99 protein-coding genes, 2 tRNA genes, 3 pseudogenes and 1 other annotated feature are annotated in these 109,034 nt (G+C 40.1%); of the genes and pseudogenes, 19 read left to right on the top strand and 85 right to left on the bottom strand.

Annotation, left to right across the window (positions count from 1 at the left end; genetic code table 11):
- Nucleotides 1–4,346 (bottom strand): MucBP domain-containing protein (locus HT696_RS06740; protein ID WP_173283460.1); only part of this gene is annotated, 4,346 nt, incomplete at its 3' end.
- A gap of 243 nt (nucleotides 4,347–4,589) precedes the next feature.
- On the opposite strand from HT696_RS06740, the gene HT696_RS06735 reads away from it, so the two are divergent.
- The gene (locus tag HT696_RS06735) at nucleotides 4,590–5,756 is read left to right on the top strand and encodes an IS30 family transposase (RefSeq protein WP_000163013.1); all 1,167 of its coding nucleotides are present in this window, start codon (nucleotides 4,590–4,592) and stop codon (nucleotides 5,754–5,756) included.
- A gap of 437 nt (nucleotides 5,757–6,193) precedes the next feature.
- Here the strand turns inward: HT696_RS06735 and HT696_RS06730 are convergent.
- The 18 genes from HT696_RS06730 to HT696_RS06645 form a co-directional block, all read right to left on the bottom strand.
- Nucleotides 6,194–6,265 (bottom strand) — tRNA-Arg (locus HT696_RS06730).
- A 66-nt stretch (nucleotides 6,266–6,331) separates the two neighbouring features.
- Nucleotides 6,332–7,318, bottom strand: a complete 987-nt coding sequence (locus tag HT696_RS06725) for a GMP reductase (RefSeq protein ID WP_049546505.1) — start codon at nucleotides 7,316–7,318, stop codon at nucleotides 6,332–6,334.
- A gap of 199 nt (nucleotides 7,319–7,517) precedes the next feature.
- A complete protein-coding gene (locus HT696_RS06720) occupies nucleotides 7,518–8,297 on the bottom strand; it encodes a Sua5/YciO/YrdC/YwlC family protein (protein ID WP_084928462.1) in 780 nt (259 codons plus the stop codon).
- Between the two features lie 27 nt (nucleotides 8,298–8,324).
- On the bottom strand, nucleotides 8,325–8,918 hold the full coding sequence (gene leuD, locus HT696_RS06715) for a 3-isopropylmalate dehydratase small subunit (RefSeq protein WP_084928461.1): 594 nt from the start codon (nucleotides 8,916–8,918) through the stop codon (nucleotides 8,325–8,327).
- A gap of 9 nt (nucleotides 8,919–8,927) precedes the next feature.
- Entirely contained in the window at nucleotides 8,928–10,310 is a 1,383-nt protein-coding gene (gene leuC / locus HT696_RS06710) for a 3-isopropylmalate dehydratase large subunit (protein ID WP_173283459.1), read from the bottom strand.
- Between the two features lie 3 nt (nucleotides 10,311–10,313).
- Nucleotides 10,314–10,583 (bottom strand): DUF1294 domain-containing protein, encoded by a 270-nt coding sequence (locus HT696_RS06705; RefSeq protein WP_173283458.1) that lies wholly within the window; start codon nucleotides 10,581–10,583, stop codon nucleotides 10,314–10,316.
- On the bottom strand, nucleotides 10,580–11,617 hold the full coding sequence (gene leuB / locus HT696_RS06700; protein WP_173283457.1) for a 3-isopropylmalate dehydrogenase: 1,038 nt from the start codon (nucleotides 11,615–11,617) through the stop codon (nucleotides 10,580–10,582). Before leuB ends, HT696_RS06705 begins: the two co-directional genes overlap by 4 nt.
- 11 nt (nucleotides 11,618–11,628) lie before the next feature.
- Nucleotides 11,629–13,191, bottom strand: coding sequence for a 2-isopropylmalate synthase (locus tag HT696_RS06695; protein WP_173283456.1), 1,563 nt, complete (start codon nucleotides 13,189–13,191; stop codon nucleotides 11,629–11,631).
- 314 nt (nucleotides 13,192–13,505) lie between these two features.
- Nucleotides 13,506–14,162, bottom strand: coding sequence for an MmcQ/YjbR family DNA-binding protein (locus HT696_RS06690; protein WP_173283455.1), 657 nt, complete (start codon nucleotides 14,160–14,162; stop codon nucleotides 13,506–13,508).
- A 43-nt stretch (nucleotides 14,163–14,205) separates the two neighbouring features.
- Nucleotides 14,206–14,838: a copper homeostasis protein CutC gene (locus HT696_RS06685; RefSeq protein ID WP_094753109.1), complete on the bottom strand. Its 633-nt coding sequence runs from the start codon at nucleotides 14,836–14,838 to the stop codon at nucleotides 14,206–14,208.
- Nucleotides 14,839–14,929: 91 nt separating this feature from the next.
- On the bottom strand, nucleotides 14,930–15,289 hold the full coding sequence (locus HT696_RS06680) for a YbaN family protein (protein ID WP_173283454.1): 360 nt from the start codon (nucleotides 15,287–15,289) through the stop codon (nucleotides 14,930–14,932).
- A 104-nt stretch (nucleotides 15,290–15,393) separates the two neighbouring features.
- Complete coding sequence (gene topA, locus HT696_RS06675; RefSeq protein ID WP_173283453.1) at nucleotides 15,394–17,481, bottom strand: type I DNA topoisomerase; 2,088 nt, start codon at nucleotides 17,479–17,481, stop codon at nucleotides 15,394–15,396.
- A gap of 269 nt (nucleotides 17,482–17,750) precedes the next feature.
- Nucleotides 17,751–18,599 carry a DNA-processing protein DprA gene (gene dprA / locus HT696_RS06670; RefSeq protein WP_173283452.1) on the bottom strand — a complete coding sequence of 283 codons (849 nt, stop codon included), beginning with the start codon at nucleotides 18,597–18,599 and terminating at the stop codon, nucleotides 17,751–17,753.
- A gap of 87 nt (nucleotides 18,600–18,686) precedes the next feature.
- Entirely contained in the window at nucleotides 18,687–19,376 is a 690-nt protein-coding gene (locus tag HT696_RS06665) for a sugar phosphate nucleotidyltransferase (RefSeq protein WP_173283451.1), read from the bottom strand.
- 11 nt (nucleotides 19,377–19,387) lie between these two features.
- Nucleotides 19,388–20,266 (bottom strand): DMT family transporter, encoded by an 879-nt coding sequence (locus HT696_RS06660; RefSeq protein WP_000791832.1) that lies wholly within the window; start codon nucleotides 20,264–20,266, stop codon nucleotides 19,388–19,390.
- Nucleotides 20,256–21,125: a phosphotransferase gene (locus HT696_RS06655; protein WP_173283450.1), complete on the bottom strand. Its 870-nt coding sequence runs from the start codon at nucleotides 21,123–21,125 to the stop codon at nucleotides 20,256–20,258. Before HT696_RS06655 ends, HT696_RS06660 begins: the two co-directional genes overlap by 11 nt.
- 16 nt (nucleotides 21,126–21,141) lie before the next feature.
- Nucleotides 21,142–22,164, bottom strand: coding sequence for a ribitol-5-phosphate dehydrogenase (locus tag HT696_RS06650; protein WP_172922424.1), 1,023 nt, complete (start codon nucleotides 22,162–22,164; stop codon nucleotides 21,142–21,144).
- Between the two features lie 4 nt (nucleotides 22,165–22,168).
- The gene (locus tag HT696_RS06645) at nucleotides 22,169–22,876 is read right to left on the bottom strand and encodes a 2-C-methyl-D-erythritol 4-phosphate cytidylyltransferase (RefSeq protein WP_024057711.1); all 708 of its coding nucleotides are present in this window, start codon (nucleotides 22,874–22,876) and stop codon (nucleotides 22,169–22,171) included.
- Between the two features lie 439 nt (nucleotides 22,877–23,315).
- Here HT696_RS06645 and tacF point away from each other — a divergent pair, with 439 nt between their 5' ends.
- From tacF to HT696_RS06630, 3 genes are read left to right on the top strand one after another with little or no spacing between them, the layout of a single operon-like run.
- Nucleotides 23,316–24,803 carry a type IV teichoic acid flippase TacF gene (gene tacF / locus HT696_RS06640; RefSeq protein ID WP_173283449.1) on the top strand — a complete coding sequence of 496 codons (1,488 nt, stop codon included), beginning with the start codon at nucleotides 23,316–23,318 and terminating at the stop codon, nucleotides 24,801–24,803.
- 9 nt (nucleotides 24,804–24,812) lie between these two features.
- The gene (locus HT696_RS06635; protein WP_173283448.1) at nucleotides 24,813–25,616 is read left to right on the top strand and encodes a phosphorylcholine transferase LicD; all 804 of its coding nucleotides are present in this window, start codon (nucleotides 24,813–24,815) and stop codon (nucleotides 25,614–25,616) included.
- Nucleotide 25,617: 1 nt separating this feature from the next.
- Nucleotides 25,618–26,427 (top strand): phosphorylcholine transferase LicD, encoded by an 810-nt coding sequence (locus tag HT696_RS06630; protein ID WP_173282680.1) that lies wholly within the window; start codon nucleotides 25,618–25,620, stop codon nucleotides 26,425–26,427.
- A gap of 69 nt (nucleotides 26,428–26,496) precedes the next feature.
- On the opposite strand, the gene carB is transcribed toward HT696_RS06630, so the two are convergent.
- The 6 genes from carB to HT696_RS06600 form a co-directional block, all read right to left on the bottom strand.
- The gene (gene carB, locus HT696_RS06625) at nucleotides 26,497–29,673 is read right to left on the bottom strand and encodes a carbamoyl-phosphate synthase large subunit (RefSeq protein WP_173282679.1); all 3,177 of its coding nucleotides are present in this window, start codon (nucleotides 29,671–29,673) and stop codon (nucleotides 26,497–26,499) included.
- A 448-nt stretch (nucleotides 29,674–30,121) separates the two neighbouring features.
- A complete protein-coding gene (locus tag HT696_RS06620) occupies nucleotides 30,122–31,201 on the bottom strand; it encodes a carbamoyl phosphate synthase small subunit (protein ID WP_173282678.1) in 1,080 nt (359 codons plus the stop codon).
- A gap of 49 nt (nucleotides 31,202–31,250) precedes the next feature.
- Nucleotides 31,251–32,174 (bottom strand): aspartate carbamoyltransferase catalytic subunit, encoded by a 924-nt coding sequence (locus HT696_RS06615; protein ID WP_088791029.1) that lies wholly within the window; start codon nucleotides 32,172–32,174, stop codon nucleotides 31,251–31,253.
- 18 nt (nucleotides 32,175–32,192) lie between these two features.
- Entirely contained in the window at nucleotides 32,193–32,714 is a 522-nt protein-coding gene (gene pyrR / locus HT696_RS06610) for a bifunctional pyr operon transcriptional regulator/uracil phosphoribosyltransferase PyrR (protein WP_088791028.1), read from the bottom strand.
- A 210-nt stretch (nucleotides 32,715–32,924) separates the two neighbouring features.
- Complete coding sequence (gene nth / locus HT696_RS06605; protein WP_088791027.1) at nucleotides 32,925–33,554, bottom strand: endonuclease III; 630 nt, start codon at nucleotides 33,552–33,554, stop codon at nucleotides 32,925–32,927.
- Entirely contained in the window at nucleotides 33,554–34,096 is a 543-nt protein-coding gene (locus HT696_RS06600) for a DUF177 domain-containing protein (RefSeq protein ID WP_088791026.1), read from the bottom strand. Before HT696_RS06600 ends, nth begins: the two co-directional genes overlap by 1 nt.
- Nucleotides 34,097–34,545: 449 nt before the next feature.
- Here HT696_RS06600 and HT696_RS06595 point away from each other — a divergent pair, with 449 nt between their 5' ends.
- Nucleotides 34,546–36,105, top strand: coding sequence for an ATP-binding cassette domain-containing protein (locus HT696_RS06595; RefSeq protein ID WP_173282677.1), 1,560 nt, complete (start codon nucleotides 34,546–34,548; stop codon nucleotides 36,103–36,105).
- 151 nt (nucleotides 36,106–36,256) lie between these two features.
- Here HT696_RS06595 and htpX read toward each other — a convergent pair whose 3' ends face one another.
- Nucleotides 36,257–37,156 (bottom strand): zinc metalloprotease HtpX, encoded by a 900-nt coding sequence (htpX, locus tag HT696_RS06590; protein ID WP_173282676.1) that lies wholly within the window; start codon nucleotides 37,154–37,156, stop codon nucleotides 36,257–36,259.
- A gap of 1 nt (nucleotide 37,157) precedes the next feature.
- Nucleotides 37,158–37,718 carry a LemA family protein gene (locus tag HT696_RS06585; protein WP_173282675.1) on the bottom strand — a complete coding sequence of 187 codons (561 nt, stop codon included), beginning with the start codon at nucleotides 37,716–37,718 and terminating at the stop codon, nucleotides 37,158–37,160.
- A 93-nt stretch (nucleotides 37,719–37,811) separates the two neighbouring features.
- On the opposite strand from HT696_RS06585, the gene rsmG reads away from it, so the two are divergent.
- A complete protein-coding gene (rsmG, locus tag HT696_RS06580; protein WP_173282674.1) occupies nucleotides 37,812–38,525 on the top strand; it encodes a 16S rRNA (guanine(527)-N(7))-methyltransferase RsmG in 714 nt (237 codons plus the stop codon).
- Nucleotides 38,526–38,778: 253 nt separating this feature from the next.
- Entirely contained in the window at nucleotides 38,779–40,062 is a 1,284-nt protein-coding gene (locus HT696_RS06575) for a solute carrier family 23 protein (protein WP_173282673.1), read from the top strand.
- Between the two features lie 95 nt (nucleotides 40,063–40,157).
- Here the strand turns inward: HT696_RS06575 and ffh are convergent, their stop codons facing one another.
- The 3 genes from ffh to HT696_RS06560 all read right to left on the bottom strand — a co-directional run bounded on the left by ffh (nucleotide 40,158) and on the right by HT696_RS06560 (nucleotide 42,541).
- On the bottom strand, nucleotides 40,158–41,729 hold the full coding sequence (gene ffh, locus HT696_RS06570; protein WP_173282672.1) for a signal recognition particle protein: 1,572 nt from the start codon (nucleotides 41,727–41,729) through the stop codon (nucleotides 40,158–40,160).
- Nucleotides 41,730–41,740: 11 nt separating this feature from the next.
- Nucleotides 41,741–42,073 (bottom strand): putative DNA-binding protein, encoded by a 333-nt coding sequence (locus HT696_RS06565; protein ID WP_033680400.1) that lies wholly within the window; start codon nucleotides 42,071–42,073, stop codon nucleotides 41,741–41,743.
- Nucleotides 42,074–42,163: 90 nt separating this feature from the next.
- Entirely contained in the window at nucleotides 42,164–42,541 is a 378-nt protein-coding gene (locus HT696_RS06560) for a DUF1934 domain-containing protein (RefSeq protein ID WP_004238036.1), read from the bottom strand.
- A gap of 71 nt (nucleotides 42,542–42,612) precedes the next feature.
- On the opposite strand from HT696_RS06560, the gene HT696_RS06555 reads away from it, so the two are divergent.
- Genes HT696_RS06555 through HT696_RS06545 form a run of 3 tightly spaced genes read left to right on the top strand, consistent with a single transcriptional unit; the run spans nucleotide 42,613 to nucleotide 45,777 of the window.
- Nucleotides 42,613–43,917 carry an HD domain-containing protein gene (locus HT696_RS06555; protein WP_173282671.1) on the top strand — a complete coding sequence of 435 codons (1,305 nt, stop codon included), beginning with the start codon at nucleotides 42,613–42,615 and terminating at the stop codon, nucleotides 43,915–43,917.
- Nucleotides 43,918–43,929: 12 nt separating this feature from the next.
- Nucleotides 43,930–44,736 carry a sugar-phosphatase gene (gene yidA, locus HT696_RS06550; protein WP_173282670.1) on the top strand — a complete coding sequence of 269 codons (807 nt, stop codon included), beginning with the start codon at nucleotides 43,930–43,932 and terminating at the stop codon, nucleotides 44,734–44,736.
- 42 nt (nucleotides 44,737–44,778) lie between these two features.
- Nucleotides 44,779–45,777, top strand: a complete 999-nt coding sequence (locus HT696_RS06545; RefSeq protein ID WP_173229046.1) for an SAP domain-containing protein — start codon at nucleotides 44,779–44,781, stop codon at nucleotides 45,775–45,777.
- 225 nt (nucleotides 45,778–46,002) lie between these two features.
- Here HT696_RS06545 and HT696_RS06540 read toward each other — a convergent pair.
- The 6 genes from HT696_RS06540 to HT696_RS06515 all read right to left on the bottom strand — a co-directional run bounded on the left by HT696_RS06540 (nucleotide 46,003) and on the right by HT696_RS06515 (nucleotide 48,102).
- Nucleotides 46,003–46,074 (bottom strand) — tRNA-Arg (locus tag HT696_RS06540).
- A 42-nt stretch (nucleotides 46,075–46,116) separates the two neighbouring features.
- Complete coding sequence (rplS, locus tag HT696_RS06535; protein ID WP_001068669.1) at nucleotides 46,117–46,464, bottom strand: 50S ribosomal protein L19; 348 nt, start codon at nucleotides 46,462–46,464, stop codon at nucleotides 46,117–46,119.
- Between the two features lie 118 nt (nucleotides 46,465–46,582).
- Nucleotides 46,583–46,912 (bottom strand): fluoride efflux transporter CrcB, encoded by a 330-nt coding sequence (gene crcB, locus HT696_RS06530; protein WP_164226582.1) that lies wholly within the window; start codon nucleotides 46,910–46,912, stop codon nucleotides 46,583–46,585.
- Nucleotides 46,906–47,280, bottom strand: a complete 375-nt coding sequence (crcB, locus tag HT696_RS06525; RefSeq protein WP_164226583.1) for a fluoride efflux transporter CrcB — start codon at nucleotides 47,278–47,280, stop codon at nucleotides 46,906–46,908. The genes crcB (HT696_RS06530) and crcB (HT696_RS06525) overlap by 7 nt, the downstream gene beginning before the upstream one ends.
- Nucleotides 47,277–47,543 carry a chorismate mutase gene (locus HT696_RS06520; protein ID WP_000362436.1) on the bottom strand — a complete coding sequence of 89 codons (267 nt, stop codon included), beginning with the start codon at nucleotides 47,541–47,543 and terminating at the stop codon, nucleotides 47,277–47,279. Before HT696_RS06520 ends, crcB (HT696_RS06525) begins: the two co-directional genes overlap by 4 nt.
- Nucleotides 47,544–47,658: 115 nt before the next feature.
- On the bottom strand, nucleotides 47,659–48,102 hold the full coding sequence (locus tag HT696_RS06515; protein ID WP_001162128.1) for a flavodoxin: 444 nt from the start codon (nucleotides 48,100–48,102) through the stop codon (nucleotides 47,659–47,661).
- Nucleotides 48,103–48,205: 103 nt separating this feature from the next.
- Here HT696_RS06515 and HT696_RS06510 point away from each other — a divergent pair, with 103 nt between their 5' ends.
- The 4 genes from HT696_RS06510 (at nucleotide 48,206) to HT696_RS06495 (ending at nucleotide 50,305) form a co-directional block, all read left to right on the top strand.
- Nucleotides 48,206–49,141, top strand: a complete 936-nt coding sequence (locus tag HT696_RS06510) for a bifunctional oligoribonuclease/PAP phosphatase NrnA (protein ID WP_164226584.1) — start codon at nucleotides 48,206–48,208, stop codon at nucleotides 49,139–49,141.
- A 95-nt stretch (nucleotides 49,142–49,236) separates the two neighbouring features.
- Nucleotides 49,237–49,479 (top strand): type B 50S ribosomal protein L31, encoded by a 243-nt coding sequence (locus HT696_RS06505; RefSeq protein WP_000710764.1) that lies wholly within the window; start codon nucleotides 49,237–49,239, stop codon nucleotides 49,477–49,479.
- Nucleotides 49,480–49,671: 192 nt separating this feature from the next.
- The gene (locus HT696_RS06500; RefSeq protein WP_023941319.1) at nucleotides 49,672–49,956 is read left to right on the top strand and encodes a type II toxin-antitoxin system RelB/DinJ family antitoxin; all 285 of its coding nucleotides are present in this window, start codon (nucleotides 49,672–49,674) and stop codon (nucleotides 49,954–49,956) included.
- The gene (locus tag HT696_RS06495) at nucleotides 49,946–50,305 is read left to right on the top strand and encodes a type II toxin-antitoxin system RelE/ParE family toxin (protein WP_164226585.1); all 360 of its coding nucleotides are present in this window, start codon (nucleotides 49,946–49,948) and stop codon (nucleotides 50,303–50,305) included. The genes HT696_RS06500 and HT696_RS06495 overlap by 11 nt, the downstream gene beginning before the upstream one ends.
- Before the next feature lie 223 nt (nucleotides 50,306–50,528).
- Here HT696_RS06495 and HT696_RS06490 read toward each other — a convergent pair whose 3' ends face one another.
- Entirely contained in the window at nucleotides 50,529–51,926 is a 1,398-nt protein-coding gene (locus HT696_RS06490) for an N-acetylmuramoyl-L-alanine amidase (protein WP_173282669.1), read from the bottom strand.
- Between the two features lie 382 nt (nucleotides 51,927–52,308).
- Here HT696_RS06490 and HT696_RS06485 point away from each other — a divergent pair, with 382 nt between their 5' ends.
- A complete protein-coding gene (locus HT696_RS06485) occupies nucleotides 52,309–53,568 on the top strand; it encodes a CAP domain-containing protein (RefSeq protein WP_164226587.1) in 1,260 nt (419 codons plus the stop codon).
- A gap of 105 nt (nucleotides 53,569–53,673) precedes the next feature.
- Here the strand turns inward: HT696_RS06485 and HT696_RS06480 are convergent.
- Together HT696_RS06480 and HT696_RS10755 are read right to left on the bottom strand one after the other, a co-directional pair.
- A pseudogene (locus tag HT696_RS06480) lies at nucleotides 53,674–54,207 on the bottom strand (transposase); the annotation flags it as partial.
- A 56-nt stretch (nucleotides 54,208–54,263) separates the two neighbouring features.
- Nucleotides 54,264–54,444: pseudogene (locus HT696_RS10755) on the bottom strand (hypothetical protein); the annotation flags it as partial.
- Nucleotides 54,445–54,649: 205 nt separating this feature from the next.
- Between HT696_RS10755 and gdhA the strand changes: the two are divergent.
- The gene (gene gdhA / locus HT696_RS06475; protein WP_164226588.1) at nucleotides 54,650–55,996 is read left to right on the top strand and encodes an NADP-specific glutamate dehydrogenase; all 1,347 of its coding nucleotides are present in this window, start codon (nucleotides 54,650–54,652) and stop codon (nucleotides 55,994–55,996) included.
- Nucleotides 55,997–56,286: 290 nt separating this feature from the next.
- Here gdhA and HT696_RS06470 read toward each other — a convergent pair whose 3' ends face one another.
- Together HT696_RS06470 and HT696_RS06465 are read right to left on the bottom strand one after the other, a co-directional pair.
- Complete coding sequence (locus tag HT696_RS06470) at nucleotides 56,287–56,457, bottom strand: hypothetical protein (RefSeq protein ID WP_050243184.1); 171 nt, start codon at nucleotides 56,455–56,457, stop codon at nucleotides 56,287–56,289.
- 91 nt (nucleotides 56,458–56,548) lie between these two features.
- Nucleotides 56,549–57,112, bottom strand: coding sequence for an ATP-binding cassette domain-containing protein (locus HT696_RS06465; RefSeq protein WP_226946486.1), 564 nt, complete (start codon nucleotides 57,110–57,112; stop codon nucleotides 56,549–56,551).
- Nucleotides 57,113–57,599: 487 nt separating this feature from the next.
- On the opposite strand from HT696_RS06465, the gene HT696_RS06460 reads away from it, so the two are divergent.
- On the top strand, nucleotides 57,600–58,451 hold the full coding sequence (locus HT696_RS06460; RefSeq protein WP_173283447.1) for an Rgg/GadR/MutR family transcriptional regulator: 852 nt from the start codon (nucleotides 57,600–57,602) through the stop codon (nucleotides 58,449–58,451).
- A gap of 44 nt (nucleotides 58,452–58,495) precedes the next feature.
- On the opposite strand, the pseudogene HT696_RS10750 reads toward HT696_RS06460, so the two are convergent.
- The 32 genes and pseudogenes from HT696_RS10750 to HT696_RS06290 all read right to left on the bottom strand — a co-directional run.
- Nucleotides 58,496–59,767, bottom strand: a pseudogene (locus HT696_RS10750) (SAG1250 family conjugative relaxase); the annotation flags it as partial.
- Nucleotides 59,768–59,855: 88 nt separating this feature from the next.
- The gene (locus HT696_RS10900) at nucleotides 59,856–62,354 is read right to left on the bottom strand and encodes a Spaf_1101 family AAA-like ATPase (RefSeq protein ID WP_112445227.1); all 2,499 of its coding nucleotides are present in this window, start codon (nucleotides 62,352–62,354) and stop codon (nucleotides 59,856–59,858) included.
- 27 nt (nucleotides 62,355–62,381) lie between these two features.
- Complete coding sequence (gene pezT / locus HT696_RS06435; RefSeq protein ID WP_173253370.1) at nucleotides 62,382–63,143, bottom strand: type II toxin-antitoxin system toxin PezT; 762 nt, start codon at nucleotides 63,141–63,143, stop codon at nucleotides 62,382–62,384.
- Nucleotides 63,143–63,619, bottom strand: a complete 477-nt coding sequence (gene pezA, locus HT696_RS06430; RefSeq protein ID WP_112445231.1) for a type II toxin-antitoxin system antitoxin PezA — start codon at nucleotides 63,617–63,619, stop codon at nucleotides 63,143–63,145. The genes pezT and pezA overlap by 1 nt, the downstream gene beginning before the upstream one ends.
- A 152-nt stretch (nucleotides 63,620–63,771) precedes the next feature.
- Nucleotides 63,772–63,999: a hypothetical protein gene (locus tag HT696_RS06425; RefSeq protein ID WP_050243459.1), complete on the bottom strand. Its 228-nt coding sequence runs from the start codon at nucleotides 63,997–63,999 to the stop codon at nucleotides 63,772–63,774.
- A gap of 573 nt (nucleotides 64,000–64,572) precedes the next feature.
- Nucleotides 64,573–64,941: a 50S ribosomal protein L7/L12 gene (gene rplL, locus HT696_RS06420; RefSeq protein WP_001196965.1), complete on the bottom strand. Its 369-nt coding sequence runs from the start codon at nucleotides 64,939–64,941 to the stop codon at nucleotides 64,573–64,575.
- A 72-nt stretch (nucleotides 64,942–65,013) separates the two neighbouring features.
- Nucleotides 65,014–65,514 carry a 50S ribosomal protein L10 gene (gene rplJ / locus HT696_RS06415; protein WP_001287277.1) on the bottom strand — a complete coding sequence of 167 codons (501 nt, stop codon included), beginning with the start codon at nucleotides 65,512–65,514 and terminating at the stop codon, nucleotides 65,014–65,016.
- A gap of 38 nt (nucleotides 65,515–65,552) precedes the next feature.
- Nucleotides 65,553–65,688 (bottom strand) — a sequence feature (ribosomal protein L10 leader region).
- Between the two features lie 65 nt (nucleotides 65,689–65,753).
- Entirely contained in the window at nucleotides 65,754–67,013 is a 1,260-nt protein-coding gene (locus HT696_RS06410) for a TRZ/ATZ family protein (RefSeq protein WP_173219093.1), read from the bottom strand.
- A gap of 114 nt (nucleotides 67,014–67,127) precedes the next feature.
- Entirely contained in the window at nucleotides 67,128–68,876 is a 1,749-nt protein-coding gene (locus HT696_RS06405) for an ABC transporter ATP-binding protein (protein ID WP_173283446.1), read from the bottom strand.
- Between the two features lies 1 nt (nucleotide 68,877).
- The gene (locus HT696_RS06400; RefSeq protein ID WP_173282667.1) at nucleotides 68,878–70,602 is read right to left on the bottom strand and encodes an ABC transporter ATP-binding protein; all 1,725 of its coding nucleotides are present in this window, start codon (nucleotides 70,600–70,602) and stop codon (nucleotides 68,878–68,880) included.
- 60 nt (nucleotides 70,603–70,662) lie between these two features.
- Nucleotides 70,663–71,601: a peptide-methionine (R)-S-oxide reductase MsrB gene (msrB, locus tag HT696_RS06395; protein WP_173275794.1), complete on the bottom strand. Its 939-nt coding sequence runs from the start codon at nucleotides 71,599–71,601 to the stop codon at nucleotides 70,663–70,665.
- Nucleotides 71,602–71,797: 196 nt separating this feature from the next.
- On the bottom strand, nucleotides 71,798–72,667 hold the full coding sequence (gene thrB / locus HT696_RS06390) for a homoserine kinase (protein WP_173282666.1): 870 nt from the start codon (nucleotides 72,665–72,667) through the stop codon (nucleotides 71,798–71,800).
- A gap of 1 nt (nucleotide 72,668) precedes the next feature.
- Nucleotides 72,669–73,955, bottom strand: coding sequence for a homoserine dehydrogenase (locus HT696_RS06385; RefSeq protein WP_173282665.1), 1,287 nt, complete (start codon nucleotides 73,953–73,955; stop codon nucleotides 72,669–72,671).
- A gap of 151 nt (nucleotides 73,956–74,106) precedes the next feature.
- Nucleotides 74,107–74,844, bottom strand: coding sequence for an adaptor protein MecA (gene mecA, locus HT696_RS06380; protein ID WP_173282664.1), 738 nt, complete (start codon nucleotides 74,842–74,844; stop codon nucleotides 74,107–74,109).
- Nucleotides 74,845–75,159: 315 nt separating this feature from the next.
- Nucleotides 75,160–76,194, bottom strand: coding sequence for a prephenate dehydratase (locus tag HT696_RS06375; RefSeq protein ID WP_173270235.1), 1,035 nt, complete (start codon nucleotides 76,192–76,194; stop codon nucleotides 75,160–75,162).
- Complete coding sequence (locus tag HT696_RS06370) at nucleotides 76,187–77,656, bottom strand: O-antigen polysaccharide polymerase Wzy family protein (protein WP_173219111.1); 1,470 nt, start codon at nucleotides 77,654–77,656, stop codon at nucleotides 76,187–76,189. Before HT696_RS06370 ends, HT696_RS06375 begins: the two co-directional genes overlap by 8 nt.
- A gap of 15 nt (nucleotides 77,657–77,671) precedes the next feature.
- A complete protein-coding gene (locus HT696_RS06365; RefSeq protein WP_173282663.1) occupies nucleotides 77,672–78,658 on the bottom strand; it encodes a glycosyltransferase family 2 protein in 987 nt (328 codons plus the stop codon).
- A 1-nt stretch (nucleotide 78,659) separates the two neighbouring features.
- The gene (locus HT696_RS06360; protein WP_173282662.1) at nucleotides 78,660–79,763 is read right to left on the bottom strand and encodes a glycosyltransferase; all 1,104 of its coding nucleotides are present in this window, start codon (nucleotides 79,761–79,763) and stop codon (nucleotides 78,660–78,662) included.
- Nucleotides 79,753–80,598, bottom strand: a complete 846-nt coding sequence (locus tag HT696_RS06355) for a phosphorylcholine transferase LicD (protein WP_205380601.1) — start codon at nucleotides 80,596–80,598, stop codon at nucleotides 79,753–79,755. The genes HT696_RS06360 and HT696_RS06355 overlap by 11 nt, the downstream gene beginning before the upstream one ends.
- Before the next feature lie 125 nt (nucleotides 80,599–80,723).
- Entirely contained in the window at nucleotides 80,724–81,998 is a 1,275-nt protein-coding gene (gene psr / locus HT696_RS06350) for a polyisoprenyl-teichoic acid--peptidoglycan teichoic acid transferase Psr (RefSeq protein WP_173282661.1), read from the bottom strand.
- The gene (gene pheA / locus HT696_RS06345) at nucleotides 81,995–82,843 is read right to left on the bottom strand and encodes a prephenate dehydratase (RefSeq protein ID WP_101781273.1); all 849 of its coding nucleotides are present in this window, start codon (nucleotides 82,841–82,843) and stop codon (nucleotides 81,995–81,997) included. The genes psr and pheA overlap by 4 nt, the downstream gene beginning before the upstream one ends.
- The gene (locus HT696_RS06340; RefSeq protein WP_173282660.1) at nucleotides 82,840–83,316 is read right to left on the bottom strand and encodes a shikimate kinase; all 477 of its coding nucleotides are present in this window, start codon (nucleotides 83,314–83,316) and stop codon (nucleotides 82,840–82,842) included. The genes pheA and HT696_RS06340 overlap by 4 nt, the downstream gene beginning before the upstream one ends.
- A complete protein-coding gene (aroA, locus tag HT696_RS06335; protein WP_173282659.1) occupies nucleotides 83,309–84,592 on the bottom strand; it encodes a 3-phosphoshikimate 1-carboxyvinyltransferase in 1,284 nt (427 codons plus the stop codon). Before aroA ends, HT696_RS06340 begins: the two co-directional genes overlap by 8 nt.
- A gap of 91 nt (nucleotides 84,593–84,683) precedes the next feature.
- The gene (locus HT696_RS06330; RefSeq protein WP_173275820.1) at nucleotides 84,684–85,022 is read right to left on the bottom strand and encodes a YlbF/YmcA family competence regulator; all 339 of its coding nucleotides are present in this window, start codon (nucleotides 85,020–85,022) and stop codon (nucleotides 84,684–84,686) included.
- 53 nt (nucleotides 85,023–85,075) lie between these two features.
- Nucleotides 85,076–85,276 carry a hypothetical protein gene (locus HT696_RS06325; RefSeq protein ID WP_173275822.1) on the bottom strand — a complete coding sequence of 67 codons (201 nt, stop codon included), beginning with the start codon at nucleotides 85,274–85,276 and terminating at the stop codon, nucleotides 85,076–85,078.
- 231 nt (nucleotides 85,277–85,507) lie between these two features.
- On the bottom strand, nucleotides 85,508–85,657 hold the full coding sequence (locus tag HT696_RS06320) for a hypothetical protein (protein WP_173275825.1): 150 nt from the start codon (nucleotides 85,655–85,657) through the stop codon (nucleotides 85,508–85,510).
- 10 nt (nucleotides 85,658–85,667) lie between these two features.
- Nucleotides 85,668–86,771 carry a prephenate dehydrogenase gene (locus tag HT696_RS06315; RefSeq protein WP_173275829.1) on the bottom strand — a complete coding sequence of 368 codons (1,104 nt, stop codon included), beginning with the start codon at nucleotides 86,769–86,771 and terminating at the stop codon, nucleotides 85,668–85,670.
- 9 nt (nucleotides 86,772–86,780) lie between these two features.
- Nucleotides 86,781–87,947, bottom strand: a complete 1,167-nt coding sequence (gene aroC / locus HT696_RS06310) for a chorismate synthase (RefSeq protein ID WP_173282658.1) — start codon at nucleotides 87,945–87,947, stop codon at nucleotides 86,781–86,783.
- A gap of 9 nt (nucleotides 87,948–87,956) precedes the next feature.
- A complete protein-coding gene (gene aroB, locus HT696_RS06305; protein WP_173282657.1) occupies nucleotides 87,957–89,024 on the bottom strand; it encodes a 3-dehydroquinate synthase in 1,068 nt (355 codons plus the stop codon).
- An 18-nt stretch (nucleotides 89,025–89,042) separates the two neighbouring features.
- Nucleotides 89,043–89,897: a shikimate dehydrogenase gene (locus HT696_RS06300; protein ID WP_173282656.1), complete on the bottom strand. Its 855-nt coding sequence runs from the start codon at nucleotides 89,895–89,897 to the stop codon at nucleotides 89,043–89,045.
- Nucleotides 89,887–90,564: a type I 3-dehydroquinate dehydratase gene (gene aroD / locus HT696_RS06295; RefSeq protein WP_173282655.1), complete on the bottom strand. Its 678-nt coding sequence runs from the start codon at nucleotides 90,562–90,564 to the stop codon at nucleotides 89,887–89,889. Before aroD ends, HT696_RS06300 begins: the two co-directional genes overlap by 11 nt.
- On the bottom strand, nucleotides 90,561–91,724 hold the full coding sequence (locus HT696_RS06290) for a class I SAM-dependent rRNA methyltransferase (RefSeq protein WP_173282654.1): 1,164 nt from the start codon (nucleotides 91,722–91,724) through the stop codon (nucleotides 90,561–90,563). Before HT696_RS06290 ends, aroD begins: the two co-directional genes overlap by 4 nt.
- A 116-nt stretch (nucleotides 91,725–91,840) precedes the next feature.
- Between HT696_RS06290 and HT696_RS06285 the strand changes: the two genes are divergently transcribed.
- Nucleotides 91,841–93,991 (top strand): sulfatase-like hydrolase/transferase, encoded by a 2,151-nt coding sequence (locus HT696_RS06285; RefSeq protein WP_173282653.1) that lies wholly within the window; start codon nucleotides 91,841–91,843, stop codon nucleotides 93,989–93,991.
- A gap of 619 nt (nucleotides 93,992–94,610) precedes the next feature.
- Here HT696_RS06285 and HT696_RS06280 read toward each other — a convergent pair.
- Nucleotides 94,611–96,248, bottom strand: a complete 1,638-nt coding sequence (locus tag HT696_RS06280) for a hypothetical protein (RefSeq protein ID WP_173283445.1) — start codon at nucleotides 96,246–96,248, stop codon at nucleotides 94,611–94,613.
- Entirely contained in the window at nucleotides 96,229–96,978 is a 750-nt protein-coding gene (locus HT696_RS06275) for an ABC transporter ATP-binding protein (protein WP_000569184.1), read from the bottom strand. The genes HT696_RS06280 and HT696_RS06275 overlap by 20 nt, the downstream gene beginning before the upstream one ends.
- A gap of 179 nt (nucleotides 96,979–97,157) precedes the next feature.
- On the opposite strand from HT696_RS06275, the gene HT696_RS06270 reads away from it, so the two are divergent.
- Entirely contained in the window at nucleotides 97,158–98,612 is a 1,455-nt protein-coding gene (locus HT696_RS06270) for an alpha-amylase (protein ID WP_173282651.1), read from the top strand.
- Between the two features lie 89 nt (nucleotides 98,613–98,701).
- Here HT696_RS06270 and alaS read toward each other — a convergent pair whose 3' ends face one another.
- The 10 genes from alaS to budA form a co-directional block, all read right to left on the bottom strand.
- The gene (alaS, locus tag HT696_RS06265; RefSeq protein WP_173282650.1) at nucleotides 98,702–101,320 is read right to left on the bottom strand and encodes an alanine--tRNA ligase; all 2,619 of its coding nucleotides are present in this window, start codon (nucleotides 101,318–101,320) and stop codon (nucleotides 98,702–98,704) included.
- 21 nt (nucleotides 101,321–101,341) lie between these two features.
- Nucleotides 101,342–101,839: an LURP-one-related/scramblase family protein gene (locus HT696_RS06260; RefSeq protein ID WP_173282649.1), complete on the bottom strand. Its 498-nt coding sequence runs from the start codon at nucleotides 101,837–101,839 to the stop codon at nucleotides 101,342–101,344.
- Nucleotides 101,840–102,102: 263 nt separating this feature from the next.
- On the bottom strand, nucleotides 102,103–102,354 hold the full coding sequence (locus HT696_RS06255; protein ID WP_173282648.1) for a hypothetical protein: 252 nt from the start codon (nucleotides 102,352–102,354) through the stop codon (nucleotides 102,103–102,105).
- 150 nt (nucleotides 102,355–102,504) lie between these two features.
- Entirely contained in the window at nucleotides 102,505–103,575 is a 1,071-nt protein-coding gene (locus HT696_RS06250) for an ABC transporter substrate-binding protein (RefSeq protein ID WP_173282647.1), read from the bottom strand.
- Nucleotides 103,572–104,345, bottom strand: coding sequence for an ABC transporter permease subunit (locus HT696_RS06245; protein WP_000712740.1), 774 nt, complete (start codon nucleotides 104,343–104,345; stop codon nucleotides 103,572–103,574). Before HT696_RS06245 ends, HT696_RS06250 begins: the two co-directional genes overlap by 4 nt.
- Nucleotides 104,342–105,148, bottom strand: a complete 807-nt coding sequence (locus tag HT696_RS06240) for an ABC transporter permease (protein ID WP_000753801.1) — start codon at nucleotides 105,146–105,148, stop codon at nucleotides 104,342–104,344. Before HT696_RS06240 ends, HT696_RS06245 begins: the two co-directional genes overlap by 4 nt.
- Nucleotides 105,129–106,286 carry an ABC transporter ATP-binding protein gene (locus tag HT696_RS06235; protein ID WP_173282646.1) on the bottom strand — a complete coding sequence of 386 codons (1,158 nt, stop codon included), beginning with the start codon at nucleotides 106,284–106,286 and terminating at the stop codon, nucleotides 105,129–105,131. The genes HT696_RS06240 and HT696_RS06235 overlap by 20 nt, the downstream gene beginning before the upstream one ends.
- A gap of 159 nt (nucleotides 106,287–106,445) precedes the next feature.
- Entirely contained in the window at nucleotides 106,446–107,351 is a 906-nt protein-coding gene (murB, locus tag HT696_RS06230) for a UDP-N-acetylmuramate dehydrogenase (protein WP_000116174.1), read from the bottom strand.
- Nucleotides 107,352–107,464: 113 nt separating this feature from the next.
- A complete protein-coding gene (locus HT696_RS06225; protein ID WP_173282645.1) occupies nucleotides 107,465–108,217 on the bottom strand; it encodes a YhfC family glutamic-type intramembrane protease in 753 nt (250 codons plus the stop codon).
- A gap of 9 nt (nucleotides 108,218–108,226) precedes the next feature.
- Entirely contained in the window at nucleotides 108,227–108,958 is a 732-nt protein-coding gene (budA, locus tag HT696_RS06220) for an acetolactate decarboxylase (RefSeq protein ID WP_173282644.1), read from the bottom strand.
- Between the last annotated feature and the right edge of the window lie 76 nt (nucleotides 108,959–109,034).

Here is a 109,034-nt window from a genome sequence, read left to right as displayed (position 1 = left end):
TCTGGCTTAGGTTCTGGTTTAGGTTCTGGCTTAGGCTCTGGTTTAGGTTCTGGTACGGCATTTTCCAGAATGTAAACATAAGTCACTTCAAGAGTTTGGCCTGCTACAACCTTGCCTGTTTCATCACCTTTAGTACTTTGAGGAACCAGTTTATATACTTTACCATCTGCTGTAGTTATGCTTGTTGGTTTTTGATCTCTTGTATCGTAGTCAGTTCCGGCTTTGGCATTATCAGTATCCGTAACCGTTGGAGTCACTGGTTGTTGATTTTCATTGGTTCCTTGAAGAGGATTGCCTTCTGTATCAACATAATGAACAAGGACTGAACCGGCTTTTTCATAGACATAGGTTACTTCTGTTGTTCCTTCTACTACGTCTCCAGTTTCTTTAGAACCGTCTTTAAGTGCTTTAGCTGTTAGGTAATATTTAACACCGTCTTTAGTAATTTCATCTTTTTTGTGGTCTGTTGTATCGTATTTAACGTTTAGAGAAGCATCTGTTTCGTCTTTTTCGTCTTCAGCGATTACGTTACCTTCAGTATCTTCATACTTAACGACTACGTTACCTTTTACTTCTTTATACACGTATGTTACTTCTACAGTATCTCCAGCTACAACCTTGCCTGTTTCATTTCCTTTAGTTGAAGCTTCAACCAATTTGTATACTTTTCCTTCTGCAGTTGTGATACGGCTTGGTTTCATTCCGTTATCTGCAGTATTGTATTCTGTTCCTGGTCTACCATCTGTTGTATCATTATTAGTTTCAGGGACATTATTTCCTTCTGGATCTGTTCCTGATATTGGATTACCTTCTTGATCTGTATAATGAACTACTACTGATCCGGCTTTTTCATAGACATAGGTTACTTCTGTAGTTCCTTCTACAACAAGACCTTCTTCTGGTTTAGAGCCGGCTTTAAGAGCTTTTTCTGTTAAGTAGTAAACAATTCCGGCTTTTTCGATTTTCTCTGGCTTGTTGTCAGTTGTGTCGTATTTAGCGTTTAGAGAAGCACCTTTAGTATCTTCTTTATCTTCAGCGATTACATTACCTTCTGTGTCAACATAGTGAACCACTACGTCTCCAGTTACTTCTGTATAAACATATGTTACTTCAAGTGTTTTTCCTGCTACTACTTGCCCTTCCACAGTTCCAACGTTTTCTCCGTTTGTTACGACTGCTTCGGCAGAGTAAGTTGCATTAGTTGTAGTAGTACCTGCTTTGGTAACTAGTTTATATTTCGTGTTGTTAAATTCAATTGTTGCTGGTTTTTCATCATTTTCAGCTGCGTTATATGCTGTTCCTGCTTTAACATTTGTAGAATCTTGTACAGATGTTTTAATTTCAGTACCGTCTGTATTAATGTATTTGATGACTACTGAACCGGCTTTTTCGTAGACATAAGTAACTTCTTTTGTTTTACCTTCTTCTACTGTTCCAGTAACTGGTGCTGAATCTGCTTTTACTCCGTCATTTGAAGTTGTTAAGTAGTATACTTCTCCAGTTGCTGTTGTAATCTTGTTCGGCTTATTAGCTGGAGTGCTTGCATCATAATTGGTACCATTTGATACATCTGTCGCATTGGCAACAGCTAAACCTTTGTCTTCTACTGTAGTTGGAGTTGTAGCATCATCAAATGTTAATACACCTGTTAATTTCGTACCATCTGATAATTCATATTTAGTCACTACACTTCCTAGTAACTCATACTGATAAGTTACAGTGATTTCGTTCTCTTCTACTGTACCAGCTGCTGGTTTAGATCCTGCTTGTAAACCATCTCTATCAGCAATTAGTCGATAAACTTTTCCATCTGCTGTGGTAATCTTAGATGCTTTTTTACTAGTAACATCATAGTCAGAATTTACACTTGCATCTGTTACAGGTTTTAATCCATCAACTGTTACTTCTTCAGTTGAATTATTAGGCATTGTTGCTGTTCCAGCGATTGGTTGTCCAGCTTTATCAACATACTTCACATTTACTGCTGATTTTTTCTCTTTGTAGACGAATGTTACTACTTTATCAGCTTCTGTTACTGTTCCTGTTTCTGGCGCTGATGTATTGTATAATCCATTATTTTCTTTTACAAGTTCATATACTTTTCCATCTGCTGTTGTAATCTTAGTAGCTTTTTTCTCAGCTACTTTATTATCATAACTTGTGCCTAACTCTGCTTCAGTGACTGCTTTTACTCCGTCTGCTGTTACTGCTTCAGTTGTATTTCCAGGCATTGAAGCTGTTCCTGCTAATGGAGTTCCTTTTTCATCTACGTATTTAACTAGAACATTCCCTTTAGCTTCTTGGTAAACATAAGTGACTTCAAGAGTTTGTCCTGCTACAACCTTGCCTGTTTCATTCCCTCTAGTACTTTGAGAAACCAGTTTATATACTTTACCATCTGCTGTAGTAATGCTTGTTGGTTTTTGATCTCTTGTATCGTAGTCAGTTCCGGCTTTGGCATTATCAGTATCCGTAACTGTTGGAGTCACTGGTTGTTGATTTTCATTGGTTCCTTGGAGAGGATTGCCTTTTGTATCAACATAGTGAACAAGGACTGAGCCAGCTTTTTCATAGACATAGGTTACTTCTGTAGTTCCTTCTACAACAGAACCTTCTTCTGCTGGTGAAGTTTTGGGAACACCATTTACTGTAGTTTTTGTTTTAGTCTCGTCTAAATAGTAAACAGAACCATTTGCTTCCAATTTTTGAGGCTTTTCAGTATCGTTTTCTTTTGTATTATATTGAACGTTCTCTGCAGTTTTGTTTGTACTGACAACTACTTCTTGATTATGCTCATCAAGATAGTAAGTTTTTGTTTCAACTTCTACTACAGCATCAACAGTATCATTATATGAAGATTTAAGAGTTGTTCCATCTTCTGTTTGATAATGTACGGTAACCGAGCCTTTCTTTTCAACTCTACGAGTTACTTCAGGACTATAAGTGTAGGTGATAGTAGTACGACCACTACCTAAACGATAAGCACGAAGCGGTGTATAGGCTGTACGATAGTTATACTTCTCACTAACAGGGCCTTTAACGACTAGATTGAAGTAGAGTTCATACCCATCTCCTTCGTCATATCCAGATTCATTACTTACATTGATGTCTCTATCGGGATCAAAGATTGTAGCAGTAGTTGGTCTCTTTTCGGAATCCAGGGTATCTTCCTTGTCTGAGTCTTCGACTCCAGGTTGATCGAAATATGAAAACGCAAGGTATCTTTTCATATTCCCTTCTGTATTTTGCAAACCTTTTTCTTTGATGTAAGCTAAATAGCCTTTTAAAAAAGCTCTAGTTTTTTCATGACTAAGGCCATCGGGATTGTCTTTGTGAACATTGATTGCCTCATACAATTCATGAAGACTAGATATATTATTTGCTGTAGGAAACTGCACGACATAGGTAAAACTCGTTATGTCATGTCCAGCTGTTACAAAGGTATTTTTTTCTAATACGAAGACATAATCTCCTTCCTTGACACCACCATCTTTAGCGATATTGTCAGAAGTATATTCTTTAGCCGTAGCTTCTCCTGCCTTAAAGGTGTCCTCTAACCATTTATCAGAGCTAGTAGCTGGCGTGTTGGCTACTACATATTTGCCGTAAGTCCCCTTACCAGTTTCTTCGACAATCCAAGTACGACCTCCTGGTTTAACCCCACTGTGGTTAATTTTCCCATCATTTTGAATAAGACCTTCAGAAGTTAGTTTTGCAGTCACAGTTCCAAGAGTAGAGTCAGAGTATACCCCTCCTCCATCACCTGTAATTTCTACAGCTGGATCCCCAATTTTATGATACGTAGTGCCATCTTTTTCAATCGTATCTTTTCCTACTGCACCGTTCTCTTTTGCCTTAGCTAACTCATCATCGGTAATGTTGTTACCTGTTAATGTTTTGAAGACTTTTCCTGATTTTCCGTATACTTCGTAACCTACCGTAATTTGTTTTTTAAAGCCTGCATCTTGATTTTTATTTTCTTCTAAAACCGTTTTATCAGTTGAGACATATTTGTAGTCTACCTTACCGGTTTTAGTAATTTCTTCCGTACCTGTTTCTGTCGGTTTGGGATTAGGATCAAAATCTTTTGAAGCAAGCCCACCATCACTATAATCATCACTCTCAATTTTCACATTTGCTGTGTCTACTGTAATAGAGCCCTTACTATTTGATATAGTAGTTGTCCCATCTTTATTATCAATAATAGCAGCTTCTACAGACTGAGTATTGACAGACAAAGCGATAGCAGCACCCATAATGAGCCCAAGAGTTCCTATTTTTACTGAGTCTGAACGACCGTTTTTTAATTTACGAATAGAAAAAATTTCTTTTTTATTTGAAAACATTTTTAACACTCCATATATATATATATTAACCTGAGTAACTAAATGAGAAAGAAAAACAGGTTATTGATTTTAGTATATCATTTTGCTCATAATTAGACAAGTTTGACACCCGAAATATTTTATTTCTTATGTATATCGTAACTTCTCAAAGTAACTTCCACCTCTCTCCCAAAACTGGAAGTTAGTCTCAGACGACGAATGATGCTAGAATTAAGTCTGAGACTTTTCGTAAGGAGGCACCTCATGACGAAAAAACAAAAACATCTCACTCTAGAAGACCGTATTGACATCCAAACTGGAATCACCCAACAGGAGACTTTCCGTTCCATCGCTGAGAAAATAGGAAAAGACCCATCAACGATTTCAAAGGAAATCAAGCGCAATCGCATCATGCATCCAACATCCGTCAAATCTGATTGCACGGATTGCCCACTTCTCAAAAAAGCTCCTTATGTCTGTAACAACTGTCCAAAAAAGAGGACGGATTGTGGCTTTAACCGCTATCTTTACTACGCCAAAAAGGCCCAGGAACAGTACAAGACTATGTTGAGGGAGTCCAGAGAGGGCATTCCTCTAAACAAGGAAAGTTTTTATCAGATGGACAAGGTCTTAACCCAAGGCATCCAGAAGAAACAAAGCATCTACCATATCATTCAGACACATAACCTACCTGTGTCGAAAGCTACGGTGTATCGGCATGCCAAGCTGGGATATCTAACAGCCAAGCCCATTGATTTCCCTCGGATGGTCAAGTTCAAGGCACGCAGAAAATCCAGAAAAGTAGCTATTCCCAAAGAGCTAAAAATTGGGCGGACCTACCAAGATTTCCAAGAGTTACGAGAAACAGATGATTTCTTCAAATGGTTGGAAATGGACACGGTCATCGGCAGACCTGGTGGAAAGCTACTGCTCACCTTCAACGTTTCCTTCTGCAACTTCCTCTTCGCCTTGCTTTTGGACAACAAGACTGCTCTGGAGGTCGCCACTAAATTCGCAGCTTTGAAAGAAAGAGTCATGGACGGAGGGTATGCCTTCCATCAGCTGTTCCCTGTCATTCTCACGGACAACGGATCTGAGTTCTCCTATGTGGAGGAGCTTGAGCGAGACATTGATGGGAAGTCTCACCTCTACTTCTGCGACCCTAGCCGTCCTGACCAGAAGGGGCGGATTGAGAAGAACCATACAGTTTTGCGAGCCATTCTTCCCAAGGGCACTTCCTTTGACCAGCTGACTCAGAAAGACGTCAATCTAGTCATTTCTCATGTCAATTCCTTGAAACGAGAAGAGTTTCAAGGAAAATCTGCTTACGACGTCTTCACCTTCACATTTGGTGAGGACATCGCTGCTCTTCTGGGTTGTCAATTTGTCAAACCAGAAGACACACACTTATCACCTGATTTATTGAAATAAAGGGAATTTTCCCCTCTAACTACACATCTTATCACCATCGAAAAGTCTCACACTAAACGCTAGCAACTGGAATTTACTCTAAGACGACTCTGTTTTAGGGCTATTTGTCGTGCACTTTTTTCTGAGTCTTTTCGCTTTTGAACCTGTATATATCAAGAAAAAGAAAACCAGTGGAAGTTAGTCTAAGACGGATTTCCACTGATTTCACGCGTTTTTCTTATACTAAATGCTAGGGTGTGGGAAACTGGAAGTTAGTTTTAGAAGTTACCTTCTTATGTATATTACTGCCTCTAACGTATAATATCAGAAAGAGGGCTGTTAAATAATTTATCGAATATAAAAACATAAAACACATCATATCAAGGTCTTCTTGTCTAGACATGATATAATGCGTCTTTATCTTTTATATTTCTACTCAGACTCCTGAGCTATTTACATCCACCCTGAGGGAATCGAACCCCCATCTCAAGAACCGGAATCTTACGTGATATCCATTACACTAAGGGTGGAAACTTGTTTTATTATAACAGAAATTTGCTCTAATAACAAGTTTTTTTCTAGACAGATAGCCCGTCTTAGTGAGAAGCATCCCCATTCCAGATTGAGTTTTTCACGATAACATAATCAACGTGTTTAAGGTCAGCAACCTGACGTCCACCTGCATAGGAGATAGCACTTTGAAGGTCTTGTTCCATCTCAGTTAAAGTGTCTTGTAGATGGCCTTTTGCAGGAAGCAAGATACGTTTGCCTTCCACATTTTTGTAAGCACCTTTTTGATATTGTGAGGCTGAACCGTAATATTCTTTGAACTGTTCACCATCGACTTCAATCGTTTTCCCTGGACTTTCAATATGTCCTGCAAAGAGAGAACCAATCATGACCATGCTGGCACCGAAGCGGATAGACTTGGCAATATCACCATGAGTACGAATTCCACCATCAGCGATAATCGGTTTACGTGCAGCCTTGGCACACCAACGTAGAGCAGCCAACTGCCAACCACCTGTACCAAAACCAGTCTTGACCTTGGTGATACAAACCTTACCAGGACCAATTCCGACCTTAGTAGCATCCGCACCAGCATTTTCCAATTCACGCACAGCTTCTGGTGTTCCCACATTTCCAGCAATGACAAAAGTATCTGGCAATTCTTTCTTGATGTGTTGAATCATAGAAATCACGCTATCTGCATGACCATGAGCAATGTCAATTGTGATGTATTCTGGAGCATCAGCCTTGAGCTGGCTAACAAAATCATACTCATAATCCTTAACACCGACAGAGATAGAAGCAATGAGCCCTTGATCGTGCATTCGTTTAATAAAAGGAATGCGCCCCGCTTCATCAAAACGATGCATAATATAGAAGTAACCACCTTTAGCCAGTTGCTCTGCTACATTTTCATCTAAAATCGTCTGCATATTAGCTGGCACAACAGGTAGTTTAAAGGTGTGCTTTCCTAAAGTGACACTTGTATCCGCTTCTGCACGGCTTTTAATGACACATTTATTTGGAATCAATTGAATATCTTCGTAATCAAAAATTGGAAATTCATTTAACATATCGATGTCTCGTTTCTTTTGTAATGACCTACCTATGCTCTCGCATCACTACGCCTTTTCCGACGTTTCCTTAATTAATTATAAATCAAAGTACAGTTTTTGTCAAATATTTTTATAAATCAAAATTTATTGTTCGGATTTTCTTGTATGAATAAAAAAGAAAGAGGAGAGATTATTTTCTCCCCACTTCTTCTACATTCTAATAATACTCACCCTGACGATAGTCCCATGAGTTAAAGGTGTCTGACAGGTGCATCATAATCTTATCAATGTCAAGCCCTTTGCGGATTACAACTGGAGCTGGTGAAGTTGAACGTGCTCCTCCTTGTTCTGGGATGAGTTTACCGTATTTATCAACCATAGAGACCATCACACCTTGCTCGTAGCGAGTTTCAATCGTTTTGTCAGGCTGGATAGATGCCACATAGTCGTCTGCCTCGATAACAAGGTCAACTGCCCTTTCGATGCGTTCTCCAATACCTTCTACTTTACCACGGTTTCCTTTTCCAGATGGGTTAGCTGATGAGGCATAAACCATCTTGCCTTCTTCCCAAAGTTTGGCAGCCAATTGTTCACCAGCTTTACCAAATTTGATAACAAAACAGCTCGTTCCACGCACGTCAGTCATCAGCTCTTCACGACCATCACCGTATGCTTTGAGTTTTTCAAAAGCTTCTGGTTTCCAAGGAAGGATACAACCAAGAAGAATATCTTCATCCCAATGTTTTTGGTAGAAGGCTTCAATTTCTGGGTTGAGTTGTGCTAAAGCGCGAAGCTCATCCATGCTACCACAGAGAACCACACCTGGTTTGTTACGGTTACGTTCTTTAGCTGCGAACTTGCGCTCAAGTCCTGCCTTGTCGCTAGTCATAATAATGTAGCCAACTTTTGTAGGACAAACGATACAACCGCCCTCACCTTTTAAAATGTCATATCCTTCTTGTGAAAGTGTTCCGTTCCATTGAATGTGTTTTGTCATAGTTCTATTTCCTTTTCTATTTTTCTTCTAATCCTGCCAGTAGGCTGGTCGTTGTTTTTCATAAGCAGCAATCAAATCTTCATACTGCAAGGTAATTCCGATATCATCCAAACCATTTAAGAGCTTGTGTTTCCACTCGCTATCAATTTCAAAAGTGAACTCTCCAATTGGTGAGATGATTTTTTGTCGTTCCAAGTCCACAGTTACCTGGTCAGTCGGTTTGAGCTGGGCTAGCTTTTCTCTAACCTCTCTGGGCTGAACAATTGGTAACATGCCATTATTGAGTTCATTATTGTAATGAATGTCACCGAAAGACCCTGCAATCACAACCTTAAAACCATAGTCTGCTAAGGCCCAAGCTGCGTGTTCCCTCGAAGAACCTGCCCCAAAGTTATCCCCTGAAATGAGAATACTGGCTTTGCGATATTCAGGCCGGTTAAAGACAAAGTCAGGATCCTCAGTATACTTGTCGTCCAGATAACGCCAAGCATACATGAGGTACTTACCAAAGCCTTTCTTATCGATTAACTTGAGAAACTGCTTGGGTAGGATTTGGTCAGTGTCGATGTTATCATTCATGAGAGGAACGGTCGTTCCCGTATAAACTGTAAATTTCTCCATATCCTCTCCTTACTGGGCTTCTGGCATTTGCCGAACATCTACGAAACGCCCTGCAATAGCTGCCGCAGCTGCCATGGCTGGACTGCAGAGGTGGGTTTTAGCACCAAAGCCCTGTCTGTCTTCAAAGTTGCGGTTGCTGGTTGAGGCGCAGTGAACGCCATCAGGTACCTTGTCAGGATTCATTCCTAGACACATGGAGCAACCGGGATCTCTCCATTCAAAGCCAGCATCTAAGAAAACTTTATCCAATCCCAACTTCTCAGCAGCTCGTTTGACAGGACGAGAGCCCGGAACCACGATAGCCGTTAAGTTAGGAGCTATTTTCTTCCCTTTGACAAATCGCGCCGCCAGTTGCAAGTCGCTGAGACGAGCATTGGTACATGAACCGATAAAGATATAGCCTAGTTCAATATCTGCTGGCTTTTGACCAGGCTCCAAATCCATATAATTGTAGGCTCGTTCATCATTCATATCCTTAATTTCTGGGAATCTACTGTCAAAGTCAACACCCATAGCAGGGTTGGTTCCCCAGGTTACCATGGGAGCCAAGTCTGAGACATCCATCCGGATAACCTTGTCATAAACGGCATCCTCATCACTGACAATTGTTTTCCAATCCGCCACAGCCTCTTCAAAGTCCTCTGGAACACATTCTCGTCCCTTAAGATAGTCATAGGTGGTTTGGTCCGGATTCATAATCCCCATCTTAGAACCAAACTCGATGGACATATTGCAGATAGTCATTCGCTCTTCCATGCTCAGTGCATCAATCGCTTGTCCCCGATATTCCACCACATAGCCAACACCACAGGCAACGCCGTACTTGGCAATCAAGGCTAAAATGAAATCCTTGGAATAAACTCCTTTTTGAGGAACTCCAGTGAATTCCACCAGCATTTTCTTGGGTTTGACCTGCCAGAGGGTCTGTGTCGCAAAGACATGTTCGACCTCACTAGTTCCAATTCCAAAGGCGATCGCTCCGAAAGCCCCGTGAGTTGCTGTATGGCTATCCCCACAGACGATGAATTTTCCTGGTTGGGTTCGTCCTGTTTCTGGACCAACCATGTGAACGATCCCCTGCTTTTCAGAACCGTGGGCCGCATGTTCAATCCCAAACTCCTCAACATTTTCAGCTAGCTTATCAATTTGTGCTTTAGAAATCACATCTCGAATATCGTAGATATTGACCGTCGGGACATTGTGGTCAAAGGTTCCAAATGTCAAGTCTGGCCGTCTCAATCTGCGTCCTGCGTCTCGTAATCCTTGAAAGGCTTGAGGGCTGGTCACTTCGTGGATATAGTGCTGGTCCACATACATGAGTTGGGGTTGCCCCTCTTCTCCTGTGATGACATGACGGTCCCATAATTTATCAAAAATCGATTTTCCTGCCATCCATTACCTCCAAATAAAATATAAGGCTACTAGTGTAGTCACCATCCCAAGAAACCAAACTGTTTTAAAGTACCATTTTCGAGTCTTATGGTGAAAAGTGATTCCTGCTAACCAAGCACCAAAACCACCACAAGAAAGGGCTAAAATAAGTAAGATTTTCTCTGGGATGCGCCAAGCTCTTCTCCTTGCCTTGGATTTGTCAATACCATAAATCAAGAAAACCATGACATTCCAAATCAAAAGGACTAGAGTAATTTTTTCATCTAACTTCATAACCTTGCAATAATAGCTTCTGTCATTTCCTTGGTCGAAGCCTGACCTCCTATATCTCTCGTTAAAATTCCCGCTGCCAGACTGGCTTCAACAGCATGCTCGATACGCTCTGCATCCTCATAACGTCCGAAACTATCTCTCAACATCATGGCCACTGATAAAATCATGGAAATAGGGTTGGCAATTCCTTGGCCTGCAATATCAGGTGCTGAACCGTGAATGGGTTCATAGAGACTTGGTCCATTTTCAGAATTACTGGCTGATGGCATAACTCCAAGTGTGCCAGATAGGACGCTTGATTCATCAGAGAGAATATCTCCAAAAAGATTCTCCGTCACGATGACATCAAACTTGGCAGGATTGGTAATCATAAGCATGGCAGCTGAGTCCACCAGCTGGTGTTCCAAGGTCACATCTGGAAAATCCTGTGCGACTTCCTCAGCTACTTTCCGCCAGAGTTTTGAAGTTGCTAACACATTTTGCTTATCGATACTAGTAAGGATTTTTCTGCGATTTCTTGCAATTTCAAAGGCTTTACGAACAATTCGCTCCACTTCCTCATAGCTATAGTCATTGATATCACGCGCTTTTCTCTCTTCAAGAATATGATCCCCAAAATAAATCCCACCTGTCAACTCCCGCACCACAACAAAGTCTACACCAGCAATTCGTTCTGGTTTAAGAGGTGACAAATGCTTAAGACTGTCAAAGATTTTTACAGGGCGAATATTAGCATAGAGACTGAGTTCCTTACGGAGAGCCAGCAAGCCTTGTTCAGGCCGAACCACTGCCCCATCATACTGAGGACTACCGATAGCAGCTAGGAGAATGGCATCTGCTTCTCTACATGCTTTGAGGGTTTCATCAGGTAAGGGATGCCCTGCAGCATCGATACCTGCACCTCCAAAAGGTCGTCTATCAATCTCATAGTCAAAACCTGTTTTTTCAGCTAGAGCTTCCAGGACTTCTAAACCAGCCTCCATGATTTCTGGGCCAATTCCATCTCCTGCTAGAGCTACTATTTTCTTTGTCATAGCCTTCTCCTTTACACACTAGGCATGTCACGATAGGAAACACTGCGTCCCATCTCACCAGCATTTTCTTTTTGAACAAAGGTATTAGCGTTTATATAGGCAATAGCCGAAGCCTTCAACACATCGAAATCAAGCCCTGCTGCATTAAAGATGGTTTCTGTATCTCTATTTTCAACAGTGACCAAGACCCGAGCTTGGGCATCGATTCCATCCGTCACCGCATCGATAGTGTAAGACACCAAGCGAACGGATTGATTGAAGAATTTGTCAATAGCGTTGAAGATAGCCTCAACAGAACCTTGTCCTGTCGCATTAAATTCGACTTTCTCACCATCCATATTAGCCAGGCTAACAAGCGCTTCAATGTCATTATCTGCATGGGTTTGCAGTTGTAAATCATCAAAATGGAAGCCTTCTGGGTTTTCAACCATGGTTCCAGCGACCAGCGCTCGAATATCTGCATCTGTGATTTCTTGTTTCTTATCAGCCAGAGCCTTGAACTTAGCAAAGAGTGGTTTGATGTCCTCTTCTGTAAAGTCTAGGGCTAGTTCTCTTAGTTTCTCAACAAAGGCATGGCGACCAGACAATTTTCCAAGCGGAAGACTATTACTCTTAACACCGACCAATTCAGGTGTGATAATCTCATAAGTAAGAGGATTTTTAAGGACTCCATCTTGATGAATGCCAGATTCGTGAGAGAAGGCATTACCTCCAACGACGGCCTTGTTTTTAGGAACTGGAATTCCTGAGAAGCGAGAAACCATTTCTGACGTATTGATGGTTTCATTTAAAACAATACTAGTTTCTGCTTGATAGTAATCTTGGCGAATATTGAGAGCAACTGCAATTTCTTCCAAAGCAGCATTACCAGCTCGCTCACCAATACCGTTGATAGTCCCCTCTACTCGTCCGGCCCCATTCTTAACAGCAGCAAGGCTATTAGCCACTGCCATTCCGAGGTCATCATGACAGTGAGGTGAATAGATAATCTGACGATCTGTCTTGACATTCTCAATCAGGTGTTTGAAGATAGCTCCGTATTCCTCTGGTGTGGTAAATCCTACCGTGTCAGGGATATTGATATAAGTCGCCCCAGCATCAACCGCTGTTTGAACAACTTGCAAGAGGAAATCCAACTCTGTTCGAGTCGCATCCTCAGGAGAGAACTCGACAATCTCGAACTTAGAACGGGCATAAGAAACATGCACCTTAATAGCTTCCAAAATCTCTTCCTTGCTCTTATTGAGTTTATACTTGCGGTGAATTGGACTGGTAGCGATAAAAACGTGAACCTGTGGATACTTGGCATACTTGAGTGCCTCGTAACAAGCATCAATATCAGACTTGACAGAACGTGCTAACCCAGTCACCGCTGTTTTCTTCAAGGCCTTAGCAATCTCCTGCACTGCCGTAAATGAGTCTGGACTAGCCGCTGGAAAACCAGCTTCAATGGCTGAAATGCCCCATTTCTCAAGCTGTCTTGCAATGGCAATTTTTTCCTTGATTGAAAAGTTAACACCCGGTGTCTGTTCTCCATCCCGAAGGCTGGTATCTAGAAATTCAACTGTTCGCATAAGATTTCCCCTTTTCCAAATATGGTTGTAAAAAAAACATCTCGCTTAGAGATCCAAGCGAGATGTTGATTTACTCCCGCTTGGTAAGCCAAACAGGACTAATGCTTTTTGCACTAGCCCGAGTACCTCAACAACAAAGCGAATTGATTAAACTTAGCTGTTTTCATGTTTGACTTTCTCCTTTGTTTGATATCTTGTTTAGTATTTTAGCATAGGCAAAAGCGCTTGTCAAGAAAAAATCCAATATTTTCTGAAAATTTCTTCAATAGAGAATATTTTGCTAATTGAAAGTTCTTAAAAAATCTTGAAATATTTCATTTTTTAGAGGTTAAATTCCAACTTTTTTCTATCAATTCCAGTACTTTTTCGTCTGATAAAGTATCATCAAGCGCCACACTAATCCAGTAGCGTTTGTTCATATGAAAGGCTGGATAAATGCCCTTTTTTGAAAGTAAGTCAGCTACTTGGTCATGTTTGAGGTTGACTGCTTCCACCTGTCCTTCTCTGCCCTTTTCCAGCTTATCCCAAGAGATTTTCATCAAGACGGCATACCACTTTTTATTTCCTTCGTGTCTTAATACTGCCGTATCAGGCGATTTCTCCCACAGGTAGACCAACTGGTTTCCATACTTTTCCTGAACCTGAGCCATAATACGCTTAGTCTGAGGACAGATATAATCCTGAACATCAAAACAAGTCTTCCGTATCTGGTAAAGAATATCCAAACAAGCCTCACGGACACTTCCTACAAAACTTCCCCTCATGCTTTCCATATGGACTTGAGGATAGAGATCGCCCGTTTCCCGGTCAAAGACCTGAAAACTCACATTATCAGTAGTGATGGAGACTGTCATGACAAAGTCACCCTGCAAAATCTGGCAACTATAAGTCCAGACTTCCCAATTTTCTACAAAACCATAGGCACGAGCCTTTTCTTGATTAAACTGATAGGATTTAAAAATTTCAAACATAAGTGAAAACTGCTACCCAAAGCTAGCAGTTCCTTTCTATTTTTTAAAAGACAACCTTGGTTCCATGCAATTGTGTCACACCCAACTGGTCGATAAAGGTTTGACGATTGTCCAAGTCAATCCCCCCACCTGGTAGAATTTCAATTTTACCTTTAGCATGTTCCAAAATTCTGTGATAGTGAGCAAAACGTTTGTCTAGCGAGTCACCAGATACTCCAGCACGAGTTAAGATACGGGTTACACCAGCTTGGTTGAGCCAGTCAATGGCTTCTAACTGGTCTTCATCACTCAATTCATCAAAGGCCATGTGGAAGACAATTTCCATTCCTTTAGATGCGGCAATCAGCTTCTCAATATTAGCCTTATCCAACTTCTTATCAGCAGTTAAAGCACCAAATACAACCCCTTGACTTCCAGCCTGAGCAGTCAATCGAATATCTTCTAGCATGATAGCAATTTCCATATCATTATAGACAAAGTCGCCACCACGGGGACGAATCATGGTCATAATGGTCGTATCGTAGTTGGTTGCCAATTCAACTGCTGCCTTGGTCACTCCGTAGCTGGGTGTTGTCCCACCAACTGCTAGATTGTCACAAAGTTCAATCCTTCGAGCTCCAGCCTGCATCGCTTTTTCAAGCAAGGTCACATTTTCAGCACAAAATTCGTAAATCATTTGATTCTCCTTGAAGATTACTTTGAATTTATTATATCATATTGTTGTGAATATGCTTTCATTTATATCAAGGAAAATTGCTACTATTTTTTTATTCTTTGTCTAGAATGACTTTAAAGAGATAGTAGGTGATAAAGATGGTCAAAGCTCCCAGACCGATTTTGACTGGTAAAAGAGGTGCAAAATAAATGGAAATTCCCATCAAGATGTAGATAGAAACAATGATTTTTTTCTTACGTTCACGCGCAATAGACTTAGTCTCGCGAAAATCAGCTACATATGCTTGGTAAAGCTTGGTATGATACAACCAATCTTCGAAGCGCTTGGAACTTCTAGAGAAACAAGCGATAGACAGCAAAAGGAAAGGTGTTGTGGGCAACAAGGGCAAGACAACTCCAACAATAGCCAAAGCTAGTGATAAAAAACCAATAATAAGATAAATAATACGCATAACTTCTCCTAGTTAAAATAATCTTCTTCTAGTTTCGCATACAATGATGAATTTTGTCAAGTTCTAATCAAAAGAGCCTGAAATACACTTTCAGGACTCTCCACTTATTTAATCTTTTCTTCTTCATAGTCGCCATTGCTACAAACAACCTGCTTGCCACCACCACGAACTTTTTTCTCCATGAGGAAGTTGCCACATTTTGGACAGTCACGACCAACAGGCTTGTCCCAAGAGGTAAATTCACATTCTGGGTAGCGATTGCAACCATAGAAGAGGCGATTACGTTTGGTTTTACGTTCAATGATTTGTCCCTGATGACAACTTGGACACTCAACACCGATTTCTTTTACGATTGCTTGGGTATGACGGCAATCTGGGAAATTGCTACAAGCGTAGAACTTACCAAAACGACCAAGTTTAATGACCATTGGACTGCCACACACTTCACAGTCAAATCCAGCTGGTTCATCCTTGATTTGGATTTTTTCCATTTCTTCTTCAGCCTTGGCGACTTCTTTAGAGAATGGTTTGTAAAAGGCGTCTATAACACGTTGCCACTGCTCTTTTCCGACTTCTACATCATCTAGTTTGCCTTCCATTTCAGCTGTGAAGGTTACGTTTACGATATCTGGGAAATATTCAACGATGAGCTTGTTGACAATTTCTCCCAACTCTGTCGGTTCAAAACGTTTGGATGCAAGGCGAACATAGTAACGTTTCTGAATAGTTTCAATGGTTGGTGCGTAGGTTGACGGACGGCCAACCCCATTTTCCTCCAAGGTCTTGATCAGTGTCGCTTCAGAATAACGAGCAGGTGGTTGAGTGAAATGCTGCTCTGGTTTGCTATTAACCTGCTTAACTACATCTCCAACAGTCATGTCCGGTAACATCTTATTCTTGTCAGAATCATTATAAATGGCAAGATAACCATCAAACTTAACCTGACTACCATTAGCAGCAAATTGAACCCCATTTTGCGACAATTTAACAGCCATGGTATCAAAGACAGCAGCTGTCATCTGACTCGCTACAAAACGATTCCAGATAAGAGTATAAAGCTTGAGCTGATCCTTATCCAGATACTTAGCGATGCTTTCAGGTGTATTAGAAACGCTAGACGGGCGAATAGCCTCGTGGGCATCCTGAGCTCCTGAAGCATTTTTGACCTTGCTACCATGCTTAGAATACTTGCTACCAAAACGGTCCGTAATAAAGTTTGCTGCCTCATTTTGCGCCACTGGACTGATACGAGTCGAATCGGTACGCATATAGGTAATTAAACCTTGCACACCAGAACCGATATTAATCCCTTCATAGAGCTGTTGGGCAACCATCATAGTCTTTCGAGTACGGAAGTTAATTTTATTGGCAGCGTCCATCTGCATAGATGAAGTGGTATAGGGTAAAGGAGCATTGCGTTTGCGCTCTTTCTTATCCACCTGATCTACTGAAAAATCTTTACTGGTCAGACGAGACAAGACTTCCTTAACCTCATCATTGCTAGTCAGTTTCAACTTTTTGCCGTCTACTCCATAGAAGGAAGCCTGAAATTGCTTGGTTCCCTTTTTAAAGACGCCATCAATTGTCCAGTATTCTTCTGGCTGGAAAGCATTGATTTCATTTTCACGGTCAATGATGAGTTTAAGGGCAATGGACTGGACGCGCCCTGCTGATAAGCCCTTCTTGACCTTCTTCCACAAAATAGGCGAAATCGAATAGCCTACCAAGCGGTCCAAGACACGGCGTGACTGTTGGGCATCAACCAAGTCCATATCAATCTTGCGTGGCTCTTTGAAAGCATTTTTGACCGCATCCTTGGTGATTTCATTGAAGACCACACGGTTGGCATCATTTTCATCTAAGTTGAGAATGTGGGCCAAATGCCAAGAAATCGCTTCTCCTTCACGGTCCGGGTCACTCGCCAGAAAGACTTTATTAGCTTTTTTAGCTTCTTTTTTCAAGTCATTGATAAGAGGACCTTTTCCTCGGATATTGATATATTGCGGTTCATAATTATTTTCAATATCGACGGACATACTGGATTTCTTCAAATCACGGATATGCCCGACACTGGCTAAAACCTTGTAGTTTCTGCCTAGATATTTTTCAATCGTCTTGGCCTTAGCAGGCGACTCCACGATTACTAGATTTTTTTTAACTGTTGATTTTTTCTTTTTTGTTGCCGTAGCCACAGTATCACACCTTTTCAAAGTAATAAACTTTATAAAGTGTAAACCATTTTGCCATAACTGTCAAGACTTAGCTACTATATATAGAAGAAAAGTTTGTCTAGTAAGCGGACTTTCTTCTTATACTCAATGAAAATCAAAGAGCAAACTAGGAAACTAACCTCAGGTTGCTCAAAGCACTGCTTTGAGGTTGCAGATGAGACTGACGAAGTCAGTAACCATACCTACGGCAAGGTGAAGCTGACGTGATTTGAAGAGATTTTCGAAGAGTATTAAAATTCAAATTCTGCAAGAACATCCTGCCCACTGGTGACCAATTTTGCCCCTTCCTGAATCAAATGATGGCAACCGCCTGATAGTCCATCTAAAATGCTACCAGGAATAGCAAAGACATCGCGTCCTTCTTCCATTGCTCTCTCACAGGTAATGAGACTGCCTGAGCGCATCTTGGCCTCTGCTACAATCACGCCACGACAAAGTCCAGCAATGATGCGATTACGGGCAGGAAAATGAAATTTTAGAGGTTGTTCGCCAGGTCCATATTCACTGAGAATCAGATGGTCATTGCCGATGTAGTCTTGCAAGCGTTTATTGGCTTTAGGATAAAACACATCCAATCCTGTTCCAATCACTGCAATGGTTTTTCCGCCATTCTGAAGAGCTGCCATATGAGCTGCTGTATCGATACCCTTGGCTAAGCCACTGACAATAACCAGTTCATTTTCCAAGCCCTGAATGACTTTTTCAACTGACTTAGCTCCCTGTTTGCTACAAGAACGACTTCCCACGACCGCTACCTTAGGAAATTTCAAGAGGTCAAGATTTCCCTTGTAAAATAAAAGTACAGGCGCATCATATATTTCACTCAAATCCCAAGGGTAACAGTCATCTAAAATAGAGAAAGATGGAAATTTTTGAAACTCTTTCTCCAAATGCGAATCATCTATCTGAAAATAACATTCCATAAAAACTGCTGGATTTCGGCAACCTGATATTTCTGCGATATCACCCAACAAAAGTTCTTGATCGACATTTTCACCGTATTCTAGGACTTTCAAAATCTGTTGATTGGTTAAACCTGATTTTTTTAACTTATAGATTTCATAGTTTGTGATTTTCATAAATATCTCCATTTCTTTTTCTACTCATCTATTTATTCGTAAAAAATCAAAAAAACATCCGACTATTTTAGCCAGATGTTGGGATCTTTAATTCTCGTTTTTAAGAATTTCTTCTAATTTATGATAATCTTGGACACTATCGATCTCATAGATGCTATTGCCTTCTAATTCTTCAACATAGACATCTAGCTCTTTGATATTATCCTTAACCATATTGTCCCAATAGAGATCAACAAATTCACCACTTGCATATGCCTTATCGATAAAGCTGACAATCTTTTCTGCTGTTGGAGCATCCCAGAAGGATACACCACTAAGGATGCGACCTGCCTTGCTATCAACAGTAATATCTTGAACCTTGTAGTCGTTTCCATAGACCAAGAACCATTCGTTGGTACAATCTTCACGATAAACACTAAAATAAGTAGAACGTGTCAAATCATTGCGGAACATATTTTTAAAGAGATAATTATCGGCATCGATAACATAACTGTTAGCTAATTCTTCTTTTACAAGATAGAGAGAGTAAAAGTTATTGTAATCAGCGTATTTATCATTGAAAACGAGGCGAACTCCGTATTTTTCTTTCAAGTAATCGAATTGTTCTCTAAGGTAACCAACAATGATGATGATGTCATTAATTCCTTTTTCTTTGAGAAACTCAATTTGGTATTCAATCAAAGGTTTTTGATTAACCTGAACCAAGGCTTTAGGGGTATTTTCAGTCATAGGACGCAAGCGAGTTCCCAATCCCGCTGCTAAGATGATGGCTTTCACACGAATCTCCTTTATTCTTTAATAATAATATAAACTCCAGCAATGACGACAAGTGACGTAATAATTGTCAGCATATCTAGTGGTGCACCCAAGAAAACAACTGCAAACAAGACAGTCCATACTACATAGCTCACGTTCAAGCCTGTAGCCTTGGCTGGTTGCAAGCGATTGATAGCGATATAATAAGCCAAATAGGAAATCATATCAAAGGCTGCAAAGACAATCATGAGACCTAGCAATTGTCCATTGGCCACTTCTGCAAATGACTGATGAGAGAAGAGCACAATCACAAGATAGGACAAGAATGAAGTTACTTGACGGATTAAGAGGGCTTCGATTTCACTCAATTCACTTTCCATGGCAAAAGAGCTAAGAACACTCTCACTTCCCCATGCAATAGCACAAACCAAAGCACAGAGAATCCCAATGTAGAAAGAATTGACCTGTTCAACCTTATAGGTCTGAGCAATAATCCCTCCAATAATCAAGACAATCCCAAACACAGTATTTTTTGAAATCTTGTGCTTCAAAAAGAAGAAAGCCAATAAAACTGAAACTGCAGGGTAAATAGCCGACACAGATGAAGCTAAGGAACTTCCGATATACTTAACCGCATAAAGGTTGGCCTGCATTCCGATAGGACCAGCTAGCAAGGCTCCAATGATAACACTGACATTGCGAATATTTAAGAAAATTGAGAGACGAACTTTTCCTTCTTTTACCAAGAGAAAAGCTAGTAAGATAAAGATACTCAAGAAATCGTGAGCAGCGGCCACCACAAAGGGCGACAAATCTGTAAAAATCGAAAAGATATAAGCACTAATCGTTAGACCTAAACCCCAGAAAATACCTGAGAGTAGACCAAAAGAAACTCCATTTTTATTTTTCATCTGAACCTCCATAATATGACAAACCTTTAACAGCTCTTTGGTAACGACTCACACCATAGTCACCAAAATCTGCACCTTGCTCTTCTTTGTAGACTGTCCATAGACTCCAAATAGCATCTTGTAAAATTTTATAAATGGCAATCTTTTCACGAGAGACAGGTGTTTGCTCACTCTCATAGTGAGATAAGAAGGCTTCTTCCTCTTGACGAGTGAATTCAGACTCTAAAAAGAGAGCAGCCAAATCCCACATTGGATCGTTCATTGATGAATATTCCCAGTCAATCAGATATAGACGTCCTTGAGGTGATTCGATAAAGTTTTCAGGGACCAAATCGATATGACAAGATTTTCTGTCAACACCTAAGTCAGCCAGTCTTTTCTCTAAGGAGAAGACTTCTTCTCGAACAACTTCATAGTTGGCATAAGGGATTTTCTCTTCAATCAAGGATTCGTATTTTTTAATTTCTTCAAAAGGAGCAAATTCTCCTCTTAATTCCTTGCCAGAAGCATGAATAGTTTGTAATATTAGAGCAATTTTGTCAAATTTAGTCTTGATTGACCTTGAATCAAGCGTAATCGCAGATTCGATATACTCATTTACTTTGATACCAGCTTCAATATCAAAAAGATAATTTTTTACATCTAAGTCTAAATCCTTTAGTAGTTCAAGATTGTACTTTTCATCTTGTCGATTGATAAGCTTTTCTGTCCCTTTACCAAAGAATTTAACAATGTATTGCTTATTTGTTGTTTTGACCAAATAGTTTTGATTGGTCATTCCCCCCAGTTGTTCAACACTGAGGACTTCCTCTTCTTGACTAAGTAGGGAAGAAATTTTTTCTTTAATGATTTTCTCCACAATTAACCTCCAGCACTTATACTTCCCACTTAAACACTGTTTTAAAGGCTGTGTTTAAATCGGTTGCAAAGACACGGTGAATATCTTTAATTTCTCTTACAGGTTCTTCTAGATAAAGGATATTTTTAAGACGATTGGCAAATTTCTTGACTTCCATCATTTGGATAGCATTTTCAAAATCAATGCGACCAGAACGAGAGGACCCAACCAAGAGCAAGCCTTTTTCTAAGGCATCGCGTGTATTGAGATTCACTTTATACTCGCTAACTCCCATCATAAGAATCGTTCCCTGAGGACGAATATAGCGAATCAAGTCATTAATTGCTGGTCCAGTACCATCACCACCACAACACTCAAAAGCATGGTCAAAGGCCAAATCTTCAGGAATATTATCAGTAATATAGCATTCTTTGGCAAATGAGAAAAGTTCCAATTTTTCCCAATGACGACCAATAACCACAATCTCTGCTTCTGGCAAAGTATAGTTGATAATATTGGCAACCACAAATGCTAAACTTCCATCTCCGATAACGGCGATTCGGTCCCGCTTGCTATGAGCAAGGGTCAATAGACGATTCATAGCGTGCATGCCGACACTGACAAACTCTGTAATGGCTGCAACCGTATCTTCAATAGCATCATAAGCCACCACACGGTCTTTAGGGAGAGAAACAAACTCTCTCATAAAGCCATCAAAGCCACTGGACAAGAAATGGGTCCCTGTCATGTAGTTCTCATAAAATTCTTCATCACTCTGCATAGGAGGCTGATTGGGAATCATGACAACTTTTTGCCCAACCTCATAGGTTCCTGTCGGGTCAGAAATAACGGTTCCACATGACTCGTGAATCATTGCCATTGGAAGCTTTTTATTCAAAATCTTTGGATCACGTTTTCCTTGGTAGTAACGCTGATCCGCATGACAGACAGCCATGTAGTTAGGGCGGATGAGGATATGATTCTCTTGTTCAATAGCCTCTTCCTGATATTTGACATTGATAAACTTAGGCTTAGTTAGTTGATAAATTTGATTAATCATTTTACTAGTCTTTCTCAATCATACTTTTTGCAATCTTCAAATCTGTTACGGTTGTAATCTTCAGATTTGAGTATTCACCTTTGGCCAAGGCCACATCTTTTCCTTTGATCACAAAGATTTTACATGCATCTGTCAAGATTTCCTTCTCTTCATCAGAAAGAGATCCATAAAGGTCCATGAAGTCCTTGCAACGGAATGTTTGAGGTGTTTGTCCTTGATAAAGGTGAGCACGATTTGGAATATCTGTAATAAATTGGCCATTAGTACTTTCAACGATAGTATCAACCGCTTCTACCACTGTGTCCACTGCGTCATGATTTTGAGCAAGTTTGATATTGTCTTGAATCATGCGAAGTGTAATAAATGGACGAACAGAATCGTGGGTAACAACAATGTCCTCTGGAGTAAGCGGACGATAAGCATCAATGGCTTCAATGATTTTCTCAATACTTGTATTGCGGTCAGCACCACCTTTTGTAATGATGATACGTTCCTTATGAAGAGGAAGATATTTATCTACAAGATCTTCTGCATGAGAAACCCAGTCTCCATGAACCCCAACTACAATTTTTTCAATACTTGGTTCCAAGACAAATTTTTCAATTGTATGAATCAAAATAGGTCGATCACCTAGCTCTAAAAATTGTTTTGGCAAGTTACTGATTCCCATGCGTGTGCCAGTTCCACCAGCAAGAATTCCTGCATAAATCATCTATTTTCTCCTTTGTCTTACTAAAAAAACTTATTCTCTCTATTATACCACAATCTAGTCCTATCATGAAAGAAATACCGACCCTCCCGTTCTAGAATAGAAGGTTTAAGGAGTTCTATTATTCAAAGAAACTAGTCCATTTCTAGTAATGACTAGGAATTCTGTAGTCATTACCGATAAATGGCTGTGAAATTTTAGAGTTCTTCAGAATAATATACTTTCCTTAAAGAAAACTTAAAATTAAGCTTTGAAACTTCAAAGTGATTACTTGACTTATACTCAATGAAAATCAAAAAGCAAACTAGGAAGCTAGCCGTAACTGTACTTGAGTACGGTAAGGCGACGCTGACGTGGTTTGAATTTGATTTTCGAAGAGTATTACTTCCCTTCATTTCTTATTAGCTGACTTTATGATATAATGAAAAACGAGGTAAATTGAATGAAAAGTATAAAATTAAATGCTCTATCCTACATGGGAATTCGTGTCTTAAATATTATTTTTCCCATCCTAACTGGAACCTATGTAGCGCGTGTCTTGGACCGAACTGACTATGGTTACTTCAACTCAGTTGACACTATTTTGTCATTTTTCTTGCCCTTTGCGACTTATGGGGTCTATAACTACGGTTTACGGGCCATCAGTAATGTCAAGGATAACAAAAAAGATCTGAATAGAACCTTCTCTAGTCTTTTTTATTTGTGCATAGCTTGTACAATTTTGACTACCGCTGTCTATATCCTAGCCTATCCTCTCTTCTTTACAGATAATCCAATTGTCAAAAAAGTCTACCTTGTTATGGGGATTCAACTCATTGCCCAGATTTTTTCAATTGAATGGGTCAATGAAGCTCTGGAAAATTACAGTTTTCTCTTTTACAAGACTGCCTTCATCCGTATCCTGATGCTGGTCTCTATTTTCTTATTTGTTAAAAATGAACACGATATTGTTGTCTACACACTTGTGATGAGTTTATCGACACTGATTAACTATCTGATTAGTTATTTTTGGATTAAAAGAGACATTAAACTTGTTAAAATCCACCTAAGTGATTTTAAACCGCTCTTTCTCCCTTTAACAGCCATGTTGGTCTTTGCCAATGCCAATATGCTCTTCACATTTTTGGACCGTCTCTTCCTCGTTAAAACAGGGATTGATGTCAACGTTAGTTACTATACCATGGCTCAGCGAATTGTGACCGTTATAGCTGGGGTTGTAACAGGTGCAATTGGAGTGAGTGTGCCTCGTCTCAGTTACTATTTGGGTAAAGGAGACAAAGAAGCCTATGTTTCTCTGGTTAACAGGGGCAGTCGAATCTTTAACTTCTTTATCATTCCACTGAGCTTTGGACTCATGGTTTTAGGACCAAATGCCATCCTACTTTACGGTAGTGAAAAATATATCGGAGGTGGTATCTTAACCTCTCTCTTCGCTTTTCGGACGATTATCCTGGCACTAGATACCATTCTTGGTTCCCAAATTCTCTTTACAAATGGCTATGAAAAACGTATCACAGTTTACACAGTCTTTGCTGGGCTACTCAATTTGGGCTTAAATAGTCTCCTCTTTTTCAACCATATCGTGGCTCCTGAATACTACTTACTGACAACTATGCTATCAGAGGCCTCTCTACTTGTTTTCTATATCATTTTCATCCATAGAAAACAGCTTATTCACTTGGGACATATCTTTAGCTATACTGTTCGATACTCGCTCTTTTCACTTTCCTTTGTAGGAATTTATTTCCTAATTAATTTCTTGTATCCTGTGGATATGATCATTAATTTGCCATTTTTGATTAATACTGGTTTGATTGTCTTGCTATCAGCCATCTCTTATATTGGTCTACTTGCCTTCACCAAAGATAGCATTTTCTATGAATTTTTAAACCATGTCCTAGCCTTAAAAAATAAATTCAAAAGATCATAGGAGTTTAAAATGAAACAACTAACCATTGAAGATGCCAAACAGATTGAATTAGAAATTTTGGATTATATTGATACTCTCTGTAAAAAGCACAATATCAACTATATTATTAACTACGGTACTCTGATTGGGGCAGTTCGACATCAGGGCTTTATCCCTTGGGACGACGATATTGATCTGTCCATGCCTCGAGAAGACTACCAACGATTTATAAACATTTTTCAAAAGGAAAAAAGCAAATATAAGCTCCTTTCCTTAGAAACTGATAAGAACTACTTTAACAACTTTATCAAAATAACAGACAGTACAACTAAAATTATTGATACTCGAAATACAAAAACCTATGAGTCAGGTGTTTTTATCGATATTTTCCCTATGGATCGCTTTGATGATCCTAATGTCATTGATATTTGTTACAAACTGGAAAGCTTCAAACTTCTGTCTTTCAGTAAACACAAAAATATTGTCTATAAGGATAGCCTTTTAAAAGATTGGATACGAACAGCCTTTTGGTTGCTCCTTCGACCGGTTTCTCCTCGTTATTTCGCAAATAAAATCGAGAAAGAAATTCAAAAATATAGTCGTGATAATGGGCAGTATATGGCTTTTATCCCTTCTAAATTTAAGGAAAAGGAAGTCTTCCCAAGTGGTACTTTTGATAAAACAATCGATTTGCCCTTTGAGAATTTAAGCCTTCCCGCACCTGAAAAATTTGATACTATTTTGACGCAATTTTATGGAGATTATATGACCTTGCCACCTGAAGAAAAACGCTTCTACAGTCATGAATTTCATGCCTACAAATTGGAGGATTAGAATGCAATATTTAGAAAAAGAAGAAATTAAAGAAATTCAACTAGCCCTGCTAGACTATATTGATGAGACTTGTAAGAAACATGATATTCCTTATTTTCTAAGTTATGGAACCATGCTTGGAGCTATCCGCCACAAAGGTATGATTCCTTGGGATGATGATATTGATATTTCCCTTTATCGTGAAGATTACGAGCGTTTACTGAAGATTATTGAGGAAGAAGATCATCCACGTTATAAGGTTCTCTCCTACGACACTTCTTCTTGGTACTTCCATAATTTCGCATCGATTTTGGATACTTCTACAGTTATCGAAGACCATGTGAAGTACAAGCGTCATGACACCAGTCTCTTTATTGATGTCTTCCCAATTGATCGCTTTACAGACTTGAGCATTGTCGACAAGAGTTATAAGTATGTGGCCCTTCGTCAACTAGCTTATATCAAAAAATCACGCGCAGTTCACGGTGATAGCAAATTAAAAGATTTTCTAAGATTATGTAGCTGGTACGCCCTCCGAGTGGTCAATCCCCGTTACTTTTACAAGAAAATTGATCAGCTAGTCAAAAATGCTACAACCAACTCTCCTCAATATGAAGGAGGAATTGGGATCGGTAAGGAAGGAATGAAAGAAGTCTTCCCAGTTGATACCTTTAAAGAACTCATCTTAACTGAGTTTGAAGGTCGTATGTTGCCTGTGCCAAAAAAATATGACCAATTTTTAACCCAGATGTATGGGGATTATATGACACCACCATCAAAGGAAATGCAAGAGTGGTATAGCCACAGTATTAAAGCTTATCGCAAAAGCTGATTAATCAGTAGTTTACAAGAAAAAATATAACAAAAAAGAGAAGATCGTTACACCTTCTCTTTTTTCTATTTAAATCGCTTCTGTGACAAAACTACGGCTTTCAAGTACCTTAAGCATGGCATTAGCTGTATCTAGGGCTGTGAAGAGGGGCACCCCGTGTTCAATGGCTGAACGACGGATTTGCTCTCCATCTTCGTCAGCAGTTCGTTTGGTTCCTACTGTGTTAATGATAGCTTGGATTCTTCCTTTGCGAACAAAGCTTGGGATATCCTGATCATCATCACCAATCTTACCAACAGGTTGGGCTTGCAATCCATGACTAGCAAAGAAGGCTGCTGTCCCTTCTGTCGCGAGGATTCCATAGCCAATATTTTGGAAACGACGAGCCAAGTCCAAGGCCTCTTCTTTGGCATCATCAGCGATGGTAAATACAACGTTACCAAAAGTTGGTAAGTGGAGGTAAGAAGCTTCAAAGGCCTTATAGAGAGCTTTTTCCAAAGTCGTATCAGAACCCATAACTTCCCCTGTTGACTTCATTTCAGGACCAAGTAAGCTGTCTACCTTAGCTAGTTTCGTGAAGGAGAAGACAGGTGCCTTGATATGAACGCGAGTGCTTTCAGGGTAAAGACCATCTTGGTAGCCAAGTTCTGATAAACTTTGCCCAAGAATGAGCTTGGTCGCTACTTGAGCCATAGGAATATTGGTTACCTTAGAAAGGAATGGAACTGTACGGCTGGCACGCGGATTGACCTCAATAACGTAGACTTTTTCATCCTTGATGACAAACTGAATGTTCATCATACCAAGACAGTTAAGGCCGATTGCTAGGCGTTTCGTATAGTCTGCGATGGTTTCTTGCACCTTTTGCGACAAGGTTTGTGGTGGGTAAACGGCCATTGAGTCACCTGAGTGGACACCGGCACGTTCGATATGCTCCATGATACCAGGGATGAGGACATTTTCTCCGTCTGAAATGGCATCAACTTCGCACTCTTGTCCAACGATATAAGAGTCTACAAGGACTGGATGGTCAGGACTAGCCTTAACCGCTGTACGCATGTAAGAACGAAGATCTGCTTCATTTTCTACGATTTCCATAGCACGTCCACCTAAAACATAAGATGGGCGAACTAAGACTGGGAAGCCAATCTTGCGAGCTGCAAGCACTGCTTCTTCTTCATTGGTAGCCGTTTGTCCTGGTGGCTGTGGAATACCCAGGTCTTTTAGAGCTTGCTCGAAGAGATCACGGTCTTCGGCACGGTCTAGGTCAGGAACCTGTGTACCAAGGATGGTCACACCTGCTTTTGCCAATGGCTCCGCAAGGTTGATAGCTGTTTGACCACCGAACTGAACGATAACCCCTTTTGGTTGCTCCAAGTCAATGACGTTCATAACATCTTCGAATGTCAATGGCTCAAAGTAAAGCTTATCTGATACAGAGAAGTCTGTAGAAACGGTCTCTGGGTTTGAGTTCATGATGATAGCTTCATAGCCAGCAGCCTGGATAGCCTTAACCGAGTGAACAGTTGCGTAGTCAAACTCAACCCCTTGACCGATACGGATTGGACCAGAACCTAGGACTAGTACAGATTCCTTATCAGATCTGATAGATTCATTTTCCCATCCATAGGTTGAATAGAAGTATGGTGTTTCAGAGTCAAATTCTGCCGCACAAGTATCTACCATCTTGTAGACTGGGACAATCTTGTTTTCCAAACGAAGCTGACGGACTTGGTCTGCAGTCGTTTCCCATAGTTCAGCAATCTTACGGTCTGAAAATCCATTCAATTTTGCAGTTTTCAAAACTTCAAGATCTTGTGGATGGGCACCCAACTCCTGCTCAATTTCAAAGATATGTAAGAGTTTATCCAGATAGAAGATATCAATCTTAGTCAGGTCAGCAATCTCTTCTGGTGTGTAGCCACGACGAATTGCTTCTGATACGTAGAAGAGGCGGTCATCTTGGGCTTTCACAACCTTTTCAATCAAAGCATCATCAGAAACTGCTGCAAGTTCAGGCATTTCATTGTGGTGAACTCCAATTTCAAGTGAACGACAAGCTTTAAGAAGTGACTCTTCGATGTTACGTCCAATCGCCATGACTTCTCCAGTGGCCTTCATCTGAGTACCCAGACGGCGCTCACCCTTTTCAAACTTGTCAAATGGGAAACGTGGAATCTTGGCAACCACGTAGTCAAGGGCTGGCTCAAACATGGCATAGGTTGAACCTGTAACTGGGTTGATGACCTCATCCAAGGTCAAACCGACGGCAATCTTGGCAGCCAATTTAGCAATCGGATATCCTGTCGCCTTAGATGCAAGGGCTGACGAACGGGATACACGAGGGTTTACTTCGATGACATAGTACTTGAAGCTATGTGGATCAAGGGCTAGCTGAACGTTACATCCACCTTCAATCTTGAGAGCGCGGATAATGCTCAAGCTCGCGTCGCGTAGCATTTGGTTTTCATAGTCTGACATGGTTTGCGCAGGGGCAAATACGATGGAATCCCCTGTATGAATCCCAACTGGATCAAAGTTTTCCATGTTACATACAACCAAAGCATTGTCAGCTGAGTCACGCATCACTTCGTATTCAATTTCCTTGAAACCAGCAATTGAACGCTCAATCAAACATTGGGTAACAGGTGACAATTTCAAACCATTTTCAGCGATTTCACGCAATTCTTCCTCGTTGGCACACATACCACCACCAGTACCACCAAGAGTGAAGGCTGGACGAACGATGACTGGGTAGCCAATTGTTGCTGCAAAGGCAACAGCTTCTTCGACTGTATTTACAATTTCTGATTCTGGAATTGGTTGGTTGAGCTCTTCCATCAATTGTTTAAAGAGGTCACGGTCCTCCGCTTGGTCAATGGCAGATAATTTAGTTCCTAGAAGCTCAACACCAAGCTCATCAAGGATACCATTTTTAGACAATTCCATGGCCATATTAAGACCAGTTTGTCCACCAAGGGTTGGAAGCAAGGCATCTGGACGTTCCTTACGAAGAATACGCGTTACAAACTCAAGTGTAATCGGTTCAATGTAAACCTTGTCAGCAATTTCTTTGTCCGTCATGATGGTTGCAGGATTTGAGTTAACCAAGACAACCTCATACCCTTCCTCTTTCAACGACAAGCAAGCCTGGGTCCCAGCGTAGTCAAACTCAGCAGCCTGACCAATAATAATCGGACCAGAACCAATCACCATAATTTTTTGAATATCAGTACGTTTAGGCATTTATAAGATATTAAGGGCGTCAAGCGGACAAAGCTAAAATAGGAGTTATGACGAAAAACTATCAGTTCTAGGAATAACTATCTTTTTAGCACCGTCCGTAGCCCGTATTCAGTTCAGCAAATACGGACCACCCTTCTCCTTTCTATTCGTCGCCTCACAGAGCGACATTAAATAAATTCTCCGACGATTTTTTAGCGAAACGATATTTTTCGGTAAAAAATCTAGTGCAGGGAGTTTTTAGTTCGCCTGATAGCGACTAAAAGAAACGACCTGTCTTTCTATTCAGCAACTCTCGGGTTGCCATTAAATAAGATACAAAGGACGAATAGAAAGCGATTGAATTTTAGGAAACCCATGAAGGATTGACAATCCAAATTGGTTTCTCTAAATTCCGAGCTTTCCGTCCGTGTTCAGTTACATAAATTCTCTGACGAGCTTTTACTCGTTCTTAGTTTGATTGTTTAAAAGCTTCCATCATCTCGATAAACTCATCAAATAGGTAGCTTGCGTCGTGTGGACCAGGGGCTGCATCTGGATGGTATTGAACAGAGAAAGCAGGTTGGTATCTGTGACGCACACCTTCAACTGACTTGTCATTGATTTCTTCATGGGTAATGATTAAATGATCTGGCAAATCCTCACGGCTGACTGCATAACCATGGTTTTGGCTGGTAAAATCTACGCGTCCTGTAGCAATTTCGCGTACCGCATGGTTGAATCCACGGTGACCAAACTTCATCTTGTAGGTCTTAGCCCCGTTTGCCATGGCAAAGAGTTGGTGCCCCATACAGATACCGAAGATTGGAATTTTTCCTTGAACACCGCGAATCATATCCAATGCCTGTGGAGCGTCTTCTGGGTTACCCGGACCGTTTGACAACATAACTCCGTCAGGATTGAGATGGAGAATTTCTTCCGCCGTTGTTGAATAAGGAACAACCGTCACGTTACAATTACGCTTAGAAAGTTCACGTAGAATTGAGTGCTTGAGACCAAAGTCCACTAGCACCACGCTCAAACCTACTCCTGGAGCTGGATAAGAGGTTTTAGTAGAAACCTGTTTGATATTGTCTGTTGGCAGGACTGTTGCTTGGAGCTGGTCCGTCACATGATCCATACTATCTCCAACATGAGTCAAGGTTGCACGCATCGTACCATGCTTACGGATAATCTTAGTGAGGGCACGCGTATCAATCCCTGAAATACCAGGAATTTTCTTGGCTTTCAAAAATTCATCCAAGGTCATTTGGTTGCGCCAGTTGCTTGCTCTACGTGCTTCTTCGAAAACAACAACTCCCTTACAAGTTGGAATAATGGATTCATAATCATCACGGTTAATTCCATAATTTCCTACCAAAGGATAGGTAAAGGTCAAGATTTGTCCATTATAAGACTGGTCTGTAATGGATTCTTGGTAGCCGGTCATGCCTGTATTAAAGACGATTTCGCCTGTTACATCAATATCTGCTCCGAAGGCCTTGCCTTCAAAAACTGTGCCATCTTCTAATACTAGAAGTCTTTTTGTCATATTCTCACCTCTCGTGGACGCTCACTGGCGTCTTTTAACGTCTTGTGTTTTAGTTGGCGTTTCTACTCGCCAGTACGGATTCTAAGATTGCCATTCGAACAAAGACACCATTGGTCATTTGTTGGACAATCCGTGATTTTGGTGCTTCAACCAAATGGTCTGCAATTTCTACATCACGGTTGACTGGAGCTGGGTGCATGAGGATTGCTGTTTCTTTCAAACGATCGTAACGTTCTTGAGTCAAGCCATGTTGGGTATGGTAGTCTTCTTTTGAAAAGACAGCTCCACTATCATGACGTTCATGTTGCACACGAAGAAACATCATGACATCCACCTGATCAATGATTTCATCAATGGTTACAAACTGTCCATAGTCTGCAAACTCTTGACTTCTCCATTCCTCAGGTCCAGCGAAAAAGAGTTCAGCTCCCAAGCGTTTCAAAATCTGCATATTAGATTTGGCAACGCGCGAGTGGTCCAAGTCACCTGCAATCGCAACCTTGAGACCCTCAAAGTGACTAAATTCCTCATAAATAGTCATCAAATCAAGCAAGCTCTGGCTAGGGTGTTGGCCCGAACCATCTCCACCATTGATGATGGAAGTCGTAATCGTAGGACTAGCAATCAACTCTCTGTAGTAGTCAACCTCTGGGTGGCGAATCACACAGACATCCACTCCTAAAGCAGACAAAGTCAAAATGGTATCATAAAGTGTCTCACCCTTATTAACCGAACTAGTCTTCACATCAAAGTCAAGTCGTTCCAGCCCCAGTTTAATCTCTGCCACTTCAAAGGACTTATGCGTCCGTGTAGAATCCTCAAAGAAAAGATTGGAAACAATCGGATGGTCTTCATAAGGAAGCTGGGCTCCATTTTTAAACTCAATTCCTCGCTTGATCAATTTCATCACTTGATCGACAGTGAGGTCTTCCATGGACACCACATGGTTCAATGCTTGTTGATTTTCTGACATGGCTACTCCTTTAGCTTTCTAAGCTTCTTCAGTAATCAGAACTCTGTCTTGGCCATCAAGTTCTGCCATCTCTACGATGATTTCTTCAGAACGACTAGTTGGGATATTTTTTCCAACGTAATCTGGACGGATTGGCAATTCTCTATGTCCACGATCGACTAGAACTGCTAAACTCACGCGCGCAGGACGACCATGACCTACAATATTATCAATAGCAGCGCGGATGGTACGGCCTGTATAAAGCACATCATCCACCAAGATAACTTCACGGTCTGTCACATCTACAGAAACCAAAGAAGTATCTTCTCCACTTTTAACATCATCACGGAAAGGTTTAGTATCTAATTCCACAACAGGAACTGAAAGATTTTCTAGCTGCTCCAAACGTTCTTGGATTCGGTAGGCGATAAAGACACCGCGAGTTTTAATACCAGCCAAGACGATTTTATTCAAATCTTTGTTGCGTTCGATAATCTCATAAGTAATACGCGTAATCGCTCGTTTGACGGTCAATTCGTCTACAACTTCTTTTGTCTTCATGACAAACCTCCAAAAAGAAAAGTCTCCTTAAACAAGGAGACTTGAAATGTATAGCTAAGTAAGCCCTACTACAAACAGTATAGACTTCACCCTTCTACTTTATCACGCTCCTTGCCTGCCTCACGGGACAGGTTTAAAGGAATATTTAATTATCAATTACTATAGCACAAAGCGAGCCTAAAATCAAGCAAAAACTTTTGAAACCCCATCTTATAAATTGCTAAAATCATATAACTGTGGGTACTGGTCACACTCTGGATTTTTAGGATGGCAAATGGCTCTTCCAAAATAAATCATGGCCTGATGAGCTGCTAACCACTGCTCAGGCGGCAAGATATCCATGACCCGCTTTTCCACCTCAAGTGGTGTCGCTGATTTTTTGACGATATCGTGGTGTTTGCAAATACGCTCTACATGAGTATCCACTGCAAAAGCTGGAATCCCAAATCCTACACTCATAACAACATTGGCTGTCTTGCGACCAACACCTGCCAAACTCTCTAATTCCTCACGTGTTTGAGGAACTTGGCCATAAAAATCGTCTAGTAACTGTTGGGCACATTTTTTAAGGAATTTAGCCTTATTCCGATACAGTCCCAGGCGAGAAATATGTGAAGCAATCTCACCCTCTGTCGCCACAGACATGGCTTGTGGCGTTGGAAAGGCAGCAAAGAGACCTGGTGTGGCCTTATTTACCGCTGCATCTGTTGTCTGAGCTGACAACATGACCGCAACTAGTAGTTCAAAATGATTGGTAAAATCAAGACTGGGCTTGGCATCTGGAAAAAGAGCAATAATTTCTTCTAGCACCTTTCGTGCGCGTTTTTTTGACAAGACCATTATTCGTCTCCATCAAATAGTCCTTGTAAGCCAGCAAAAGGACTGTTTTCTTCTTTCTTAACCGCTTGTTGGGCTTGGTATTCTTCTTCTGTCATGATTTGCCAGTCATTTCCTGACACAAAACCTTGACCAGCTTCTTCTTCAGCCGTCAAGACCTTGATAGGAATGTTTAGTAGGATATTGTCTGACACGCTCTCAGCAAGGTCAAGTTCTCCATTTTCGATAGGCAAGACCAAATCATCGTCTAAAACTTCTTGATCTAGCTGGTTAGTTGCGCCTTCCATGAAAACTTCTGTGACTGGATAAGATTCAGCCAACTCAACTGGCTCCATACTACGACTTGAAGCAAGGACAATGGTATAAGACAACTGATAATCTAAGAAATACATACGGTCTTCATATTGGACTTTCCCAACTGCAAGGATATCTTTTACATCTAAAATTTCTTGATTACGTGCACGTAGGTCAGCAACTAAATCTAACGCTTGTTCAAAATGCAAGCCTTCAGACTGCTTACGAATTTCTTGAATATTTAATTTCATACTTCCTCCATAAAGATTTACTCTCTTGATTATACCATGAAAAGGCTACAAATCAGCACAGCAAACTTTGTAATTAACATTCGAGTTTTTAACATGTTTACTATGTCATTTTTTTAGTTCTATACTATAGGCAAGAATACATCAGAGCAAGGAAGATACTCACATGGAAGACAAAGAACTCATTACTAATGCCTACCACACGGATTTTAGAGCATAGAATTTCCAGTTTTCTGTTGACAAAATTTCCTTAAAGGTATAGTATAAAGATACTAATACTCGGAGGTAAGGGAGACATGAACAACTAAGTCTATCAAATAAAGAACCTTTATTTAGTAGATCTTGTTTTTGTCTCTTTTTGTGTGCTCTTTTATGCTCTTTTTTCTGGCATTTTCATAGAGTTTTTTTGACATAGACTTTGGGCTCTACTAGGTAAAGTAGAGCTTTTTGTTATGCACTATGGACATTCTAGAAAGGGCAATCATATGATAAAAATCAATCACCTGACCATCACACAAAACAAAGATTTACGAGACCTTGTCTCTGATCTAAGCATGACCATCCAGGATGGGGAAAAGGTAGCTATTATTGGAGAGGAAGGAAATGGCAAATCAACCTTACTTAAAACTTTAATGGGGGAAGCTTTGCCTGATTTCACTATCAGGGGAGACATCCAGTCTGACCATCAATCACTAGCCTACATTCCTCAAAAACTCCCCGAGGAGCTGAAAAAGAAAACTCTACACGACTACTTCTTTTTAGATTCTATTGATTTAGACTACAGTATCCTCTATCGTTTGGCTGAGGAATTGCATTTTGATAGCAATCGTTTCGCAAGCGACCAAGAGATTGGCAGTCTATCAGGGGGTGAAGCTTTGAAAATTCAGCTCATCCATGAGTTAGCCAAACCCTTTGAGATTCTATTTTTAGATGAACCTTCAAATGACCTAGACCTTGAGACGGTTGATTGGCTAAAAAGTCAGATTCAAAAGATTCGGCAAACTGCTATTTTCATCTCCCATGATGAGGACTTTCTTTCTGAAACGGCAGACACTATTGTTCACTTGCGACTGGTCAAACACCGTAAAGAAGCAGAAACGTTAGTAGAGCATTTAGACTATGACCGCTATAGTGAGCAGAGAAAGGCTAATTTTGCCAGACAAAGTCAGCAAGCGGCTAACGATCAAAGAACCTACGATAAAACCATGGAAAAACATCGGCGAGTCAAGCAAAATGTAGAAACTGCACTTCGAGCTACCAAAGACAGTACTGCCGGTCGCCTATTGGCTAAAAAGATGAAAAATGTTCTATCTCAAGAAAAACGCTTTGAAAAGCTAGCTCAGTCCATGACCCAAAAACCACTTGAAGAGGAAGAAATCAGACTTTTCTTCTCAGATATACAGCCATTACCGGCTTCTAAAGTCTTAATCCAACTGGAAAAAGAGAATTTGTCCATTGGCGAGCGAATTTTGGTGCAAGAACTACAACTAACTGTCCGTGGGCAAGAAAAAATCGGTATCATCGGGCCAAATGGTATGGGGAAATCAACTCTGTTAGCAAAGTTGCAACAAATGCTAAGTCAAAAAAGAGAGATTTCTCTTGGTTATATGCCACAAGATTACCATAAAAAACTACAATTGGATTTATCCCCTATAGCCTATCTCAGCAAAACTGGTGAAAAAGAGGAACTGCAGAAAATCCAATCTCACTTAGCCAGTCTCAATTTCAGTTATCCAGAAATGCAGCATCAAATTCGCTCCTTATCTGGCGGACAACAGGGAAAACTCCTGCTTTTGGATTTAGTGCTGCGCAAACCAAACTTTCTCCTGCTGGATGAACCTACACGAAACTTTTCTCCAACTTCTCAACCCCAAATCAGAAAACTCTTTGCTACGTATCCAGGCGGTCTCATCACTGTTTCGCATGACCGTCGTTTCTTAAAAGAAGTCTGCTCGATCATCTATCGCATGACAGAACACGGTCTGGAGGTAGTTAATTTAGAAGATGTATAAATTTGCAACATAGCAGATAGGTAGGACAAAAACACAATTTTATGAGAAAAGGAAGTAAATCTTCCCATAATAAAACGCATAATATCAAGTTTTTTGCACACCTGATATTATGCGTTTTTCAGATTTTAAAGGCTTTTTCCCAGCCTTCATTTTACATCTGTTTCAAACGTTCAATCCGTTCTGAGATAGGTGGGTGGGTGTAAAAGAGTTTTTGGAACCCTCCCCCTTTCTTAGGATCATTGATATAAAGTGCACTGCTGGCATCATCGACAGGACGACTCATCGGTTTACTATTATCCAACTTACGTAGAGCATTTATCATCCCTTGAGGATTGCGCGTCAACTCAACACTGGAAGCATCAGCTAGGAATTCCCTCTGACGAGAAATAGCTAGTTGCACCAAGGTTGCAGCGAGAGGTGCCAGCACAATAGCTAGTAGGGAAACCACGAGCATAATGATTTCTAAGCCATTTCCATCTCGGTCATCATCACTTCGTCTGCGACCTGCTCCACCCCACCACATCATACGACCTGCCATACTAGAAAGCATGGTGATAGCACTGGCAAGAGCAACGGCAATAGTCGAAATACGGATATCGTAATTACGAATATGACTGACTTCATGTCCCATAACAGCTTCTAGTTCTTCACGATTCATGATAGCTAGGAGACCTGAAGTCGCAGCAACCGCTGCGTTTTGAGGGTTAGAACCTGTCGCAAAGGCATTTAAGGCTGGATCATCAATGATGAAAACACGGGGCATGGGAATCTGAGCGACCATAGCCATATCTTCCACTACATGGTAGAGGTCTGGTGCTGTTTGCTCATCAACCTCACGCGCTCCATTCATGGACATGACAACCTCTGTCGATTGAAAAATCATGGACAAGGCATAGATAAAGCCGATAATTAGTGCGATAACCAAACCACCAAGCCCAGATCGCATAAAGAGGTAACCAACCGCATAACCAACAAGAGCTAAGAGTAGGAAAAATACCAGCAACAAAATCCACGTTTTTCGTTTATTGCTTGCAATTTGATCAAACAACATCTTAGTCACCTAAACCGCTAAAATCAACTTTAGGAACTGCCTTTTCCTCTTCTGGTGTTTGAAGGAAATCTGCTGCTTTAAATCCAAACATTCCAGCGATAATATTGCTTGGGAAAGTTTCTAATTTTACATTATAGTTGCTGACAACACTGTTATAAAGTTGACGAGAGTAAGAGATTTTATTTTCTGTGTTTGTCAACTCCTCTTGCAATTTAATAAAGTTTGCACTAGCTTTCAAATCTGGATAGCTTTCTGCAACTGCAAAAATACCTGAAACCTGACGAGTAAGGGCATCACTAGCTTTCATAGCTTCTGCTGGTGAAGTCGCTGCCGCCACTTGGTTACGAAGTTCTGCCACCTTTTCAAGGGTAGAACCTTCATATTTAGCATAACCTTTTACAGTCTCAATCAAGTTTGGCAAGAGGTCATTTCGACGTTTCAACTGAACATCAATCTGGCTCCAAGCCTCCTTTGTTTGCATACGATTTTTAACCAAACCGTTATAGCTAACAATCACAAAAATAACAATAAGAGCGATAACTCCAAGAATAATCCAAGTCATGATATAAGTCCTTTCTGCTTTTAGATTAGTACCAGTATATCAAATTTTTAATGATTGTGGTAAAATAAGATGATACTAAAGAAGGAAATAACTATGAAACCAGAAACATTTTACAACTTGCTTGCCGAGCAAAATCTTCCACTTTCTGACCAGCAAAAAAAACAATTTGAACGTTATTTTGAGCTCTTGGTCGAGTGGAACGAAAAAATTAATCTAACAGCTATTACAGACAAGGATGAAGTTTATCTCAAACATTTTTACGATTCGATTGCACCCATCCTTCAAGGCTTGATTTCAAATGAAACTATCAAACTTCTTGATATTGGAGCCGGGGCAGGATTTCCTAGTCTTCCCATGAAAATCCTCTATCCTCAGTTAGATGTGACCATCATCGATTCACTCAATAAGCGCATCAACTTCCTCCAACTTTTGGCTCAAGAACTGGATTTGGACGGTGTTCATTTCTACCATGGACGTGCCGAAGATTTTGCACAGGACAAAAACTTCCGTGCTCAATATGATTTTGTAACAGCTCGTGCGGTTGCCCGCATGCAGGTTTTATCTGAATTGACAATTCCTTACCTTAAAGTTGGCGGAAAACTATTGGCACTCAAGGCCAGCAATGCGCCTGAAGAATTATTAGAAGCTAAGAATGCCCTCAACCTCCTCTTCAGTAAAGTCGAAGACAATCTCAGTTACGCCCTACCAAATGGAGATCCGCGTTACATGACAGTGGTAGAAAAGAAAAAAGAAACACCCAACAAATACCCAAGAAAGGCTGGCATGCCAAATAAACGCCCGCTTTAAATTTTTTAGTAAACAAATGTTTACAAAGTCAACCTCGCTTTTTTATTTCTAGGCTCGGGAAAAAATGATTTACAAAATCATTTTTTTCTGCTATACTATCCTAAGCAAAGGTTTTTAATGTCATCCCGTGAGGTGACGAAGACGCAGAAATATTTGAAACTCTTTAAAGTCTAGATTTTAGAGAAGTCTTACTCTGAGGGCCTATTGCTGTAAAATAATGGGCTCTTTTTTGATGCCCAAAAGTGAGGTTTATATGAAACAAGAATCAACTGTTGATTTGTTACTAGACGTTGACCAACGTCCTTCGGCTGGAAAAGGAATTCTCCTTAGCTTCCAACACGTTTTCGCCATGTTTGGTGCGACCATCTTAGTACCATTGATTTTGGGAATGCCTGTATCTGTTGCCCTTTTTGCTTCAGGTGTTGGAACACTCATCTACATGATTGCTACTGGATTTAAAGTTCCAGTTTATCTAGGTTCTTCATTTGCCTTTATCACAGCTATGTCACTGGCTATGAAGGAGATGGGTGGGGATGTATCTGCTGCCCAAACAGGGGTTATCTTGACTGGTTTGGTCTATGTCCTTGTTGCTACCAGCATCCGATTTGTAGGAACAAAATGGATTGATAAACTCTTGCCACCAATCATTATCGGTCCTATGATCATCGTTATCGGTCTTGGACTTGCAGGTTCAGCTGTTACCAATGCAGGGCTTGTAGCAGACGGAAATTGGAAAAATGCTCTGGTAGCCGTTGTTACGTTCTTGATTGCTGCCTTTATCAATACAAAAGGAAAAGGCTTCCTACGAATCATTCCATTCCTCTTTGCCATTATCGGTGGTTACCTCTTCGCACTAACTCTTGGCTTGGTTGACTTTACGCCTGTCCTAGAAGCTAACTGGTTTGAAATTCCTGGTTTCTACTTGCCATTTAGCACAGGTGGTGCCTTTAAAGAATACAATCTTTACTTTGGTCCAGAAACTATCGCTATCTTGCCAATCGCTATCGTAACAATTTCTGAGCATATCGGAGACCATACTGTTTTGGGTCAAATCTGTGGCCGTCAATTCTTGAAAGAACCAGGTCTTCACCGTACTCTTCTTGGTGACGGTATCGCAACTTCTGTTTCTGCCTTCCTTGGTGGACCAGCTAATACAACTTACGGAGAAAATACAGGGGTTATCGGTATGACTCGTATCGCTTCTGTCTCAGTTATCCGTAACGCTGCCTTCATCGCGATTGCTCTTAGCTTCCTTGGCAAATTCACTGCCTTGATTTCAACTATTCCAAACTCTGTTCTTGGTGGCATGTCAATCCTTCTCTATGGAGTTATCGCCAGCAACGGTTTGAAAGTTTTGATTAAAGAACGTGTTGATTTCGCTCAAATGCGAAACCTGATCATCGCAAGTGCTATGTTGGTGCTTGGACTTGGAGGAGCTATCCTTAAACTTGGTCCAGTTACTCTTTCAGGTACTGCCCTATCAGCCATGACAGGAATCATCTTGAACTTAATCTTGCCATACGAAAATAAAGACTAAACATCTAAACACATCAAAAAACGAGCATTTCCAATTATGGAAGTGCTCATTTTTCTTCTTTCTAAAAAAGGAAAGCCCTGCGGCCTTCCCTTGTCTTACTTACGTTTTTTCTTCGCTTTCTTCATTTTATTCGCCATGCGTTTCATGGACTGTTTCATAGCAAATTCACCGATTTTACCTTTGAGTCCGCCACCAAACATCTGGCTCATATCTGGCATTCCTGCTCCTCCAAGAGCTGACAAGTCAGGCATACCACCTTGTCCCATCATTCCTTCAAGGGCAGACATATCCATTCCTCCCATATTTGGCATATTTTTAGGAAGGTTGTTTGGATTGATTCCCATCTGCTTCATCATCTTGTTCATATCGCCAGACATGACTCCCTGCATAAGCTGTTTGGCCTGATTAAAGTCTTTGATGAATTTATTAACTTCGACAAAGGTATTTCCAGAACCTGCAGCGATACGACGGCGACGGCTTGGATTTAACAAATCAGGATTTTCACGTTCTTCAGGCGTCATAGAAGATACAATAGCACGCTTGCGCGCAATCTGACGCTCATCCACCTTCATGTTTTGAAGGGCTGGGTTGTTAGCCATGCCTGGAATCATCTTGAGCAAGTCTTCCATTGGGCCCATGTTTTGTACCTGATCCAACTGATCAATGAAATCATTGAAATCGAAGGTGTTTTCACGCATCTTCTCAGCCATTTCAAGGGCTTTTTGCTCATCGTATTCCTGAGAAGCTTTCTCAATCAGAGTGAGCATATCCCCCATGCCAAGGATACGGCTAGACATACGGTCTGGGTGGAAGGTTTCAATGTCCGTAATCTTTTCACCTGTACCAGTGAACTTGATTGGTTTTCCTGTAATGTGACGAACAGATAGAGCCGCACCACCACGAGTATCCCCATCAATCTTAGTAAGGATAACCCCAGTCACTTCCAACTGAGCATTAAACTCACGCGCAACATTGGCCGCTTCTTGACCAATCATGGCATCAACGACGAGCAGAATTTCGTTTGGTTGAGCCAATGCTTTTACGTCACGAAGTTCATTCATCAAAAGCTCATCAATCTGCAAACGACCTGCCGTATCAATCAAGACATAATCGTTGTGATTGGCTTGGGCTTGTTCCAAACCTTGACGAACAATCTCCACAGCTGGAACCTCTGTCCCAAGAGCGAAAACCGGCACATCAATCTGTTGACCCAGAGTTTTCAACTGGTCAATAGCCGCAGGACGGTAAATATCCGCCGCAATCATCAAAGGACGGGCATTTTCTTCCTTCTTGAGTTTGTTGGCCAATTTACCAGCAAAGGTTGTTTTACCAGCCCCCTGCAAACCGACCATCATGATGATTGTAGGAATCTTAGGTGACTTGATAATTTCTGCCGTGTCAGAACCTAAAACGGTTGTCAGCCCCTCATCAACGATTTTAATAATTTGTTGCGCAGGATTAAGGGTATCAATGACCTCATGTCCGACTGCACGCTCACGAACTTTCTTGATAAAGTCCTTTACAACAGGCAAGGCAACGTCGGCCTCAAGCAAGGCCAAGCGAATTTCTTTGGTTGCCTCTTGGACATCAGATTCAGATATTTTTCCTTTTTTACGTAAATTTTTAAAGACGTTCTGTAAACGTTCTGTTAAACTTTCAAATGCCATTTTTCTTCCTCTTATTCTCTATTATCAATGCTTGTTAAAATTTCTATCTGCTTTTGCAGAAAGTCATCATTGGGATACTGCTCCAAAATCTGGTCAAAAATCTGACTACGGACAATGTAGTCCGAGTACATGTGCAATTTCATCTCATAATCTTCCAGAATCTTTTCTGTCCGCTTGATATTATCATAGACAGCCTGACGACTGACACCGAATTCCTCGGCAATCTCAGCAAGACTGTAATCATCAGCGTAGTAGAGCTCTATATAATTCATTTGCTTGTCTGTCAACAGCGCCGCATAAAATTCAAAGAGCGCATTCATACGATTGGTTTTTTCAATTTCCATAACTTTTATTATACCAAAAAATAGCCTAATCTACCACATTAGCAGGCTAATCCGAGAAGATAGCTAGCAAAATTTGAAAAAGACAAGAGACTAGCCCCAAGTAATTTCCAATTGATAGCTGGCAAAGGGGTGTCCCTCTTGATTTTGTAGTTGATAATCTAGTTCAATCTTTTGCCCATCAACTTGATAATGGCTCGTTTGGATGATAAATTCCTGCATGCCCATAGGTGTAGGAATATAAGCTAAACTATCGCTATCCTTTAGAAAGCGCATAATGGTCTTGGGATTGGAAAATCGACTCATCACCAGTTCTTGACCATGAAATTTAATAACCACTTTTTCCTTTTCCTCATTATAAAAAAGCAGGTAGCTATAATCTCCTTTTTCATGCACTTCTACATCATAGAGTTGGTCAATCACTTCCAACTGCTCATCAAACTGAATCGTATTTCGCATCCGAATCTTCACATCAAGTCCTCTTTCTTGTCTCTTGTCCTACTATTTTACCAAAAACTCTAGCTTTTTGCTATAATGGTCATATGAACGAAAAAGTATTCCGTGACCCAGTTCACAACTACATCCATGTCAATAATCAAATCATCTATGACTTGATCAATACAAAAGAATTTCAGCGTTTGCGTCGCATCAAACAACTGGGGACTTCCAGTTATACCTTCCACGGTGGAGAACACAGTCGCTTCTCTCACTGTCTAGGAGTCTATGAGATTGCACGACGCATCACAGAGATTTTTGAAGAAAAATATCCTGAGGAATGGAATCCTGCCGAGTCTCTCTTGACCATGACCGCTGCTCTCCTACATGACCTTGGGCATGGTGCCTACTCCCATACTTTTGAACATCTCTTTGATACCGACCATGAAGCAATCACTCAGGAAATTATCCAAAATCCTGAGACCGAGATTCACCAAGTTCTACTACAAGTAGCGCCAGACTTTCCAGAAAAGGTAGCCAGTGTCATCGACCATACCTACCCTAACAAGCAGGTTGTGCAGCTCATTTCTAGCCAGATTGATGCGGATCGCATGGACTATCTCTTGCGCGACTCCTATTTTACAGGAGCTTCCTATGGAGAATTTGACCTGACTCGCATCCTCCGAGTCATTCGTCCTGTCGCAAATGGTATCGCCTTTCAGCGCAATGGCATGCACGCCATCGAAGACTATGTCCTCAGTCGCTACCAGATGTACATGCAGGTTTATTTCCACCCAGCAACACGCGCCATGGAGGTCCTCCTACAGAATCTTCTAAAGCGCGCCAAGGAACTCTATCCTAAAGACAAAGATTTCTTTGCACGAACTTCTCCACATCTCCTGCCTTTCTTTGAAAAAAATGTAACCTTGACTGACTATCTGGCTCTGGATGATGGTGTGATGAATACCTACTTCCAGCTCTGGATGACCAGTCCTGATAAGATTCTTGCAGACTTGTCGCAACGCTTTGTCAACCGCAAAGTCTTTAAATCCATTACTTTTTCACAAGAAAACCAAGACCAACTCGCTAGCATGAGAAAATTGGTTGAGGACATTGGCTTTGATCCCGACTACTATACTGCCATTCATAAGAACTTCGACCTCCCTTATGATATCTATCGTCCCGAATCTGAAAATCCACGGACACAGATTGAGATTCTACAGAAAAATGGAGAACTAGCCGAACTCTCTAGCCTGTCTCCTATCGTCCAATCCCTTGCTGGCAGTCGCCACGGAGATAATCGTTTCTATTTCCCAAAAGAAATGTTGGATCAAAACAGTATCTTCGCAAGCATTACCCAGCAATTTTTACACTTGATTGAGAACGATCATTTTACCCCAAATAAAAACTAGAGGAGGAATTTTATGAGTATTAAACTAATCGCCGTCGATATTGACGGAACCCTAGTCAACAGCCAAAAGGAAATCACTCCTGAAGTCTTTTCTGCCATCCAAGATGCCAAAGAAGCTGGTGTCAAAGTCGTCATTGCAACTGGCCGCCCTATCGCAGGTGTTGCCAAACTTCTGGACGACTTGCAGTTGAGAGACGAGGGTGACTATGTGGTGACCTTCAACGGTGCCCTTGTCCAAGAAACTGCTACAGGCCATGAAATTATCAGCGAATCCTTGACCTATGAGGATTATCTGGTTATGGAATTTCTCAGTCGTAAGCTCGGTGTTCACATGCACGCTATTACCAAAGACGGTATCTACACGGCCAATCGCAATATCGGAAAATACACAGTGCACGAATCAACCCTCGTCAGCATGCCTATCTTCTACCGTACACCTGAAGAAATGGCTGACAAAGAAATTGTCAAGTGTATGTTCATCGATGAACCTGAGATTCTGGATGCTGCGATTGAAAAAATCCCAGCAGAATTTTACGAGCGCTACTCCATTAACAAATCGGCTCCTTTCTACCTCGAACTCCTTAAAAAGAATGTAGATAAGGGTTCAGCTATTACCCACCTAGCTGAAAAACTCGGATTGACCAAAGATGAAACCATGGCTATCGGTGACGAAGAAAATGACCGTGCCATGCTGGAAGTCGTTGGCAACCCTGTAGTCATGGAAAACGGAAATCCAGAAATCAAAAAAATCGCCAAATACATCACCAAAACAAATGACGAATCTGGCGTTGCCCATGCTATCCGTACATGGGTACTGTAAAAGTATCATTTTTCAATAAGAATTGATTAGCAATAAAATCCAATGAATTTTTTTAGCAAACTATTTAATTTAAAACAAAATAATCATAATAGAGACACAAATTCTGATTGTAACAATTTTTACCTAAACAAATTAGAGTGCGGCCTTACTCCTGGGCAACTCATACTCATAGATTGGACTCAAAAAACAGGGAGAAATTATAATTTCCCAAGATATTTTAAATACTCTCTTCAAATTGACCCTGAATCTACACACAATCAATTATACAAATTAGGATACTTCACTAAAAATAAGACTTTATCATATCTTAAAGTAGTAGAATTAAAAACTATATTATCTAAACATAATTTACCTACTTCTGGAAAAAAAGCAGAATTAATTACAAGAATAATTAATAATATCAACGTTGACAAATTAGATATTCCGTTCGAATTTAAACTAACAAAAGAAGCACAAAATCTTATTATCGAACATAGTGACTTTATCAAAGCATACTATGATAAAGACATAACTATGGAAGATTATTGTAAAGAAAAAAATAATATCTCTTTTAAAGCAACTTTTGGTGATATAAAATGGAGTCTTTTAAATAAACAAGCTCATAGGAATACTGTATCAGGAGATTTTGGATGTTTATCTAACACACGAAAGGCTCAAGGAAGACATTTGGAACAAGAAGGTAATATTAAACATTCTTTAATATATTACATAGAATCTTTGATAATTACTAGTTCAGGATTAGAAAACAATTTTTCAGCCACTGATTATCCAGTATATTATCCCGATTCGATACCTGACTACTCACTAAAACATATTCAAACATTAATGGAATCATTATCTGATGACGATTACGATTTTGCTTTTGATGAAGCATTATTTCGCTTCTCAATTTTGAATGCAAATCATTTTTTATCTAAAGAAGATATTGACTATTTAAGAGTTAATTTACCTTGTTCTACTGCTGAAGAAATAAACAATTACTTAAAGAAATATGAATGTTATAGTCCTTTAAATAATTTAGAACTTGACGATTTTGAATAAATTGATTATACAAACATTTATATACTCGATATAGTCTCAATTTTATCTGATGATTGCCCAAATTTTTCAATAATAAAACGCATAATATTATGGAGATAATGAACTGCACCCCAAAAGTTAGACAGAAAAAATCTAACTTTTGGGGGTCAGTACATAAATCCCCTATATTATGCGTTCTTTTAATATCAAAGACTTTTTGACAAACTTCTTTGATATCTAATTACATGCCCCCTGCAGGAATCGAACCTGCAACTACTCCTTAGGAGGGAGTTGTTATATCCATTGAACTAAGGGAGCTAGATAAAAACTCTGCTAAATGAGCAGAGTTTTTTAGTCGAATTAACGACGGATTTCTTTGATACGAGCTGCTTTACCTTGAAGAGCACGCAAGTAGTACAATTTCGCACGACGTACTTTACCGTAACGAACAACTTCGATTTTTTCAACACGTGGAGTGTGGATTGGGAAGATACGCTCAACACCTACACCGTTAGAGATTTTACGAACTGTGTAGTTTTCTGAGATGCCAGCACCTTTACGTGCAATAACAACACCTTCAAAAATCTGGATACGTTCACGGTTTCCTTCGACAACTTTCGCGTGTACACGAACAGTGTCACCAGGACGGAATGATGGGATATCTGTACGAAGTTGACCTTCAGTCAAGCTTTGGATTAATGGATTCATTTTATTCTCCTATCTTTGTCAATCTTGAGGAATCTTCCTCAGCGGATAAACTGTATTTTTGTGCGTCCATTACACACAAGATACAGTTTACCAAATTTCCACAAAAAAGTAAAGAAATTTATAGCAGAATTCCTAAAAAAATCGCAACTAAACCACCTAGGTAGGTTAAGGCTAGGTAGCTATAAAATACCTTCTTATCACTTAACAGTCTTTGAAGTTCGTCATTCAAGGTCGAAAAAGTTGTCAAACCTCCACAAAATCCAGTTGCTAGAATAGCATAGACTTCCTTAGATTCCACATGATTGTAGAATAATCCAATCAAAAAACAACCCAAAAGATTGTCTATGAGCGTTCCGAATGGCAATTTGGAAGCTTGATTATAGCGGGAAAAGAAATAGCGCACTAAAGCTCCGAAACCACAAGCAATTGCAAGATAGACGATTACCATTTCTTCCTCCCTAAATAGTAAGCTAAAAGCAGTCCTCCACCGATGCTCAAAAGCAAATACAGGACTAAACTAAGATAACGCCCTGTATCCAGTAGTTTCACAGCATCAAGCATGAGACTAGAAAATGTTGTCAAACCACCACAAAAACCTGTACCCAGAGCTAAAATAACGCCTTTACTGGTTCCTTTATAGACCAGATATCCCTTGACAAGATAAACCAGGCAAAAAATTCCCAGATAGTTGACAAAGAGAGTGCCCCAAGGAAAGTCAGGACTGGCTGGTAACCAAGTGGAAACTAGGTAGCGGACAAGTCCGCCCAACATAGCAGCTAGAAAAATCCCTAGCGGATAAAATGGTTCTTTTTTCATTTGATATTTTGATCCTGATAATCACGCGAACGTTTGAGTATGTCCGAAAAAGTCGCTACAATAGTCTCCTGATAGCGCTTGTCTCCTACACGACTTCTAACCTTTTCAAAAATAACTGCCTCTCTCTTGGTATCTAAAATTGGTTTCCCTGAAGCTTTCTTATAGGCAACTACCCCCTCAACCAAATGCATTCGTTCTTCTAACAGCTTGACGATTTGGTCGTCGATTTGATCAATTTCTTGACGAATAATATCTAAATCCATACAGTATCCTCCTTTATTTGAATTATTGTATCAAAAAGCCAGCAAATAGGCTAGTAAAATCCCAACTCATGATAAGAAAAATGCACTGATTGATTACATCAGCGCACTCTTATGCTTATCCTACTTTAGCAGCCAATTCTTCTGCGAATTGTTCCAAGCGTTCAATATCTTCTTCCTCGGCAGAAAGATCAACTTTGACACACTCTGAACCTTTTTCTGCTCCTGTTGACACAAAGACACGGTCAAAGTCATCAACAGCCTTACAGAATTCATCGTAGAAGGTATCTCCTGAGCCGACCACTCCGTAGATTTTGCCATTCAAGTTGAGATCTGCTAGGTCTTCGTAGAAGTCCATCATCTCATCTGGCAATTCTCCATCACCATAAGTATAGGTCGCAACAATAGCGATGTCTGCTTCCAAGAAGTCTGAAGCGTCAACAGTTGTACATTCATCAACATCGACATCCAAGCCCAAGTCACGTAATTTGTCTGCTACAATATCTGCAATTTCTTCGGTATTACCGGTCATACTGGCAAATACAATTTTTGCTAATGCCATATCGTCCTCCTCAATTTATCTTTCTCCATTATATCACATCTTTTTCATTTTAAAAATAAAAATTCTTGTGCTACAATGAAATGAGAAAGAATTGAGGTTATTTATGGAAATTTGCCATCAAATTTTAGAAAAAATCAAAGAATACGACACGATTATCATTCACCGTCATATGAAACCAGACCCTGATGCCTTGGGAAGTCAGGTGGGATTGAAGGCCTTACTGGAACATCATTTCCCTGAAAAAACCATCAAAGCAGTTGGTTTTGATGAACCAACTCTTACCTGGATGGCTGAGATGGATCTTGTTGAAGATAGTGCCTACCAAGGGGCACTTGTTATCGTCTGTGATACGGCCAATACTGCTCGTATTGATGATAAGCGCTATAGTCAAGGTGATTTTCTCATTAAGATTGACCACCATCCAAATGATGATGTATACGGTGACCTATCTTGGGTGGATACTAATTCTAGCAGTGCTAGCGAGATGATTACCCTATTTGCCCAAACAACCCAACTGGTCTTGTCAGATCGTGCTGCTGAGCTACTTTTTGCAGGAATCGTTGGTGATACAGGTCGATTCCTCTACCCTTCTACCACTGCACGCACCCTCCGCCTGGCTGCCTCTCTGAGAGAACAAAACTTTGACTTTGCGGCCCTCACTCGCAAAATGGACACTATGAGCTACAAAATTGCGAAACTTCAAGGCTACATCTACGACCATCTGGAAGTGGATGAAAATGGTGCAGCTCGCGTTATCCTGAGTCAAGAAATCTTGAAACAATTCAATGTTACCGATGCTGAAACTGCAGCCATTGTCGGTGCGCCTGGACGCATTGACAGTGTGAGTCTCTGGGGAATTTTTGTGGAACAGGCTGATGGCCACTACCGCGTTCGCTTACGCAGTAAAATTCATCCTATCAATGAAATTGCCAAGGAACATGATGGTGGAGGCCACCCTCTAGCAAGTGGTGCTAATTCCTATAGCCTAGAGGAAAACGAAATCATCTACCAAAAGTTAAAAAACTTGCTTAAAAACTGATAAAATACTTGCCAAACTTTTCAGAATCTGATAGACTAGTATGGTAACAATCTATGGCTCGCAAAGAGACCATGGCAGAAAGGAACTATTGCAAAATGAAAAAAGATATCCATCCAGAATATCGCCCAGTTGTCTTCATGGACACAACTACTGGTTACCAATTCCTTAGCGGTTCAACAAAACGCTCTAACGAAACAGTTGAGTTCGAAGGCGAGACTTACCCATTGATCCGTGTGGAAATTTCATCAGACTCACACCCATTCTACACTGGACGTCAAAAGTTCACTCAAGCAGATGGACGCGTGGATCGTTTCAACAAAAAATACGGTCTCAAATAATGATAAAAAGAACAGTTTCGGCTGTTCTTTTTTCTTTCTTGAAATCAGTTTTTAAATCCAAATTTTCCAAGCTCAAAAAAACTTTGCACTCTCGATAGCCACTCGATGGTTTTCAGAATATAGAGTTTTTTCTTGCCTAAAAAATAGAAAAGATATATACTAGCTATATATAGTATAGATTGGAGATATACCATGACGACATCACTTACTAAGCAATACAATTTTAAAATCAATGAGTCATCAATGGAACAGGCTAGAGCTATCATCAAGGAAAAAGGAATGACTATGACGGATGCTATTAGTCTTTTTATCGAGCAGATTGTCCTCGAACAGGATTTGCCAATAAAAACTGCAGAAGATTTACACCGTGAACGATTGATTCAAGAACTACAAGCCCAATCTGAACGCGCCTTAAGAGAATATGAATCCGGACAAGGAACTTCCCTAGATGATATGAGGCTACGATATGACTTATAAAGTGATTCTATCTACCGAAGTGAGTCAAGCAATTGACAGTATTCATGATTACATTACTACTGTTCTTTTATCACCCCAGTCGGCTAAAAATACTGTGGCCAAAATTTTAGACGGCTTAAAAAGTTTAGAAACCTTTCCTGAAGCTGGCTTTGATGCAGATGAAAAAATCGGACTTAAAATCAATAGTAAGTACCCCACACGAGGAAAAATTATCGGGCAATATATCTTGCTTTACTTTATCGATCAAACTCAAAGAACTGTTTTTCTTTCCCACTTATTCCACACAAAAAGCGACTATGTTACCTTGCTACAAAGCAAAAATAATAAAAACTCAAAATCATCATTTTAATGTCCACTACTCTTAATCATATAGTATACTCATAAAAAATACAGTCCTCATTTTAACTAGAAAATCAAAAAAACTTTGCACTCTAACTAGCCACACAATGGTTTCCAGAGTACAAAGTTTTTTAATTTGACAAGGCTTAGTCTTCCTTATCTTGATTTTCAGTTCCTTACCAATAAAAAACTAAGCCTAGGACAATCTCCAAAGCTTAGTTTGATCTAGTTTCTTAATTTCCAGCGTAATATTTTTGAATTCCTTTAATAATGCCTTCAACCAACTTATCTTGGTATTGTTCACTACGGATTCGTTGGTTTTCTTCTGAATTATCCATATAACCCAACTCTAATAACACAGCAGGTTTCGCAGTCTCACGAAGAACAGCGAAGGTGGCTTGCAGAAGTCCAGCATCTCTAGCTCCTGTCTCGGTCAAGAGAGATGAATGAAGGTCAGCGGCCAAACGATTACTTTCACTTATACGGTCTGGATTATTATGCCAGTACTGGTTAATCTTGCTCGGGTAACCTGCATCTTCCTTATAAGAATAAGTCTGTATTCCCAGATTCAGTGTTGTGTCATTCCCAGTAGCGTTAAAATGAATACTAATAAAGAAGTCTGCATTCGTTTTATTTACCATACGAGAACGCTCTGTCACAAAGTCAACATCCACATCACTATCACGAGATGTTAAAACTATATAGCCAAGTTCTTCTAAACGTTTCCGTAATTTACGAGAGACCTGTAGATTCAAATCTTTTTCAGCTATTCCATAATAGTAAGCGCCCGAATCACGTCCACCATGCCCAGGATCTAGGAAGATAGTTTTACTATAGCGCCCCTTTTCAAATCCTTTTGGAAGTTCTTGAACCCATTTACCATTATCTTTGAAAAAATGACTACTTCCATCAATAGTATAAGTTCCAGTGACATAAACGCCATCTTCTTTAAGATAATACCAAGCTTGATAATCTGGATCATAAAGCCACTCTTTGTGAGCCATGTAGCCACCAGATTTTAGATAGTAAGAGCCGACCCATTGCTGCTCAGCATAGTGCCCACCTGACTTGAGATAAAACCAGCTAGAGTAGTTAGGATCGTACACCCATTCTTTATCTGCCATAGCCCCACTGGATTTCAGGTAATAGTTTCCCTTCCAAGTATTAGCCATCATGGCACCATTTTGATCAAATGCATACCATTTACCATTGATTTGACTCCATTGGTTAGACAAATATTTTCCTGAGCCATTGGCGTAGTACCACTTGTTAGCCATCTGATACCAGCTATTTTCAAGTAAGTAACCATTCTTATCAAATAGGTAGCCCTCATAAAGAGTATCTGTAAATTTGACACCTGTTTGACTATAATAAGTCCACTTCCCGTCTTCTTTTACCCAACCAGTTTGTAGCTTAGACTCAGTAGGAAGAGTTGGTTTTGTCTCCTGCTCACTCGAACTAGGAGTCGTCGGCTGGTTTTCTGCAGCTGCTTGAGAATCACTTGCAGAGCTAGTAGTTGAACTAGCGATAGAGTTATTCGTAGGATGACTAGTATCATTAGCTAGAACTGTTTGGCTAGTAAATCCAAGAAGAGCTAGAGCAAGAATCGTAAATTTCTTATATGATTTCATTTATTTAACCTTTCTAGGGGAATGGAATCCCTGTGTTATTGAGTTCTTTGACTTCCTTGATGAAGGAAGATTTGTTCTACATCCTCTAAACTATAATTTATATTACATCATAGAGTGTTTAGCTTATTTAAAGATGTGAAACCTAAAAAGTATGACTAAGTGGGAACCTTAAAAATTCAATTTCTGAGCACCTAATCTCGCTTCAGATAGTTATCGAACAAGTCGAGTAGATTCATTAAAATCATCTATTTATATTATACACCAAATTTAAGAAAAATTTTTGCTAACATCTAAATTTAAAATAAATCTAGTCCCTAGCTATACCGAATTTTAGTTTACTCTGCCCAGTAGAGATGTTATAATAAAAATAGGAGGACACAAAATGAACAATAAAACTAAAAAGTTCACACTTGCTACAGTTTTAGTACTTTCCTTGTTAGGAGCTGGAACTCTTACATCACAATCAGTAGCCGCTAATGATAGGCTGGTTTCCACTCAAGCAATCAATGGTCAATCCTACAATATCTTAAACTCTGAGGTCACTAGTACTTCTTCTGGTACTACTCTAGTTGGGGTTGAAGGGACTTTCTTAACGCCAGATAAACAGGCTATCTTAGACCGTATCAATGCCATTCGAAAAGAGGCAGCAGACGAAGGTCTAGTTACTAGCTATGTTCCTATCAAATGGTCAACTGCGCTAGAAAAAACAGCCTTCGTTCGTGCAGCAGAAGCTTCGATCACCATTGATCACACACGCTTATCTAGTAAGGACATTTGGAGCGCTTGGCCTGCAGGAAATTTCTCCCTTTCAGAAAATTTGGCTTGGAACTATGACGGATTTATGAAGGCCATCCAGCAATGGTATGATGAAAAAGCCGATTATGTTAAATCTCGTAGTGGTGTCAGTGTTACAGGTCAAACTGGACACTATAAATCCTTAATTGATCCAAAACTGACCTATATGGGGCTTGCAGCCTTTGAAAACCCTGCCACTCAAAATGGATGGATTACCGTTGCACAAAGTTTCGGAACAGCATCTGGTGGCTCTGAAGAATTAGCTGGTGGTTATGGAAAGGCTATTCAATATACAGAAGCAAATTCTTCTCAGATTCAAACATTTGCGACTAAGGCAAATCTTTTTGACAAAGACTTAAAGGCTATCGGAACTCATAAAACCAAAAATGAAAATACAAATTCAAGTCAGAAACTAGACGATGAGACCAATGACCCTGCCGAATTTCTTAATCGACTAAGAAGTTGGTTCAATCATTCTCAATACTTCGGAAGTTGGATTCAATCAAACGGACGTTGGTGGTTTAAACACAATGACGGCTCATACACGAGTAATGGATGGGAAAAAATAAATAGAACTTGGTATCGCTTTGACAACTCTGGTTGGATGCAAACAGGCTGGGTGAAAGACGGTAGCTGGTACTATCTCGACGGTTCAGGCGCTATGAAGACTGGTTGGCTCAAAGATAACGGTAGCTGGTACTACCTTCAAGATTCAGGTGCTATGAAAACAGGCTGGATGAAAGTATCTGGTAAATGGTACTATGCCTATAGCTCTGGTGCCCTAGCCATCAATACGACGACCCCAGACGGCTACCGTGTCAATTACGACGGTGAGTGGGTAGGATAATTTAACTACAACAAAAAGGCTCTATGCTATCTTATAGTGAGTAATCTTCACTTTCAGATAGTATAGAGATTTTTATTTACCTAGTGTAACTCTTATCTTAGGTATTTATAACAAACTGAAACAAGAACAAGACAAAAGAGCCTCGTAAAAGGTATTACAACTTGATAATACCTTTTTGAGGTGCTTTTTGATATGAGCCCATGTCTTCTCCATAGGATTGTACTCAGGTGAGTAGGGAGGAAGAGGTAAAAGTTTATGCCCAAACTCTTCACACAAGACTTCTATCTTAGCCATTCTATGGAATCTTGTATTATCCATAATAATAACTGATGGTTTGTTTAATGTTGGTAAGAGAAATTTCTGAAACCATGCTTCAAAAAAGTCGCTCGTCATCGCCTCTTGGTAAGTCATTGGAGCGATTAACTCACCATTTGTTAGCCCTGCAACCAAAGAAATCCTCTGATATCTTCTTCCAGATACTTTACCTCTTATTATCTGACCTTTTAAAGAGCGACCATATTCTCGATAAAAATAAGTATCGAATCCTGTTTCATCAATATAAACAGGTGCTAATTGCTTTAAACTATTAAAATTCTTAAGAAATAAGGCTACTTTTTCTGGGCCCTGTTCATGGATAGTATAGTACTTTATGGTTAGCGAACAAGCCTAATGAAAAAATTCTGATGATAGTTCTAAATCTCAATAACCGCTTGGGTTCCATGATCCAACTCCAGCAAGACATCTATACTTGTATAGAAAATCCTGCCCTGAATAAGGGGATGTAAATATTGCTTTCCTCCAAAATGGTCATAGTTTTACTGGCAAATCTAACATATCACGGATAAATTAACAAGTGATTTCTGAATTGCTAAACATTTTCTTTTCTTATAGCATACTTTAAGATTTTCTCTTTGAGAAAGATATTTACAAGAAAAACGTTCGTTTTTTTATCTATTTTCAAAAAATCCCAAAAACTGAATTGAAAGAATTTTTAGAAAATTTCTGTTTTTTTCTTTACAGTGAAAAAAAATTCTGCTATAATGACTCATGTAATAAAATATGACAATAAAAGGAGAACGATATGACATCTGCTAAAGAATATATCCAAAGCGTGTTTGAAACTGTAAAAGCTCGTAACGGGCACGAGGCTGAATTCCTCCAAGCTGTTGAAGAATTTTTCAACACTTTAGAACCTGTATTTGAAAAACACCCTGAGTATATCGAAGAAAATATCTTGGCACGTATTACTGAGCCTGAGCGCGTGATTTCTTTCCGTGTTCCTTGGGTTGACCGTGATGGAAAAGTTCAAGTAAACCGTGGCTACCGTGTTCAATTCAACTCAGCTGTTGGACCATACAAAGGCGGACTTCGTTTCCACCCAACTGTAAACCAAGGGATCTTGAAATTCCTCGGATTTGAACAAATCTTTAAAAATGTCTTGACTGGACTTCCTATCGGTGGAGGTAAAGGTGGATCAGACTTCGATCCTAAAGGTAAAACAGATGCTGAAGTGATGCGCTTCTGCCAAAGCTTCATGACTGAATTGCAAAAATACATTGGGCCATCACTTGACGTACCTGCTGGTGATATCGGTGTAGGTGGACGTGAGATTGGTTATCTTTACGGTCAATACAAGCGTCTTAACCAATTTGATGCTGGTGTCTTGACTGGTAAACCTCTTGGATTTGGTGGTAGCTTGATCCGTCCAGAAGCAACTGGTTACGGTTTGGTTTACTATACTGAAGAAATGCTCAAAGCTAACGGTAACAGCTTTGCTGGTAAGAAAGTCGTTATTTCAGGTTCTGGTAACGTTGCTCAATACGCTCTTCAAAAAGCGACTGAACTCGGTGCAACTGTTATCTCTGTATCTGATTCGAATGGTTATGTCATCGATGAAAATGGTATCGACTTCGATCTATTGGCTGATGTTAAAGAAAAACGTCGCGCTCGTTTGACTGAGTATGCAGCTGAGAAAGCAACTGCTACTTATCATGAAGGTTCTGTATGGACTTACGCTGGAAACTATGACATTGCGCTTCCATGTGCGACTCAAAACGAAATCAACGGTGAAGCAGCTAAACGTTTGGTTGCTCAAGGCGTTATCTGTGTATCTGAAGGTGCCAACATGCCAAGCGATCTTGATGCCATCAAAGTTTACAAAGAAAATGGTATCTTCTACGGACCTGCGAAAGCTGCCAACGCTGGTGGTGTAGCCGTTTCAGCCCTTGAAATGAGCCAAAACAGTCTTCGTCTCTCATGGACTCGTGAAGAAGTTGATGGCCGTCTCAAAGACATCATGACAAACATCTTCAACACAGCTAAAACTACTTCAGAAACATACGGTCTTGATAAAGACTACCTTGCAGGAGCTAACATTGCTGCCTTTGAAAATGTAGCAAACGCTATGATTGCCCAAGGTATTGTTTAAGATTTATTTGCTCAATCCTCAATCACTACGATTGGGGATTTTTAGCTTGAATTAAACAGTTGGAAAATTACTTACTCGCCCCCTTTTTTGCCCCCTGGCACATAAAAATAAAAACCGCTAGTCCTAAGAATAACGGTTTAATCATGTTTTTAAGCTACTAATGTAGTCGCTCTATTATTTAAATAAAATGAAGTGTTATGAATAACTTCAATATCTTTAAAGTTTTTTGTTAGATTTATAATTTCAACTATAGCCATCTCTACTCGTTAGTTTACAGCAAAAAATTATGCTTAATTATTATTGTTTTTGTAAACAATCAGCGAACCCAATACTATTCCATTCAACAAGCCTAAAGAAATACCATATTCAACTGGAAAATCTAAAAAAATTGCAAACACTATTCCAATCATCACCCCTAGTGAGGCTGCTGTTGAAATTACATATTCATTTTCTTTCTTCATTTTCTGTACACCTCATTTCCTTTTTGTATATAAGCTCTAGTCATCTCCACCAAGAGCCATTAAGTACTTATGATTTCCTGACTCAACAATCTTACCACCTTTCATTACAAAAATAATATCCCGCATCCTTAATCGATAACAATCTGTGAACTACAATTATTTGAGTACAGCCCTGACTTTTTATATACTTTGTTATTCTTTCCTCATTAATAGTGTCTAATGCACTAGTTGCCTCATCTAAAATTACAATACTAGGATTATTTATTAATGCACGTGCCAGTGCTATCCGTTGTCTTTGAATACCTGAAATATTTGAACCCATCTCTGAGATGATAGTATTAAATTTCATCGGCATAGCCATGATTTCATCATAGATTTGAACTGCTTTACAAACTTCCTCTATCTTTTGTGAAGTAACTTCGTGCTTTAAAGTTATATTATCAAGAATACTTCTGTTCAATAAAAATGAATCCTGTGGAACTACTCCTAAATTTTGACTTAATATTTTTTTATCTATTTGATTAATATTTACACCATCAAATAAAACTTTTCCTGTATCAATCTTATATAATCCTGATGGTATTTTTGATAACGTACTTTTTCCTGACCCCGGTTGACCGACTAGTGCAATTCTCTGTCCTGAATCAATAGTCAAATTTAAATTTTCTATTACAGGAGCTGAGTCTTTGGAATAAGAGAAAGATAGGCCCTTAATATCTATTCTACTTCAAACGTTTCTAAACTATACTCCGGAAAATAATTTAACCAATAATTAACCATACTATCTTTCATCGTATCCTCCAACCAGTACTAAGAGTCTGGGACAAAAGTCTAACCTTAAATATAAAAAGCTAACAAAACGAGTTATCTGACACTCAGAATTCTGTCTTATTCGCTTTTTTGTCTAATCTATCGATTTTTAAAATTTATAATCAAGAATTCCTAAAATCAAAATCTTTTTGTCCCAGACTCTTAGGTGTACACCTAAACATTTTATCCACCGACAATAATAATATCCATTACCAACAATAAAATTGGGGAATTTTTTAAAATTTTCTTCATATTTAGACTTCCTTTCAGTTTTTATTTATTGTACAATAAATAAGAATCAATTACTTTTTTGTTGGGAAAACGGGAAAATTATGAAATCAAAACTTGGTATCACACTCAGAAAAGTTCGTAAAGGAAAACAAATCAGTTTATGTTCTGTTGCTGACGAGCATCTTTCTAAATCTCAAATATCTCGATTCGAACGTGGAGAATCAGAAATCTCATGTATTAGACTAATCAATATTTTAGACAAGTTGCACGTTACCCTAGATGAGTTTCTTATTTTACACGATGATGACTACACCAATAGTGAATCATTTGCTAACCTAGTTCAATATATTCGTAAACAATACTCATCACAAAGTATTGATAATATAGCGTGCCTACTATCTGACACTACAAATTACACTCTAGATCCTTTAGAGAAAACTATGGTAAAATCCATTCTGCACACAATGGATTCGAGGATCATTCCATCAGATGAAGAACTACTTCAACTGACAGGCTATCTTTTTAAAGTCGAAAAATGGGGTTACTATGAGATTATTATATTTGGTAACTGTGCACGAACAATTAACTACAATTCCTACTTCTTATTGACAAAGGAATTGTTAAAGAATTATATCTACTCTTCTCTGAATAAAACCAATAAACGAATGGTCACTCAACTTGCTATAAATTGTTTAATTCTTAGTATAGATGAGGAAAAATTTTCTAATTGTTCCTATTTAATTAGTGAGATAAAAACATTATTAGATAATGAATTTAACTTCTATGAACAGACAGTTTTTCTCTATGCAACTGGATACTATGAATTTAAACGCCAATTAAGTAGTGGAATTGAAAAAATGAAACAGGCCATACAAGTTCTCGATATTTTAAGAGAAGACAAGTTAAGATTACACCATACTGATCATTTTAATAAACTAGTAAATAAAAAATAAATGAAATTATTCTCTATATTTTAACGAATTAGTCGTAAATACTATTATTCTAGTAAAGCATTCTCGTGAAATTTTAGGACTGTAAATTTATTGGTATTAATAATTTTCACAAACGAATCCTGTCTTCTAGCTATCTCCTCATATTCATTAATTTCATTACCAAGTTCCTGTTGTAATTTTAAAATATCTGTATTGAGTCGATCTAACGTTATTGATTCCGTCATGTTCATTTGGGCAAAATCATACTTAGCTAATTTTCTAGTCTCATGATCTTCACTCTTCAAATTGATAAGGACTTCCACCATCTTGTTTAAGGTGGCGATTTTTTCTTGGGTTTCTTCTAGCTTCATATCAATCTCTGCAATTTCTAATACAAGCTCATCTTTGATTTCTTGGTATTGTTTGTTCGTGTTAGATAGTTCAATCATAAGATTAATTTCAGAAATCTTGTCTTAAAGACTTTTTAAAGTTGGTCGTCTATATGGGAGTTTTTGGCTATCGTTGCTCAATTATCTGATTAAAGTCCTACCCTTGATGAAACAATTATTATCCTTGTTTTCTTTATTATAGACAAAGTAAAAAGACGTTTCTCGAATGTAGACTTTATATTTTTTCTGATTGTCTTCCTCAAAAATATCTAGCTGGTAGTTAGGAATAAAGATGAGTCCACTCTGTTTAATACCAAACGAAACCCGGATATAGATACCATCATCAACCAACTTCTCTATCTGATTATCCGTAAGTTCAATCTCAAACTCATGGATAGCATCTCGTTTTTCCTTGTATTTCTTGAAGGCTTCCTCGATTTCTTCAGCGGAGACTTTCTCCTTATGCTGCTCCTCTCGAAAAGTCTGAAAATCTTCCTGAAGATTTTCTAATGCTTGAATATCTCTAACTTCTCTATCTTCAAAATAACGATTAAAAAATTGAACATCGTACAATTTCTTATCGCTAATTTTTTTATGATTCAGGCTTATCTTTTGATTATCTTCTTCCAGGATAAAAGTTACATTTTTTTGTTTTAAGTCAATGGTTAGATTCAATTCTTTTGCTTTTGTTATTAAATCTTCTAAAGAATTGACACGGTTCAACAAAAATTCTAAACGACTTTCAATCTCTTGTTTGGCAAAATGTATTCTAAAAAATTCTTCATCATATAAATCTCGTTTGCTGAGTTGGCGTCCTCGAATTGGTTTTATCATCGTTCTATCTGTCATCAAAAAACGGCTATGCTTTTGACTAAAATCAATCTGAACATACAACTGCTTTGCTTTCTCTAAAAAATCATCAAACGATTTAGATTGCTGCAACAAATATCCACAGAGGACTTGTACCTCAGATGTACACTATGCCTGTCGGACAAAGAAAAAAGTAGGCTAAATTTCTAACCTACTTTTTCTGACTCTACTCTGATAAAGCCGTCTCATATATAGACATTTTATGCTTGAAGGAATCTTTTCCTCCCTCTAATTGATTGATGATATGATTTTTTATATATTTTTCACTAACATATCCCTGTGATTCAATCCATCCGTTAACTCCATCTGACTCCATAATAACAACTTGATCTGTCATAGAATTTGTTACAATTGTAGCATTATGTGTTGCTAAAATAATTTGACGTTGAGCTTTCACATCTCTAAACTGCTGAACTAAATGCCTGTAAATATAACGATTGTCTAGATTGTCTTCAGGCTGATCAATAATCAATGGTCTGAAGTCTTTAGAATAATCACTATATGCTAATAAAAAATCAAGCATGGCTACAACTTTTTGTCCCAAACTTAATACACCAACTTCTTTATAGACAATATCAAGTTGGTGCGAAGATTCTTTCGAGTTAATATTAAACTCCAAAAATAACCTTTCATTAGCTACATGCTCTTTTAAAACTCTTTTAAACTCATTTAATAAACTACTATTTTCAATTAAAGAGTAGATACTCTTTTTTAAATGCGTAATGTTGTATTCATTAATTTCAGATTTATCTCTCCAATTATTTTCTTGTTTTGCAAAATTATCTTCAGAGATACTTTTTAAAAGCATAAAATACTTATTAGGGATATTTTGTCTTACAATGACTTTAACAAATTCTTTCAATCCTAATTCCCGATAGATAAGATATAAAACGTCTGCTACATCTTGCATACTAATTCTATAATTATCAAACGAAGAACGATTATTCTTGAAAAGATAATTTTCGAAATGCGGTTCTTCCCATCTATCAATTTGCTCATAACAAATTCTTAACTTACCAATCTGAGTTTCATTAAAATCCTCAATAATTTCGAGTATTAATTGCTTCCGCTGTTTTAAATATTCATCAAGTTCCTTTAATTTTGCTTCAAACGATTCGAGTGTCTGAGTTCTTAGCCCATAGTCTGGTCTCGGTAATTTTTTATTTTTAATCATTAAATTAGAAATAAATTCTGTAATTTTTTCACCGTCAGCTGTTTTAACTAACTCATTAACAGAATATCTCCTATCAAACATTTTCTCTAAAATTCTAGTTTTATCAACTAATTTAAAATGGTTACCTTCAACTTTATAAACTTTTGTGTACTGAGACCGTGTCCATTCTTTAATAGAGTCAGAATTAAATATATAAGAATAGCCAAACCTATTCTCTCGATTTTGCCCATAATATTGTAAAATATTATCCTTATTTTCTTGTTTGACATCTGGCAAACTAACTTCAATAATATATTCAGTTTCTTCTAAAACATAGAGTACAAAAGCATTTGCATGGTTACATAGAAATTCCAATTTGCTTTGCTTATCACAATCTTGAGAAAGTACAAATTGTAACATATCAATTAATGTGCTTTTACCTGTACCTCTCCCTCCAATTAAACAATTCATAGATGGTGAAAATGTTAAAAAGAAGTCTTTATCTTTTTTTAACTTATCACCTGCAAGAAAACTTCTATTTTCCCCACGATTTTCTATATATAATCCTTTTATATAGGACTTTTGTTTAAAGCTTGGCTCACATAAACTAACTGATACATTATAATCAAACAATGCTTCTTGAAACATCTTGAAAGAAATTTTTCCACCTTTCAACCACAGATTGTTCTTCCCGAGTGAATCAATTTCGTGAGAATCATTATCTAATAGAAAATTGGGCTCACAATTAAAATCTGTTAATAGTTTTTTTCTAGAACCTTCAACAGAATTTATATTTTTAACACCAATAAATCGTGTGTTTTCTTTAGAAAAAATTTTTCGTTTATATGCACCTGATAAGTGAGAACCTTTTTTCAAAATGTTATAACTATTGAAATGAGCAATATAATTAACTATTTTTTGATTATTGAAATCTTTCATGATAGTCAGTGAATGTTGATAACTTCCATCTTTCTCACTTATAATATTTTCACTTAACCATTGATTAACCCATGACTCTTGTTCATAATCATATATACATACAATATGCAATTTATCTGCTGCACTAATTTCTACTCCATGTAAAATATGAGGATGTATATCATAAATCGGATAATTTTTCATTATGATTGAGACTGCCATTTGTAACTTTTTAATACCTTTGGTAGTATTATGATCAGTTACTACAACTATTTCTATTCCATTTTTTATGATTGCCTCTGCTAACATAAGAAAACTAATATATTCTTTTGAACTAGAAAAAACAACCTTATCAAAATTACTAAAAAAAATTGTCTTATCAACTTTTATTTTCTTATTTTCAAAAAATATATCATATAGTTCATCTTCAGTAATTTTTCTATATTTCGTTGCAGTCCAATTAGAAAATAGCTTGTAATCATAAGAAGCAGGTGTATGCAAATGAATTAAAGTCTTGTGAAAGCTACCGAATTTCTCTTTGGAATTTGTTAGTTCTTGATAAACAAACTTTATCTTGTTATTAAATCCTCTCACTTCTACTCTCCTAAAAATATCAATTGTTTATTTTTCAAGTAATTCATTAAGTCTCTTTTCCCCCACCTTCAACATCTCTTTCTCTACCTTGCTCCATTTTCCGAAGAGGCATTCTTGTAGCACTTCTGCTGCTGAAGTTTTATCTTCTCCTGAATCATATACACAACTTCTATCTCGTTGATAAATTTGAATTCTTTCAAAGATAGCCAGTTCTTCCAATTGTCGTGTATTATCAACTAGATGATTTACAATGAAATCATGATGTTCTTTTGGAGTTGCGCGTGCTTGATTTGGATTGACAGCGTACAGTTCTTCGTATCGGATAAGGGTGCTCAGATAGGACAATTTGGGCTTTGTCGCAATTAAGGCTAATTGTACTTCATATCCCTCACTTTTCAAGAGTTGTGCTGTTTTCTTTGGAACATCTATCGTTCGTAAAGTTCCCTCAATCAAAAGATTGTATCCCAAATGACTCAATTCGGTTACTAAAGACTCTACCATTTTCCCTGCAAAATCCTTGGTGTATTCAACGCTATCTTTGCCATATTCTTGCTGCAGTTCTAAATAGTGTGGATGCTGAGAACGAAAACTATCGCCATCTATGATAACAATATTTCCTTGAAATTCTTTCTGTTTAATACGATGAATTGTAGTCTTGCCAGCACCACTTTGCCCTCCAAGCAAAATCGCTATAGGTTGCTTACTGAACTTTTTTCCTCTTGTCAGAGAACGAAGATTCCGTGCCAAAGCATGTTTGAATTCACTATCGGTATAATCTTGGATTTCCATTAGGCTACCATCCGTTTTTCAGATATCTCTAACATACGTTCAATTCCATCCAAATAACCGATATATCTCTCTATTTCATCAAAAGTTTCTACTAAATAGATATTCGTATGAATCAAGTCAGATAGATCATCACTCATTAAAATCCAAGGATTAGATTCATCATCAATGCTAATTCCCTGACTATCTTGATAACGATAGAGTCGAGATAATAGATTAGCACCTCGTTCTTTCACAATTTCAATTTTTAAAGTCAATTCATAATCTTCAACAGGATTGAGCATTTTGTCTTCTCCTACGATATCAACATAAGATACATTAAACTTCTGACAAATGATATCTATTAGTTCCGTAGAGACTGGACTAGTTCCATTTTCATAACGACTCAAGCTATTGCGAGAAATTCCTATAATTTGGGCAAATTCGGGTTGTGTTAAGTCATGTGTTTTACGTAAGGATTTTATGTTCTTTCCAATCATGGCAAACTCCTTTATTTTTATAAATCCATTATAGCATAAAAAAGCAAAACGCACCAAAAATGGTGCGTTATTTCTTGTTTTTCTAGCCTAAACTTTACTTCTATAAAAGCCACCTTAAAGAGTAATTCCTTTTTCGGTGGCTTTTCAAAATACTATACATTAAAATACTCTTGTTTAATTTTTGTAAGCAAATTGTTAGCAACAGAAGTTACACCAACATGCATCCGTTCAGGATCAGAATAATCTAGATTACGAGCATAGACTTCTGTAACAGTCTGAGCAATACGCTCATCCAATTTATAATTGGAGGCTTTTAATAGTGCTTGAAATAATTCTGAACTATATAGTTTAATATTATTTTCCAATGATACTACTGCCATTTTTGTAACTCCTCTCCTGTTTTTGATTGATAAACCTTCTCTATTTTCATTATATCACAAAAAGATTGGTTGTGAATGGATAATTATTTAAAAGAATAGGGGTTTCTAAACTCAGCAAGCATTTCTTCTTTTGTAATTTCATTCTGACGAAAACGAGCTAAAGCTTGGGGTGGATTGTCATCAGTCTGAACACCATAGATAAAACCAAATTGGTGTTGTAATTCATCTGGATTTCCCCGATTTTGAAAGACAAATTCCGCAAAATCTAAATCTGACTCTGATTTTTTATGTTTTGCAAAATAGTGACAACGATAGTCAGGGGTCTTAAAAATTTCTACAAAATTTGAAATACGAAATTCTACTATAATTCGAATCTATACATAGCTTACTTCTGGTCATTTAAAACGAACCCTGTTCTCCAAAATAATTTTATTAAAAAGAAAAACCCTGCCAAATTAATTTTTGGTAGGGTTTTTGGTAGGAAACTAAATTAATTTATCAGTTTCTAAAATGTGTTCACGATTCTAAAAGGCTGATACTATAGTATCCCGAATTCTAATTGGTATATGCCTCTTATTTAAGAGTAACTGAAGCTCCAGCTTCTTCCAATTTAGCTTTGATTTCTTCAGCTTCTGCAGTTGCAACGCCTTCTTTAACAAGTGCTGGTGCACCGTCAACAAGTTCTTTAGCTTCTTTAAGTCCAAGACCTGTGATTTCACGTACAACTTTGATAACGCCAACTTTTTTGTCGCCTGCAGATGTCAGTTCAACGTCGAATGAATCTTTAGCAGCACCAGCGTCAGCAGCACCAGCTGCAGCAACAGCTACAGGAGCAGCTGCAGTTACACCAAATTCTTCTTCGATAGCTTTTACAAGGTCGTTCAATTCAAGGATTGAAGCTTCTTTAATTTCAGCAATAATGTTTTCAATGTTCAATGCCATTGTTATTTCCTCCAAATATGTTTTAAATTTATAATAGATTTTCGTAGCTAGGCTACGCTGCGTAGCTTAAGATTAAGCTGCGTCTTCTTTGTTGTCTGCAACCGCTTTGACTGCAAGAGCAACGTTGCGCACTGGCGCTTGAAGTACAGAAAGGAGCATAGAAAGAAGTCCTTCGCGGTTTGGAAGAGTTGCAAGAGCAAGAATCTCTTCTTTAGATGCGACAGCGCCTTCGATTGCACCACCTTTGATTTCAAGTGCTTCAGCGTTTTTAGAAAAGTCGTTCAAGATTTTCGCTGGTGCGATAACATCTTCGTTAGAAAATGCTACTGCAGATGGTCCAACAAATACAGATGCAAGATCTTCAAGACCAGCTTTTTCAGCTGCACGACGCAAGATTGAGTTTTTAATCACTTTATACTCAACTTCGCTTCCACGAAGCTCACGACGAAGAACTGTATCTTGCTCAACTGTCAAACCACGAGCGTCTACAACGACGATAGATGCAGCAGCTTTCATTTTTTCAGCTACTACGTCAACTAGTTCCGCTTTTTTAGCAATAATTGCTTCACTCATTAGTGTGTTCACCTCCGTTATTATTTTGCTTGGGGAAATTTTTCAAAAGAAAAACGCGCCCAAACCTAGACACGAAAGTACAATACGCTTCTTTTTACATGATACGTTTTGTCCTCGGTAGGATATTTATGAGTCGAACTCCCCTACTGTCTTAGGCAGTTTTTTCAAACCGTATATAAGTATAGCATAGTCAAAAAAAGAATGCAAGACTTTTGCAAACTTTTTTCGTGATTTTTCTTTTAAAGTTCTACTGTTAGGACTTGGCCTTGCTTAACAACCTGTTCTCCAGCGATATAAACATCATCAACGTCACTGGATTTAACAGCATAGACGAGGTGAGAAAGCATATTTTCCTGAGGTTGGAGATGAATTTTGCCTTGTGGTTGAATAACGAGAAAATCTGCCTTCTTGCCGACTTCTAGACTTCCTATCTGATTTTCCATTCCTAGGACCTTAGCCCCTTCGATTGTTAGTGCCTTGAGAGCTGTTTCAATAGGGAATTGGCTGGCATCCCCACTTTTCATCTTCTGAAGAAGGGCTGCAGTCCGTCCTTCCTCAAACATATCTAGATTGTTATTGGAGGCAACCGAATCCGTCGCAATTCCGACTGCTACTCCTGCTTTTTGCAGTTGAATGATAGGAGCAATCCCTGATGCCAGTTTGAGGTTACTAATAGGATTGTGGGCAATAGACACTTGAGAAGTTGCCAAGCGTTCAATTTCTCTCTCGTTTAATTCGACCCCGTGAGCAAAGACAGACGGATGATCTAAGTAACCCAGTTCTTCAAGAAAGGCGAGGGGGCGTTTGCCGTATCGTTTCAGGATAATTCCTGACTCCTCCTTGGTCTCCGCCACGTGGATATGGATTGGAATAGCAAGCTCTTTTGCCATGTCTAAACTTTCTTCCAGCAAGTCTCTATCACAGCTGTAGGGAGAATGTGGGGCTACCATCACCTTGAAATTTGGATTTTTATATCCAATAATTTCCTCAATGATTGCTCGAGTTCTGCTTATGGTCTCAGCAGTTGTCTCTGCCTCTGAAGAAAAAAGAGTCGGTGAGAAATAACAACGCATCTTGGAAGTTTTCACTGCCTGATAAATCCGTTCAATATCCACACCATTGGGATTATACATATCGTTAAAGGTTGTTGTTCCCGACTGGAGCATCTCTATCATAGCTTCTTTAACCGCTCTTGTAGTCATGTCGGGAGTAAATCCTGCTTCTGCTGGCCAGATATAGTCATTAAGCCATTCATGGAGATTGCTATCATCTCGAATTCCTCTCAATCCTGTCATAGCAGAATGGGTGTGACAATTGACCAAACCAGGCATAATCCAGGCCCCCTGATAGTCTATAATCTGCTCAGCTTGCTCTAAAATCTCTGACTGCTCTTGACCGACATAGACTATTTGAGAATCCTTAACAGCTAAGATTCCATCTAGATAAACATGGAAATCTTTGTCACAAGTCACGATATTTACATGATGAAAGACTTTCATTCTAGGCTCCTTTTCTAAAAGACAATTTACAGTGAACAATTTTTCTAGCTATTGTAACAAAAAAGTCACCCGAAGGCAACTTTTTTCGTCCATAAACTTTCAAAAGAGAATGGCTTATTCAGAGCTAAAAGCTGCAGCTTGCTGCATTTGGTAATACTTGCCTTTTCTAGCCATGAGGTCCTGATGATTGCCATGCTCCACAATATCGCCATCCACCAAGACAAGAATCAAATCTGCATCCTGAATAGTTGACAAACGGTGAGCAATGATAAAGCTTGTACGCCCCTTCATGAGTTTAGCAAAGGCATCCTGTACCAGCACTTCTGTCCGCGTATCGATGGATGAAGTTGCTTCGTCTAAGATAAGAATCTTTGGAATAGCCAGAAAGACTCGGGCGATGGTCAGGAGCTGGGCTTGCCCAACAGAGAGAGATTCTCCTGCATTTTCCAACTTGGTATCGTATCCCTGTGGCAACTGTTGGATGAAAAAGTCCGCATTGGCTGCTTTGGCAGCAGTAATCACCTGCTCCCTACTGGCTTTAGGATTTCCAAAGGCAATATTGTCATGAATAGTCCCTTGCTTGAGCCAGGTTTCTTGGAGCACCATGCCAAACTGCTGGCGTAAAGAGGCACGACTATAGTCATAAATGGATTTCCCATCCAGCAAGATATCTCCTGAATTAATGGGATAAAAACGCATGAGGAGATTGATAAGGGTTGATTTGCCAGCACCTGTCGGACCAACAATGGCAACCTTGCTACCAGCTGGAATATCAATAGATAAATCCTTAATCAAAATCTTTTCAGGATGGTAGCCAAAAGAAACCTGTTTAAAGGAAATAGCTCCCTTAACTTGGTCACTGGTCAAGACTTCCTTACCACTTTCAGCTACCTCAGAGATTTCTAAGACAGCATAGACACGCTCTGCACAAGCGAGAGCACTTTGCAACTCAGCTAGCACTGAAGAAATATCGTTAAAGGGTTTGGTGTACTGTTGAACATAGTTCAAAAAAGTCACTAAGCGTCCAATGGTCAAGGTAGAGCCCATCATGATACGATAAGCTCCCACTCCAGCTAGAAGCGCATAAATGAGCGCATTTACAAAGCGAGTCGAAGGATTGACCGTTGATGAATAAAAGATGGCTGACTGCGAATAGCTTGCGTAGTTGTCATTAGCCTCACGCAACCTTTGGATAAATTCTGCCTGAGCATTAAAGGACTGGATAATGGTCTGCTGGCTAAGCGATTCTTCAATCAACTGAGTTTGAATTCCCCTCGTCTCTGTTTGTTTTTGGAAGAGATGATAGGATCTCTTGGCAATAAAGCGTGAAATCACCATAGACAGTGGCGTCAACAGCAAGACCAAAAGAGTCATGAGGAGATGAATTTGAAGCATGGCTAAAATACTAACCAAAATCATCAAGACACCAATGAAAAATTGGTTAAAAATCATGGTCAAGCCAGCTGCCAACTGTTCGATATCGGTAGTTACACGACTAACCATCTCCCCACTACCTTGCCGATCCACAAAAGCAATCGGTAAACGATGGAGCTTATAGATGATTCGCTCTCGCAAGTCTTTGGTATAAGAGAAGATTAGACGATTATAAAGAAGAGGATTGGCCCATTGTACCAGTGTATTTCCTATGACCACCAAGATCATCTGGAGAAAAATCTGCCAAAAAACTGGTGAAGAACCAGCCACCAGAACCTGGTCAATGACCTGCCCAATCAAGATAGGTAGGTAAATTGATAAGCCAACTTGGGCAATAGTTCCTAGAAAGGCTAGGAAAAGGAGGAAGGGATGGCTTGCTAAATCTTTGGCCAAACGTTTGAGCGTCTGGTTTGCAGTTTGTCGTCTCATGCTAGTCCTCCTTTCCATGTTGAGATGCATTGATTTCACGATAAACTTGACTGGATTTCATCAAGTCCTCGTGCTTGCCGATAGCTAGGAGCTCTCCTTTTTCTACGAGGAGAATCTGGTCAGCCATCTGTAAAGTCGAGGTTCGTTGAGAAATCAAGATTAAACTTGTATTTGGCAGGTTTTCTCGGATAGCTTTCAAGAGCTTGGACTCAGTAATGGTGTCAAGGGCCGAGGTCGCATCATCTAGGATGAGAAACGGACCCTGCCGCAAGACTGCTCGTGCGATAGACAGCCTTTGTTTTTGACCGCCCGAGAAATTTCGCCCTCCTGCCTCAACTAGAGCATCCAAGAGTCCTTCCTTATCACTGACAAAATCCTTGGCTTGTGCAATTTCCAAGGCCTGCCAAAGCTCTTGGTCAGTTACTTCTTGATGTAAACCTAGAGTCAGGTTGGAACGAATGGTTCCTTTAAAGAGCTCGACCTTTTGAGGTACATAGGCAATCCAAGACCGCCACTGCTCCAAATTAAGAGGACTACGTCCATTTTGATAAAGGTCAATGTTCCCCTTGTCTGCTGGATAAAGTCCAAGGATGAGTTGCACCAAACTTGATTTACCAGAACCCGTTCCCCCAATGATACCCAGGATTTGCCCTTGCTTCATATCAAAGGAAATATCTCTCAGAGAAGGCTGGGCCGCATCAGGATAGGTAAAGGTCAGTTCTTGAACTTGTAAAACCTGATCACTGGTAGCTTGCTTTTGTTCTAATTCTGAATGGATATCTTCTGGAACCTCGGCAAAGACTTCCTCAATTCGCTTAGCTGAGATATAGGACTGGTTGAGAGAATTTATCAGCATGGCTAGCTTGACCAATTCCACCAAAATCTGTAGGAGATAATTAATAAGGGCAATGAGAGCACCTTGACTGAGCAATCCTCCCTGAATAGAAATATATCCCTGCCAGATAATAACGAGGAGAGTTCCATTGACAATCAAATAGGTCAGAGGTGTTAATAAACTAGACCAGAAACCTGTTTTCTCTTGTAATATAGCATAGACTTGGTTAAGGGTTTGAAAAATCTGTAACTCTCGTTTTTCTTGCCCAAAAGCACGAATAACCCGCATCCCTTGTAATTGCTGACGTGTTTCCTGAACCAGTTGGTCCGTTTTCTTTCTGAGACTACTGTAGAGAGGATTGACCAACCTAGAAAGACCTACAATGACGACGGTCAAAATGATAACCATGACCAAGAACCAGAAAGTCAGCTCAGCCGAGATGCGATAAGCCATAAAAATGGCTCCAAAAACGATAATAGGTGCTCGCAAAAAGAGGCGCAGGAATTGATTGATACCAGTCTGAATCTGATAGGTGTCCGAAGTCAAGCGAGTCACCAAACTAGAAGTGGTCAGACGGTCTCTGCTATCCTTGGGCAAGGAAAGAATATGACGATAAAGGTCGTTTGTCAGTTCTTTGGCAAAACCAACCGCAGCCTTGGCTGAGTAAAACTGGGCTATTAAGGCCACTACAACGCCAATCCCTGCAAAGATAAGGAGCAGGCCAATCTGCATCCAGAGGTGTCCTTGATCTCTCTGGGGCAAGGATTGGTCAACAATCCCTGCAATCACCATGGGAACAAGAAGCTCAAACACAGCTTCTAATAGCTTGAACAAGGGGGATAAAATGGATTCCTTGATGTAGGGTTTAAAGTAAGATAGTAAGTGTTTCATAAATCCCTTCTATTCTTATTCTGAAAATGAAGAAAGTGGGAAGCACCCACCCTCTCTGTTTTATTTGTTTAAGTAAGGCAATAGATATCCATATCCTGCTTTTTCCATCTCATCCTTGGCCACAAAGCGTAAAGAAGCAGAATTGATACAGTAACGGAGGCCGCCTAACTCCCGAGGTCCATCTGTGAAAACATGACCTAGGTGAGCATTGCCTGACCGAGAACGAACCTCGATTCGCTCCATTCCATGACTGAGATCCTTGTAATAATGAATCAATTCCTTGGAAATCGGACGGCTAAAACTTGGCCAACCACAACCTGAGGCAAACTTATCCTTGGCAAAAAAGAGTGGCTCACCTGTCGTGATGTCTACATAAATTCCCTCTTCAAAGGTTTGGTCATAGGCATTGGTAAATGGAGCCTCTGTGGCAGCTTCTTGGGTAACACGATAGGACTCTTCGGTTAAGCTTTTCTTTAACACTTCTTGACTAGGCTTTTCATAGTTAGAGGCATCAATCAATGGCTTCTCAGCATCGGTCACATCGATATGACAGTAACCTGAAGGATTTTTCTTAAGATAGTCTTGATGGTAGTTTTCAGCCAGAATGTAATGACGTAGTTTCTCCACTTCCACTGCAATCTTTCGACCCAGCATGCGCTCCTGCTCCTGCACCACTGTGTAGATAGCTGGCAAGTCTGCTTCGTCCTGGTAATAAATTCCGGTCCGATACTGACGTCCACGGTCATTCCCTTGTTGATTGATGGATAAAGGGTCGATGACACGGAAATAATAAAGTAAAATCTCTCTAAGTGACACTGTCTTCTCATCATAAATCACTTGAACTGTTTCTGCATGGTCTGTTTCCTTGAGTAGCTGGTAATTTGTCGTTTCGACTTGCCCATTAGCGTAGCCGACACTGGTTGCTAGCACTCCAGAAATACGTGAAAAATACTCCTCTAAGCCCCAAAAACAACCGCCTGCTAGATAAATTTCTGTCATCTTTATTTCTCCTTTATCAAGTTTTTAACTAATACTCTTCGAAAATCTCTTCAAACCACGTCAGCGTCGCTTCATCTACAACTTCAAAACACTGTTTTGAGCTGACTTCGTNNATTTTCATTGAGTATAAACTTCTTTTCAAAAAAAGGATAGGAAGCCCTCTTATCGAGAGTTTCCCCATCCTATCTTCTATTCTTTATTTTGCTTCGACACGGACACCTTGGGTATCAACCTTCAAGTCATGAAGTTTTCCTTTGAAGGGTTGCCTTTCCAATTCTGCCTTAATCTTTGGCATTTTATCATGAGAAGCCAAGACCATAACTGTCGGCCCAGCACCAGAGAGGTAGGTTGCATAGGCACCATTTTCTTTGGCCACTTGCTTAATCGTCGCAAATTCTCTCACCAAGTCCTGACGATAGCGCTCGTGGAAGAGGTCTCCCTCGATTGCTTGCCCAGCGGTCACCATGTCTCCTGCCAACAAGGCTGCAACCGCCACATTGGCGATAGAACTAGCTGCAACAGCTTCCTTGTAAGACAATTTCTTAGGTAAGACGCCACGGCTGTCTCGAGTACGCAATTCATAGTTTGGAATGTAGGCTAGGAAATCACATTCTGGGAAGTCTGCTACGATAGCAGAAACTTGTCCATCAACAGAGCTTGCAATAACGAGATTACCATAAATGGCCGGAGCTACATTGTCAGGGTGTCCTTCAATCTTAGTCGCCAACTGTAATTTTTCATGGTCAGATAAGTTGAGATTTCCCAGTTGGTTGGCTAGTTCAATCCCAGCAACAATAACAGAACTGGAAGAACCCAAACCACGCGCCAAGGGAACATCACTGGTCATTTTCAAGCGTCTAGGTTTCAAATCTGGTACAATTTGCAAGGCAATTTTTAGTAAGAGATTACGCTCATCATGTGGAATCCATTTGCCAATCTGGTGTTCAATCAGCCACTCTTCTCGTTCTTCGCAGACCTCTATTTGAAGATACTTGGTTACAGCTACACCGACCGAGTCAAAACCTGGCCCGATATTGGCACTGGTTGCAGGTACAATAATCTTCATCTTATTCTCCTAGCACCTTGAAGGTATTCAAGAGGTCGAATTCTGAAACCTTCTTCAATTCAGCTGAGACATTTTCAAGTTGGGCTTTATTAATCTTGTGTGTGATGATAACGACACGCGCCTTGTCACCATCTTTTCCATCTTGGAGGATTTGCTTGAAGGAAATATCTTGAGCATTGAAGATTTCAGCCAATTTCAAGACCTGACCTTTTGAGTCTGGAGCCAAGATTGAGAAGTAGTAATTTGCTTTGACATCTTCTGGATTTGCCAAGACCAAGTCACGGCTGTATTCGTTGAAGTCTTTTCCAATTGTACCATCATTCAAGCGACGAACGATACGAACAATATCTGCTACAACACTTGTTGCAGTTGGTTTTTGACCAGCACCTGGCCCATAGTACATAGATTCACCAATACCGATAGATTCTACAAAGACAGCGTTCATTACGCCATTCACACTGGCAAGTGGGTGCGCTTTAGGAAGGAAGGTTGGAGTCACTTCTACAGCAATTCCTGAAGGAGTTTCCTCGATAGAACCAACCAATTTCACTACATAACCAAGCTCTTGAGCTACAGCTACATCTTCTGGTGTGATGTTACGAATTCCCTTGTGGGCTACGTCATCGAAGGCAACCTTCATGCCAAAGGCAAATTGGCTCAAAATCACCATCTTGTAGGCTGCATCAATCCCATCCACATCATTTGTCGGGTCGCTTTCTGCAAATCCTAGACGTTGCGCTTCCGCAAGAGCATCATCATAAGACCAGCCTTCTTCCACCATCTTGGTCATCATGAAGTTAGAAGTTCCGTTGACTACTCCAAGCACGCGCGTGATTTTATCAGAAGCTAAGGAATTTGCCAAGGTACGAAGAATTGGAATCCCACCAGCTACTGCTGCTTCGTAGTAAAGTGCTACCTTGTTAGCTTGAGCGATTTCTAGCAATTCTGCACCATGGACAGCTAAAAGATCCTTGTTAGCAGTCACAACGTGTTTGCCAGCCTCCAAGGCACGAGTGATAAAGGTCTTAGCAGGTTCGATACGCCCCATCAATTCCACTACGATCGTAATGTCTTGATCTGACAAAATGTCATCCACATTGGTTACAAAGTTAAAGTCATTCCCTGCTGCAAGCAAGCGATTCTTTTCATCTTCATCCTTGACCAATACCTTGGCAACTTCAATCTCTGAATGTGCTGATTGATTGATTTTTTCTCCATTTTCCTTTAGGAGGAAAGGCACGCCACTTGCAACGGTACCAAATCCTAGTAAAGCAATTTTAACTGTCATGTTTGTCTCCTCGAAATTTTCTATTATAGCCATTATAACAGAATTTTGTGAAAATTCCTATTATAGTAAATCACTATTTCAATCTAGAAAAGAAAAAACGAATCAGACGATTCGCTCTTCTTAAAATCTGAAAATAACTTTCCAGAAACGATTATCCAATTTTTTGCAGATTAAGTACTGCATCGTGATTCATCAAGACTTGACCATATTCTTGCAAGACTGAACGACTGATATCACTATCGTCTGCAAACTCGCGCATACGAGCCAACAGCCAAGCTGGATATGGACTTGGATGATTTTCAATATCCACTAAAATGGTCAAATAATAGCGCTCGTTCATTTTGTAGAGTTCAGAAGTTTCCATCTCAAAAGTCACTGTCTTGGCAAAAGCCACCAAATCAGCTAATTTTTCAAAAGAAAGGATGTAATATATGTAAGGCTCTTTCTTACTTTCAACTTCTTGTTCAGCCTGCTCCTGCTCTTCTTCCTTGGCTTCAACTTGCTCTAAAGATTGAATCGCTTCAATATCATCTTTAGTCTTTTCTGCAATGCTCTTTTCCAAGGTTTTGATAAATTCATCTGGCGACATTTGAGCCAATTCTTCCATATCTGGTAAATCCGATAAGTCTTCAAAATCTAGATTTTGGTCAATCTTTGACTTGGTCACAAAGACATCTACCTTATCAGGTTTTGGAGTCACACGGAAGCTCAACATGCCTGTATCCAGAAAGCTATCAGGCATCTCTAACTCATCCAAGATAGCATAAAAGAACTCTTCTGTTTTTTCTTGAGGAACAAGAAAGTCAGCAATCTCCATGCCACGATCCATCAAATCCTCTAAAGACATCGTGATTTTCAAAGTTGTATCACTAATTTGTTTCATTTTCATTGCTAGTAACCTCATACTTTCAGTTCTATCTATTATACTAGATTTTTACGATTTTATCAAAAGAAGGCTTCTCTGTCGGGATAGATTTTCCATAGGATAACTTCTGTAGAAGGCTCTAATACTCTTCGAAAATCAAATTAAAACCACGTCAGCTTTATCTACAACCTCAAAGCGGTGCTTTGAGCAACCTACGACTAGCTTCCTAGTTTGCTTTTTGATTTTCATTGAGTATAAAAGAAAATTTCTGCAGACAAATAGAAAAAGCCTTCAAAATCGGCTCTTAGCCAACTTTGAAGACATGATACATCAGAATACTTATAATTTAAAGGTTGCTACACCGAGGATAGAACGATTTAAGTTTCGAAGAATTTGAAGACTTTGCTCAAATTTCTTATAACGAGTTACTCCGTATTCTTCAACAAGAAGGACTGTATCTCTTTCTAAAAGCGATGGCACATCTTGTAAATCGACAAAATGCATTCCTTTTAAAGCCTCTTGACTCTGTTTCAATTTATCTAGGATAGCTTTATTTGAGCTAACGATGGTCAATTCCTGTCCAGCATTTTTGTATGACAAGACATCTGCTAGGTTAGCAATTGTTGTAATCTCTGTTACAAAATCAATTTGATACTGAGAAAAATCACCTGCTCTATTGATTGTTGGATTAAAGAGATAAACCAATACATTTCCCATCACAACCAAAATCACACAGACTACTCCAATAACAGCTAAACGGAGAATCAAATTCTTCACATTCAATCCAAGCGCTGTCTCACCATTTGCATTCAATTCTTTAGAGTTGATGGTTTCCAATTTTTCAATTTTTACATTTGCAAAAGTGTGTTTAAATTTCTCAATCAATCCATCAATTTTTCGCTCCAACAAGTCATTAGCATCTTTACTTGGTGTCAAAATTTTCACACCAACCCCTGCATCGTCAATCATATAGTAGACGGTCAGTTTTTTCCACCAATAATCATTCGTAGAATTTTTCAAGGTTGTTTCTGTCGTATCTAATTCACTGGCAATTTTTTTCAACTCACTGGGTTCTACATCATTGAAAAGATAAGCTCCATTCAAATTCCCATCAATCAATTTCCCGTAGAAATCACTATAACCACCAATTTGATGATTCAAAATCGTTTTAGCTGAATCTTCTGGAGGAGTAATTTTATAGCTAAGATAAGTTGAATAACTTGTTGTATCTTTGACAGTATTTTTATTCTTAACTGCTTTAATTGTAAATGGTACAGCAATGAGAGCAAATAAAGCGATGAGAGCTAAAATATTTGCTTTTCGTTTTTTGTAAAGATTTGCAAATAAATCAGCTACTGAATAATGTTCAAACATGATTTTTTTCTCCTTTGTTTAGTAGATACTGGTTTTCCTTTGTAAGCATTTTTGCTACAAATATAATCACAAGAACAATTCCCCAGAATTGCATTGTAAATAGATTGAAGAAACTTTCTGAAAAGCTACTTCTTGGCATAAAGAATAGATTATTCAAGATGAGTAGGGACAAAGCAAATAGGATTGTTCTTGAACGATAGGCTACTTGCAGCATGGCTATAAATAGCATACCGAGTAAGAGACTAAGCAGAAAGACTCCTATCATGCCATAGTCTGTATACAACTCCATGATATAACTACTTCCGATACCATGTCCTTTCAAGTATTCCTTGTTCAAGACAAGATAGGATAGATTATGGGCATAACTATTACTATCAATAGCTAGCTCCACACTATTGGTTGTATGTTCAAAGGCTTTTCCTCCGAAAATAGCCCCCAAGCTTCCCCTTGCAAAATAATCAAGGACAGGACCAAAAGTAAAATTACGGAAATCTCGGTAAGGGAGGCTACTGTTAAATAGAAAACCTCGAGCCAGAACACCAAAACTAGTTCCTTGTTTATAGATAAAGTCAAGTAAGATATCCCAGAAACCTGTATGGGAAACCTGGACATTATCCCGTACATAATTGAGCACTCCCATCGCTAACATGAGAATAGGAGAACCCACAAAAATCGCTAACTTTTCTTTAAACCCAATCCATTTTCCTTTTTCAGTTTGCTCCCGCATAAAGTAATAAACAAAAGCAAATAAAATACTTAAAATAAAGGGATTGCGTGTCCCGATTGCCAAATGAATAGTATTAGCTGCAATAAAGGAGACAAGCACTGCTGTGGCCTGCAATTTCTTTGGCTTGGTTGCCAAATACATACACATTGCATAAACCGTAAAGGTAGACAAAATGTAGGTAAAATAAGGCAGTTTACTTTCAAAATTTGCATAGTAGGCATAGTAGGAAGTCTGCAAGCGATACAGGAGTCGTTCAAATAATCTAATGAAATAGAAAGGATAGGTGAGAAGAAAAACTCCTAGCGAAACAAAGCGCAACCGCTTGATGTAAACCTCTTTTAGAGAACTTCCTATATTTGCTACTTTTATTTTCTTCCTAGCTATGAAGTAACGAGCCAGGACGCCTCCTGTGGTCAAGCCCAGAATCGAAACCATGACGACTATAAAGGCAAAGCGATAGGCTATGGGATGATAGGTATCCAGAGCGCCATCCCTAAAATAATCAATGGTTGGTCTTGATACTAGGAAGACAAAAATGGTTAAATAGAAAATAAAATGGATTAAGTAATACTTGATATCATTCCAACAAGCAATTAAGCTACTAACCAGTAAGAACAATAAAGTAGAAAGCAAGCTAACATTGTTATTATTAAACAGATATACAATTCCACTTACTAGCGTCAAGGCATAACTGACTATGGTCAAACTAAATAATAATCGTTTTCCATCAATCACTTGCTCACCCCCGTTCTAATGTAATTTTTTAGATTTTTCAATATTTTTCAGTAATAAGAATCGGTATAAGGAAATGTTTATGAATAGGGCCAAAGCACTAATTCTTCTCCCCTTACGGAAAATTGGATTTCTAGCAATAGCAAGGGCATGGCCTTTTAAAAAACGATGAATCTGAGAATAGGCTTCAAACTGTTTATACTGATCATCTAGCAACATCTTATCCAGAATAAAGAAGTGGGCATAGGCCAATCTGAAAAAAGCGACCTCTTTCAAATCAGGATAGTTTTTCATAACTTCATTGTAAAACTTTTGGTAGATATCAATATAGGCTAAATCCTTCTCTGCATAGGGTTTGGTCGTAATACTATCCCCTCTATGGAAATAGTAATAATAGGGTTTGGTATTAACCACGTACTTCTTAGCCAACTTAATCAAATCAAAATGGTAATAGGCATCTTCGTAAATCAATCCCTTAGGAAAGGATAGGGCAGTCGCAATCTCTCTCTTGATTAGCTTATTGCAGATCGTTCCAGGTATTTTTTCACCTATGAGGTATTCCCTTAAAAATGTTTGAGAATCACAGACAAAATAGTCATCCTGATTAGCTGACTGTGGACTTTCATCATTAGCATAGACATTCATGACACCACAGCTCGAAACATCCGCATCTTCTTGAACTAATTGCTCATATAAGCTCTGAATCATTTCTGGATGGATATAATCATCTGAGTCAATAAAAATCAGATAATCCCCGTGAGCCTGCTTCATTCCATCATTTCGTGCTTGCGACAATCCTTCGTTCTTTTTATGAAGCACTGACACCCTGTCATCTTGTTCAGCGATTGAATCACACAAGCGACCACTCTCATCTGTTGCACCATCATCAACAAGAATAATTTCCAGATTTTGATAGGTCTGCTTCTGAATGGAAGCTATCGATTTTTCTAGGTACTGCGCCACATTATAGACTGGCACAATGACACTAATTAATGCAGTTTCCATGCTACTCCTCTAATAGTTTTTCTACTTGTTCGATTTGTTTGGCAATTGTGAATTGTTGAATGAATTGGCTAGCCTCATCGACATCAAAGTTTGAGGCAGAAGTCATGTAGTTCGTAATTGCCTGAGCTGCCTCTTGATTGCTCTCAATGATTTGTCCAAATCGTCCTTCTTGGGATAATTCCTCAGCTCCTCCAACATCCGTAGAGACAAAAGGGATTCCAAGACTCAAGGCTTCCACATAAACACCAGGAAAACCTTCTTGTTTAGACATAGACAAGAGAACTTTCATCTGAGACAAATATTGATAAGGATTTTTTTGATAACCAAGGAAATGCACATAGTCCTCAAGTCCATACTCTTTGACTCGCTTTTTCAGTTCCTCTTCCATATCACCAGCACCTATAAAGTAAAGGTGGTAATTTTTTCCTTCTTGGTGTAATAGTCGTATCACTTCCACCACACGGTCAGAACCCTTATTTTCCTCAATCCGTCCGATAGTACAGATACTTTGAGGCGCAATCTCGATAGCAATCTTCTCTTGAGATTTTTCTAAAATAGTCTTAAAATCATATCCATTGTAGACCGTCTGTAATTTCGAAGCATAATCTGGATAGACTTCCTTGATAGAATTACTAGTCTTTTTTGAAATTCCTACAATAGTATCCGCAGCATCCAACTGGCGTCTATGTGATTCCCTTTTGGAGCTATCCTTAAGAAATTCTTCGATACTTCCATGAATCCAAGAGATTTTCTTGACTTCTTTTCTTTTAGAGAACAAAAGTGGAGGATTCATAATAGTAAAAGAAACTTCAACATCATAGTCATCTCTTACAAGCAAGCGACGAGTCAATCTTGGAAAATAAATTCTCATTCTCCACAAAAGAGCTCGAATCCATCTAGCTTGGCGATAATCCTGAAAGGATTTTAAAATGCCTACATGCTTGGGAACAGATTCGTATCCCTTGTCAAAGTGCTCCATTTCAAGAATATCAATATCATACTTTTCTGGATCCAGATTTGAAACAATGGTAGACAGAATCTTCTCTGCACCGCCTCCGAGAGAAAAAGACCACATAAAAAATAAGATTTTTTTCTTAGCCACCATATTCTCCCTTGTATTCTGTATAAGACTTATCCATATCAGCGATGACAGCATCATGATGCGGTACTTGCTTGTCTGCTGGTGGTGGCGTCATATAATCGCCAAAAGCAGTACTGAGATAAGCATCATAACCAACTGGAATAGGCATCTCTGTCTCTTCAAAGGGCAAGAAAAGATTATCCTCAAAAGATGCGATTGGGTACTTGTTTCTCATGTAGCCAGGACCTGAGCATAATTCTGTGATGCCATCGCTCTCATCCAGACTATACTTGGTCATTTCTTTCTCAGCTTTTTTCCAAATGCGATAACGGAGAGATTTTGGAGTCACACCCAGTAAAATACGACTCCCCCATTTCATAAGAGCACCATGCTTTTCTGGAATAGTTTGGGCACAAAAGAGTGAATAGATCAGTGCCCAACGAACCTGTTTCTTCCGCTCAGCTGGATTTTTCGGATAATAATCCAAAGGCAAGACATCCAAGGCCAGACCATGTGGCAAATCCAAATCCTGCTGATAAGGCTTAATACAGGTAGTTTCCTTGTCACGAATAGTAATAAAAAGATTGCGGTCGACAAAATCCTTGTTACTCTTTGACAAGAAATAACGTTCATCTGCATAACGAGGCCATAATTCTGCTAATTTCTCATAATCCTTACGGGGCATAAAAAAGTCTAGGTCGTCATCCCAAGGAATAAAGCCCTTGTTTCGAAGGGCACCAATAGCACCTCCTCCACAGAGATAACAAAGTAAATCATGCTCCTTGCAAAAGGCAACAAAATATTCAGCCATCTCCAGACTACGAGCCTGAATTGCTTTTAAATCAGTCATATTGTTCATTATTCTTTCTATCGTATCGTTTCATTATACCACAAATAGGGGGTGAAAATCTATTGCAGACTGTAAAAAATCAAAGCCTGACTGCTAGATAAATAGCCTTCAAGCTTTGATTTTTCTGTCTTATCTTATCTCAAACCCATCTGAGACAATTTATTCTGATATTTGTTTTGATCGACCAGCAAACCCAAGCCTCCATAAACATCATAGGCATCTACCCAGTCACCAAGTTCTGGAATCGTCAGCTTTTCAATACCATTTTTTGCTCCATCCAAAACAGATAAACCGTTTGTTAGGAGGAAAGTATAGGGTGCATTGGTTGAGGTCATAGCAAAAACCTTTCCAAGAGCTTCAGAACCAGTGAAAAGTTTAGTAGGATCTTTAATTTGCTCTAAAATTGCTGTTAAAACTTGTTGCTGTCTTTTTGTACGGCCGTAATCCGCCTCATCGTCATCACGGAAACGAGCATAATTGAGCAGGGTCGAGCCATTCATCTGCTGTTTTCCGACTTTGATGGTTTGGGTTGGAGACTCAGTCTCAGTAGCGTGTAAATCATCTCCGACTGTAGCTTCTGTTAGTGGACGCCCATTCAATGTTGAAAATTGAGCATCAATTGTCACCCCATCAGGGAAAAGTGTGTCAATCGCTGTAGCAAAGGCCTGAAAATCGACCAAGGCATAGTACTTAATGTCCAAGTCAAAATTATCTTTCAAGACTTGGCGAACCATTTCTGCCCCTTTTTGCCCCTCTTGTTCTCCTAACTCATAGGCTACGTTTAACTTGTTATCCGTCTGTTTTCTACCGTTAATCACTTGACTATAACCATCTATATAGACCAAATTATCACGCATGAAACTGACTAGCTTGATTTTCTTGTCCGAACCTCCGACATTTAAGACCATAATAGAGTCAGTCCGCGTCTCAGCACTGTTTTGGCCGATTCGACCATCCGTCCCCATGATCAAAATATTAACCCCGTCTCTAGTGTCCTGACCATTAAAGACTTGAACCTGTGCTGCCTTAGCATCAACAGTTTTCTTTGCACTAGCATCTTGATAACCACGTAAAAACATGAATACCATGGCTAAAGCCACACAGACTAGAAGAGAGAAAATCACCATAAAAATGCGTTTAAGACGGAGCTTCCGTCTTTTCTTTTTGGGAGGAGCAGAGTGTGCTTGTGATTTGGATTGTGAGCGACTCCGGTTCGCATAGCTTGGTAAGTCAACCTGCTCTTCTCTTTCTTGTTCCAAGCTGGAACTACTATTTACCCTAGCAAGAGTTAGCTTTTCTTGCAAATAGGCAAACTCATTTTTTTCTCTCTCATTGAGATAGTGAATATTTTTTAGCAAATAATCATAACGTAATTTTTCATGATGACTGAGAGGATTTTCTTTACTCATCTTCTCTCCTTTCCATGGTCTGATATTGGATAAATAGGATAGGCACCCAGAACTTTATACTGGATTCCAATGGCTTCTAGTTCTTTTTGGGCAAAGTAAACCAAGTCCTTATCAGTATAGTCCACATCGATAATGAAAAAGTATTGACCCAACGCTGTCTTGAGTGGACGACTTTCAATTTTTGTCAGGTCAATTCCTCGCCAAGCAAAGGTCGAAAGAGCCTTGTAGAGTGCACCTGGAAGGTTGTCAGGTAAGGTCAAGGCCAAACTCATTTTTTCAGTTTGTACCTGCAAAGGAATAGCTGTACCTTCAGCTCCCAGAACCCAGAAACGTGTGAAATTAGCTTCCATTTCCTGAATATCCTCAGCAATTAATTCTAAGCCATATTCTTCGGCAGAACTTCTAGGTGCAATGGCTGCATAAGGCTGGTCTGGATGTTCGGAAATAAAGCGGGCCGCATAGGCTGTACTAGCAGTCACCTCAATTTGAGCCTCTGGATACTGTTCATCGATAAATTTCTTTCCTTGAGCCAAGGCCTGTGGATGAGAAAAAATCTTTTCAATCTTAGTGTGACCCGGAACCACCATCAACTGCTGATGAATGGGCTGAACAATTTCTGCAACTGCTTGAATGCGAGCCTGATGAAAAAGGTAGTCCAAGGTTTCATGAACACTACCCTCAATAGAATTTTCAACTGGCACCACAGAATAGTCCACCAAGCCTTGCTCATAGGCCTTGATGACATCTGTAATATTGGCAAAGGCCTGCAATTCCTCATGAGGAAAAGCTGTCTGCACAACGTGGTGTGAAAATGATCCCTTGGGACCTAGATAAGCAATTTTCATCTCAGTTCCTCTATAATTTCCTCTGGGCTTAGCTTGGTCACATCCAAAACCCGACTAGACACTTCCTCATACCAAACCTGTCTTTCTTGGAAAATAGCTACTAATTCTTCCTTGCTACTATTTAGAAAAAGCGGACGCTGATTATCCTTATCAGCTGATATGCGTTGGTAGAGGGTTTCAAAATCAGCTTTCAGGTAGATATTATCTGCATTAGTCTTGAGTAAGTCACGATTTTGCTGAGAAATGACCACTCCCCCACCAGTTGACACAACTTGATCTCTTTGTAGTAAATCAGCTAGGATTTCTGATTCTATCTGACGAAAGGCTTCTTCTCCCTTTTCCGCGAAAAATTCCGCAATGGACATACCTAAGCGTTTCTCAATCAGAGCATCCATATCGAGATAATTTGGATCTAAAACTCTGGCGATTGTGGATTTGCCAGCCCCCATAAAGCCTAATAACACCTTAGCCATGAATCAAGCTCTCCAAATCATCAAAGAAACTAGGATAGCTGGTATTGATAGCTTCAGCACGGTCAAGCTCCACCTCTCCATCAGCAACCAAGAGGGCCGCGATAGCCGTCATCATGCCGATACGATGGTCTCCAAACGTATTGACTCTAGCACCGTGAAGGGCTGATTTTCCTTTGATAATCATTCCATCTGCTGTAGGAGTAATATCTGCTCCCATGCTATTTAAAGCGTCTGCCACAACCTGAATGCGGTCTGTTTCCTTGACCTTAAGTTCCTCAGCATCCTTAATAACTGTTACACCTTGAGCTTGGGTCGCAAGTAGGGCAATAATGGGCAATTCATCAATCAAGCGTGGAATCAAAGCGCCACCAATTTCTATTCCTTTCAAGTCAGAAGACTCAACAGTCAAGGTTGCAGATTTAGCGACTGGGTCAATTTCAGTAACTTCTAATTTTCCACCCATGGCGCGAATGACATCAATGATACCTGTACGCGTTTCGTTGATGCCCACATTCTTAAGCACCACACGAGAATTTGGAACAATCAAACCTGCGACTAACCAAAAGGCTGCACTGGAAATATCTCCTGGAACAACCACCTTTTGTCCTGTCAATTTTTGCGGTCCTTGGACTGTGATTTTCTTGCCATCCACACTTAAATGACCACCAAATTGTTGCAGCATATCTTCAGTATGATTACGGGTGCACTCTTTTTCGATAATTACAGACTCCCCTTGGGCCTGCAAGGCTGCAAAAATCAAGGCTGACTTGACTTGAGCAGAGGCAATTGGCAATTCATACTGAATAGGTCTTAGGTTTTTCGTCCCTTTTAAATGAAGGGGAGGCAGGTCTCGCTCAGTTTGCCCTGAAATGCTGACGCCCATTTTTTTCAGTGGAATAGTCACACGATCCATAGGACGTTTGGATAGACTGTCGTCTCCGAACATCTCTACTTCAAAGTCTGCACCAGCAAGAACACCTGAAATCAGGCGAATCGAGGTTCCAGAATTTCCCATATCAAGGGCATTTTGTGGCGCTTTTAAGCCGTCCATACCGACACCTTGAATGGTAATAACCCCATCTTTATCCTCAATCTCTACACCAAGGTCACGAAAAACCTGCATGGTCGAAAGAACGTCTTCACCTCGCAGAATATCATAAACCTTGGTCTCACCCTCAGCCAAACTTCCAAAGATAATGGAACGGTGGCTGATAGACTTGTCACCTGGAACTCGGATACTGCCATGTAAGTGGCGAATGTTTGTTTTTAGTTTCATACTGGACCTCATACTTGCAATACTTTTACCTATTTTATCATAAAAAGCCAGAAATTCCTTAAAAATTCCTGACTTTATGATAGTTATTTTCTTATTTTAGCAATTCTGAAACTGGTTCGAAAACAATTTTTTCAATGTCAGAAAGATAAATTGACAATTGTTGTTGCTTGGTAAAGAATTTTGACAAGAGGCTGTTCCCTTGAATCTGTTTACCAAAGCCTTCCATCTTCGCTTGGAAGGAAGCGTCTGGCATTTGACCTGCCTGTGCTAGTTTTTGAATTTCCTCTTGGAAAGCAACATATTCTGTAAAGATTTTGCTCGCCTCAGCATCTGCTGAAATCGCATCTTTAGCTGTTTTAACAGCCTTGTATTCTGGTAATTCGCGTAGACCGCGACTAAGTTCATTTGCACTATCGTAAATATTTGACATGATTTTCTCCTTATTTATTTCTTTTAAAATTACTAATCACTCTGTGGTCTTTATTATTGTGCAATCACTTTTATATGACCTCTTGAATATCCATCGCTTAATTCCTTATCTGGTATATACTCGATCTTCAAAGTTCCTAAATTAGAACCTGTTTTTATTTCATTTGACATAAGATTATCAAAATAGTTATCTATCTCATCATCAGATAAGGATGATTCAATCGATTTAACAATATCATGAAATACTTCTTTCATTCCTGCAACACCAGATTCACTATTTTCATTTGTCTGATTTATTGTTACATTGATTTTATCAGTATCATTTGCATGTAAAAGTTCCAGGTAGTATCCGTAGCTTGATGCGAAATATTTTATTTTTATATTTCCTTTTTTGATATTTTCTAATGGGCTATTAGAATTTTGATTATAGCTATTGATAAACTCATTAATAATTCTATCGTCTACATACTTTGAATTGGTTTTCTCTTAACTTATTTCCTTGTTGGATGATTCATTTTTTGTCTCAACACTGGCTTCTGAAGTAGTTTTCACATCTTTTTTAACAGCGTAAGCTCTAAGTAAGATAAAAGAAATAAAGATAATACCAAATATGAATCTAGGCTCTATTTTAGGCATATTTTTCTCCTTATTTGATGACGACTGTGTAGTCGGTATTTTCTGTTATGAGATGCTCGGCTCTTTCCAAGTCTTGAGCATTTTTAAATGAAATTTGTAGAATCCCGTGAATATCTTCACGGTTTTCCTCATTGATGTGAATATTAACCAAGGAAGTTCCTCGTAGCAATTCCAAAATCCGCAGGACGACGTCTTCTTCATCGGGAACGTCAACATAGAGGTCATAAGAACTATCCACACCACCACGCTTATGGATTTCCATGGCCTGACGTTGCTCACGCGCCTGATTGAAAAAGTTCCAGATTTGCTCTTCATCTCCCTTGCTGATGGCCTGACCAACCTCATCTAAACGTTCCTTAAAATCCTCAATCCGCTCTAGGATAGTCTCGCGATTGGACAAGAGAATAGAAGTCCACATACCTGGCTCGCTTTCCGCAATCCGAGTCATATCTCGAAAACCACCTGCCGCAAAGCGCCTTGCCATCTCATGTTTTTGAGCATAGACCGCAGTCTGCTCCATGAGACTAGAAGCCAAAATATGTGGGAAATGGCTAATCTGAGAAGTGACTCGATCATGCTCCTTGGCATCAATCTCGATAAAACGAGCATGAAGACCTGAAAGCAGATCCTTCATTTCCTCAAGCGTGTCCTGACTTGTCAGGCTTGAAGGTGTAAAGATATAATAGGCATTTTCAAAAAGATTGACATCCGCAGAAGCAGCCCCTGTCTTGTGACTACCAGCCATGGGATGAGCCCCGACAAAGCGAACAGACTTGCCAGCCAAATAGTTCTCCGCTGCGTCTACAATAGCTGACTTGGTCGAACCAGCATCTGAAATAATGACCCCTTCTTTCAAGTTCAAACCTGCCAACTCCTGTATAAAAGCAATGGTTTGTTTGATTGGCAAGCTGAGGATAATGACATCTGCCAGAGGAGCAAAACTGGCAAAATCATCCGTTGCACGGTCAATCATGCCTTCTTTCAAGGCAATATCTCTCGAAGCTTGACTGCGATTATAACCTAAAATTTCATAATCTGGATGATCGCGTTTGATACCAAGTGCCATCGAGGCACCAATCAAACCAAGACCTGCGATATAGATTGTTTTTGCCATAGGAACTCCTTAATAGTTCTTTGTATAGTCTCGGTGTTTGGCTACCGCTTCTTTTAGTTCCTCAAGACTATCTGATGAGAATTTTTCGAGGATTTCTTGTGCCAAAACCGTTGCCACAACAGCTTCCATAACCACTCCTGCAGCTGGAAGAGCAGTCGGATCACTTCTCTCCACGGTTGCCTTATAAGGTTCGTGGGTTTCGATATCCACACTCATAAGAGGCTTATAAAGAGTAGGAATAGGTTTCATAACTCCACGAACAACAATGGGTTGCCCATTAGTCATACCGCCTTCAAAGCCACCCAGATTGTTAGTACGACGAGTATAGCCGTCTTCTTTAGACCAGAGAATTTCATCCATAACTTGGCTACCTTTACGGTAACCAGCTTCAAAGCCGAGACCAAATTCCACCCCTTTAAAAGCATTGATAGAAACAACGGCTTGTGCCAATCTTGCATCCAATTTTCTGTCCCATTGGACATAGGAACCAAGACCAACTGGAACACCTCCAACGACTGTCTCCACAACTCCACCGATGGTATCACCGTCACGTTTGATTTGGTCAATGTAGTCCTTGATTTCCTGTTCCCGTTCTTGGTTGACAATAGAAACTTCGGACTGGGCAGCTCGTTCCTTAATCTCAGCGACTGTGAGATTTTCAGGAACATCGATTTCCTTGCCACCAAAGACCACGACATGGTTGGCAATCTCCATATCCAGCTCAGCCAATAGGCGTTTGGCTACTGCCCCAACTGCCACCCGCATGGTGGTTTCACGGGCAGATGAACGCTCCAAAGAATTTCTCAAATCGTCAAAACGGTACTTGATTCCCCCAACCAAGTCGGCGTGACCGGGACGAGGATGGGTGATTTTTCGTTTGCTTTTAAGGCGGTCTTCAATGTCTTCTGCAGACATGATATCCAGCCATTTCTGGTGATCTTTATTGATGACATCCATGGTAATGGGAGCCCCAGTCGTCTTCCCATGGCGAACACCCGAAGTAAAGATAACTTGGTCGCTCTCAATCTTCATACGACCACCGCGTCCATACCCACCCTGACGGCGTTTAAGGTCCTCATTGATATCCTCAGCTGTCAAAGGAAGTCCAGCTGGAATTCCCTCAATGATAGCCGTCAGACGGGGGCCGTGTGATTCTCCTGCAGTTAAATATCTCATACACTCTCCTTATTTTACCAAGTAGTCTTTCATCTCTTCCAGAGAAACTGGGTGAATGGTTGCTGAGCCAAGCTCTGGCACCAAGACCAATTTCAAGGTATTGCCACGCGCTTTCTTGTCATGTGTCAAAGCCTGATAAAGCTTGTCAACATCCCAGTTTTCATAGTCAACAGGTAGTTCAAATTTCTGACACATCCCTGTAATAGACTGGGTTATTCCTTCTGGCATGAGACCTTTTTCCTCAGCAACCTTGGAAATCTGTACCATTCCCATGGCCACGGCTTCACCATGCATGACTTTTCCATAACCGGCAGTTGCTTCAATGGCATGGCCAATAGTATGGCCAAAATTGAGGTAAAGGCGGACACCATTGTCCAACTCATCCTCAACTACCATCTTACGCTTGACCTGACAAGAATGTTCAATCAAAGTCTCCGCATGTTCCAGAACACTCTCCACAGAACCATCCAGCTCCGTCAAGAGAGCCCACAGTTCTGAATCCTCAATCAAGCCATACTTGATGACCTCACCCATTCCTTCAATCAACTCTCTCTTTCCGAGTGTTTCAAGGACAAGCGGATCAATCAGAACCCCATCTGGTTGGGCAAAAGTTCCCACCATATTTTTAGCAAAAGGAGTATTGACACCCGTCTTTCCGCCGATAGAAGAATCCACCTGGGCTGTCAAACTAGTCGGAATCTGAACAAAGTGAATGCCTCGCATATAGGTAGAGGCTACAAAACCAGCCAAGTCCCCAACGACACCACCGCCAAGAGCCACGACTCCATCGCTACGAGTCAACCCCTGCTTAACTAGAAATTCATAGACTTTCTGAACAGTAGTTAAATTCTTTCTTTCTTCACCTTCTAAAAAGTCAAAAACTGCTACCTGAAAACCAGCATCTTCTAGGCTGAGCTTGACCTTCTCTGCATAAAGAGAAGCTACATGGTTATCTGTCACGATAACCACTTTTTGTGGTTGCCATAGTTCTCGCAACCATTGACCAGCCTGAGCCAGACAACCTTTTTCAATCTGAATATCATAAGGATGATGAGGAATATCGATTCTGATTTTCATAGGAAAATCTCCCTTTCTTTATTGGTATTTTTCTTTTAAGGACTGCCAAATCTCTTCTGTCGGCATTTCCTTGCCTGTCCACAGTTGAAAAGCTTCTGCAGCTTGATAGAGTAACATACCCAGACCATTGACCGCTAGATTGCCCTGACTTCTAGCCCATTTCAAAAATGGGGTTTCAAAAGGCTTGTAAATAATATCTGCTACTAAAAGAGTTTCTGGTAGGACAATGTTTTCAGGAACTGGAGATGATTGACTATCCATCCCTACACTTGTAGCATTGACAAGTAAATCCGACTCGGCAATCCTTGCTTGCAGTTCAGGAACATCTTCTAAAGCATACAAGTCCACTTTAAAGCCTGCCTGCTCCTGTAACTTGTCTAGGTAAGGTCTTGTTTTTTCCATCGAAACTGAACGAACAAAGACCGAAATCTGACTGACACCATCCAAAATAGCCTGTGCCAAGATTGATTTAGCCGCACCACCTGCACCCAGCAAGGTCATCTTCTTACCTGTAATTGTAAAAGAAGGCAAGCTCTTAAAAAATCCCTTGCCATCTGTATTATATCCAATTAAATTACCATTCTCATTGATAACCGTATTAACCGCACCAATCAAGCGTGCTTCATCGCTCAGCTTATCCAAATAAGGAATCACCTGCTCCTTATAGGGCATGGACAGGTTGATGCCAAACATCTGGTAGCGACGAATATTGGCCACTGTTTCTACCAAGTCACTCGCTTCAATCTCCCAAGCTACATAAGCACCGTTGGTAGCTGTCGCCTCAAAGGCACTATTGTGGATAAAGGGGGAAATAGAATGCTTAATAGGATTGGCAACAACGGCAGCTAAACGTGTATAGCCATCAAGCTTCATCCAAAATCTCCCGAATTTTTTTCATGTTAGCTAGGGAAATCTGACCTGGGGCACTAGCCTCATCCAGACTGGCAAAGGACCAGCTAGAACCTGTCACATCCGCAATGATACGAGAAACCTTGCCCACCTTACCCATAGAAATGGTCACATATTCCTGTTCAGGATTGAGGGTTTTAAAGCCCCGTGTATAGTTCATCAAGTCTAGCACATCCTGCTCCGTATGAGCCATCACCGCAACCTTGACAAATTTTGGATTTAGGCTCGTCAACTCTGACAAGATTTCCATCATATTTTCAGGTGTTTCTTGGAAATTGTGGTAACTCAAAACGAGATTTGGGAAGTCCAGCATTTCCTCAAAAACATCCTTGTAGCTATAGTACTCAAAATCAATATAGTCTGGTTGATAGAGTTGCGCAACTTCCTTGATTAGATGGATATACTCTTCTGGAGAAAGGGCGATTTCTCCACCTTCAGAGCGAGTTCGCAGCGTGAAAACCAACTCACGACCTGCGAATTTTTCAAAAATAGCTGGAGCCACCTGCAAAATCGCTTCTTTAGGCAGATAGTCGGCACGCCATTCAATGATGTCGGCATCCAGGTACCTCGTGGCGTCCAGAGCCTGGGCCTCCTCTAAACTTCTTGGCATTACTGAAACGATCAATTTCATTTACTAACCTTCATACTAATCACCTTGAGGTAATTACTACTTTCATCTTTTTTATTATAGGCGAAGTCTGCTGGAAGACCGTATTTATTTAAAATCTGGTAACTTCTTCCTGCAAAGCCTTTATCAATTTGTTCTGTAAATTTCTGACGGGATACATTGGCAGCATTGGTACTGGCAATGATAATCCCTCCCGGATTTAAAATCTCAAGACTCTGAGAAATCAACTTGTGATAATCCTTGGCCACAGAGAAGGTCTGTTTTTTGTTCCGAGCAAAGCTAGGCGGATCTAGGACAATCACATCGTAGGTCAAGCCTTTTCGCTTGGCATACTTGAAATATTCAAAGACATCCATGACCACAAAACGATGGTCATCTGTACTGATTCCATTTGCCTGAAAATGCGCTTGAGACAATTCTCGTGAACGTTTGGCTAGGTCAACAGAAGTTGTCTGGCTAGCTCCTCCCATGGCCGCAGCTACTGAAAAGGCTGCTGTGTAGGAAAACATATTGAGCAAGGATTTACCCATAGCCAATCCATCCACTAAACTACCGCGAACTTCATGCTGGTCTAGGAAAATCCCTGTCATCAAGCCATCGTTCATAAAGACTTGATACAGAACACCATTTTCCAAAACAGTGAAAAAGTCAGGTGCTTCTTGACCATAAACATGGGCAGATTCATAGTCCAATCCTTTAAAGCGGATCTTCTCATAGGTCCCTAAAACCTCAGGAAAAACCTGTCTAAAGGCTTCTGAGATGGTCTGACGAATCTGATAAACATAAGAGTTATACCAAGAAAAGACAGCATAGTCGCCATAAAGGTCCACTGTCAGACCGCCAAAGCCATCTCCCTCTTGATTAAAGAGACGAAAGGCAGTTGTCAAATCATCTTGATAGTAGGCGCTTCTCTTTTCTTTGGCTTTTCTAAACAACGTTTCAAAGAAAGCTTGATTGAAGGCCACCTTGTCCTTACTAACAAACCAGCCCAAGCCCTTGTTTTGCTGCGAAAGGTAGGCAGTCCCAAGAAAGGTTCCTTCCTGACTCTGCACTTCTACTTCCTGATCCTTAAGATTGACATTCTCAAGATCACTGGCTTCTAGTAAAACTAGCCCCTTAGCGAGCTTCTTTTCAACCCTTTTGCTAACTCTTATTCTATTCATAACTACCATTATATCAAACTTTTAGACAATTCTCAAAAAAGAAACTACCCTTGCTTTTTTACTCTTCTTTTAAAAAATGGTATACTAATACTAATAAAAAATTAGGAAGTAAATGTGTGAAAAGCAATTTTAACAAAATCCAAAAAGCCGTCGGTACCAGACTGGGTTTTGTCCTAACCCTTTTAATCCTCTATTGGCTCAAAACCTTATTAGCCTATGCCGTTGACTTTAATTTAGATATTCAAGTGGGCAAGTTGCAGGGAAATTACCTTGCCTTTATCGCCTTTTTCAATCCCCTTCCTTTGGGACTCCTCCTGCTGGCTCTAGCCCTCTATGCTCGGTCAACCAAGATCTTTTATGGTCTGAGTATAGCTATTTATAGCCTTTTATTCATTTGGCTCTATTCCAATGTCTTTTACTATCGAGAATTTAGCGACTTTATCACGGCTAATACCATGAAAGTGGTCAGCAAGGTGTCTGTCGGCACTGCAGAACTAGAGTTACTGCGTCCTTGGGATTTCATCTATTTTATGGATTTCCCACTGCTGGCTTTCCTTTTCTATAAAAAACTTATCCAGCTGGACAGGAGACCTTTCAAATTCCGCTCAAGTGTTGCTATCACTGCACTCTCAGCCCTGCTCTTTTCTGCTAATCTTTTCTTGGCTGAAATTGAGCGTCCCGATCTCCTGTCGCGAGGATTTTCTAATTATTATATTGTTCGTGCCCTTAGTTTGCCCGCCTTTCTAGGTTATAGTGCCAACCAATCCTACAGCGCCAACAAGGAACGTGCCAAGGCCTCTGAGACCGACCTGCAACCTATTACAGATTATATTCAAGAACATTCGGCTAAGCCCAATCCAGACTATTTTGGCTTGGCCAAAGGGAAAAATGTGATTTATCTCCACTTGGAGAGTTTCCAACAGTTCCTGCTTGACTATAAACTCAACCTAGATGGAACTGAGCATGAAGTCACTCCCTTCCTAAATTCCCTCTACCATTCGCAATCTACCCTAGCCTTTTCGAATATCTTTAACCAAGTCAAGGCTGGTAAAACCTCAGATGCAGAAACCATGCTGGAGACTGGTTTGTTTGGACTTGACCAAGGTTCCTTTATGGTCAATTACGGTGGCACCAATACCCAGCAGGCAGCTCCTTTTATCCTATCAAAAAATGGCTACCAATCAAGTGCTGTCTTTCACGGCAATATCGGGACCTTCTGGAATCGAAATACGACCTACAAACAATGGGGCTACCAATACTTCTTTGATGCATCCTACTTCACCAAGCAAGACAGTAGCAATTCTTTCCAATATGGTTTAAATGATAAAATCATGATGAAAGATTCTATCCAGTATCTGGAGCATTTGCAGCAGCCTTTTTATGCCAAGTATATCACGGTGTCCAATCACTATCCCTATGCTAGCAATCTGACAGGCGATGAGCTTGGTTTCCCACTGGCTAAAACCAAAGATGAAACAATCAACGGCTATTTCCAAACCGCCAACTATCTGGATAGTGCTATCAAGGCCTTCTTTGACTATCTCAAAGAAAGTGGCCTCTATGAAAAATCCATCATCGTCATCTACGGAGACCATTATGGTATTTCCAACTCCCGAAATCCTGAGCTGGCTCCCTTGATTGGCAAGACTTCTGAGAACTGGTCTAATTACGACAATGCCATGTTGCAACGAGTGCCTTTTATGGTGGTCATTCCTGGCTATGAAAAAGGACAAATCATCAATACCTACGGTGGACAAATCGATATCTTACCGACTCTCGAACACCTCCTTGGCATTGAGTCCAGTTCCTTCCTTCAAGTTGGACAAGACCTCCTATCACCAGACCACCAAGAAATCGTTGCCTTTCGGACTGCCAATTCCTTCGTCACACCAAAATACACCAGCTACGACGGACGAACCTACTATACTGAAAGTGGTCTCGAAATCAGTAATCTTGATGAACAAACTCAGACCGAACTGGAAAGCGTTCGGCAAGCAGCTAATCAACAGCTAAAAATCAGCGACCAGATTCAAACTGGCGATTTGATCCGTTTCTACCAAGCAGATCATCTTGGAAAAGTTGATACAGAAAGTATTTCTTACCTCAATTCCTTGCCAATTCTTCAAAAGATTGAGCAGGAAAAAGGTAGTCAATCAACCAGCCTCTTTAGCCAACGACAAGGTAAGACCAGTGCTGACCTTTTCAAGGCACCAAGTTACCAAGAACTCCACCCAGAGTCGGCAGAAACCGAATCAAAATCACAATAAAAAATGCTCTTCCGTCTTGGAGGAGCATTTCTTTTATCAAATAAAATTCAACGAAAATCAAAGAGCAAACTAGGAAGCTGGCCGCAGGCTGTACTTGAGTACGGCAAGGCAAAGCTGACGTGGTTTGAAGAGATTTTCGAAGAGTATTAACTTTGAGATTGTAGCTGGAGAGGATGTATCAGCTATATTTTCTGCCAAATTTAGTGACAAAGATTGTAGAAGAACGATGAGAAGACAAATCAGCTTCAGTAGATATCTGGAAAATTTGATTTTATAGAAAAACCTTCTGCTACAAACTCAATATACTATCAATAAATAATATTATAGAAGCAACAATAATTATAATTTCACCTATCTGCATCATTCTATTTCGAACTTTAAATATATGTTCTATCAAAAATACTTGGATCACACACATTATAGGAATGAAAGTTTTTGAAATTGAAAAATATCCCAATAAATAAACTATAAACAACAATAATAGAACTATATTATATTTCTTATTCATGACATTCCTCCCCATATTTTTGATTACCAATCTTAATCATTTACAACTACATTCTAACAAACTATAAAAGCGTTTGTCGAATTGAATTTATCAAGCAAGCGACCAACTAGCTCATCTTTTTTCTATTTCTGTCAATATGCGTGACAGGTAGTAATGATAGCCAAAAATAGCAAGAGCAAGCAAGACGATAAGAGTTCCTACTCCCAAGCTGATGGCAAGGACAGGGGAGAGAGACCGAACCAAGAATAAGCTCCCTATTACAAGGGCCATTAAGATTGCACTATAAATAAAAATCAAAACAATTGCTACTATACGATTTGAACGATTCACCAGGTCCGTAATGCTACTCCAATTGGTTGACAGATTTTTCACGTCCTTAAAGTAATTGTGGCAAGAAAGGATGACACTTGCAAGGATCCATGCCACAAGAAGGTAAATCATCGAAAGGATGGGCAAGCCTAGATATAGAGAAAGGCCAAGTAAAGTCAGAACTGGTAAAAAGGACTGGACAGCAAATATAATCCAAAATTTCACTTTCACATAGCGAGTAAAGTCAAAGGGTAAACTCTTAAGAAAATCAACATTTTCCCTCTCCAAGGATAAAGCAATTGAATGCAGGCTGGTGATATTGTTATTGACAACTGCTATAAACACTCCTACAAAAAACAAGGGTAACCAGTATAGAGGATGAATATCTGGAACTATCTGAGAATCTCGGATTTTGGAAATCAGACCAATCATCATGAGATAAGGAAGGAAAGCACTTGTAAAAAGCACTGTAATCACGCCAGTCCCCTGTCCCAAGAGGGTGAGGTGGTAGCGTAAAACCATACGGAAAAAGCCCTTTTTATTAGTAGTTGAAATTCTCTCCTTATTGCGACGTTCTTTCTTGACCTTCTCCTCACTGTTAAGCAGAATCACGTCATAAAAACGAGGAAGAACCTTCTTTTTGGTCAGGTAAAGCAAGAAGACAGTTAGAGTTATCCAAGCGAGCAGACCCAGTATGGCCTCTGTCGAAAAAGGCTCCACAGCTATTTTGTAAAAGATATGAAGAGGATAAAGGAGAAATGGAATGTCTCTAACTTTGTCAACAATACTTTCAAAAGTCGACTGTAGAAAGAGGACAAATATTAAAGGTATGAGAACTCCTATTCCAATCATCACATTCGAAAAAATAGACTGATACTTTCTGAAGACCCTAGTCTGAGCCAAGAAATGTACTGCCACTACCATCACTAAAGTAACAGAGACAAATAACAAGGCCAAGGACAGCAGCATCAAAGGCAATCCCAGCCAAAGAGAAGGAGCTAGCCTAATATAGAGGACTAGAAAATAAGCTAGGATTGGTACAATTCCAGCTAGAGCTGGCAAGAGAACAGACAGTCCTTTAGCAATTATAATCTCTGATTCTTTAAAGGCATAGGGCCTATACGATGCCAAGTCCTTACTCTCATAAAAGACATTGTAAAATGCAGTGAAAGAAGTTGAAAAGGCAAGCACCAGTAAAATAGCAACCATACTACTAAAAAAACTTGGCATTTCCTCAAAAGGAAAACGAAAGGCTATATTTATAAACATGAAAAGCATCAAGAGACTAGAAAAAATGTAAGAACTTAGGACTCTAGCGGAAACATTTACTTTTTTTCCAGGATTTTTAGCTTGCTTCTTTCGTAGGTTAGCCAGATTAGCTTCTTGAGATGAATAGAGGATATTGATATCAACTAATTTTTTAATGACCTTGAGACGCATCTGAAACCTCCTCTTTTCTACCAGCAAGGCTAAGGTAGATACTTTCCAAAGACTGGTCTGGGTGGTCTTTTCTCAAGTCCTCTACACTACCACAATAAATCAAATGCCCCTTTTTCAAAATGGCAATCCGATCACAGACTTGCTCTGCCACCTCTAGGACATGGGTTGAAAACAAGACTGTCTTGCCTTTTTGTGCATGTTCCTTCATCATCTGCTTCAAATCAAAGGCAGCCTGGGGATCCAAACCAGTCAAGGGTTCGTCCAAGACCCAAATATCGGGATCAGACAAGAGTGCTCCGATGACAAAGACTTTCTGACGCATTCCGTGAGAAAGAGTTTCAATAACCTGATAGCGATTTTCAGCAAAATCAAAAACGTTCAATAGCCTAGCTAGACTAGTCTCCAAGTCAGAGCTAGTCAGATCATAGGATGAAGCAATCAATTCCCAAAATTCATTGGCCGTTAAACGTAAAAATAAGTCAGGCGAGTCTGCTACGTAGCCAATCTTTCGTTTGATCGCCAAGCGATTCTCCGATAAATCCTGACCGTCTACCAAAATACGACCACTGCTGGGCGAAATGATACTGACTAGGGATTTTATAGTGGTCGATTTTCCAGCCCCATTATGGCCAATCAAGCCCATAATCTCCCCATTTTCAATCTGCAAATTGAGATTGCTCAAAGCCTCTTTATCACCATACAACTTACTAACATTTTGAAATTCAATCATGGGATGACTCCTATCTTTATCTATATTACATACTATTATACTAGCACTTTGATACAAAAAAATCAACACTTTATTTTAAGTAGATACAATAGTTTCCTTCTATTCTTACGCAAACGTTTGCGCCAAGAGATACTTTATGATAGAATAAAGAACAAGATTGACAAGTAAGAGGAAACATCATGCAAAATCAAACACTCATGCAATACTTTGAATGGTATCTGCCCCACGACGGTCAGCACTGGACGCGTCTGGCTGAAGATGCTCCACACCTAGCTAATCTCGGTATCAGCCATGTCTGGATGCCACCAGCTTTCAAGGCTACCAATGAAAAAGATGTAGGCTATGGGGTCTATGACTTATTCGACCTAGGAGAGTTCAACCAAAAAGGGACAGTCCGTACCAAGTATGGTTTCAAAGAAGACTATCTTCAAGCCATTCAAGCCCTAAAAGCACAGGGAATTCAACCTATGGCCGATGTGGTGCTCAATCACAAGGCGGCGGCTGATCACATGGAAGCCTTTCAGGTCATCGAAGTGGATCCTGTAGACCGTACAGTCGAACTTGGAGAACCTTTCACCATCAATGGCTGGACTAGCTTTACCTTCGATGGTCGCCACGATACCTACAATGACTTCCACTGGCACTGGTACCACTTCACAGGTACTGACTATGATGCAAAACGCCGTAAGTCTGGGATTTATCTCATCCAAGGGGACAACAAGGGCTGGGCAAATGAGGAATTGGTCGATAACGAAAATGGTAACTACGACTACCTCATGTATGCCGACCTAGACTTTAAGCATCCTGAAGTTATCAAAAATATCTATGACTGGACTGACTGGTTCATGGAGACGACTGGTATTGCTGGTTTCCGTTTGGATGCCGTTAAGCACATTGACTCTTTCTTCATGAGCAATTTTATCCGCGATATGAAGGAAAAATACGGTGAGGATTTCTATGTTTTTGGTGAATTTTGGAATCCAGACAAGGAAGCCAATCTGGACTATCTTGAAAAAACGGAAGAACGCTTTGACCTTGTCGATGTTCGTCTCCACCAGAATCTCTTTGATGCTAGCCGAGCAGGTTCCAACTATGACCTTCGTGGTATTTTCACAGATAGCCTGGTTGAACTCAAGCCTGACAAGGCTGTGACTTTTGTCGACAACCACGATACACAACGAGGACAGGCTCTTGAGTCTACTGTTGAAGAATGGTTCAAACCAGCAGCCTATGCCCTCATTCTGTTACGCCAAAATGGCCTTCCATGTGTCTTTTACGGCGACTACTATGGGATTTCAGGGCAATATGCTCAAGAAGATTTCAAAGAAGTCCTTGACCGCCTCCTAGCCATCCGAAAAGATTTGGCCTATGGAGAGCAAACAGACTACTTTGATGACCCTAACTGTATCGGTTGGGTACGTTCAGGTGCTGAAAATCAAGCCCCAATCGCAGTCCTCATCTCAAATGACCAAGAAAACAGCAAGTCAATGTTTGTCGGCCAAGAATGGGCTAACCAAACCTTTGTAGATTTACTTGAAAACCACCAAGATCAAGTTACAATCGATGAGGAAGGTTATGGACAATTCTCAGTCTCAGCTAAATCCGTAAGTGTCTGGGCAGCCAATACAATCTAATAGCTAATGATAATCAAGCCAGGTCCAAGGGGATTTGGCTTTTTTGCATTCACAAAAAGACCTACCCAAATGGATAGATCTTTGCTTGATTACAATTTACCTGCTACTGCATCCAACAATTCTTGGATCTTAGCTTGGTTGCTTCCCCCTGCCATGGCCATGTCTGGTTTACCACCACCACGTCCATCGACGATTGGTGCTAATTCTTTGACAAGGTTTCCTGCATGAAGGTCTTTTGTCTTGCTTGCTACAAGGACATTGACTTTGTCACCGATAGCGGCAACTAGGACAAGAAGATCAGAGTAGTCTTTTTGTTTCCATTTATCCGCAAAAGTACGAAGGGCACCAGCATCAGATACAGACACTTGGCTAGCAATGTAACGGTGACCGTTGACTTCCTTAACGTTCTTGAAGATATCGCCTGCGGCAGCTGCTGCGGCTTTTTCCTTCAACTCAGCATTTTCTTTTTGCAATTGACGAAGTTGTTCTTGAAGCCCTTCTACTTTATGAGGCACCTCCTTGACTTGTGGTGCTTTCAAGGTTGCTGCGACAGCTTTAAGAGCATCTTCTTGTTCACGGTAGGCTTCAAAGGCTTCCTTACCAGTCACTGCTAAAATACGGCGAGTTCCTGATCCGATACCTTCTTCTTTGACAATCTTGAAAAGACCAATTTCAGAAGTGTTGCCAACGTGGGTACCACCACAAAGCTCGATAGAGTAGTCACCGATAGTAACAACACGGACTTCCTTGCCGTATTTCTCACCAAAGAGAGCCATAGCTCCCATTTCTTTGGCAGTGTCAATATCCGTTTCAACTGTCTTCACTTCAAGAGCTTCCCAGATTTTTTCATTGACTTGCTGCTCAATGGCACGCAATTCTTCAGCAGTCACAGCTTGGAAGTGGGTAAAGTCAAAGCGAAGGAATTCAACTTCGTTAAGAGATCCTGCTTGTGTTGCATGGTTTCCAAGGATATTATGAAGGGCAGCGTGAAGCAAGTGAGTCGCAGTGTGGTTTTTCATAACACGGTGACGACGATTTGTATCAATTGCCAAGGTATATTCTTGGTTCAAGGCAAGCGGTGCAAGGACTTCAACAGTGTGAAGAGCTTGTCCGTTTGGTGCTTTTTGAACATTTGTTACAGTAGCCACAACCTTACCTGACTCATCCAAGATTTGTCCGTGGTCAGCGACCTGTCCACCCATTTCAGCGTAGAATGGCGTTTCCGCAAAGATAAGTGAGGCAGTTCCTTCTGACACAGCTTCTACTTTTGCATTGTCAGCCACGATAGCCACCAATTTAGAAGACAATTGGCTAGCATTGTAGTTGAAGACACTTTCTACAGTGATGTTTTGAAGGGTTTCATTTTGCATACCCATTGAACCACCTTTAACAGCTGAGGCGCGCGCGCGTTCTTGCTGTTCTTTCATGGCTGCTTCAAAACCTTCACGGTCTACAGTCATGCCAGCTTCTTCAGCGATTTCTTCAGTCAGTTCAACTGGGAATCCATAAGTGTCGTAAAGTTTAAAGACATCTGAACCAGCGATGACAGATTGTCCTTTTTCTTTCAAGTCTGCTACGATACCTTGGGCAAAGTGTTGACCTGAGTGTAGGGTACGAGCAAATGACTCTTCCTCGCTCTTAACGATTTTTTCAATAAAGTCACGTTTTTCAAGCACTTCTGGGTAGTAGCTTTCCATGATTTTTCCAACAGTTGGAACCAGTTTGTAAAGGAAAGGCTCGTTGATACCCAGTTTTTGACCATGCATAGAAGCACGACGGAGAAGACGACGAAGGACGTACCCACGACCTTCATTTCCTGGAAGGGCACCATCACCGATAGCAAATGAAAGGGAACGGATGTGGTCAGCGATAACCTTAAAGCTCATGTTGTCGCCATCCTGGTCATAGACCTTACCAGACAATTTCTCCACTTCACGAATGATTGGCATGAAGAGGTCCGTTTCAAAGTTTGTCTTAGCCCCTTGGATAACTGCCACCAAACGCTCCAAACCAGCGCCCGTATCAATGTTCTTGTGTGGCAATTCCTTGTATTCGCTACGAGGAACAGCAGGGTCTGCGTTAAATTGTGACAAAACGATGTTCCAGATTTCGATATAACGGTCGTTTTCAATATCTTCTGCAAGCAGGCGAAGTCCGATATTTTCTGGGTCAAAGGCTTCTCCACGGTCAAAGAAGATTTCTGTATCTGGTCCAGAAGGTCCTGCACCGATTTCCCAGAAGTTGTCCTCGATTGGAATCAAGTGACTTGGGTCCACTCCTACTTCAATCCAGCGGTTGTATGAATCTTTATCATCTGGATAGTAGGTCATGTAAAGTTTTTCAGCTGGGAAGTCAAACCACTCAGGGCTTGTCAAAAGCTCATAAGCCCAAGTGATGGCTTCGTCACGGAAGTAATCACCGATAGAGAAGTTCCCCAACATTTCAAACATGGTATGGTGACGTGCAGTCTTCCCTACGTTTTCAATATCGTTGGTACGGATGGCTTTTTGGGCATTGGTAATTCGTGGATTTTCAGGGATGATGGTTCCGTCAAAGTATTTCTTAAGGGTTGCTACCCCAGAGTTGATCCACAAAAGTGTTGGGTCATTTACAGGAACCAAGCTCACTGATGGTTCTACAGAGTGACCTTTGGTCGCCCAGAAATCAAGCCACATTTGGCGTACTTGTGCACTAGATAGTTGTTTCATATTGTCTCCTTATTTACTTGTTTAATGTGATTGGCTTTCCAGCATTTCCACATAGTCAATCGCAACACAGAGGGAAATGACTAGGTCTGCATAAGCGTCCTCCAGAACCGTTATGGTATAGGTAGAGGTCAAATGGAAGAGTTCCTTCTTAATTTCCGCAATCAACTGATCGCGATCATCCAGCAATTTGAAATCCAAATCCCAGATATTGCCCTCGATACGAAGACCTAGATTATCAAACTCATACTTATCTCGCCAGAAGGTCAACTTCTTACGAATGACAAAACTCGAGCCATCCCGAAGCTGAATCTCAAAACGAGGAAGCAAGGTCAAGATTTCTTTACTGATCTGACTGACTTGTTCACCAGCCGCATCATAGATGGTAAAAGTTTTGGGAATCTTAAAAAATGATCCCTCCACCTGATAGGCGATTTCTCCCCTGTCGTCCTTGATAGCGAAACGTTCGCCTCCAAGACGAAACTTTTGTTTGACAAGAAATGTTTTCCTCAACACCTCCAAAAACCAAAAGACAAGCTCATATCACGAAGGGCGAAAAAACCGCGGTACCACCTTCATTCAATGAACTTGTCATTCTCTTATTCTTATGCAATTGTATGATTGAGTAGCATGACTTCCTAGCTTAGATGGCTCGCAGCACCGCCATTTCTCTGGACTAAGTTGATTGAAAATCAATTCTCAACTTTCTTATTATACCGTTTTTTTAAGCTTGCGTCAACTGGAAATGATCTCCATTGAATCAGACCAATTCCCTACATCTCAGATTACTTTTTCAGGATATATTTTTTCTTACTGCCATTTTTCTTTTTATCCCAACTTTTATCCCAAGTTTTCGAATTGCTAAAGATAGCTACGCAAATATTTGCAAATATAAAGTTTCCTATCACCAAATATATAGACTCAGTTGTTAGGTATTGTCGATCCAAACCATCCTTTAGATAAAATAGTATATATGTTTGCTGAACAGTCAAAAAGGTTGGCCAGAAACTTTTTTTGAAAAAAGTAGATATTTTCATTATTTGTTACCGCTTTCTGTAAGGTTAAGATTAGTATACTACTAGGCAAGAAAATAAGCAACTATCATAGAAAAACATACAGTTACAAAAATTACCTTTTACATAAAAAAACGAACCAGCTTAACTGATTCGTTTTCTTACGTTCTACTCCTACTTCCGATACATTTTAAACTGTAGGAAGAGGTCGCTATATTTTCCTGTCCATTTATGGTCAAATTTTTCATAAACTTCTAGGTGTTTCATGGTTTCAGCATCAGGATAGAAGGCCTTGTCTTCTTTTTTCTCCTCTGGGAGCAGTTCCTTAGCTGGTAGGTTTGGTGTTGAATAGCCGACATACTCTGCATTTTTGAGGGCATTTTCGGGTTTCAACATAAAGTTGATAAAGGCATAGGCTGCATCTTGATTTTTGACTGTTTTGGGAATGACCATATTGTCAAACCAAAGGTTGCTGGCCTCGGTCGGAACCACATAGCGTAGATTTTCATTTTTCTCCAGCATTTGGCTGGCTTCACCAGAGAAGGTCACGCCGATAGCAGCATTGTTCTGAATCATATAGCCCTTCATCTCATCCGCCACAATAGCCTTGATATTTGGAGTCAATTTGTAGAGCTTATCAACTGTCTCTTCTAACTGCTGGGTATCCTTGGAGTTGAGGCTGTAGCCCAGCGAGTTAAGCCCCAGTCCCAGCACCTCACGCGCCCCATCAAAGAGCATGATAGAGTTCTTATACTCTGGCTTCCAGAGATCATCCCAATGCTCAGGCGCTTGATCGACCATGGTTTCATTGTAAACAATTCCCAAGGTTCCCCAGAAATAAGGAATGGAGAATTTATTGCCTGGGTCAAAGGACTGGTTGAGGAACTCTGGTCCGATATTTTCAAGACCTTCAAGTTTTGAATAGTCAAGCGGTACCAAGAGGTCTTCGTCCTTCATCTTGTTAATCATGTATTCGCTTGGGATAGCAATATCGTAGGTCGTTCCACCCTGCTTGATCTTGGTATACATGGCTTCGTTGGAATCAAAGGTCTCGTACTGTACTTGGATTCCTGTTTCTTCTGTGAATTTCTCCAAGAGTTCTGGATCGATATAGTCACCCCAGTTATAGATAACCAGTTTTTGACTATCTCGACTATTGATTTTACTGTCTAAATGCGTCGCAATTCCCCACAAGACCAGGATAATGGCTGCAATTCCTGCTAAAAATGAATAGAGTTTTTTCATGCTTGCTCCTCCTTCTCACGTGAGATAAAGTAATATCCAACCACTAGGATAATACTAAAGAGAAAGACAAGGGCAGACAGGGCATTGATTTCAAGCGAAATCCCTTTACGAGCACGAGAGTAAATTTCAACTGACAGGGTTGAAAAGCCATTTCCCGTTACAAAGAAGGTCACGGCAAAGTCATCTAGCGAATAGGTGAAGGCCATGAAATAACCTGCAATGATAGACGGAGTCAGATAAGGAAGCATGATTTCCTTGAACATCTGAAATTGACTGGCACCAAGGTCATAGGCCGCATGAATCATGTCGCCATTCATTTCCTTGAGTCGAGGCAAAACCATCAAGACCACGATAGGAATGGAGAAGGCCACGTGACTAGAAAGAACGGTCAAAAAGCCAAGTGAAAACTTGAGTTGAGTAAAGAGAATCAAGAAGCTAGCACCAATCATAACATCAGGCGCAACCATGAGGATATTATTGAGTGATAGAAAGGCTTCTTGGTATTTCTTACGAGACTGGTAGATGTAAATAGCTCCAAAAGTCCCGATAATGGTCGCTATCAAGGCTGATAGAAAGGCCAAGAAAAAGGTCTGAGTCACAATCAACATGAGACGACCATCGCCAAACATGGTTTTAAAATGGCTCAAGCTAAAGCCTGTAAAGCTGTTCATGTCGTTTCCTGCATTAAAGGCGTAGCCAATCAAGTAAAAGATAGGCAGGTAGAGGACAAGAAAAACCAGTCCCAGATAAAGGTTGGCAAATTTTTTCATCGTTCTCTCCTTTCCTTGGTCACCCACATGGTGATGAACATAGTCAGGATGAGAATTACACCGATGGTTGAACCCATACCGTAGTTGTCATTGGTTAGGAAATTCTGTTCAATAGCCGTTCCCAAGGTGATAACGCGGTTCCCACCAATCAAACGGGTCAGCATGAAGAGACTCAAGCTGGGGATAAAGACAGACTGAACTCCACTTCGCACTCCGTTCATAGACAGAGGGAAGATGACATGGCGGAAGGTTTCCCATTTGGTCGCACCGAGATCATAGCTGGCATTGATGAGGTTGTTATCCATATCGTCCAAAACATTGAAGATTGGCAAAATCATAAAGGGAAGCTCGATGTAGCTTGCGACAAAAATAAAGGAGAAATCGGTAAAGAGCAACTGCTGTGAACCAATTCCGATGAATTCCAAGAATTGGTTAATAGAGCCATTTTGACCAAAAATCCCGATAAAGGCATAGGCCTTGAGGAGCAAATTGATCCATGTCGGCAGGATAATCAGCATGAGCCAGAGTTGACGGTGCTTGAGACGGGTCAAAAAGAGGGCTGTCGGATAGCTGATAAGCAAGGTCACAAAGGTCACAATTCCTGCATAGAGTACAGAGTTGAAACTCATTTTGAGGTAGGTCAAGTTTTGTGACGCAAAGTAAGATTTATAATTTTCTAAACTAAACTGGCCTTCAATGTTGAAAAAGGATTGTCCGAAAATCAAGACCAAGGGTGCAAGGACAAAGAGGGCAATCCAGAGCATGTAGGGCACTACAAAGAGTTTAGAGCTTGTTTTCTTCATCTCTTTCCTCCTCGATTGCATTGATCAGACCTGCTTCTTGCTCTTCAATTTCCACGTATTCTTCGATACGGGCATCGAACTCTTCCTCGGTTTCGTTGAGACGCATGATGTGGATGTCTTCTGGTTCAAAGTCCAGACCGATTTCCTCACCCACAATGGCCTTACGGGTTGAGTGGATCATCCATTCATTTCCAAGTTCGTCATAGGCGATAATTTCATAGTGCACCCCACGGAAGAGCTGGGTATCAACCTTAACTTGGAGCTTGCCTTCTTCAGGAAGGGTAATACGCAAGTCCTCTGGACGAATCACGACCTCAACAGGTTCATTTGGCTTCATCCCACCATCGACTGCTTCAAAGCGTTTGCCGTTAAACTCAACCAAGTAGTCCTCAATCATGGTTCCTGGCAAGATATTTGACTCACCGATAAAGGTGGCAACAAAGTGGTTAATTGGCTCATCGTAGATGTCCACTGGTGTTCCAGACTGGACAATCTCACCATCATTCATAACGAAAATCCAGTCACTCATGGCAAGGGCTTCTTCCTGATCGTGAGTGACAAAGACAAAGGTAATACCCAAGCGTTGTTGTAGTTCACGCAGTTCATACTGCATGTCTGTTCTTAATTTCAAGTCCAGCGCTGACAGAGGCTCGTCCAACAAGACCACACGAGGTTGGTTGATGATGGCACGGGCAATAGCCACACGCTGACGTTGTCCTCCAGAGAGTTTACGGATGGAACGTTTTTCATAACCTTCCAACTGAACCATCTTGAGAACTTCCGCTACGCGTTTCTCGATTTCTTTCTTGTCGATCTTACGCAAGCGAAGTGGAAAGGCAACATTTTCAAACACATTCATATGTGGAAACAAGGCATAAGATTGGAAGACCGTATGGACGTCTCGCTTGTTGGTTGGGATGTCATTGATGCGGATACCGTCCAGCAAAATATCTCCTGTCGTCGCATCCAGTAAACCTGCAATAATGTTTAGGATGGTTGATTTCCCTGAACCAGATGCGCCTAGAAGGGTGTAGAATTTCCCTTCTTCCAACTCAAAGTTGATATCTTTGAGAACCTTGGTGTTGCTGTCTTCAAAAACTTTAGAGACGTTTTTGAATTCAATAATTGGTTTTTTCAATTGTCATTTATTCCTTCTTTTTCATAGATTAACAGATCAGGGCTCTGTCAGGCCGCCACTACCTCGTGTAGGAGATTGAACTGCCTACATTCTTCTGCACTAACGATAGGCTTTCACCCCCTTTCCATGACATAGTAGCAGCTTTTCAACTACAGCTTCCTACTTGCTTTCACCTAAAATACGGACTTCTCTCTCAAGAGTAACGCCAGAGTGTTCCTTGACTTTTTCAATCACAGACTCAATCAAGTCTTCGTAGTCTTTGGCTGTTCCATCTGCGACATTGATCATAAATCCTGCGTGCTTTTCAGACACTTCAACACCACCGATACGATAACCTTTCAAGCCAGCTTCTGAAATTAATTGACCTGCAAAATGCCCTACTGGACGCTTAAAGACCGAACCACAAGATGGATATTCCAAAGGTTGCTTGAGTTCACGTAGGTGCGTCAAGCGGTCCATTTCTTGCTTGATAACCTGATGGGTTCCTGGAGCAAGGGCAAATTTAGCTGACAAGACAATTGCACCAGACTCTTGAATGGCTGAGTGGCGGTAACCAAAAGCCAAATCTTTAGCAGACAGGGTCTCTATTTCTCCATCCTTGGTCAAGACCTTACAAGACTGCAAGATGTGAGCAATCTCGCCACCATAGGCACCCGCATTCATAAAGACAGCACCACCAACGCTTCCAGGAATGCCACAAGCAAACTCAAAACCCGTCAAGCTATGACGAAGGGCAATGCGAGTTGTCTCAATCAAGTTAGCCCCTGCTTCAGCTTCGATGGTATAGCCATCAACAGAAACATTATTGAGCTTGTCACACAAGATGACAAATCCACGAATCCCACCATCACGAACGATAATGTTACTGGCATTCCCAAGAACCATCCAAGGAATATTTTCTTGATTGGCAAATTTAACAACGCGCGCCAACTCAAAACGATTTCGTGGAAAGACCAAATAATCAGCCTCTCCACCTACTTTTGTATAACTATAGCTATGCAAGGGTTCCTTAAAACGGATATCAATTCCTTCTAAGATTTCAAGCATTTTTTCTCTTACAGACATGTCACTCTTCCTTTTACAAAATTCATTCCATTATACCATTTTTAAGACCATTTGACGACCCTAAAAAAATCTCGTTTGGTTTTTGCATAAGAAAAAGAGGTTTCCCCCTTTTCTTATGATTTTTTGCAAAAGATTGCCTTTGTTCCATAGGCAACCAGAACAAGTTCAAGTGCTAGGACCACTTCAACCAAGGCTGGATTTGTCAACCAGCCAACTTGGACTAGAGATGGTGCCAGATCAAAGAAGGCATGTAGGCCATAGGCTGCTAGGAGATAAATCCATTTCTTCTGGCGAATAGCTTGGTAAACCCAAACTGTCAAAAGTAATTGGAAACCTAGCGCCAAGATTCGCTCAAAACCAAGCAAATAAATCTGCCAGATTGATAGCGACTGGATGGTTTTCAACATATTTTCAGACAGTAATTGCATAATCTGTGGATTTTGCGTTTGAACTGCCGAAAGAACGATGTAGAGATTGATCAAACTAGTAAGGCCTAGGAAAATCAACTCCAAGCCACCATGCCCCAAGCCATAGGCCAAGGCATCTGCCTTTTCCAAACTTCTCTTTTTCTCCAACCATTTGAAAAAAATAAGGCGAGCTGTTTCCTCAAAAAATGCTGCCATGGCTAGACCATAAATGATATAGACAAGCGGATGATCCTGCAAGAGGGCAATACTACCGTCTTTTTGAGGATGCAAAACCAAGATATGCACCAGTTTTTCCAAAATCTGTGAAGAGACAAAGAAGGCAACAGCCCCCAAGCCCAAAACAGCTAGATTGATCTGGTATTTCTTTTTGGCATACCAAATGCTCCCAAACAGAAAAGCTAGCAACAGCACCATGGTAATGATAATATGAATGGTCATTTTCTTCTCCTATTCCGCCTTTTCAATATCTTTTTTCATCTCGTCAACATTGAACTTAGCAAACAAGTATTGACGGTCTTGGACTGGGAAACGTTGGTCCAACTGGTCAACTGCTCCTACCTCGATAATGCCTTCCTTGATGACAAAGTCCATAACATGCCCACCGAAGGTCAAGTCATCTGAGATGAAGTGTAGATGATAGCCTGCCACACTGACACCATGAAAAATCTCTGGCGTCCAGAAACCAACGATGGTTCCCGCCACATTATCACAACTATATTCAGGTTGATGGGTTGCGACCTCAGCAAACTTGGTATCTGGTGTTGACTTAGGAATCATACGCACATGCATATGCGAAAATTCCCCCCGAATCTTGATAGAGCGGAAAAGATTTTCCCCATCATAATAAGACTCAATTCGTTCTTCCAACTCCTTGTCCGTCATCTCAAAGCGCTGACGGAAAATGACCTCTGCCTGGTGTGGTACCACTGCTGCGTAAGGAATAAGGGCATCTGGTGACACTTCTACAATTTCTGGTTGTTCTCCTGAGCCTTTGGCCTGATAGGCCTTGCCATCTAAGACAATCAATTCTCCATCAATAGAATCCAAGGTTCCCAAACCAAGGTCACCATGCTCTAGCAATTCTCCTACTGTCATAGTACCACCATAAAGGCCAGCCATCAAGGCTCCAAGGGTATTGTATTGAAATAATTTCACTGGTTCCTGCACGTTCTTATCCATTCACTTTCTTGTCTGTTATACTCAATGAAAATCAAAGACCAAACTAGGAAGCGAGCCGCAGGTTGCTCAAAGCACT

The sequence above is a fragment of the Streptococcus sp. 9903 genome (genome assembly GCF_013276625.1).
Lineage (GTDB): Bacteria > Bacillota > Bacilli > Lactobacillales > Streptococcaceae > Streptococcus.
Note: the sequence above shows the minus strand (reverse complement) of the source record. Positions and strands in the feature narration are given on the sequence as shown.

What these genes read in the sequence shown, in the direction of transcription:
- HT696_RS06735 (WP_000163013.1), top strand. Translation starts at nt 4,590, where the DNA reads ATGACGAAAAAACAAAAACATCTCACTCTAGAAGACCGTATTGACATC.
- HT696_RS06725 (WP_049546505.1), bottom strand. Translation starts at nt 7,318, where the DNA reads ATGTTAAATGAATTTCCAATTTTTGATTACGAAGATATTCAATTGATT.
- HT696_RS06720 (WP_084928462.1), bottom strand. Translation starts at nt 8,297, where the DNA reads ATGACAAAACACATTCAATGGAACGGAACACTTTCACAAGAAGGATAT.
- leuD (WP_084928461.1), bottom strand. Translation starts at nt 8,918, where the DNA reads ATGGAGAAATTTACAGTTTATACGGGAACGACCGTTCCTCTCATGAAT.
- leuC (WP_173283459.1), bottom strand. Translation starts at nt 10,310, where the DNA reads ATGGCAGGAAAATCGATTTTTGATAAATTATGGGACCGTCATGTCATC.
- HT696_RS06705 (WP_173283458.1), bottom strand. Translation starts at nt 10,583, where the DNA reads ATGAAGTTAGATGAAAAAATTACTCTAGTCCTTTTGATTTGGAATGTC.
- leuB (WP_173283457.1), bottom strand. Translation starts at nt 11,617, where the DNA reads ATGACAAAGAAAATAGTAGCTCTAGCAGGAGATGGAATTGGCCCAGAA.
- HT696_RS06695 (WP_173283456.1), bottom strand. Translation starts at nt 13,191, where the DNA reads ATGCGAACAGTTGAATTTCTAGATACCAGCCTTCGGGATGGAGAACAG.
- HT696_RS06690 (WP_173283455.1), bottom strand. Translation starts at nt 14,162, where the DNA reads ATGTTTGAAATTTTTAAATCCTATCAGTTTAATCAAGAAAAGGCTCGT.
- HT696_RS06685 (WP_094753109.1), bottom strand. Translation starts at nt 14,838, where the DNA reads ATGATTTACGAATTTTGTGCTGAAAATGTGACCTTGCTTGAAAAAGCG.
- HT696_RS06680 (WP_173283454.1), bottom strand. Translation starts at nt 15,289, where the DNA reads ATGCGTATTATTTATCTTATTATTGGTTTTTTATCACTAGCTTTGGCT.
- dprA (WP_173283452.1), bottom strand. Translation starts at nt 18,599, where the DNA reads ATGAAAATCACAAACTATGAAATCTATAAGTTAAAAAAATCAGGTTTA.
- HT696_RS06660 (WP_000791832.1), bottom strand. Translation starts at nt 20,266, where the DNA reads ATGAAAAATAAAAATGGAGTTTCTTTTGGTCTACTCTCAGGTATTTTC.
- HT696_RS06650 (WP_172922424.1), bottom strand. Translation starts at nt 22,164, where the DNA reads ATGATTAATCAAATTTATCAACTAACTAAGCCTAAGTTTATCAATGTC.
- HT696_RS06645 (WP_024057711.1), bottom strand. Translation starts at nt 22,876, where the DNA reads ATGATTTATGCAGGAATTCTTGCTGGTGGAACTGGCACACGCATGGGA.
- tacF (WP_173283449.1), top strand. Translation starts at nt 23,316, where the DNA reads ATGAAAAGTATAAAATTAAATGCTCTATCCTACATGGGAATTCGTGTC.
- HT696_RS06635 (WP_173283448.1), top strand. Translation starts at nt 24,813, where the DNA reads ATGAAACAACTAACCATTGAAGATGCCAAACAGATTGAATTAGAAATT.
- HT696_RS06630 (WP_173282680.1), top strand. Translation starts at nt 25,618, where the DNA reads ATGCAATATTTAGAAAAAGAAGAAATTAAAGAAATTCAACTAGCCCTG.
- carB (WP_173282679.1), bottom strand. Translation starts at nt 29,673, where the DNA reads ATGCCTAAACGTACTGATATTCAAAAAATTATGGTGATTGGTTCTGGT.
- HT696_RS06620 (WP_173282678.1), bottom strand. Translation starts at nt 31,201, where the DNA reads ATGACAAAAAGACTTCTAGTATTAGAAGATGGCACAGTTTTTGAAGGC.
- HT696_RS06615 (WP_088791029.1), bottom strand. Translation starts at nt 32,174, where the DNA reads ATGTCAGAAAATCAACAAGCATTGAACCATGTGGTGTCCATGGAAGAC.
- pyrR (WP_088791028.1), bottom strand. Translation starts at nt 32,714, where the DNA reads ATGAAGACAAAAGAAGTTGTAGACGAATTGACCGTCAAACGAGCGATT.
- nth (WP_088791027.1), bottom strand. Translation starts at nt 33,554, where the DNA reads ATGGTCTTGTCAAAAAAACGCGCACGAAAGGTGCTAGAAGAAATTATT.
- HT696_RS06600 (WP_088791026.1), bottom strand. Translation starts at nt 34,096, where the DNA reads ATGAAATTAAATATTCAAGAAATTCGTAAGCAGTCTGAAGGCTTGCAT.
- HT696_RS06595 (WP_173282677.1), top strand. Translation starts at nt 34,546, where the DNA reads ATGCACTATGGACATTCTAGAAAGGGCAATCATATGATAAAAATCAAT.
- htpX (WP_173282676.1), bottom strand. Translation starts at nt 37,156, where the DNA reads ATGTTGTTTGATCAAATTGCAAGCAATAAACGAAAAACGTGGATTTTG.
- HT696_RS06585 (WP_173282675.1), bottom strand. Translation starts at nt 37,718, where the DNA reads ATGACTTGGATTATTCTTGGAGTTATCGCTCTTATTGTTATTTTTGTG.
- rsmG (WP_173282674.1), top strand. Translation starts at nt 37,812, where the DNA reads ATGAAACCAGAAACATTTTACAACTTGCTTGCCGAGCAAAATCTTCCA.
- HT696_RS06575 (WP_173282673.1), top strand. Translation starts at nt 38,779, where the DNA reads ATGAAACAAGAATCAACTGTTGATTTGTTACTAGACGTTGACCAACGT.
- ffh (WP_173282672.1), bottom strand. Translation starts at nt 41,729, where the DNA reads ATGGCATTTGAAAGTTTAACAGAACGTTTACAGAACGTCTTTAAAAAT.
- HT696_RS06565 (WP_033680400.1), bottom strand. Translation starts at nt 42,073, where the DNA reads ATGGAAATTGAAAAAACCAATCGTATGAATGCGCTCTTTGAATTTTAT.
- HT696_RS06555 (WP_173282671.1), top strand. Translation starts at nt 42,613, where the DNA reads ATGAACGAAAAAGTATTCCGTGACCCAGTTCACAACTACATCCATGTC.
- yidA (WP_173282670.1), top strand. Translation starts at nt 43,930, where the DNA reads ATGAGTATTAAACTAATCGCCGTCGATATTGACGGAACCCTAGTCAAC.
- HT696_RS06545 (WP_173229046.1), top strand. Translation starts at nt 44,779, where the DNA reads ATGAATTTTTTTAGCAAACTATTTAATTTAAAACAAAATAATCATAAT.
- rplS (WP_001068669.1), bottom strand. Translation starts at nt 46,464, where the DNA reads ATGAATCCATTAATCCAAAGCTTGACTGAAGGTCAACTTCGTACAGAT.
- crcB (WP_164226582.1), bottom strand. Translation starts at nt 46,912, where the DNA reads ATGGTAATCGTCTATCTTGCAATTGCTTGTGGTTTCGGAGCTTTAGTG.
- crcB (WP_164226583.1), bottom strand. Translation starts at nt 47,280, where the DNA reads ATGAAAAAAGAACCATTTTATCCGCTAGGGATTTTTCTAGCTGCTATG.
- HT696_RS06520 (WP_000362436.1), bottom strand. Translation starts at nt 47,543, where the DNA reads ATGGATTTAGATATTATTCGTCAAGAAATTGATCAAATCGACGACCAA.
- HT696_RS06515 (WP_001162128.1), bottom strand. Translation starts at nt 48,102, where the DNA reads ATGGCATTAGCAAAAATTGTATTTGCCAGTATGACCGGTAATACCGAA.
- HT696_RS06510 (WP_164226584.1), top strand. Translation starts at nt 48,206, where the DNA reads ATGGAAATTTGCCATCAAATTTTAGAAAAAATCAAAGAATACGACACG.
- HT696_RS06505 (WP_000710764.1), top strand. Translation starts at nt 49,237, where the DNA reads ATGAAAAAAGATATCCATCCAGAATATCGCCCAGTTGTCTTCATGGAC.
- HT696_RS06500 (WP_023941319.1), top strand. Translation starts at nt 49,672, where the DNA reads ATGACGACATCACTTACTAAGCAATACAATTTTAAAATCAATGAGTCA.
- HT696_RS06495 (WP_164226585.1), top strand. Translation starts at nt 49,946, where the DNA reads ATGACTTATAAAGTGATTCTATCTACCGAAGTGAGTCAAGCAATTGAC.
- HT696_RS06490 (WP_173282669.1), bottom strand. Translation starts at nt 51,926, where the DNA reads ATGAAATCATATAAGAAATTTACGATTCTTGCTCTAGCTCTTCTTGGA.
- HT696_RS06485 (WP_164226587.1), top strand. Translation starts at nt 52,309, where the DNA reads ATGAACAATAAAACTAAAAAGTTCACACTTGCTACAGTTTTAGTACTT.
- gdhA (WP_164226588.1), top strand. Translation starts at nt 54,650, where the DNA reads ATGACATCTGCTAAAGAATATATCCAAAGCGTGTTTGAAACTGTAAAA.
- HT696_RS06470 (WP_050243184.1), bottom strand. Translation starts at nt 56,457, where the DNA reads ATGAAGAAAGAAAATGAATATGTAATTTCAACAGCAGCCTCACTAGGG.
- HT696_RS06460 (WP_173283447.1), top strand. Translation starts at nt 57,600, where the DNA reads ATGAAATCAAAACTTGGTATCACACTCAGAAAAGTTCGTAAAGGAAAA.
- pezT (WP_173253370.1), bottom strand. Translation starts at nt 63,143, where the DNA reads ATGGAAATCCAAGATTATACCGATAGTGAATTCAAACATGCTTTGGCA.
- pezA (WP_112445231.1), bottom strand. Translation starts at nt 63,619, where the DNA reads ATGATTGGAAAGAACATAAAATCCTTACGTAAAACACATGACTTAACA.
- HT696_RS06425 (WP_050243459.1), bottom strand. Translation starts at nt 63,999, where the DNA reads ATGGCAGTAGTATCATTGGAAAATAATATTAAACTATATAGTTCAGAA.
- rplL (WP_001196965.1), bottom strand. Translation starts at nt 64,941, where the DNA reads ATGGCATTGAACATTGAAAACATTATTGCTGAAATTAAAGAAGCTTCA.
- rplJ (WP_001287277.1), bottom strand. Translation starts at nt 65,514, where the DNA reads ATGAGTGAAGCAATTATTGCTAAAAAAGCGGAACTAGTTGACGTAGTA.
- HT696_RS06410 (WP_173219093.1), bottom strand. Translation starts at nt 67,013, where the DNA reads ATGAAAGTCTTTCATCATGTAAATATCGTGACTTGTGACAAAGATTTC.
- HT696_RS06405 (WP_173283446.1), bottom strand. Translation starts at nt 68,876, where the DNA reads ATGAGACGACAAACTGCAAACCAGACGCTCAAACGTTTGGCCAAAGAT.
- HT696_RS06400 (WP_173282667.1), bottom strand. Translation starts at nt 70,602, where the DNA reads ATGAAACACTTACTATCTTACTTTAAACCCTACATCAAGGAATCCATT.
- msrB (WP_173275794.1), bottom strand. Translation starts at nt 71,601, where the DNA reads ATGACAGAAATTTATCTAGCAGGCGGTTGTTTTTGGGGCTTAGAGGAG.
- thrB (WP_173282666.1), bottom strand. Translation starts at nt 72,667, where the DNA reads ATGAAGATTATTGTACCTGCAACCAGTGCCAATATCGGGCCAGGTTTT.
- HT696_RS06385 (WP_173282665.1), bottom strand. Translation starts at nt 73,955, where the DNA reads ATGACAGTTAAAATTGCTTTACTAGGATTTGGTACCGTTGCAAGTGGC.
- mecA (WP_173282664.1), bottom strand. Translation starts at nt 74,844, where the DNA reads ATGAAAATGAAACAAATTAGTGATACAACTTTGAAAATCACGATGTCT.
- HT696_RS06375 (WP_173270235.1), bottom strand. Translation starts at nt 76,194, where the DNA reads ATGTTTGAACATTATTCAGTAGCTGATTTATTTGCAAATCTTTACAAA.
- HT696_RS06365 (WP_173282663.1), bottom strand. Translation starts at nt 78,658, where the DNA reads ATGGAAACTGCATTAATTAGTGTCATTGTGCCAGTCTATAATGTGGCG.
- HT696_RS06360 (WP_173282662.1), bottom strand. Translation starts at nt 79,763, where the DNA reads ATGGTGGCTAAGAAAAAAATCTTATTTTTTATGTGGTCTTTTTCTCTC.
- HT696_RS06355 (WP_205380601.1), bottom strand. Translation starts at nt 80,598, where the DNA reads ATGAACAATATGACTGATTTAAAAGCAATTCAGGCTCGTAGTCTGGAG.
- psr (WP_173282661.1), bottom strand. Translation starts at nt 81,998, where the DNA reads ATGAGTAAAGAAAATCCTCTCAGTCATCATGAAAAATTACGTTATGAT.
- pheA (WP_101781273.1), bottom strand. Translation starts at nt 82,843, where the DNA reads ATGAAAATTGCTTATCTAGGTCCCAAGGGATCATTTTCACACCACGTT.
- HT696_RS06340 (WP_173282660.1), bottom strand. Translation starts at nt 83,316, where the DNA reads ATGGCTAAGGTGTTATTAGGCTTTATGGGGGCTGGCAAATCCACAATC.
- aroA (WP_173282659.1), bottom strand. Translation starts at nt 84,592, where the DNA reads ATGAAACTAAAAACAAACATTCGCCACTTACATGGCAGTATCCGAGTT.
- HT696_RS06330 (WP_173275820.1), bottom strand. Translation starts at nt 85,022, where the DNA reads ATGTCAAATATTTACGATAGTGCAAATGAACTTAGTCGCGGTCTACGC.
- HT696_RS06325 (WP_173275822.1), bottom strand. Translation starts at nt 85,276, where the DNA reads ATGAAAGAAGTATTTCATGATATTGTTAAATCGATTGAATCATCCTTA.
- HT696_RS06320 (WP_173275825.1), bottom strand. Translation starts at nt 85,657, where the DNA reads ATGCCTAAAATAGAGCCTAGATTCATATTTGGTATTATCTTTATTTCT.
- HT696_RS06315 (WP_173275829.1), bottom strand. Translation starts at nt 86,771, where the DNA reads ATGGCAAAAACAATCTATATCGCAGGTCTTGGTTTGATTGGTGCCTCG.
- aroC (WP_173282658.1), bottom strand. Translation starts at nt 87,947, where the DNA reads ATGAGATATTTAACTGCAGGAGAATCACACGGCCCCCGTCTGACGGCT.
- aroB (WP_173282657.1), bottom strand. Translation starts at nt 89,024, where the DNA reads ATGAAAATCAGAATCGATATTCCTCATCATCCTTATGATATTCAGATT.
- HT696_RS06300 (WP_173282656.1), bottom strand. Translation starts at nt 89,897, where the DNA reads ATGAAGCTTGATGGCTATACACGTTTAGCTGCCGTTGTTGCCAATCCT.
- aroD (WP_173282655.1), bottom strand. Translation starts at nt 90,564, where the DNA reads ATGAAATTGATCGTTTCAGTAATGCCAAGAAGTTTAGAGGAGGCCCAG.
- HT696_RS06290 (WP_173282654.1), bottom strand. Translation starts at nt 91,724, where the DNA reads ATGAATAGAATAAGAGTTAGCAAAAGGGTTGAAAAGAAGCTCGCTAAG.
- HT696_RS06280 (WP_173283445.1), bottom strand. Translation starts at nt 96,248, where the DNA reads ATGCGTCTCAAGGTCATTAAAAAATTAGTTGATATCAATATCCTCTAT.
- HT696_RS06275 (WP_000569184.1), bottom strand. Translation starts at nt 96,978, where the DNA reads ATGATTGAATTTCAAAATGTTAGTAAGTTGTATGGTGATAAAGAGGCT.
- HT696_RS06270 (WP_173282651.1), top strand. Translation starts at nt 97,158, where the DNA reads ATGCAAAATCAAACACTCATGCAATACTTTGAATGGTATCTGCCCCAC.
- alaS (WP_173282650.1), bottom strand. Translation starts at nt 101,320, where the DNA reads ATGAAACAACTATCTAGTGCACAAGTACGCCAAATGTGGCTTGATTTC.
- HT696_RS06255 (WP_173282648.1), bottom strand. Translation starts at nt 102,354, where the DNA reads ATGAAAATATCTACTTTTTTCAAAAAAAGTTTCTGGCCAACCTTTTTG.
- HT696_RS06250 (WP_173282647.1), bottom strand. Translation starts at nt 103,575, where the DNA reads ATGAAAAAACTCTATTCATTTTTAGCAGGAATTGCAGCCATTATCCTG.
- HT696_RS06245 (WP_000712740.1), bottom strand. Translation starts at nt 104,345, where the DNA reads ATGAAAAAATTTGCCAACCTTTATCTGGGACTGGTTTTTCTTGTCCTC.
- HT696_RS06240 (WP_000753801.1), bottom strand. Translation starts at nt 105,148, where the DNA reads ATGAAGAAAACAAGCTCTAAACTCTTTGTAGTGCCCTACATGCTCTGG.
- murB (WP_000116174.1), bottom strand. Translation starts at nt 107,351, where the DNA reads ATGTCTGTAAGAGAAAAAATGCTTGAAATCTTAGAAGGAATTGATATC.
- HT696_RS06225 (WP_173282645.1), bottom strand. Translation starts at nt 108,217, where the DNA reads ATGACCATTCATATTATCATTACCATGGTGCTGTTGCTAGCTTTTCTG.
- budA (WP_173282644.1), bottom strand. Translation starts at nt 108,958, where the DNA reads ATGGATAAGAACGTGCAGGAACCAGTGAAATTATTTCAATACAATACC.